This is a genomic window from Pseudomonas subflava (assembly GCF_023823685.1).
GTDB lineage: Bacteria > Pseudomonadota > Gammaproteobacteria > Pseudomonadales > Pseudomonadaceae > Aquipseudomonas > Aquipseudomonas subflava.
Map to the genome: position 1 here is coordinate 219,709 of NZ_JAMXBF010000009.1, position 113,084 is coordinate 332,792.

Consider the following 113,084-nt stretch of genomic DNA (forward strand, 5'->3'; position numbering starts at 1 on the left):
GCCGCTGTTCAGCCGGGTGCGGGTCGAGACGCGACTGCTCTTCGCCGACGACAACTGCGCCTATTTCCTCCATGCACTGCGCGTGCGTGAGGACCTGGCGGCGGAGGTGCTGGTGAAGATGAAGTTCAAGCAGGGCGGTCGCACCCTGGCGCCATCGACCTTCCTGGCATTCGACTTCGCCACGGTGCCGGAGCGGATACGCAGCTGGGAATCGTCCCTGCAAGCCCCTTGATCGAGTGGGCACTTTCTCGCCGGCTTCTGATCTATCCTCGGCTTGGAGCGAGTGCTCCGAGCATAATGTAATAATTTATCTATGACTTAGTTCTGATAGTTATGGATAATCGTGCCGCGCTGTCGCCGACAGAGGCCGAGGACGATCAGATTTTGCTCATCCGCACGCGGAGGGGCCCGGATAGGGGAGATGCATGGAGCTACTGCTCATTGTCGGACTGCCGTTTCTCGGCGCCTTGCTTCCCCTTCTGTTCGAACGCCATGGTCGCCTGGGCTGCAGCCTTGCCGCCGCCGTGGCGCCGTTGCTCGGCCTGGGTCTGCTGCTGTGGCAGGCGCCGCGGGTGTTCGTCGGCGAGCTTCTGGTGGTGTCGCAGCCCTGGCTGAGCGAGCTGGGCTTCAACCTGTCCCTGCGCCTCGACGGCCTGGCCTTTCTCTTCGCCTTGCTGATTCTCGGCATCGGCTCGCTGGTCATCCTCTACGCCCGCTACTACCTGTCGACGCGCGAGCCGATGGGGCGCTTCTTCGCCTACCTGCTGCTGTTCATGGGCGCCATGCTCGGCGTGGTGCTGTCGGAAAACCTGCTGCTGATGCTGACGTTCTGGGAGCTGACCAGCCTGTCGTCGTTCCTGCTGATCGGCTTCTGGGGCAAGCGCGGCGACGCTCGCAAGGGCGCGCGCATGGCCCTGGCGGTGACCGGTGGCGGCGGCTTGGCGCTGCTGGCGGGCATCCTGCTGATCGGTCACATCGTCGGCAGCTTCGAGCTCAGCGACGTGCTGGCATCCGGCGACCTGATCCGCGCCCATGCCCTGTATCCGCTGGCGCTGGTGCTGGTGCTGGTGGGCGCCTTCACCAAGTCGGCGCAGTTTCCCTTCCATTTCTGGCTGCCCCACGCCATGTCGGCACCGACGCCGGTGTCGGCCTATCTGCACTCGGCGACCATGGTCAAGGCCGGTGTCTTCCTGCTGGCGCGTCTGTATCCGGCGCTGGCGGGCTCCGACCTGTGGTTCGAGCTGGTCGTCCCCGTCGGCCTGGCGACCCTGCTGATCGGCGCGATCACGGCGCTGTTCCAGCATGACCTCAAGGGGCTGCTGGCCTACTCGACCATCAGCCACCTGGGCCTGATCGTTCTGCTGCTGGGCCTGGACTCGCCGTTGTCCAACGTCGCCGCGGTGTTCCACATCATCAACCACGCCACCTTCAAGGCCTCGCTGTTCATGGCCGCGGGGATCATCGACCACGAGACCGGCAGCCGCGACATGCGCCGCATCAACGGGCTGTGGAAGTACATGCCGCACACCGCGGTACTGGCCATGGTGGCTTCCTCGGCCATGGCCGGCGTGCCGCTGCTCAACGGCTTCCTGAGCAAGGAGATGTTCTTCGGCGAGGCGGTCGAGCACGCCCAGGCCGGCAACCTGCTGCACTGGATGATCCCGGCGGCGGCGGTTCTGGCGGGGGTGTTCTCGGTGGCCTACTCGCTGCGCTTCATTCACGACGTGTTCTTCAACGGCGAGCCGATCGACCTGCCCAAACACCCGCCTCATGAGCCGCCGCGCTACATGAAACTGCCGGTCGAAGTGCTGGTGTTCCTCTGCCTGCTGGTGGGCATGCTGCCGGGCTACACCATCGCGCCGCTGCTGGCGGTGGCGTCGGCGGCCAGCCTGGGCGGCGAGCTGCCGGCGTACAGCCTGGCGATCTGGCACGGCTTCAACACGCCGCTCGCGATGAGCTTCGCGGCGCTGGTAGGCGGCGTGCTGGTCTACCTCGGGCGCAAACCGCTGTTCCGTCGCTACGAGCGCATGCGCGAACTGGACGCCAAGCTGGTGTTCGAGGCCGCCATCCAGCGCCTGGTCGCGGTCGCCGCCTGGCTCACCGAGCGGCTGGAAAACGGCTCGCTGCAGCGCTACCTGGTGCTGCTCCTGCTCAGTGCCTTGGGCCTGACGATCCATGCCCTGGCGCCGCTGACCGAGCTGACCGGCTCCCGCGGGCTGAGCCCCTTCGATCCGTTCACCGCACTGTGCATGGCGCTGCTGGCGGCGAGCGGTCTGTTCACCGCCGTGCTGCATCGCCAGCGCATGGTGGCGCTGTTGGTGCTCGGCGTCGGCGGCATGCTGGTGGCGCTGGCGTTCGCCCGTTTCTCCGCGCCGGATCTGGCACTGACCCAGCTGGTGGTGGAAGTGGTGACCATCATCCTGCTGATGCTGGCGCTCTATTACCTGCCGTCGCGCACACGGCGCGAGAGCACCCTGCTGCGCCTGGCGCGCGACCTGCTGGTCGCCGCCGGCTGCGGTGCGATGGTCGCGGTGCTGGCCTTCGCGGTGCTTACGCGGCCATACGACACCGGCCTCGCCGAGTTCTTCCTGGCCAACAGCGTCAGCGGCGGGGGAGGCACCAACGCGGTCAACGTCATCCTGGTGGACTTCCGCGGCTTCGATACCTTCGGCGAGATCACCGTGCTGGCCATCGCCGCCGTGGGCGTCTTCGCCATGCTCCACGGCCTGCGGCTGACCAATCCCACCTGCGATCCCCAGGGACGGCGCTGGGCCTGGGCGAAGAACCCGCTGATCCTGATGACCCTGTCGCGCCTGCTGCTGCCGCTGGCCCTGCTGATCTCGGCGTTCATCTTCCTGCGCGGACACAACCTGCCGGGCGGCGGCTTCATCGCCGGCCTGGTCACCGCCGTGGCGCTCGCCCTGCAGTACATCGCTAACGGCCTGGAATGGATGGACCAGCGCCTGCGCCTGAACTACCAGCGCATCGCCGGTTTCGGCGTGCTGATCGCCGGTCTTACCGGGCTCGGCAGCTGGGCCTTCGGCCGCCCCTTCCTGACGTCCGCCTTCGGCCACTTCGAGCTGCCGCTGGTGGGTGAATTCGAACTGGCTACCGCGATGCTCTTCGACCTGGGCGTCTACCTCACGGTGGTCGGCGCCACCCTGCTGGTACTGGTCAACCTGGGACGGCTCAGCCTGGCGCCGCCAGCGAGCGAGGAGATTCACTGATGGAAGCGCTGTTCGCCCTGACCCTGGGCCTGCTCACCGCCAGCGGCGTGTACCTGCTGCTGCGCGCCCGCACCTTTCCGGTGGTGCTCGGCCTGACGTTGTTGTCCTACGCGGTCAACCTGTTCCTCTTCGCCATGGGCCGCCTGAGTGGTGACGTGGCGGTGCTGGGCCTGAGCCAGGCTCCGGCCGATCCGCTGCCCCAGGCACTGGTGCTGACGGCCATCGTCATCGGCTTCGCCATGACCGCCTTCGTCGTGGTCCTGGCCCTGCGCGGTGTGGCCGACCTGGGCAACGACCACGTCGACGGCCGTGCCGATGAGGAGCGGGCGCCTTGAACCACCTGCTCATCCTACCGATCCTGCTGCCACTGATGTGTGGCGCGCTGCTGCTGGTATTGCCGTCCCGCGAATGGCTCAAGCGCGCGTTGTCGATGCTCGCCACCCTGGCCTTGGTGCCTCTTGCGGTCGTTCTGCTGCTGCAGGCAGGCGATGGCCAGCTGCACGTCTACGCGCTCGGCGACTGGCGTCCGCCCTTCGGCATCGTGCTGCTGCTCGACCGTCTCTCTGCGCTATTGCTGCTGGTCGCGGCGGTGCTCGGCAGCGCCGTGGCGCTGTATGCCCTGCGCGGCGACGACCGTCTGGGGCCGCGCTTCCACGCGCTGTTGCAGTTCCAGTTGCTGGGCATCAACGGCTCGTTCCTCACCGGCGATCTGTTCAACCTGTTCGTGTTCTTCGAGATCCTGCTGATCGCCTCCTATGCTCTGCTGCTGCACGGCAGCGGTGCGGAGCGGGTGAGGGCGGGGCTGCATTACGTGGTCCTCAACCTGACCGGCTCGGCGCTGTTTCTCATCGCCCTGGGCCTGATCTATGGCGTCAGCGGCACGCTGAACATGGCGGATCTGTCCGCGCGGGTCGCCACCGCCAGCGGCGACCAGGTGCCGCTGCTGGCCGCGGCCGGGCTGCTCCTGCTGCTGGTGTTCGCGCTCAAGGCGGCGCTATTGCCGTTGTACTTCTGGCTGCCGCGGGCCTATGCGGCAGCCAGCGCGCCGGTGGCGGCGCTGTTCGCCATCATGACCAAGGTCGGCATCTACGCCGTGCTGCGGGTCTGCACCCTGGTTTTCGGTGACGGCGCCGGCGAGCTGGCCAACCTGGCCCAGGCCTGGCTCTGGCCGCTGGCGCTGGCCACCGTGGCCCTCGGCGCCCTCGGTGCGCTGGCCGCGCAGGACCTGCGTCTGCTGATCGCCTACCTGGTGCTGGTGTCCGCCGGTACGCTGCTGGCCGCTGTCGCCGCCGGCTCGCCAGAGGCCCACGCCGCCGCGCTCTATTACCTGCTGCACAGCACCTGGGTGGCCGGTGGGCTGTTCCTGCTCGCCGACCTCATCGCGCGCCAGCGCGGCAGCAAGGGTTCGGCGCTGGTGCCAGGCGCGGCGCTGGAGCATCCGGCCCTGCTCGGCGCGCTGTTCTTCTTCGGCGCCGTGGCCGTGGTGGGCTTGCCGCCGCTGTCCGGCTTCCTCGGCAAGCTGTTGCTGCTGAAAGCGGTGCCGTCCGTGGCGCTGTGGACGGTGCTGCTGCTCGCCGGCTTCGCCACACTGATCGCCTTCAGCCGTGCCGGCAGCACGCTGTTCTGGCGAGTCGGCCTGAGCAGCCTGGACAGCGCCGAGCTGGACATCGGCCGCCTCGGTGCGACCCTCTTGTTGCTGGCCAGCGCGGTGCTGCTGGTGGTGCTGGCCGACCCGCTGCTGGACTACGCCACCGCCGCCGCGGCCCAGTTGCATGATCTCGGACCCTACCGGGCGATCCTCAAGGAGGGCGCGCCATGAGCCGACTGCTGCCTCACCCGGCGCAGAGCCTTCTGCTGCTGCTGACCTGGCTGCTGCTGGTCGACTCCATCGCCTTCGGCCAGTGGCTGTTGGGCGGTGTGCTGGCGGTGATCATCCCGCTGGCCTGCAACCGCCTGCTGATCGAGCATCCGCATGGCTGGAAGCCGCTCAAGATGGCGCGCTTCCTCGGCATGGTGGTGGTCGACATCCTTATCGCCAACTTCCAGGTGGCGCGCCTGACCCTGGGGCCGGTGAAGAAGCTGCGCCCGGCCTTCATCGAGGTGCCTATCGATCTGGACAACGAGCTGGCCATCAGCGTGCTGGTCAGCGTGGTGTCGCTGACCCCCGGCTCGCTGGCCGCCGACCTCAGCCTGGATCGCCGTACCCTGCTGGTCCACGGCCTCGATGTGCCGGACCCGCAGGCGATGATCGACGAGCTGAAACTGCGCTACGAGGCGCCGCTGAAGGAGATCTTCCCATGCTCGCCTATGTGATTCCGCTGTGCCTGACCCTGCTCGGCCTGGCCCTGCTGCTGGCCACCGCGCGCCTGGTCAAGGGCCCCAGCCTGCCGGACCGGGCACTGGCGCTGGACACCCTGTACATCAACGCCATCACGCTGATCATCCTGTACGGCATCTGGAAGGGCAGCGAGTTGTTCTTCGAGGTCGCGTTGCTAATCGCCGTGCTCGGCTTCGTCAGTACCGTGGCGGTGGCCAAGTACATGCTGCGAGGAGACATCATCGAATGAGCCTGTGGCTGGAAATCCTCATCTCCGCGCTGCTGCTGCTCGGCAGCGGCTTCGTCCTGATCGGCTCCCTCGGTCTGTATCGCCTGCCGGACTTCTTCACCCGCCTGCACGGGCCGACCAAGGCCACCACCTTGGGCGTCGGCGCCATGGTGGTGGGCTCGCTGATCTTCTTCAGCGCTGGCGAGAAGGGCCTGAGCCTGCACGAACTGCTGATCAGCCTGTTCCTGTTTATCAGCGCCCCGGTCAGCGCCTACATGCTGGCCAAGGCGGCGGTGCTGCAGGAGCTGCCGCTGGAGCCGAAGACGCGCGGCAAGCCTTGGGAACAGTAAGCCGCCTTTACGTATCCACTCGCCGATTAGGTCACTCGCCATGGAAGAGCATTCGATCCACTCTTCGTATCGTGAAAAGCTGATCGAGCATCTGCTGATCGCCGAGTTGTTGAAGTGCTCCTGGCAGCTGAAAGACTACAGCCTGGAAGTATCCAAGCCGGAGGTAGACCGCTCGGGTTACGACCTGATCGCCGAGGCGAATGGCTATATCAGACACATCCAGCTCAAGGCCTCATTCACCGGCTCGGTGACCTCCCAGCAGAAGATCCATGTGTCACTGGCGAAGAAACCGTCGGGATGCGTAGTGCTGGTCTATTTCGACAAGGACACGCTGGAGCTGGGGCCGTTTCTGTATTACGGGGCTGCGCCGGGCCAGCCATTACCGAGCCTGGAGTCGTTCAAGGTTGCCAGGCACACCAAAGGTAATGCCGAGGGCGTCAAGGCCGAGAGGCCAAACCTCCGGGTACTGAATAAGCGTCACTTCACCCGCTTCGAAGATATTCAAGGCCTCTACAGCCAGCTGTTCGGGGCCGCATAGCCAGCCGGCTACCTCCGCCTCGCCTTCACCCGCACACAGTTTTGTCCTGCCGCTGTGCCTGTCGGCGCCCAGGCACGCCACCTACACTGACGTTTTCTCGCAGAGGTGACGGTGATGGCCCGGCAGGGACATGTGTTCGCGATGGCGTGCCTGGTGCTGGCCATGGCCCTGTGGGGCAGCTCCTTCATCGCTCTCAAGTTCGCCTTCGCCGAGCTGCCGCCGATGTGGGTGATCTTCGGCCGCATGGCCCTCGGCAGTCTGGTGTTCCTGCTGGCGTGGCGCTGGCGCGGGCGTCTCGACTACCGCCCCGGCGACTGGCGCTACCTGCTCGCCCTGACCGCGTGCGAGCCGTGCCTGTACTTCATCTTCGAGGCCCTGGCGCTGCAGCACACCAGCGCCGCCCAGGCGGGCATGATCACCGCGTTGTTGCCGCTGCTGGTGGCCATGGGCGCCTTCGCCTTCCTGCGCGAGCGGGTCGCGGGCACCACCTGGGCCGGCTTCCTGCTGGCGGTGCTCGGCGCCGTGTGGCTGAGCCTGGCCGGTGAGGCCGACGCCAGCGCGCCGGCGCCGCTGCTGGGCAACTTCTACGAGTTCGTCGCCATGCTCTGCGCCACCGGCTACACCCTGCTGCTGAAGTTCCTCTCCGAGCGCTACTCGCCGTTCATCCTCACGGCCATGCAGGCATTTATCGGTTCGCTGTTCTTCCTGCCACTGGCGCTGTTCACCGAGCCGCTGCCGACCACCTTCGGCGCGCTCGGCGTCGGCTCGGTGGTCTACCTCGGCCTGGTGGTGACGGTTGGCGCCTATGGCCTGTACAACTTCGGCGTCAGCCGCCTGCCGGCCAGCCAGGCCTCGGGCTTCACCAACCTGATTCCGGTATTCACCCTGATCTTCGCCGCGCTGCTGCTCGACGAGCGGCTCAGCCCGCCGCAATACGCGGCGGCGGCGCTGGTGTTCTTCGGCGTGGCGCTCAGCCAGTGGCGCACCCGCGCGCCCGCGCCGGCCGGCATTCTGGATTGAGGAGCGAGACATGACCGACATTCGCAGTTGGACCCGCGAGGCGGTGCGCATCATCGAGGCGGACTTCCAGCGCAGCGCCGACACCCACCTGATCCCGCTGGCGCTGCCGGGGCTGCCCGGCGTCGATCTGTACTTCAAGGACGAATCCAGCCACCCCACCGGCAGCCTCAAGCATCGCCTGGCGCGGTCGTTGTTCCTCTACGCCCTGTGCAATGGCTGGCTCAAGCCCGGTGCGCCGGTGATCGAGGCCTCCAGCGGTTCCACCGCCATCTCCGAGGCCTATTTCGCGCGGCTGCTGGGCCTGCCCTTCATCGCCGTGGTGCCCGCCAGCACGGCGCGCGAGAAGCTGGCGCAGATCGCCTTCTACGGTGGCCAGACCCACCTGGTCGAGGACCCGACGCGCATCCATGCCGAATCCGCGCGCCTGGCGCAGGGAAGCGGTGGCCACTTCATGGACCAGTTCACCTATGCCGAGCGGGCCACCGACTGGCGGGCGAACAACAACATCGCCGAATCGATCTTCCAGCAGCTGCGCCACGAGCGCTTCCCCGAGCCGAGCTGGCTGGTATCGAGCCCCGGCACCGGCGGCACGCTGGCGACGCTGGGCCGCTACGTGCGCTACCGCCAGTACGCGACGCGCGTGCTGTGCGCCGACGCGGAGCGTTCGGTGTTCTTCGACAGCTACGTCAGCGGCGACCGCGGCCTGACCCTGGACTGCGGCTCGCGCATCGAAGGCATCGGCCGGCCACGGGTCGAGCACTCGTTCATGCCCCAGGTGCTGGACGCCGCCTGCCAGGTGCCCGATGCCCTGTCATTGGCCGCCATGCATTACCTGGCGCGCTGCCTGAACCGGCGTGTCGGCGCCAGCAGCGGCACCAATCTGATCGGCGCGCTGCTGGTGGCGCGGCAGATGAAGGAGGCCGGCGAGCAGGGCTCGGTGGTGACGATCCTCTGCGACGGCGGCGAGCGCTACGCCACCAGCTATTACGACGACGCCTGGCTTGCGGCCCAGGGCTTCGTCCTGGCGCCGCTGATCGAGGCGGTGGCGGACTGCGCCGAGCGCGGCGCGGCACTGCCCGACCTGCCGAGCTGCGGCCTGTGAACGGCACGTTCGCCAGCCGGCCGGCGCGTGCCGAGGACATCCCGGCGATGGTCGCCTTCATCTTCGAGCACGGTCCCAATCCCTGGAACTATCTGCCCCAGGACGCCGTACTGGCGCACCTGCAGGGCATCGCCGAGGGTTCGGTACAGGCCGTGTTGGCGCAGCAGGACGGAGGCGAACTGGCCGGTTTCGTCACCTTCCTGGCCAGCAGCAACTTCGGGCGCTACCAGGCGCCGGAGCGCCGCGATCTGCCCCAGGGCTATGTCGGCGAGGCGGTGGTGCACCGCGAGCTGGCCGGCCGCGGCCTGGGCAGCCGGTTGCTCGGCGAGGCGGTGCGGGGATTGCATGCGCGGGGCATCCGCGACATCTACGTCGAACGCCACGAGGAGAACGCCGGCTCGGCGGGCATGATGCGCAAGGCCGGCTTCGTTGAGGTGGCGACCTTCGCCGACCCCGAGCGGCGTGGCGCGGGGAGCCGGCGCACCACGCTCTGCTACCTGCGGGTGATCGACTAGCCGAGCTGCACGGGCACCGTGCGCATCGGCTCCAGCGGCTTGAGCCATGCCTGCAGCACGTCCAGTAGGCGATTGGCGAACGCCCACTCGTTGTCGTACCAGGCCAGCACCTTGACCAGATTGTCGCCCTGCACCCGGGTGTGGTTGAGGTCGACCACGCAGGACACCGGGTAGCCGTTGAAGTCGGCGGAGACCAGTGGCAGGTCGTTGCACTCCATCACGCCGAGGGGGAACTGGCGGGCGGCCTTCTGCAGGCAGTCGTTGATCGCCTCGCGGCTGGTCGGGTGCTCGCTGGTGAAGGTCAGGTCGAGCAGCGACACGTTGGAGGTCGGCACCCGTACCGCCATGCCATCGAGGCGGCCGTCCAGCTCGGGTATCACCAGGCCGATGGTCTTGGCCGCGCCGGTGCTGGTGGGGATCATCGACTGGGCGGCGGCGCGGGCGCGGTAGAGGTCGTTGTGGGTCTTGTCGAGCAGGTTCTGGTCGTTGGTGTAGGCGTGCACCGTGGTCATCAGGCCCTGGCGGATGCCCACCGCGGTGTGCAGCACCTGTGCCAGCGGCGCCAGGCAGTTGGTGGTGCAGGAGGCGTTGGAGACGATCTGCTGGTTGCCCAGCAGGTGATGATTGACGCCGTAGACCACGGTCAGGTCGGCGCTGTCCAGCGGGTGCGACAGCAGCACCCGCGGCGCACCGGCGGCGAGGTGCTGCTCGGCCAGGGCGCGTTTCTTGGCCTTGCCGGTGCAGTCGACCACCACGTCCACGGCCATCTGTTTCCAGGGCAGCTGGGTGAAGTCCTTCTGGTTGATCAGGTGGATCGACTGGCCGCGCACCTGCATCACGTCTTCGCGGATGTCCACCTGGCCGAGCGGCCGAAGGTGGAGTCGAAACGGGTCAGGTGGGCGAGGGTGGCGAAATCGCCGGTCTCGTTGATCGCCTCGACGTGCAGCTGGTTCTCCAGCTCACGTTCGAACAAGGCGCGCAGCAGGGCGCGACCGATGCGCCCGTATCCATTCAGAGCAATCCGCAGCATGCATGTCTCCGCCGTCTGGGTTCGTCTTCAGCATAGGCGGCCCATCCGCCCCGTGAAAGCGAGGCGGGGTCGGAGAGTCGTGCTTCAACGACTATGCGTGGCGGTGCGTGCGCCACCGAAATAGGCACAGCCGCGCTGCACCTCGCCGTTCAGGCGCAGCTCGGCGCTGAGGTGCTGCACCGCACCGCTCATGTCGTCGACGCAGCGCTGCGGGGTCAGCCACAGTTCCAGGCGCTGGCCGTTGGCCTCGCTGCTCAGGCTGAAGCTGCCGTTCGGCAGCTGCTCTTCGAGGTAGGGCAGCGCCAGTGGCTCCTGGTCCGGGCGCAGCAGCACCAGGCCCGCGTCGCCGACGCCCAGGCTCCAGTCCGGCTCGTGGCCACTGGCGCGCAGCAACAGCTGATCGAAGCCGGGCTCGTTGCAGCCGGGGCCTTCGCCCTGCAGACGGTAGACCTGCTCCAGGCTCAGCTCGCCATCCAGGTCCGCCTGCTGGCTGGCTTGCGGCCGGGCGAGCAGGTCGACGAACAGGCCGCCCTGCCCATTGGCCCGCAGGCTCTCGGCGTCGCGGCGCAGGGTGCTGGCGGCATCGGCGACCACCGCCAGGCGGCGCTTCTCGCCGCACGGCTGCAGCAGCAGTCGACCCTGCTCCAGGGGCAGCTCGCCCTGCAGGCGCACGGCGGGCGTCGCCGGCGTGGGGGCTTGGTACACGTCGAACAGCTGGCAGCCGGCGAACAGCGGCAACAGGGCGAACATCAGGGCGCGAGCTTCGGGCATGGGGCTCTCCTTGCGAAAGCGGCCACGTTACCCAGCGCAGGCCGCCAGCTCAAGCGCCGGGCTTGTATAGTCCCGCGCGGGCGGCCATCCTTCGCGCACGACGTTCCGAGTGTGAACATGGATAGAAACACCGGCTCCGGCCTTTCCTTCGCCAAACGCATCTACCTGCCCCGCAGCATCGGTCTGGGCATCGGCTTCTTCTGTGTCGCCGCGGCGCTCTGGCCGCAACGGCCGGACACCTGGGTCTGGGCCCTGCTGGTGTTCAACGGCTTCCTCTGGCCGCACCTGGCCTTCCAGCTCGCCCGCCTGTCCGCTACGCCGTTCAAGGCGGAGCGCCGCAACCTGCTGGTCGACTCGGTGTTCGGCGGCTTCTGGGCCGCGGCCATGCAGTTCAACGTGCTGCCCACCGTGACCATCCTGGCGATGATGGCGATGAACAACATCGCCGCCGGCGGCGCGCGCTTCTTCGCCAAGGGCTGCCTGGCCATGCTCGCAGGCATGGCCCTGGCCGCGGCGGTGTTCGGTCCCGGCTTCGCCCCCGAGACCAACATGCTGCAGCTCTATGCTTGCCTGCCGATGTTGATCCTCTATCCGCTGGCGCTCGGCTGGGTCAGCTATCGCCTGAGCATCCAGCTGGCCGAGCACAAGCAGGCGCTGCGCGCCGCCAGCCGCACCGACAGCCTGACCCGGCTGTTCAACCACGGCTACTGGAAGGATCTGCTGCAGCTCGAGTTCACCAAGTGCCGCGGCGGCCAGCAGCGCGGCACCGTGGCGCTGATCGACCTGGATCACTTCAAGGACATCAACGACCGCCACGGCCATCTGGTCGGCGACAGCGTGCTGCGTCTGCTCAGCGAGCGCCTGGTACTGAGCCTGCGCCAGGAGGACATGGCCGGGCGTTACGGCGGCGACGAGTTCTGCGTGATTTTGCCCAACACGCCCCCAGTGCTCGCCGGCGAGGTGATGGAGCGCCTGCGCCGGGAGCTCGGCGAAGTGCGCAGCCCGCTGGCGCCGGAGCTGCGCGTCACCCTGAGCATCGGTATGGCCGGCTACAGCCCGTTCCATCTGGACGCCACCCAGTGGCTGCAGGCTGCCGACCAGGCGTTGTACCAGGCCAAGCAGCGCGGCCGCGACCAGGTGGTGACGGCCTGCGACACACCCCCCGGCAACGGCGAGGCGGCGAACGCCTGAGTTCCCAGGCCACGCCACCCGTGGCAGGCTAGGGCCTTTGCCACCGCACGGAAATGCCCATGTCCAGCGTCACCGAAGGCCTCGATCCGCTCAACGCCGCCGAAGTCCGCATCCTCGGCTGCCTGATCGAGAAGCAGGCCACCACCCCGGAAACCTACCCGCTGACCCTCAGCTCCCTGGTCCTGGCGTGCAACCAGAAGACCAGTCGCGAGCCGTTGATGAACCTCACCGAGGGCCAGGTCGGCCAGGCCCTGCGCGCCCTCGAAGGCCGCGGCATGACGCGCCTGGTGATGGGCGGTCGCGCCGATCGCTGGGAGCACCGGGTGGACAAGGCGCTGGAGCTGGTCAAGCCGCAGCAGGCGCTGCTCGGCCTGCTGTTCCTGCGCGGCCCGCAGACCATCAGCGAGCTGCTCACCCGCAGCAATCGCCTGTTCGCGTTCGAGGATGCCGCGGAGGTCCAGCACCAGCTCGAGCGCTTGATCGGTCGCGGTCTGGCGCTGCTGCTGCCGCGCCAGGGCGGTCAGCGCGAGGACCGCTACATGCATCAGCTGGGTGAGGCGGTCGACCTCGAGGCGCTGCTCGCGGCCCGCCAGGCGGACGCACCGCCTCGCGCCGGGGCCGACGATTCGCGCATCACCGAGCTGGAGGCGCGCATCGCCGCCCTGGAAGAGCGCCTGGCGCGCCTGGAGGGCCAGCCATGAGCCTGCTCGACGACCTGCGCGGCGCCGACATGCTGCTGATCGGCGGTCTGCACGCCTGGCAGTTCGAGCTGCGCGAGCAGGCCGAGGGCGAGCAGCCGCAGCTGGTCATCGAATGCATGGATGGCCGCACCCGCCGTGTGTGGAGCTTCGCCGCGGCTGCGGTGGCCGCCGCCGTGGCGGCGGGCGAGGCCGGCAGCTGGCGCCTGCGTGGCGCCGAGGGCGAGCATGAACTGGTGTGCCTCGGCGCGATCAGCGCGGACAACGATGATCAGAGCGATGAGCCGGACGAGGCCGACTGAGCCATGATCCGCTGCAAGCGCGTCTACGCGCCGGCGGCTACCGACGATGGCCGGCGCGTGCTGGTCGACCGCCTGTGGCCGCGAGGCTGCGGGAAGGAGAGCCTGGCGCTGGATGCCTGGCTCAAGGACGTTGCGCCGTCGGAAGCGCTGCGCAAGGACTTCTGCCACGATCCCGCGCTGTTCGACGAATTCCGCCGCCGTTACCGGCTCGAGCTGGCGGGGCATCCCGAATACTGGCAGGGCCTGCTGGGCATGGCGGAACAGGGCAACCTGACGCTGCTGTTCGCCGCCCGCGAGGAACGCTGCAACAACGCCCAGGTGCTGGCCGAATTCCTCGAGGACGAACTGGAGCGCCGCGGGCCGTCCAGCTCGCCGGTGTGCTACGCCGATCAGTAGATGCCCGAGTCGTTGCACACCAGCTCGTCGCTCTGCGCCACGGCGTAGCAGACCATGTTCTCGTCCTTGTACGGCACGGCGAGGCCATAGCCGGGCTTGCCGTTGACCAGCAGCTTCTGCTGCTCCCGGTCCCAGTCGATGCGCACCTCGTTGCCGTTGTCCCAGTCCCAGTGGGTGAAGAAGTACTGGTCGGTGGCCGCGCAGGTGGTCACCGCGCACTCGCCCTGGCCCTTCAGTTCGCCGCTCTTGTAGTAGTAACAGGTGCCGCGGCCCTCGCCGCAGCCGGCGTGCGCCTGGGTGCCCAGCAGGACGAGCAGCAGGCCGTAGCCGAGTGTGCGCATGGATGTTCCCCTCGCGTGATTCAAAGCCCGTGTACCTCCGTTTGCCAGCCGCCTGCGGCCTTGCGCACGACGAGTAACTGCTCGCCGCGACCGGGCGTGGCGCCGACCCGCCGACCCGTTTCATCCCAGAGCGCGCTGCGGCCGGCGGCCACATAGCCGCCGGAATCGCCGCCGTGGTTGGCCATCAGCACGGCATAGCCATGGGTGGCGGCGTGCTGCTGCAGCTTGGCGCAATCGCCCGGGTAGGCGTTCTCCGAGAGCAGCACCCCGGCGAGATACAGCGAGGCACCGGTGGCAGCGGCCGCGGTTGCGTGCTGGTCATGGCTGCTGTCGGCGCAGATGGACAGGGCAAAGCGCTCGGTGCCCAAAGGAAAGCAGGCGGCATCCGCGGCGCCTGCGCTGGCCCAGCGCTCCTCGCCCGAGTGCAGGTGTCGCTTGTGGTAAACCGCGTGGCTGCCGTCGGCGAACAGTACGATTGCGCCGATATGCGGACGATCGTTGGCGCTGGCCAGCGGGGCGCCGAGCACCAGGATCATCCGATGCCGCTGCGCCAAGGCTCGCAGCGGCGCGAGGGGGGAACCTGCCGGGTCGACCACGCAGCCGGCGACCCGGTCGGGCTCGTAGCCGCTCAGCGACAGCTCGGGAAACAGCAACAGTTCCACGCCCGCGGCGGCGGCCGTGCGGACGAAGGCGCAGTGGCGCTCGATATTGGCGGGCAGATCACCGGGCTGGGACAGGGTCTGGGCCGCGGCCAGGCAGAGGGCGGTCATGGGCGGTGCTCCGTTTGCCGGTGGCCTCTGCGGATGCGGTACACCAGCAGCGCGGCCGCGCAGATCGCCAGCTCGGCGGCGAAGGTCCAGTGCAACAGGAAGTTGAGCCACCAGGGCTGGTGAAGGGCCGGCACGCCGAAGAGGGCGAACGGCTGACCCGGCAAAGGCGCCAGCCACCAGATGTCGCCGACGAAACTGTCCAGCAGCATGTGCAGCATGCCACCCGGGGCAAAGGCCAGCGTCATCGCGGCGCTGGTGCTGTCGCGCCGGAGGCTGAGCCAGAGGCCGGCCAGGATGGTCAGGCCGGGCCACAGCGAAGGCCAGGGGCTGAAGTACTGATGGTGGTGGGTCTGGCGCCCGTCCACCAGGTAGAAGTAGAAGAGGTTCAGATCGGGCACCGTGGCGCCGAGCATGCAGGCCGGCAGGACATGGCGGGATAGAGCCGGCCGCTGCAGGACACCGAGCAGATAGCCAGAAGGGACGTGGGCAATGAACATCTGAAGGCTCCTCCTTGAGCGTGGCGCTAAACAGATAACCCCATTCACCGGCAAAAGAAAGCCGCCCGCAGGCGGCTTCTGCGCCGACCTGTTCTCAGTCCTTGTCCCGCGCCAGGCAGGCGGCGGCGGTGAACAGCACGTCGGTGGAAGAGTTCAGGGCGGTTTCCGCGCTGTCTTGCAGGATGCCGATGATGAAGCCGATGGCCACCACCTGCATGGCGACTTCGCTGGGGATGCCGAACAGGCTGCAGGCCAGCGGGATCAGCAGCAGCGAGCCGCCGGCCACGCCGGAGGCGCCGCAGGCGCACACCGCCGACACGACGCAGAGCAGGATCGCGGTCGGCATGTCGACGTCGACGCCCAGGGTATTCGCTGCGGCCAGGGTCAGCACGCTGATGGTGATGGCCGCGCCGGCCATGTTGATGGTGGCGCCCAGCGGGATGGACACCGAGTAGGTGTCCTCGTGCAGGCCCAGGCGCTCGGCCAGCTGCAGGTTGACCGGTACGTTGGCCGCCGAGCTGCGGGTGAAGAACGCGGTGATGCCGCTCTCGCGCAGGCAGGTGAACACCAGGGGGTAGGGGTTGCGGCGGATCTGGCTGAAGACGATCAGCGGGTTGACCACCAGCGCCACGAACAGCATGCAGCCGACCAGCACGATCAGCAGGTGGGCATAGCCGGCGAGGGCGCTGAGGCCGGCGTCGGCGAAGGTGGTGGCGACCAGGCCGAACACGCCGAGCGGCGCGCAGCGGATCACCACGCGCACGATCAGGGTCACGCCATGGGCCAGGTCGGTGAACATCGCGCGGGTGCTTTCGCTGCCGTGGCGAATGGCGATGCCCAAACCGATGGCCCAGGCCAGGATGCCGATGAAGTTGCCGTTGAGCAGGGCGTTGACCGGGTTGTCGACCACGTTCAGCGCCAGGGTCTTCAGCACTTCGGCGATACCGCCGGGCGGCGTGGTGCCTGTCGCGGCGTCCTGCAGCACCAGGGTCGAGGGCCACAGGCTGCTGGCGACCACAGCGACGATGGCGGCGGACAGGGTGCCGACCAGATACAGCACCAGGATCGGGCGGATGTGGGTGGGCTGGCCCGGCGTGTGGTTGGCGATGGCCGAGGCCACCAGGATGAACACCAGCACCGGCGCCACGGCCTTGAGTGCGGAGATGAACAGGCTGCCGAGGAAGCCGACCTCGTCGGTGGCTTGGGGCAGCAGCAGGGCGAGAAGGATGCCGGCGATCAGGCCGATGGCGATCTGCAGGACCAGGCTGGTGCGGTTGAGCAGCGCTAGGAAGGGGCGAAGGATCATGGTTGTGGTTCCTGTGATTCGGCAGGCCGCGCCTGTGGGCGCGAGCTGCGGGCGGTCGCCTCGTGGCGGCCGGTTTCCGGAGGCCTCTCGGATAACGATAGGCGCAGAAAAGAAGGCGGCGATTCTATAGGCCAAACGGGGTGGCTGTCGGCCATCCATCGGCGGGTGCGCGGTCGTGTCGCGGCGGAAAAAAGAAACGGCCCGCGAGGGGCCGTTTCCTTCGCCGATAGTGCCCGTCAGCCGCCGAGGTAGGCGTCGCGCACCTTCGGGTCGGTGAGCAGCGCCTCGCCGGAGCCCTGCATGACGATGTGACCGTTCTCCAGCACATAGGCGCGGTCGGCCAGCTTGAGCGCCTGGTTGGCGTTCTGCTCGACCAGGAAGATGGTCACGCCGTCTTCGCGCAGCTGTTCGATGATGCCGAAGATCTGCTGGATGATGATCGGCGCCAGGCCCAGGGACGGCTCGTCGAGCAGCAGCAGCTTGGGCTTGCTCATCAGCGCGCGGCCGATGGCGAGCATCTGCTGTTCGCCGCCGGACATGGTGCCGGCACGCTGGTCGAAGCGCTCCTTGAGACGCGGGAACAGGTGCAGGACCTTGTCCAGCTGCTCCTGGTTGTCGTCCTTGTGACCGAAGAAGCCGCCCATGGCCAGGTTCTCCTCGACGGTCAGGCGGGCGAACACGCGACGGCCTTCCGGCACGATGGCGATGCTCTTGCGCATGATGTCGCAGGATTCCTGTCCGACCAGTTCCTCACCCATGTAGCGGATGCTGCCGCTGGCCGCGCGCGGCGAGCCGCACAGGGTCATCAGCAGGGTCGACTTGCCGGCGCCGTTGGCGCCGATCAGGGTGACGATCTCGCCCTGTTCCACATCGATGCTGACATCGTGCAGGGCCTGGATCTTGCCGTAGAAGGTGGAGACGTTCTTGAAATTCAGCATGCTCACGCCTCCCCCAGATAGGCTTTGATCACGTCCGGGTTGTTGCGGATCTGCTCCGGCGTACCGTCGGCCAGGGGGGTGCCCTGGTTGATCACATAGATGTGGTCGGAAATGCTCATCACCAGGTGCATGTCGTGCTCGATCAGCAGCACGGTCACGTCATGCTCGTTGCGCAGCATGCCGATCAGCTGCTTGAGGTCCTCGGTCTCCTTCGGGTTGAGACCGGCGGCCGGCTCGTCGAGCATCAGCAGGCGCGGGCGGGTCATCATGCAGCGGGCGATTTCCAGGCGGCGCTGCTGGCCGTAGGCCAGGGTGCCGGCCGGGCGGTTGGCCACGTCGGTGAGGTTGACGATTTCCAGCCAGTGCGCCGCGTACTCCATGGCCGCCTTCTCGCTGCGGCGGAAGCCCGGGGTCTTCAGCAGGCCGGCGAGGAAGTTGGTGTTGAGGTGGCGATGCTGGGCGACCAGCAGGTTCTCCACCGCGGTCATTTCCTTGAACAGGCGGACGTTCTGGAAGGTACGCACCACGCCGCGATGGGCGATCTTGTGGCCCGGCAACTGCTGGATCGGCTCGCCATCGAGCAGGATGTCCCCGCCGCTGGGCTGGTAGAAACCGGTCAGGCAGTTGAACACGGTGGTCTTGCCGGCGCCGTTGGGGCCGATGATCGACACCACCTGCTTGGGCTGGACGGAGAGGGCGACATTGTTGACGGCCAGCAGGCCGCCGAAGCGCATGGTCAGCCCGCTGACTTCGAGAATCGGGCGGCTCATGGTTTCAGCTCCAGGTGGGGACGTTGCATGGGCAGCAGGCCCTGCGGACGCCAGATCATCATCAGTACCATCAGGGCACCGAAGAACAACATGCGGTATTCGCTGAACTCGCGCATCAGCTCCGGCATGAGGATCATCACCACCGCGGCGAGGATGATGCCGAGCTGCGAGCCCATGCCACCCAGTACCACGATGGCGAGGATGATCGCCGACTCGATGAAGGTGAAGGACTCCGGCGTGACCAGGCCCTGGCGCGCGGCGAAGAAGCTGCCGGCGAAACCGGCGAAGCAGGCGCCGAGGGTGAAGGCGGAGAGCTTGATCACGGTGGGGTTCATGCCCAGTGCGCGGCAGGCGATCTCGTCTTCGCGCAGCGCTTCCCAGGCACGGCCGATGGGCATGCGCAGCAGGCGGTTGATCACGAACAGGGTCAGCAGGACCAGCAGCAGGGCGATCACGTAGAGGAAGATCACCTTGTTGATCGAGTTGTAGGCGATGCCGAAATACTCGTGGAAGGTCTGCATGCCCTCGGCGGCGCGGCGCTCGAAGGAGAGGCCGAACAGGGTCGGCTTCTCGATGTTGCTGATGCCGTTGGGGCCGCCGGTGACTTCGGTCATGTTGCGCAGCAGGATGCGGATGATCTCGCCGAAACCGAGGGTGACGATGGCCAGGTAGTCGCCGCGCAGGCGCAGCACCGGGAAGCCCAGCAGGAAGCCGAACAGCGCGGCCATCATGCCGGCGATCGGCAGGCACACCCAGAAGCCCAGGCCGTAGTAGTGCGACAGCAGCGCGTAGCTGTAGGCGCCCACGGCGTAGAAGCCGACGTAACCCAGGTCGAGCAGACCGGCCAGGCCGACCACGATGTTCAGGCCGAGGCCGAGCATCACGTAGATCAGGATCAGTGTGGCGATGTCCACGGCGCCACGGCTGCCGAAGAACGGCCAGGCCAGGGCGACCACGACCAGGCCGAGGATGATCCAGCGCTGGGTGGAGGGCAGGGTGAGGAAGTTGCTGGCACTGTCCGGCAGCTTCGGCATGCTGGGCGCGCTGGCCCAGGCGCTGCTCAGCCGGTCGCGGAACAGCTGCCAGAAGAACATGGCCACGGCGGCCGCGGCGATGGTCCAGAGCACGGCCGGGCTGGCGCCGTGCACTTCCAGCTTGATGCCGACGGTGGTCAGCTTCAGGCCGAGCACCGGGTAGGCGACGGCGATGACCAGCAGGGCGCTGAAGAAGGCGGTCTTGAGGTTCTTGGCGTTCATACTTTCTCGACCTCCGGACGGCCGAGGATGCCGGTCGGGCGGAACAGCAGCACCAGCACCAGCAGGCTGAAGGCCACGACATCCTTGTACTGGTCGCCGAACAGGTCGGCGCCGAAGGCTTCGGCCACGCCCAGTACCAGACCGCCGAGCATGGCGCCCGGGATGCTGCCGATGCCGCCAAGCACGGCGGCGGTGAACGCCTTGATGCCGGCGAGGAAGCCGATGTGCGGGTTGATCACGCCGTATTGCAGGCCCAGCAGCACCGCGGCCACGGCGGCCAGGGTGGCGCCGATGACGAAGGTCAGGGCGATGATGTTGTTGGTATTGATGCCCAGCAGGTTGGCCATCTTGATGTCCTCGGCGCAGGCGCGGCAGGCGCGGCCCAGGCGGGACTTGGAGATGAACATGGTCAGGCCGTACATCACCAGGAAGGTGACGACGAAGATCAGGATCTGCATGTAGGAGATGACCACGCCATTCATGGTGCTCTCGCCGAACACCAGATTGCCCGGGATCAGGTTGGGAATGGCTTTGTCTTTCGAATCCTGGGCCAGCAGGATCTCGTTCTGCAGGAAGATCGACATGCCGATGGCGGAGATGAGCGGGATCAGGCGGTTGCTACCGCGTAACGGCCGGTAGGCCACCCGTTCGATGCTGTAGCCATAGGCACTGGCGACGATGATGCTGGCGGCGAACGCGCCGATGATCAGCAGGGGCAGGCTGTCGAGCCCCATCATGGTCAGACCGGCGATGACGATGAAGGCCACGTACGAGCCAATCATGTACACCTCGCCGTGGGCGAAGTTGATCATGCCGATGATGCCGTAGACCATGGTGTAGCCGATGGCGATCAGGGCATAGGTGCTGCCAACGGTCAGACCGTTAACCAGCTGTTGCAGGTAGTGATAGAGCTCAGGCATTACCTAACTCCTCGGCACGCTCCGTGAAGCGGCGCTCGTGACGCGACGGGTGGCCGGAAATTACACGATAAAACAAAGCCCACTGCTCTCGCAGTGGGCTTTGGGTTCAGGCGGGAAGCTTACTTGGCTTCGGTTTTGGTACCGTCCTGGTGCCACTCGTAGACAACGAAGCTGAAGTCCTTCAGGTCACCCTTCTCGTCGAAGCCCAGGGTGCCGGTCGGAGTCTCGAAGGTGTTGGCGCGCAGCGCTTCGGCGACTTTGTCGGTATCGGTGCTGCCGGCTTTCTTCATGCCTTCAGCCATAACCTGCACTGCAGCGTAGGCCGGGAACACGAACGGGCCGCTCGGGTCCTGGTTCTTGGCCTTGAAGGCTTCAACCAGAGCCTGGTTCTTCGGATCCTGGTCGAAGGACTTCGGCAGGGTGACCAGCAGGCCCTCGGAGGCCGGGCCGGCGATGGCGGAGATCTCTTTGTTACCCACGCCTTCCGGACCCATGAACTTGGCGTTCAGGCCTTTCTCGGCCGCCTGGCGCAGCAGCAGGCCCAGTTCCGGGTGGTAGCCGCCGTAGTAGACGAAGTCGACGTTGGCTTGCTTGAGCTTGGAGATCAGCGAGGAGAAGTCCTTGTCGCCGGCGTTGATGCCTTCGAACACGGCGACCTTGGTGCCTTTGCCTTCCAGGGTCTGCTTGACCGCGGTGGCGATGCCTTCACCGTACTGCTGCTTGTCGTGAACGACGGCAACGGTCTTCGGCTTGACGTGGTCGGCAATGAAGTTGCCGGCGGTCGGGCCCTGCAGGCTGTCCAGGCCGATGGTGCGGAACACCAGCTGGTAGCCGCGGGAGGTGATGTCCGGGCTGGTGGAAGCCGCGGTAATCATCATGATGCCTTCGTCTTCGTAGATGTCGGACGCCGGCTGAGTGGAGCTGGAGCACAGGTGGCCAACGACGTATTTCACTTCGTCGTTGACGATCTTGTTGGCTACGGCAACGGCCTGCTTGGGATCACAGGCATCGTCGTACTTGACGCCTTCGAGCATCGCGCCGTTCACCCCGCCGGCCTTGTTGATCTGCTCGATGGCCATTTCGGCACCGATGAACTGCATCTCGCCGTACTGGGCAACGGCACCGGTCACCGGGCCGGCCAGGGCGATCTTGATGGTGTCGGCAGCCATCGAATAGCTGGCGGCGCCCGCCAGGGCCATGGCGGCGAACAGCTTGGTCACTTGCTTGGTAGCCTGTTTCATAGTGCTCCACTCTTATATGTGTTGTTCGTTCTTGTAATCCATGCGGCCGAAGCTGCAGGACCGGTAACCACCCCGGCCACACCCCCGGCAACTGTACCGGCACAGTGTAGAACTCTGGTTTGCGGCTTGAAAAGCGCACAGTGGGAAGCGGAGCGGGGTGGTGTCGCTTGATTGAAATAAACGTACAGAATAACGGCGCTTGTTTTGGTGACTGAAAGGTCCTTCTGCCAGTTGATGCGAGGTGGCGAACTTGCCTGGGCAGAGACGGGCGCTATCATGGCGCCCCTCCGCACGTGTGCTTTCTACCCAGGGCAAGTCATGACAGAACAAGCAAGCACTCTCTATGCCAAGCTCCTCGGCGAAACCGCGCAGATTGGCTGGCAGGAGCTGCAACCGTTCTTCGCCCGCGGCCAGTTGCTGTGGGTGGGCGAGGCGCTGGATCTGGTGGAGGTCGCGCAGGCCGTGGCCGAGGATGCCGGTGCCAAGGTCGCGGCCTGGCTGCAGGCCGGCCAGGTCGCCAAGGTCGACGAGGCGCGCGCGCAGGACTACCTGCAGCGCGACCCGGATCTGTGGGCGGTGGTGGTGTCACCCTGGGTACTCATCCAGGAGCGCAGCGCTGGTGCATCGCTGCACTGATCGAGGTCTGCGATAGAGCGAAACGCTGGTCTAGAATCACCTTTCCAGACCTGCAAGGAGAGCCGCCATGTTCGAACCGGGCCATCTGCACCGTGCCAGCCTGCCGGGCCAGACCGAGTTTTCCGTAGACCTCTATTACCAGGTGCGCAGCGACCCGAAGGAGGGGCAGATGCTGCACTTCCGCATGGAAGGGCAGATCGCCGGCAAGGCCTTCAAGGACGAGTTCGAGCTGCACCGTGATACCGCCTTCAACTTCGCCAGCGTGGCCACGCGCGTGGCCGCCAAACATGGCCTGCCGACCAACCACTCGCTGATCATGCGCGGGCATAGCGAGTTCGACAGGATGTTCGAGGACATCCGCGACAAGCTGGGAGCCAAGCCCGGCGAGACGGTGAACTTCGAGCATCTGGAGAAGGATGGGCTCTGAGCCATCGCCCCCGACCAAGCCCCGCCAAGGCGGGGCTTTTTTATTGGCTGTTCGCAGGGTGCGCCGCGCGTGCCAGGCGGACTTTCTTGCCGTAGGCCGAATAACCGGGGACGTAGTCCCTGGCGCGAGTCCGGCAGGCAACAAAATAGCCTCAGGTTTTCACCTGAGCCTGTCGAATTTGGCTCCGCGACCTGGGCTCGACGGCGCCAGCGGCGGCCCCGAAGGGGTGAGGCCGCAGGCCGAATAACCGGGGACGCTGTCCCCGGCGCGAGTCCGACAGGCAACAAAAAAGCCGCAGGTTTTCACCTGAGGCTTTCGAATGTGGCTCCGCGACCTGGACTCGACGGCGCCAGCCGAACGCGCGTCAGCGGCGGCCCCGAAGGGGTGAGGCCGCAGGCCGAATAACCGGGGACGCAGTCCCTGGCGCGAGTCCGACAGGCAACAAAAAAGCCTCAGGTTTTCACCTGAGGCTTTCGAATGTGGCTCCGCGACCTGGACTCGACGGCGCCAGCCGAACGCGCGTCAGCGGCGGCCCCGAAGGGGTGAGGCCGCAGGCCGAATAACCGGGGACGCAGTCCCTGGTGAGGGTCCAGTGCAGGCAATAAAAAAGCCCCAGGTTTTCACCTGAGGCTTTCGAATGTGGCTCCGCGACCTGGACTCGAACCAGGGACCCAATGATTAACAGTCATTTGCTCTACCGACTGAGCTATCGCGGAACAGCGGTGCGTATCCTACTGATTAAAAAGGGGAAGTCAACACCCGTAGGGCCGACTTCCCGATTCGTCTCAGAGCACCTGGGCGATGGCGCGGGTGACGGCGTCCAGGTTGTTGCGGTTCAGTGCGGCGACGCAGATGCGGCCGGTGCCGACGGCGTAGATGCCGAACTCGGTCTTCAGGCGTTCCACCTGTTCGGTGGTCAGGCCGGAATAGGAGAACATGCCGCGCTGGCGGGCGACGAAGCCGAAGTCCCGCTTGGCGCCCAGTGCCGCCAGCTGCTCGACCATGGCCAGGCGCATGTCGCGGATGCGCTCGCGCATCTCGCCCAGTTCCTGCTCCCAGAGCGCGCGCAGTTCGGGGCTGTTGAGCACGCTGGCGACCACGGTGGCGCCGTGGGTCGGCGGATTCGAATAGTTGGTGCGAATCACCCGCTTGGCCTGCGATAGCACGCGGCTGGCCTCGTCCTTGCTGGCGGTGACGACGGACAGCGCGCCGACCCGCTCGCCATACAGCGAGAAGGACTTGGAGAACGAACTGGAAACGAAGAATGGCAGACCGGCGTCGGCGAACAGGCGCACGGCGAAGGCGTCCTGGTCGATGCCCTCGCCGAAGCCCTGGTAGGCGATGTCGAGGAACGGTACGTGCTCGCGCTCGCGCAGAACTTCCAGTACCGCTTTCCAGTCATCCAGAGAGAGGTCGACGCCGGTCGGGTTATGGCAGCAGGCGTGCAGCACGACGATGGAGCGCGCCGGCAGGGCCTTGAGGTCTTCCAGCAGACCGGCGCGGTTCACGCCGTGGGTGTCGGCGTCGTAATAACGGTAGTTCTGCACCGGGAAGCCGGCGGATTCGAACAGCGCGCGGTGGTTTTCCCAGCTCGGGTCGCTGATGGCGACGACGGCATTGGGCAGCAGGCGCTTGAGGAAATCGGCGCCGGTCTTCAGGGCGCCGGTGCCACCGACGGCCTGGGTGGTGACCACGCGGCCTTCGGCCAGCAGGGCGGAGTCCGCGCCGAACAGCAGCTTCTGCACGGCGCTGTCGTAGGCGGCGATGCCTTCGATCGGCAGGTAACCGCGCGGGGCGTGAGCTTCGATACGCGCCTTCTCGGCCTCGGCAACGGCGCGCAGCAGCGGAATTCGGCCTTCCTCGTTGTAGTACACGCCCACACCCAGGTTGACCTTGGTGCTGCGGGTATCGGCGTTGAAGGCTTCGTTCAGGCCCAGGATGGGGTCGCGCGGCGCCATTTCGATGGCGGAGAACAGACTCATGATTGCGGCGGTCTCGAGAAGAGAAGGTGGGAACCGGCAACGCCCGGGCGCAATCGCGCTAGGGGTTGCATAGACGGGCCGGTATTATAGCGGCCCAGCCTGCGCGCGGCGACAGCGTCAGCGCGCATTCAGAAGCTATGACGCCGGCGCTTGCGCCGCGTCACAGCGGCATTGCGAGGATGGATCATGTCGGAGTTTCAGCTCGTCACCCGCTTCCAGCCCGCCGGCGACCAGCCGGAGGCCATTCGCCAGATGGTCGAGGGCCTCGAGGCCGGTCTGTCACACCAGACCCTGCTGGGCGTGACAGGCTCGGGCAAGACCTTCAGCGTCGCCAATGTGATCTCCCAGGTGCAGCGCCCGACCTTGGTGCTGGCGCCGAACAAGACCCTGGCCGCCCAGCTCTATGGCGAGTTCAAGAGCTTCTTCCCGAACAATGCCGTCGAGTACTTCGTCTCCTACTACGACTATTACCAGCCGGAAGCCTACGTGCCGTCTTCCGACACCTTCATCGAGAAGGACTCCTCGATCAACGACCACATCGAGCAGATGCGCCTGTCGGCGACCAAGGCGCTGATCGAGCGGCCGGATGCCATCGTCGTCGCCACCGTATCCTCCATCTACGGTCTGGGCAGCCCGGACGAATACCTGAAGATGGTCATGCACCTGGACCGCGGCGACAAGATGGACCAGCGCGCGCTGCTGCGCCGCCTGGCCGATCTGCAGTACACCCGCAACGACATGGACTTCGCCCGCGCCACCTTCCGCGTGCGCGGCGACGTGATCGACATCTTCCCGGCCGAATCGGACCTGGAGGCGATCCGCGTCGAGCTGTTCGACGATGAAGTCGAGAGCCTTTCGGCCTTCGATCCACTGACCGGCGAGGTGATCAAGAAGCTGCCGCGCTTCACCTTCTATCCCAAGAGCCACTACGTCACGCCGCGCGAGACCTTGCTCGACGCGGTGGAGCACATCAAGGCGGAGCTCAAGGAGCGCTTGGACTACCTGCGCGGCCAGAACAAGCTGGTCGAGGCCCAGCGCCTGGAACAGCGTACCCGCTTCGACCTGGAGATGATCCTCGAGCTGGGCTACTGCAACGGCATCGAAAACTACTCGCGCTACCTCTCCGGCCGCGCGCCGGGGCAGCCGCCACCCACCCTGTACGACTACCTGCCGGACCACGCCCTGCTGGTGATCGACGAGTCCCACGTCACCGTTCCGCAGATCGGCGCCATGTTCAAGGGCGACCGTTCGCGCAAGGAAACGCTGGTGGAGTACGGCTTCCGCCTGCCCTCGGCGCTGGACAACCGGCCGATGCGCTTCGAGGAATGGGAGGCGGCCAGTCCGCAGACCATTTTCGTCTCCGCCACCCCAGGGCCCTACGAGGCCGAGCATGCCGGGCGGGTGATCGAGCAGGTGGTGCGCCCCACCGGTCTGGTCGACCCGGAAGTGGAAGTGCGCCCGGCGCGCACCCAGGTCGACGACCTGCTCTCGGAGATCCGCAAACGCGTAGCGGTCGAGCAGCGCGTGCTGGTCACCACCCTGACCAAGCGCATGGCCGAGGACCTCACCGACTACCTGGCCGACCACGATGTCAAGGTGCGCTACCTGCACTCGGACATCGACACGGTGGAGCGGGTGGAGATCATCCGCGACCTGCGCACCGGCGCCTTCGATGTGCTGGTGGGCATCAACCTGCTGCGCGAGGGCCTGGACATGCCGGAGGTGTCGCTGGTGGCGATCCTCGACGCGGACAAGGAGGGCTTCCTGCGCAGCGAGCGCTCGCTGATCCAGACCATCGGCCGAGCCGCGCGCAACCTGCACGGCCGGGCGATTCTCTACGCCGACAACATGACCGGCTCGATGCAGCGGGCGATCGACGAGACCGAGCGTCGCCGCGAGAAACAGATGGCCTTCAACGAGGCCAATGGCATCGTCCCCAAGGGTGTGGTCAAGGACATCAAGGACATTCTCGAAGGCGCGGTAGTGCCCGGCGCGCGCAGCAACAAGCGCAAGGCCGCGGCGAAGGCGGCGGAGGAAAACGCCCGCTACGAGGCCGACCTGCGTTCGCCGAGCGAGATCACCAAGCGCATCCGCCAGCTCGAGGAGAAGATGTTCCAGCTGGCCCGCGACCTGGAGTTCGAGGCCGCCGCGCAGATGCGCGACGAGATCCAGAAGTTGCGCGACCGGCTGCTGCAGGTCTGAGTCATGATTGTGGGAGGCAAGGACCGTAGCCCGGATGCAATCCGGGTAGATTGGCGGCTCCGTTCCCGGATTGCATCCGGGCTACGTGGCTGGGATGCGGCTTGGTTGTGAGGGCGCGCTTTCTGTGGGAGCGCCCCTTGGTCGCGATAGGGACCCCATAAGAGCATCGCGGTGCCGCCCAGCTGCCCCACAAGAAAGCAGGGCGTCAGCGCCGACCGAAGATGATCATCGACACGCCGGCCAGGATGGCGAGGCAGGCCAGGCCGGCGGACAGGGTCAGGCGTTCGTCGAGGATCAGGTAGCCCAGCAGCAGCGCCACCACCGGGTTGACGAAGGCGAAGGTCGACACAAGGCTCGGACGCACCTCGCGCAGCAGCCAGAAGTAGGCGGGGTACACGCCCAGGCTGACCGGCAGCACCAGATAGAGCAGCCACAGCCAGCCGGTGCCACTCAAGTCGCTCAGCCGCAGCACCTGCCAGTCGCCATGCCAGAGGCCGAGCGCGGCCAGCACCAGCGCGCCGACCAGCATCTGCAGGCCCAGCCCGGTCGCCGGCGAGCGTAGCGGCGGGCGCTGGCGCAACCACCAGGCGCCGAGGGCCCAGAGCAGGGTGGCCGACAGCACCAGAGCGCCGGAGAACCACTGCGCCAGCCCGGCTTCGTTGCCCAGGCCATCCCCCATTAGCAGCACGATGCCGCCGATGGCGATGGCCAGGCCGAGCAGCACCCACAGCGGCGGCCGTTCGTCCAGCAACCATTCCAGCGCCACGCTCCACAGCGGCAGGGTGGTGTAGAGCATCGCCAGCATGCCCGTGGGCAGGTGCTGGTTGGCGTAGATCAGCGCGCCCTGGCCGACCGCGATCAGCAGCAGGCCGCCGATCAGCGCGGCGCCCCAGTCGCTGCGCTGTACCTTCAATCCGCCACGTGCCGCCACCCAGAGCAACGCCAGCACGCCGGCCAGGCAGAAACGCAGGGTGCCGATGACGAACGGCGGCAGCTCGCGCAGCAGAAAGTGGTTGGCCAGGTAGGTGGTGCCCCAGCCGAGATAGATGACCAGAAAGGCACCGGCCAGGAGGAGCGAGCGATAGCGCGAGGCGGACATGGAAAACCTGAGCAGGCGAGGCGGACTGAGGGGCGCGAAGTGTACGAGCAAACGATCCAGGACGCCGCGCCGGATCGTTGCGTCCGTGGCTAGTGCGCCGCGCCTCCGGTCGCGCCCGCCGGCAGGGCGCGGGTCAGCAGCACCGCGATCATGCTGATGGCCAGCGCCAGGCCGACAAAATGGAAGGCATCGTTGTAGGCCATGATCAGCGCCTGCTGATGGGTGATCTCGCTGAGCTTGCCCAGGGCCGCCTGCTGGCTGCCGAGCTGCTCGGCGAGCAGCGCCAAGCGCTCGTCCACCTGAGGGTTGCCCGGTACCAGGGCCTCGCGCAGGTAGTCGAAGTATTCCTTGGCGCGGCTATCCAGCAGAGTGGCCAGCAGGGCGATGCCGATGGCGCCGCCCAGGTTGCGCAGGATGTTGAACAGGCTCGACGCCGAGCCGGCGTCCTGTGGCTGGATATAGGCGGTGGCGATCAGCGAAATGGTCACCATGATCATCGGCTGGCCGAGGGCGCGGATGATCTGGATATGGTTGAACTGCTCCCCGGCGAAGTCCGGGTTGAGCTGCCCGGAGAAGAAGCTGGAGGCGCCGAACAGGGCAAAGCCCAGCGCGCACAGCACCTTGGGCGGCACCACCTTCATCAGCTTGGGCACCAGCGGGATGAGGAACAGCTGCGGCAGCCCCATCCACATGATCACCTCACCGATCTGCAGGGCGTTGTAGCCCTGGATCTGCGCCAGATACAGCGGCAAGAGGTATATCGAGCCGTATAGCCCCAGACCCATGCCCAGGCTGGAGATGCTGGTCAGGCCGAAGTTGCGCTCGCGCAGGATGCGCAGGTTGATCAGCGGGTTGTCCCGCGAGAACTGAAGGATCACGAAGAGGATCAGGCTGACCACCGCCACGCTGCCCAGGCCGACGATCAGGCTGGATTCCAGCCAATCCTTGCGATGGCCTTCCTCGAGAAAAACCTGCAGGCAGCCCAGGCCCATGCCCAGGGTGACGATGCCGGCGTAGTCGGTGCTCTTCAGCAGTTCCCAGTGCGGCGGCTTCTTGTCCAGCCCGTACATCAGGCCGGCGATCATCAACAGGCCCGGCGGCACGTTGATATAGAAGATGTATTCCCAGCCCCAGTTCTCGGTGAGCCAGCCGCCCAGGGTCGGGCCGATGGACGGGGCGAAGGTGGCGGTGATGGCGAACAGCGCCATGCCCTTGGCGCGGTGATGCTCCGGCAGCTTGATCAGGGTCAGGGTGAACGCGAGCGGGATCAGCGCGCCGCCGGTGAAGCCCTGCAGTGCGCGGAACAGGATCATGCTCTCCAGATTCCAGGCCATGGAGCAGAGCAGGGAGGAGAGCAGGAAACCGATGGATACCCACACGGCCAGGCGCCGCGCCGAGAGCAGCTGAACCAGCCAGGCGGTGAGCGGGATCATGATGATCTCCGCCACCAGGTAGGAGGTGGAGATCCACGAGCCTTCCTCCAGGGTGGCCGACAGCGCGCCCTGGATGTCCTTGAGCGAGGAGTTGGTGATCTGGATGTCCAGCACGGCCATGAAGGCGCCGAGCATGGCGCTCATCACCGCGATCCAGTCGCGCCGGCTCGGTTCTCCGACCGGGCGCAGCAGCGCGTCAGCCGCCATGGTGTTTGTCGCTGCCGATATCCACGTTCACTTCCACCGACATGCCGGGGCGAATCTTGCCCTGCAGCGGGTTGTCGGCGGCGAAGGTGAGCTTCACCGGGATGCGCTGCACCACCTTGGTGAAGTTGCCGGTGGCGTTGTCCGGCGGCAGCAGGCTGAACTGCGCGCCCGAGGCGGCGAACAAGCTGTCGATGCGGCCCTCGATGGGCGTGTCGGGGTAGGCGTCGAAGGTCAGCTCGGCGTGCTGGCCCACCTGCATCTGGCCAATCTGGGTCTCCTTGAAGTTGGCCTGCACCCAGATGGCGTCGCTCGGCACGATCGACAGCAGGTAGGCGCCGGCCTGTACCACCTGGCCCGAACGCGCGGAGCGCTGGCCGATGGTGCCGCTGATCGGTGCGTGGATTTCGGTGCGCGTCAGGTTCAGCTCGGCCTGGGCGATGTCCGCCCGGGCGTTGGTGATCTGCGCCTGCAGGCGCTTGATGTCGGCCTGTAGCGCGTCCACCCGCTGGCGTTGGGCGGAGAGATCGGCCTCGGCCTTGGACAGTTGCGAGCGGGCCACGCGGCTGTCGGCCGCCAGCGTGGTGACCCGCTCCTCGGAAACGTAGCCCGGCTTACGCAGGGTCTGGGCGCGGGACAGGTCGATCTGCGCGCGGCTGAGCGTGGCCTGGCCGGCGGCGACATCCGCCTGGCTGGCGGCGATCAGGCTGGCCTGCTGGTCCAGCCGGCTCTGCGCCTGGGCCAGCTCCGCCTCGCGGGTGGCGAGGGCGGCGCGGGCGCGCTCCAGGGCCAGCTCGAAGTCGGCGGCTTCCAGGGTCAGCAGCAGTTGGCCCTTCTCCACGTGCTGATTGTCGACCACCAGTACTTGCTCGATGCGCGCGCCCAGTTGACTGGAAACCCGGGTGATCTCGGCCTGCACGTAGGCGTTGTCGGTGCTCTCGTGGAAGCGCCCGACCAGCAGCCAGTGGCCGAACAGCCCTAGTCCGACGACGACGAGGAGAGCAATGAAAAGGGTCAGGCGACGTTGCAACTGGGCGGGCATGGAGGGCTCGGACGGCAGGCAGGAAATGTAAGCAAATCTAACAGTGTTGCCGCCAAGGCTGTAGCCAGTACAATTCGCAAACTTTGTTGCTTTCGAGGAACAATCGTGGGGCTCGATGACGCCTTGATCTTCACCCGCGTGGTGGAGTGCCACAGCTTTACCCAGGCCGCGCACAGCATGGGCATGCAGAAGTCCACGGTGAGCCGGCGCATCGCGCTGCTCGAAGAACGCCTCGGTGTGCGCCTGCTCAATCGCACCACACGCAAGCTGCGTCTGACCGAAGTCGGCCAGGCATATTACGAGCGCTGCCGGCAGATCATGCTCGACTTCGCCGAGGCCGAGCAGGCGGTGATGCAGCTGCAGCAGGAGCCCGCCGGGCTGCTGCGGATCGCCGCGCCCATCGAGTTCGGCCAGCTGTTCCTCGGCGGCGTGCTCGGCCGCTTCATGCTGCAGTACCCGCAGATCAGCGCCGAAGTGGAGCTGACTTCGCGCGAGGTGGATCCGCTGGAGGAGGGCGTGGACATCGCCATCCACGTCGGCCAGCCGCGCGACTCCACACTGATCGCCCGCAAGCTGTTCGAGAGCCCGCGGCGTCTCTACGCCAGCCCCGAGTATCTGGCTCGCCATGGTCTGCCGGAAACCGTGCAGGCGCTGGCCGGTCACCGCGCTCTGCTGCTGCAGCAGGATTCGCCACGCTACTGGCCGCTGGTGGGCGAGCAGGTGCCGTGTCTGCGGGTGCTGTCGTGCAACAACATCACCCTGGCGCGCGAGGCGGCGCTGGCCGGGGCGGGCATCTGCGGCCTACCGGTGATGATCGCCGAGGAGGCGCTGAACAGTGGCCGTCTGGTGCAGTTGCTGCCGGATGCGCGGCTGCCGATCGGCGAGCTCTATGCCGTCTATCCGTCGCGGCGCTTCCAGGCCATGAAGGTCAAGGCGTTCCTCGACTTCCTCATGGCCAGTCTGCCGCAGGCCAGCCTGCTGGAGCCGGTGGCGGCCGGCCTGCTAACATCGCGCCCCTGAATCACTCCCCGTTTCCGAGACTTGTCATGACCAAAGTCCGCACCCGTATTGCGCCGTCGCCCACCGGCGATCCGCACGTCGGCACTGCCTACATCGCCCTGTTCAACCTGTGCTTCGCCCGCCAGCACGGCGGCGAGTTCATCCTGCGCATCGAGGACACCGACCAGCTGCGCTCGACTCGCGAGTCCGAGCAGCAGATCTTCGACGCCCTGCGCTGGCTGGGCATCGAGTGGAACGAGGGCCCGGATGTCGGCGGCCCGCACGGCCCGTATCGGCAGAGCGAGCGCGGCGCGATCTACAAGAAGTACTCGGACGAGCTGGTCGCCAAGGGCCACGCCTTCCCCTGCTTCTGCTCCGCCGAACGCCTGGACCAGGTGCGCGCCGAGCAGATGGCGAAGAAGGAAACTCCGCGCTACGACGGCCATTGCATCCATATCGCCCCGGAAGAGGCGCAACAGCGCATCGACGCCGGCGAATCCCACGTGGTGCGCATGAAGGTGCCGAGCGAGGGCGTCTGCGTGGTGCCGGACATGCTGCGTGGCGACGTGGAGATCCCATGGGATCGCATGGACATGCAGGTGCTGATGAAGGCCGACGGCCTGCCCACCTATTTCCTGGCCAACGTGGTGGACGATCACCTGATGGAGATCACCCATGTCCTGCGCGGCGAGGAGTGGCTGCCGTCGGCACCGAAGCTGATCAAGCTGTACGAGTACTTCGGCTGGGAACAGCCCAAGCTCTGCTACATGCCGCTGCTGCGCAATCCGGACAAGTCCAAGCTGTCCAAGCGCAAGAACCCGACCTGCATCACCTTCTACGAGCGCATGGGTTTCATGCCCGAGGCGCTGCTCAACTACCTGGGCCGCATGGGCTGGTCGATGCCGGACGAGCGCGAGAAGTTCTCCCTGGACGAAATGATCGAGCACTTCGACCTGTCGCGCGTCTCGCTCGGCGGGCCGATCTTCGACATCGAGAAGCTCTCCTGGCTCAACGGTCAGTGGCTGCGCGAGCTGCCGGTGGAGCAGTTCGCCAGGCGCGTACAGGACTGGGCCTTCAACTCCCGGTACCTGATGCAGATCGCACCGCACGTGCAGCAGCGCGTCGAGACCTTCAGTGACATCGCGCCGCTGGGCAGCTTCTTCTTCAGCGGCGGCGTGCAACTCGATCCCGCACTGCTGGCGCACAAGAAGCTGACCCCGGACCAGGTGCGCCAGGCGCTGCAGCTGGTGCTCTGGGAGTTGGAGGCGCTGCGCCAGTGGGACAAGGAGAAGATCACCGGCTGCATCCAGTTCGTCTGCGAGGGCCTAGGCCTCAAGCTGCGCGACCTGATGCCACTGATCTTCCCGGCCATCACCGGCAAGGCCAGCTCGGTCTCGGTGCTGGATGCCATGGAGATTCTCGGCGCCGATCTGTCGCGCTTCCGCCTGCGTCAGGCCGTCGAACTGCTCGGCGGCGTGACCAACGGCGAAACCAAGGAATGGAAGAAGCTGCTGGAGAGTTTTCGCGGCTGAGGAGGGGAGTCGCCGGTCATCGCCCTGTGCCAGAGAGATGGCCGGCGCTCGGGTAAGTGGTTGTTCTGCCTCCAGAATTTTTTAGGCCCCGGCGAAAAATTGTGTTGACAGGCAAATACCCCGCCCCTAATATGCGCCCCGTCCAAGCGACGGGGCTATAGCTCAGCTGGGAGAGCGCTTGCATGGCATGCAAGAGGTCGACGGTTCGATCCCGTCTAGCTCCACCAAATTGCCACCGAACGAATTCCAGCGCGTTCGAGTGAATGAAGGTTTCGTCCCCTTCGTCTAGTGGCCTAGGACACCGCCCTTTCACGGCGGTAACAGGGGTTCGAGTCCCCTAGGGGACGCCACTTTTCGCAGTGCCCGCACTGCACGTCGAGAGACGCAAAATCCGGGGCTATAGCTCAGCTGGGAGAGCGCTTGCATGGCATGCAAGAGGTCGACGGTTCGATCCCGTCTAGCTCCACCAAATCACTGACAGGGCCAGCCTAGTGCTGGCCTTGTTCTTCGAAGGTTCTGTCCCCTTCGTCTAGTGGCCTAGGACACCGCCCTTTCACGGCGGTAACAGGGGTTCGAGTCCCCTAGGGGACGCCACTTTCTTTCCGCGTTTTGCGGACTTCAAGGGTCATTCTTCGGAATGGCCCTTTTGTTTTTCCGGCATTTGATTTCCCGCGATATACGGTCGCGCGCTTCGCCTGATTGGGCGTCATGAGCGCGAAGAACGCCGCAATCCGCCGGCGCCCAGCGCCGACGAGGCAAAGGGTGCTGCCGGCAATATCGTCCGCGTTTTCCACGCAACTTCGAGAAGGCATTGATGCTGGAAGCCTTCCGAGAATTGCTCGGTCTGTTCGGCAGCCTCGATTCGAACGCCGAGAGCGCATCGAGAGGTCAGCGAAACGGCTCTGGCGTCCTGATTACGCCCGGAACGCAAACCGCTGTGGGCCGCTCTAAGGCGTTACACTCCCTCCCCATGTTCTTGGGCCGGAGTTGTGCTTCGGTCCGAACCGGCGCCGTCACAGCAGGCGATGCCGTTCGGCCGGAAACTCGATGAGGGGAGAATGACATGAGCCTGACGATGGAAGCGGTGCTGCAACGGGCACGTCCGGTGCTGCCGGTGCTGGTGATCGAAGACAGCGAACTGGCGGTTGACATGGCGCGTGCACTGCACGCCGGCGGCATCAACGTGCTCGAGGTGACGCTGCGCACGCCGCGCGCGCTCGACGCCCTGGCGGCCATCCGCAAGGCTCTGCCGGAGTTGCTGGTGGGTGCGGGCACGGTGATCCATGCCGAGCAGTTCCAGGAGGCCCGCGATGCCGGCGCCCAGTTCGCCGTGAGCCCCGGTTGCACCGAGCGCCTGGCGCTGGCCGCCGACGACTCTGGCTTGCCCTACCTGCCGGCAGTGATGACGCCCTCCGAGGTGCTGCTGGCCCTGGAATACGGCTACCGCTCGCTCAAACTGTTCCCCGCCAACGGCGCCGCCAGCGTGAAGATGCTGAAGAGCTTCAAGGGCCCCTTCACCGGCATCCGCTTCTGCCCCACCGGTGGCATCACGGTGGACAACCTGCTGAGCTTCCTGCGCCTGCCGAACGTGGCCTGCGTCGGCGGCACCTGGATCGCGCCGGACAACCTGATCCGCGCCCGCGCCTGGGACCAGATCACCCAGCTGGCCAGCGAGGCCTGCGACCTGGCGGCCAGCGTGGAGGTCAAGCAGTGAGCTGGGACCTGCCGAGCCCCTTCGTCATCGATCTGGTCGTCAGCACCGACGACATCGACGGCCTGGGCCACGCCAACAACGCCGTGTATGTCAGCTGGCTGGAGCGCTGCGCCTGGCGCCACTCGCAGCACCTGGGTCTGGACCTGAGCGAATACCGTCGCCTGGATCGAGCCATGGCGGTGGTGCGCCACGAGATCGACTACCTGGCCAGCGCCTACGAAGGCGAAGAGCTGCAGATGGCCACCTGGATCGTCGAATCCGATCACAAGCTGAAAATGACGCGTCATTTCCAGCTGTGGCGCGCCTCTGACGCCTGCACGCTGCTGCGTGCGCGTACCACCTTCGTCTGCATCGAGCTGTCCACCGGCAAGCCCAAGCGCATGCCGTCGGAATTCATCGAGGGCTACGGCCAGGCGGTTCTCGAGCCCTATCCGCTGGAGCTCTAGTCGAGCAGTGGGGCGAGGAACACCTGGCCCGGCTCGACCATGATCGCGAATTGCCGCGTCTCGCCCGGGCCGAGCAGCACCGACTGTGACGGCCCCGGGCCGCGGCCGCCGCAATAGCCCGCCGAGGAAATCGCCACCGCCAGGCTCAGCTCCCCGCTGGGCAGGTCCAGCGCGACGCGCCCGCCGGGGCCGAGGGTCGCCGCCACCTCGCGGTTCACATAGAGCTCCACGTCACAGGCATTCGGCGCGTTGTTGTCGCGGCTGAAGATCAACCGTCCCGGCTCGCCCGGTACCGGCTCCGGTGGCTGCACGTGCACGCCCGGCGGCAGTGTATCGGCGGCCTGAGCGAGGGCGCTCATCAGGCAGAGGGCGAGTAGCGAGTGGCGTGGCATGGCGATCTCCCGTTCGGCTGCTTGTAGTGTGGACCACCTTGCGCGGCGCGAGTGTCGGCTTAAACTGTGCGCCCCGTTTTTCCGGACCTTCTCATGCAAATCGCCCTGGCCCCCATGGAGGGGCTGGTCGACGAGATCCTGCGCGATGTGCTGACCCGTGTCGGCGGCATCGACTGGTGCGTCACCGAGTTCATCCGCGTCAGCGACCGCCTGTTGCCCGAGGCCGCCTACCGCAAGCTCGCCCCCGAGCTGGGCGATGGCGCGCGCACCCGCGCCGGCACGCCGATGCGTGTGCAGCTGCTCGGTTCCGACCCGGCTTGCCTGGCGGACAACGCTGCCTTTGCCTGCGCGTTGGGCGCACCGGTGATCGACCTCAATTTCGGCTGCCCGGCCAAGACGGTGAACAAGTCGCGCGGCGGCGCCGTGCTGCTCAAGGAGCCGGAGCTGCTGCATGCCATCGTCCGCGAGGTGCGCCGCGCCGTGCCGGCGCAGATTCCGGTGACTGCCAAGATGCGCCTGGGCTTCGACAGCCCGGACGGCGCGCTGGACTGCGCTCGCGCCCTGGCCGAGGGCGGCGCTGCCCAGCTGGTGGTGCACGCCCGCACCAAGGTCGACGGCTACAAGCCGCCAGCCCACTGGGAGTGGGTGGCGCGGGTGCAGGAAGTCGTTAGGGTGCCGGTATACGCCAATGGCGAAATCTGGACGGTCGATGACTGGCGCCGCTGCCGCGAAGTCAGCGGCGCCGAGGACATCATGCTCGGCCGCGGCCTGGTCTCGCGCCCGGACCTGGCCCGACAGATCGCCGCCGCACGCGCCGGTCGGGAGATCGCGCCGATGAGCTGGGGCGAGCTGCTGCCGCTGCTCCAGGACTTCTGGCTGCAGGCCCGGCGCAAGCTGGCGCCGCGCTACGCCCCCGGGCGGCTCAAGCAGTGGCTAGCGATGCTCACCCGCAGCTATCCCGAGGCCGTCGCGCTGTTCGCCGAGCTGCGCCGGGAGAACGACTGTCAGCGCATCGACCTGCTGCTCGGTGCGCCCGAGGCGACCCTGGCCGAAACGGCCTGATGGGGCGTCATCAGCGTCCGCCGCTGACATCGATGAAGGTGCCGGTGCAGTAGGACGACTGCTCCGAGGCCAGCCACAGAATCGCCTCGGCCACTTCGTCGGGCGTGCCACCACGCTGCAACGGCACGCTGCCTTTGAGCCGCTCGATGCGCCCCGGCTCGCCGCCGGCCGCGTGGATGTCGGTATCGATCAGCCCGGGGCGTATGGCATTGACGCGGATGCCGTCGCCGGCGACTTCGCGGGCCAGGCCGAGGGTCAGGCTGTCCACCGCGCCCTTGGCGGCCGCGTAGTCGATGTATTCGCCCGGCGAGCCTAGACGCGCGGCCATGGACGAGACGTTGACGATGGCGCCGCCATGGCCGCCGCGGCGGCTGGACATGCGCCCGATCGCCTCTCGGCAGCAGAGGAAGGTACCGATCACGTTGGTGTTCAGCACCCGCTGCCAGCGCGCCACATCCATCTGCTCCAGGCGCATCTGCCTCTCCAGCATGCCGGCATTGTTCACCAGCGCGTCGAGGCGGCCGTAGCGTGCGTCCAGCTCGGCGAACAGGCGCAGCACGTCCGCCTCGCTGTCGACGTCCGCCTGTACCGCGTGGGCGTTGCCGCCGGCGGCGACGATCTCGGCGACCAGCGCCTCGGCGGTCGCGGCCTGCTGGCGGTAGCTCAGCAGCAGGTCATAACCCTGGCGCGCCGCGAGGCGCGCGGTGGCGGCGCCGATGCCGCGGCTGGCACCGGTGATCAGCATCACTCTGTTCATCGCAAAATTCCGCCCCTTGAAATCCGATTGGTCGTTCCCATCTATGGTCGTGCGGGATGCCGAAGTCGGGTCCCGCGATGAAACACTTGCTGATTATTCAGGAGATGCACCATGAGCAACGTACTTTCCCTGGCCCCCCTGTTCCGCCAGTCCGTCGGTTTCGACCGTTTCAACGATCTGTTCGAGTCGGCGCTGCGCAGCAGCGAGAGCGGCAGTTCCTACCCGCCCTATAACGTCGAGAAGCATGGCGACGATCAATACCGCATCGTAGTCGCGGCCGCCGGTTTCCGTGAAGAAGACCTCGAGCTGCAGGTCGAGCGCGGCGTGCTCACCGTCAGCGGTGGGAAGCGCGAGCGTGCGGGCGAAAGCGTCACCTACCTGCACCAGGGCATCGCCCAGCGCGGCTTCAAGCTGTCGTTGCGCCTGGCCGACCATATCGAGGTCAAGGCCGCCAACCTGGCCCATGGTCTGCTGAACATCGACCTGGTGCGCATCGTGCCGGAAGAGGCCAAGCCCAAGCGCATCCCCATCGGCGGCGAGAAGCCGGCGCTGGAAGGCTGATCGGCAGCAGTGAGGTAGAGAGAGAAGGGCGCCTGCGGGCGCCCTTCTTCTTTCAGCGGTTGGCCAGCAACAGGTCGTGGAATTCCGACAGCGGCAGTGGCTTGCTGAACAGGTAACCCTGGTACTGGTGGCAGCCCTGCTGCAGGAGGAAGTCCAGCTGCTCCGGCTGCTCGACGCCCTCGGCGATCATCTGCAGGTTGAGGCTGCGCGCCATGGCGACGATGGCGCGAATGATCTCGGCGTCGTTGGGGTCGGTGGTGGCGTCGCGGACGAACGACTGGTCGATCTTCAGCACGTCCACCGGCAGGCGCTTGAGGTAGGTCAGCGAGCTGTAGCCGGTGCCGAAGTCATCCATGGCGAAGCTCAGGCCGAGCTTCTTCAGGCGGTGCATCTTGGCGATGGTGTCGTCCAGGTTCTGGATGACGATGCCTTCGGTGATTTCCAGCTTGAGCATGCTGGCCGGCAGCCGGCTCTGCTCGACGCAGCGCTCCACCCGCTCGACGAAGTCGCTCTGGCGGAACTGTCGCGGGCTGATGTTGACGCACAGCTGGAAGGCGTCGCGCCGGACCAGGCCCTCCTGCAGCAGGCGCGAGCCGGCGTGGCAGGCCTCGCTGAGCACCCAGGCACCGACTTCGAGGATCAGGCCGCTCTCTTCCAGTACCTGGATGAACTGCGCCGGCGATTGTGGCCCGAGCGTGGGATGGCGCCAGCGCAGCAGGGCCTCGCTGCCGATCACGCTGCCGTCGCGAGCGTCGACCTGGGGCTGGAAATACAGCTCGAACTCGCCGCGCGCGAGGGCCATGCGCAGGTCGTTCTCCAGGCGCAGGCGCTCGCTGGCGGCGTCCTGCATGGCCTGGCGGAAGATCTGGATGGTGTTGCGCCCCGAGTCCTTGGCCCGGTACAGGGCGATGTCGGCACGCTTGAGCAGGTCGGTCGGGTTGTCGCCGTGGTCCGGCACCAGGGCGATGCCGATGCTCGGTGTCACCTGCAGGCGATGGCCGTCCAGCAGCATCGGCTCGGCCAGCAGGCGGCGCAGTTTTTCCGCCACCTGGCGCACCTGGCGGTTGACCTCGGTGCGGCTGCCGCCGAGGCCGGAGAGCAACACCACGAATTCGTCGCCGCCCAGCCGCGCCACGGTGTCCTCCAGGCGGACGCTGGCCTCCAGGCGCGCGGTGACCAGCTTCAGCACCGCGTCGCCGACCGGGTGGCCGAGCGAGTCGTTGATGTGCTTGAAGTGGTCGAGGTCGAGGAACAGCAGCGCGCCGTGCAGGGCATGGCGCTTGAGCAGGGCGATCTGCTGGGTCAGGCGATCCATCAGCAGCGCGCGGTTGGGCAGGTTGGTCAGCGGGTCGTGGTACGCGAGGTGGCGTACCTGGGCCTGGGCTTCCTTCAGCTCGCTGATATCGCGGGCGTTGAGCAGCAGGCAGGGCGTGTCGTTGAGCTCGATCGGCTCCACCGAGACCTCGACCAGGCGGATGCTGCCGTCGCGGTGCTTGCCGTGCATCTCGAGGTGGTAGGCACGGCCTTCGCTGAGGATCAGCTCGACCATGCGCGTGCGTTCTTCCGGGTAGGCCCAGACGTCGAGTTCCTTGGAACTGCGGCCAATGACTTCGTCGGGGCGGTAACCGGTCAGGCGGCAGAAGCCCTCGTTGACCTCGATGTAGCGGCCGGTGTCGCGCTCGGTGATGGTGATGGCGTCCGGGCTGGAGTGGAAGGCCTTGGCGAACTTCTCCTGGCTGGCCTTGAGCGCGGCTTCGGCGGCCTGGCGTTCGGTGATGTCACGAAAGGTGGTGGTGATGCACAGCTGGCGGCCGACGCGGATGAAGCGGCTGGAAATCACGCAGGCCAGTTCACGGCCTTGCTGGGTGCGGAAGCGTGCTTCCTCGTTGCTCAGCCCCTGGTCGCGGCTGAGTTTGGCGAACAGCAGCTCGCGCTGGCGGCCGTCGACCCAGAAGCCCAGTTCCGGCGCGCTGCGCCCGACGATTTCCGCCGGCTGCCAGCCGAAGGTCTGGCAGAAGCTCGGGTTGACCTCGATGAACACGCCGTCGCGGATGCGGGTGACGCAGATCGGGTCCGGGCTGGCCTGGAACAAGGTGACGAATTTTTCTTCCGAGGCGGCCAGGCGCTGTTCGCGCTGCACCCGCTCGGTGATGTCCATGAGGATGCCGGCCATGCGCAGCGGGGCGCCCTGCTTGTCGCGGTAGAGCTTGGCGGTGCTCTCCAGATAACGCATTTCGCCGCTGTCCAGGCGGGAGCGATAGGTCACCTGATACTGCCGTTGCACGCCCTCTATCGCGTCCCGGTAGGCCCGGCGCATGACGTTGCGATCTTCCTCCGGCACGTGCTGGAAGAAGTCGATGAATGCGCCGTGGTAAGGCTCGGCGGGTAGTCCGTGGAGGCTGGCGGCGCGTTCGGAGCCGTAGAGCATGTTGCTGGGGATGTGCCAGTCCCAGGTGCCGAGGTTGGCGGAAGCCAGCGCCAGGGTCAGGCGCTCCTGGCTGTCGCGCAGCGCCTGTTCCTGCTCCTGCTGCTCGGTGATCTCGCGGATCACGCCGAACACCTGCCGGCGGCCCTGGGCGTCGCGCTGCGGGCGGCCGCTGATCTCCAGCCAGTGCAGGCTGCCGTCGGGCCAGCGGATGCGATGGCGCAGGGCGTCGGCGACGGCGGTGCCCGCCAGCATGCGGCGGAACACGTCTTGGACCATGGCGCGGTCTTCTTCGGGGATCAGCTCGATGTAGTCGACCTGCTGCTCCAGCGGGTGCTTCGGGTCCAGGCCGAACAGGGCCTGGGCACCGCGCGACCAGTTGACCTTGCCGCTCTCGATGTCCCAGTACCAGGCGCCCAGATGCGCGCCGTTCAGCGCGGCGAGCAGGCGCGGAGCGTCCTGCCAGGTCTTCTCGAACTCGGCGGGGTCCAGGGCTGGGATGTAGGGGAAGGGCGGTTGCTTAGGAGGTTTGGACATCGCGTTTCTCGTCCGGCGTTCGACACGACAGGCCGCCTGGGCGGAAGGAGCGTATTAGAGGCGTGCGAACGTCTTTCTTATCGTTATGCCGTCACGTTAGCCGCTGATCCCGCCTCAAGGCAAGCGACGTTGCTGATCGAGCAGGGCCATGAAGGCTTTGGCCGCGTTGGACAGGGTTCGTTCCTTGTGCAGGATGTAGCCGAGCCGGCGCTGCAGCTGGATGCCCGGCAGCGGCAGGCGCACCACCTGGTCATCGAGCATGGTGCGCGGCAGCACGCTCCAGGCGAGGCCGATGGAGACCATCATCTTGATCGTTTCCAGGTAATTGGTGCTCATGCCGATGTTGGGCGTCAGGCCCTGGGCGGCGAACAGGTTGTTGACGATGTGATGGGTGAAGGTGTTGCCACCGGGAAACACCGCCGGATGTTGCGCCACGTCGGCCAGGGTCACGGCGCCGTTGCGCGCCAGCGGATGCTCGGGGGCGGCGACGAAGTCCAGCGGGTCGTCCCACACCGGCACGGCGTGCACTGGCTCGCGGGTCTCCGGGGCCAGGGTGATCACCGCCAGCTCGGCGCGGCCGTGGAGGATCTCCTCGTAGGCCACCTCCGAGTCGAGGAACTGGATATCCAGCGCCACCTGCGGATAGGCGCGGGTAAAGGCCCTGAGCAGGGGCGGCAGGCGGTGCAGACCGATATGGTGGCTGGTGGCGAGGGTCAGGCGGCCGGACACCTCGCCATTGAGGTTGGTCAGCGCGCGACGGGTGTCGTCCAGCACGTTGAGGATCTGGTAGGCCCGTGGCAGCAGCGCACGGCCGGCCTCGGTGAGGTTGACCTCGCGGCCCAGACGGTCGAACAGGCGTACGTCGAGCTGCTGCTCGAGGCCGGCGATGCGCTTGCTCACCGCCGGTTGCGTCAGGTGCAGGCGCTCGGCGGCCTCGGAAAAACTGCCGGCCTCGGCAATGGCGATGAAGGCGTTGAGGTTGGCCAGGTCCATGGTGATCCAAGTCGTCTAGAAATTGCGATTGTTCTTTTTAGTGCATCACATTCCAGGCAGGAATGCTTGGAATAAAAAATATGAATTGGAGTTATTCGAGCCGAATCCCTAGGATCGCCCCATCAGCAGAAGGGTTATAAGCCCTCAGCACGCACATGACCTGATCGAGGACATAGCAGATGGCCGGCAAGACGCTCTACGACAAGCTCTGGGAAATGCACGAGGTGAAGCGCCGCGACGATGGCTCGTCGCTGATCTACATCGACCGTCACATCCTCCACGAGGTGACCTCGCCCCAGGCCTTCGAGGGCCTGCGTCTGGCCGGCCGCAAGCCGTGGCGCATCGACGCCAACATCGCCACGCCGGACCACAACGTGCCGACCACCCGTGCCGAACGCCAGGGCGGCCTCGAGGCGATCGCCGATGAAGTCTCGCGCATCCAGGTGAAGACCCTGGACGAGAACTGCGACGACTTCGGCATCCTCGAATTCAAGATGAACGACGTGCGCCAGGGCATCGTCCACGTGGTCGGCCCAGAGCAGGGCGCGACTCTGCCGGGCATGACCGTGGTCTGCGGCGACTCGCACACCTCCACCCATGGCGCCTTCGGCGCGCTGGCCCACGGCATCGGGACCTCCGAGGTCGAGCATGTGCTCGCCACCCAGTGCCTGGTGGCCAAGAAGATGAAGAACATGCAGGTGCGCGTCGAGGGCAAGCTGCCGTTCGGCGTCACCGCCAAGGACATCGTCCTCGCCGTGATCGGCAAGATCGGCACCGCCGGCGGCAACGGCCACGCCCTGGAGTTCGCCGGCAGCGCGATCCGCGACCTGTCCCTGGAAGGCCGTATGACCATCTGCAACATGTCCATCGAAGCCGGTGCCCGCGTCGGCCTGGTGGCGGTGGACGAGAAGACCATCGCCTACGTCGAAGGCCGCCCGTTCGCACCCAAGGGTGGCGACTGGGACAGGGCGGTCGCCCAGTGGCGCGGCCTGGTGTCCGACGAGGACGCGGTGTTCGACACCGTGGTCGAGCTCAAGGCCGAAGACATCAAGCCCCAGGTCAGCTGGGGCACCTCGCCGGAGATGGTCCTGTCCGTCGACCAGAACGTGCCGGACCCGGCCGTCGAGGCCGATCCGGTGAAGAAGGATTCGATCATCCGTGCACTGAAGTACATGGGCCTGACCGCCAACCAGGCGATCACCGACATCCAGCTGGATCGCGTGTTCATCGGTTCCTGCACCAACTCGCGCATCGAGGACCTGCGCGCCGCGGCCGAAGTGGCCAAGGGCCGCAAGGTCGCCGCGACCGTCAAGCAGGCGCTGGTGGTGCCGGGCTCCGGCCTGGTCAAGGCGCAGGCCGAGCAGGAAGGCCTGGACAAGATCTTCATCGAGGCCGGCTTCGAATGGCGTGATCCGGGCTGCTCCATGTGCCTGGCGATGAACCCGGACAAGCTGGGCAACGGCGAGCATTGCGCCTCCACCTCCAACCGCAACTTCGAGGGCCGCCAGGGCGCCGGTGGCCGTACCCACCTGGTCAGCCCGGCCATGGCTGCCGCGGCCGCGGTGACCGGCCGCTTTATCGACGTACGCGAATTGATGCAGGCCTGAGGAGCTAGACGATGAAAGCCTTTACCCAACACACCGGCCTGGTCTGCCCGCTCGATCGCGCCAACGTCGACACCGATCAGATCATTCCCAAGCAGTTCCTCAAGTCGATCAAGCGCACCGGCTTCGGCCCCAACCTGTTCGACGAGTGGCGTTATCTGGACGTGGGCCAGCCCAATCAGGACAACTCCAAGCGTCCGCTGAACCAGGACTTCGTCCTCAACTTCCCGCGCTACCAGGGCGCCAGCGTGCTGCTGGCCCGCGAGAACTTCGGTTGCGGCTCCTCCCGCGAGCACGCGCCCTGGGCGCTGGACGAATACGGCTTCCGCACCGTGATCGCGCCGAGCTTCGCCGACATCTTCTTCAACAACAGCTTCAAGAACGGCCTGCTGCCGATCATCCTGAAGGACGAGGAAGTAGACGAACTGTTCCAGCAGGCCGAGGCCACCGAGGGTTATCAGCTGACCGTCGACCTCGCCGCGCAGACCGTGACCCGGCCGGATGGCAAGCAATACGCCTTCGAGGTCGACGCCTTCCGCAAACACTGCCTGCTCAATGGCCTCGACGACATCGGTCTGACCCTGCAGGACCAGGAGGCGATCAAGGCCTTCGAGAACACCTACCGGCAGAGCAGCCCCTGGTTGTTCGGCGCGATCAAGTGATGTAGGGCGGAAAACCGCGCAGCGTTTTCCGCCACCGGATTCGGTGATAAGGCCTGCGGCCGTTATCCACCCTACAGAAAATGAGGAATGCAATGAGCAAGCAGATTCTGGTTCTCCCTGGCGACGGCATCGGCCCGGAGATCATGGCCGAGGCGGTCAAGGTGCTGAACCTGGCCAACGATAAGTACGCGCTGGGCTTCGAGCTCTCCTTCGATGACCTGGGTGGCGCCGCCATCGACCGCTACGGCGTGCCGCTGGCCGACGAGACCCAGGATCGCGCCCGCGCCGCCGATGCGGTGCTGCTCGGCGCCGTTGGCGGGCCGAAGTGGGACACCATCGACCCGGCTATCCGCCCGGAGCGCGGCCTGCTGAAGATCCGCTCGCAGCTGGGCCTGTTCGGCAACCTGCGCCCGGCCATCCTCTATCCGCAACTGGCCGAGGCCTCCAGCCTCAAGCCGGAAGTGGTGGCGGGCCTGGACATCCTCATCGTTCGCGAGCTGACCGGTGGCATCTACTTCGGCCAGCCGCGCGAGAGCAAGGTGCTGGAGAACGGCGAGCGCATGGCCTACGACACACTGCCGTACAGCGAGAGCGAAATCCGCCGCATCGCCAAGGTCGGCTTCGACATGGCCCGCGTGCGCAACAAGAAGCTGTGCTCGGTGGACAAGGCCAACGTGCTGGCTTCCAGCCAGCTGTGGCGTGCCGTGGTCGAGGAAGTGGCGAAGGACTACCCGGATGTCGAGCTGAGCCACATGTACGTCGACAACGCCGCCATGCAGCTGGTCCGTGCGCCCAAGCAGTTCGACGTGATGGTCACCGACAACATGTTTGGCGACATCCTGTCGGATGAGGCTTCCATGCTCACCGGTTCCATCGGCATGCTGCCGTCCGCTTCGCTGGATGCCAACAACAAGGGCATGTACGAACCGTGCCACGGCTCCGCGCCGGACATCGCCGGCCAGGGCATCGCCAACCCGCTGGCGACCATCCTCTCGGTGTCGATGATGCTGCGCTACAGCTTCGGCCAGACCGCCGCCGCCGATGCCATCGAGCTGGCCGTGAGCAAGGTGCTGGACCAGGGCCTGCGCACCGGCGACATCTGGTCGGAAGGCAAGACCCGCGTCGGTACCGCCGCCATGGGCGATGCGGTAGTCGAGGCGCTGCGTAGTCTGTAATCTTTCCAGCCCCGTCGGGATTCGTCCGGCGGGCTGCTTATATAGGTGTAAGTCGTTATGAAACGTGTAGGTCTGATCGGTTGGCGCGGTATGGTCGGTTCCGTGCTCATGCAGCGCATGCTGGAAGAGCGTGACTTCGACCTGATCGAGCCGGTGTTCTTCACCACTTCCAACGTCGGTGGCCAAGGCCCGGCGATTGGCAAGGACGTCGCCCCGCTGAAGGATGCCTACAGCATCGACGAGCTGAAGACCCTCGACGTGATCCTGACCTGCCAGGGCGGCGACTACACCAGCGAAGTCTTCCCCAAGCTGCGTGAAGCCGGCTGGAACGGCTACTGGATCGACGCGGCCTCCAGCCTGCGCATGGCCGATGATTCGGTGATCGTGCTGGACCCGGTCAACCGCCGGGTGATCGACCAGTCGCTGGACGCCGGCACCAAGAACTACATCGGTGGCAACTGCACCGTCAGCCTGATGCTGATGGCCCTGGGCGGCCTGTACGAGGCCGGTCTGGTCGAGTGGATGAGCGCCATGACCTACCAGGCGGCCTCCGGTGCCGGCGCGCAGAACATGCGCGAGCTGATCAAGCAGATGGGCGCGATCAATGCCTCCGTGGCCAACGAGCTAGCCGACCCGGCCAGCGCCATCCTCGACATCGACCGCAAGGTCGCCGAGGCCATGCGCGGTGACGCCTTCCCGGTCGACAACTTCGGCGTGCCGCTGGCCGGCAGTCTGATCCCCTACATCGACAAGGAGCTGCCGAACGGACAGAGCCGCGAAGAATGGAAGGGCCAGGCCGAAACCAACAAGATCCTTGGCCGTTTCAAGAACCCGATCCCCGTGGACGGCCTGTGTGTACGCATCGGTGCCATGCGCTGCCACAGCCAGGCGCTGACCATCAAGCTGAACAAGGACGTGCCGATGACCGACATCGAGGGCCTGATCAGCCAGCACAATCCCTGGGTCAAGCTGGTGCCGAACACCCGCGAGGCGAGCATTCGCGACCTCGGCCCGACCGCCGTCACCGGCACCCTGAGCGTACCGGTCGGTCGCCTGCGCAAACTCAACATGGGAACCCAGTACCTCGGCGCCTTCACTGTCGGCGACCAGCTGCTGTGGGGCGCGGCCGAACCGCTGCGCCGCATGCTGCGGATTCTGCTGGAGCGCTGATCGCCGCCGGGATACCCGAGGCCGGTCCATGACCGGCCTTTTTATTTTGCGCAGCGGCCGGTTAGAGTGCCGCCATCTTTCTCCGGGGTTTTCCGATGTCCAAGACTTTCGATATCGCCGTGATCGGCGCCACCGGCGCCGTTGGCGAGACGCTGGTGCAACTGCTGGAGGAGCGCGATTTCCCGGTCGGCCATCTGTATCTGCTGGCCGGTGACGACTCGGCGGGCCAGGCCGTGGCGTTCCGCGGCAAAAACCTGCGGGTGCGCGCGCTGTCCGGTTTCGACTTCGCGCAAGTGCAGCTGGCATTTTTCGCGGCCGGCGAGGCGGTCAGCCGCCAGTACGCAGTGCAGGCTCATTCGCAGGGCTGCTCGGTGATCGATCTGAGCGGTGCCCTCGAGCAAGCGCTGCCCGTAGTGCCCGAAGCCAATGCCCAGGCCCTGGCCGGGCTGAGCGCGCCCTACCTGCTGGCGAGTCCGGCGCCAGCCGCCACCACCCTGGCTGCCGTGCTCGCACCGCTGCGTTCGGTACTCACGCTGCGCCGGGTCGGGCTCAACGCCATTCTCGCCGTGTCCAGCCTGGGGCGCGCCGGGATCACCGAGCTGGCGCGGCAGACCACCGAGCTGCTCAACATGCGCCCATTGGAGCCGCAGCTGTTCGATCGTCAGGTCGCCTTCAATGTCTTGGGGCGGGTCGGGGAGGAAGCTGAAGGCGGTCATGCCGCCCTCGAGCTGCGCATCGCCCGGGAGCTGAAAAGCGTGCTGGGCGTCAACGGATTGAAAGTGTCGGTGAACTGTAGTCTCGCGCCGGTATTCTTCGGCGACAGCCTTGCCGTCTGCGTGGAGGCGACTGAGCCGGTCGAGCTCGACAAGGTCGCCGGTCTACTCGATCGACAGGCCGGCATTGAACGGGTGGAGGAGGGCGATTATCCGACCGTCGTCGGCGACGCGGTGGGGCAGGACGAGCTGTATGTTGGGCGACTGCGTGTCGGGCTGGACGATCCGGCGGAGCTCAATTTGTGGATTGCGTCAGATAATGTGCGAAAAGGCTCTTCGCTCAATGCTGTGCAAATTGGTGAGTTGTTGATAAAACACTATCTGTAAAAGATACTTAGCCCCAAATTTGAAGATTTATTCTAGCTTGGCAATACTGGTTTGGTAGTCCGCTGGCGGGGAGTCGCCTCACGGCGAGCATAGGCAGCGGACTTCAAAATCCTCTCGGTACGTCGAGAAAAAAAGATAAAACAAGGGATTACGCTATGGTTCGGGTTCGCAAACTGGTGCTTGCAATTGCGGCTGCTTCCGCGCTGACCTCGGGTACGGCATATGCACTGGGGCTGGGGGAAATCGACCTGCAGTCCTCGCTGAGCCAGCCGCTGGTAGCGGAAATCGAGTTGCTCGAAGTGCGCGATCTGGCGCCCAACGAAGTAATCCCCACCCTGGCCTCGCCTGAAGAGTTCAACAAGGCCGGTGTAGATCGTCAGTACTTCCTGACCGATCTGAAGTTCACTCCGGTCATCAAGCCCAATGGCAAGAGCGTGATTCGCGTCACCTCGACCAAGCCGGTGCGCGAGCCCTACGTCAACTTCCTGGTGGAAGTACTGTGGCCGAATGGCCGCCTGCTGCGCGAGTACACCCTGCTGTTGGACCCGCCCATGTATGCCCCGGCACCCGTGGTCAGCAGCGCGCCGCGCCTGCCGGTCGCCGCTGCGCCGGCGCCACGCCCGCAGGCCAGCGCTCCGGCTCCGCGTCCCGTTACCCAGGCGCCCAGCGCCCCGTCGCGCCCCGTCGCGCCCTCGGCTCCCGCTCCGGCGGCTGCCAGCCGCATCGATGGCGACCAGTACAAGACCACCTCCAGCGACACCCTCTGGGAAATCGCCCAGCGCAGCCGCCAGGGCGGCTCCGTCCACCAGGCCATGCTGGCGATCCAGGATCTCAACCCGGATGCCTTCATCGGCGGCAACATCAACCGCCTGAAGAGCGGCCAGGTGCTGCGCCTGCCGACCGACGCCCAGATCAACAGCCGCAGCCAGGCCGAAGCGCTGGCTCAGGTCGCCGAGCAGAACACCGCCTGGCGCGAAGGTCGCAGCGTCGCCGCCAGCGCCTCTCGCCAGCTCGATGCGACCAAGCGCGACAGCGCCGGTGCGGCCCCGGCCAAGGCTGAGGTCAAGGACAACCTCAAACTGGTTGCCGCCGACAGTGGCAAGTCCGCCGCCGGCAGCGACAAGGGGCAGGGCGACACCAAGGCGCTCAATGATCAATTGGCCGTTACCAAGGAAAGCCTGGACTCCAGCCGCCGCGAGAGCGAAGAGCTGAAGAGCCGTCTGGACGATCTGCAGAGCCAGTTGGAAAAGGCCCAGCGCCTGATCGAACTCAAGGACAGTCAGCTGGCCAAGCTGCAGGGCGAACTGGCTCAGCAGGGTGCCGCGACGGCCCCGGCTCAGGCGACCGCTCCGGCAGCGCCAGCCATTCCGGCTGCACCGACAGCTTCGGCACAACCGCAAGCCGCACAGCCTGCCGCCCCGGGCGACGATGCCAGGCCAGCGGAAGTCAAGCCTGGCGCGGTGGCGCCGACGGATAAGCCGGCGACCGATTTCAATTACGAAGAGACCGCGCCGAACACCGCGCCGGCTCAACCCGGTGTCGACGCGGGTGCTGCTCCCGTTCCCGTTCCGGCTCCCCAGCCGGCTGCGCCGGACGCCGAGCCGTCGAAACCCGCTGCACAAGCCCCTGCAGCCCAACCGCCGAAGCCTGCAGTTGCCCCGCAGCCGGCCAAGCCCGCTCCGGCCAAGCCCGTGAGCCCGGCGCCGGAGCCCGAGCCGCAAGGCATGCTCGATCAGCTGCTGGCCAACCCCATGCTGCTCGGCGCCGTCGGCGGTGGCGCGCTGCTGGTGCTGCTGATCGGCCTGATGGTGCTGTCGCGCCGCAACGCCATGAAGGAAGCCGAGCTGCAGAACAGCCTGGCCGCCGATCAGGATAACAATGCCTTCGCCAACGACATGGATCTTCAGGGCGACGCCTTCGCCGGTCTCGACGATGCCTCCGACGAGACGGTGGTTCGCGAACAGGCCGAAGAGCGCGTCGCGCCGCAGACCACCGATGCACTGGGTGAGGCCGACATCTACATCGCCTACGGCAAATTCACCCAGGCTGCGGAGCTGCTGCATAACGCCATCAACGACGAGCCCCATCGCAGCGACCTGCGCCTGAAACTGATGGAGGTGTATGCGGAGCTCGGCGATCGCGAAGGCTTTGCCCGTCAGGAGCAGGAGCTGCGCGAGATCGGCGGCGCCGCTGGTGCCGTCGAGCAGCTGAAACTCAAGTACCCGGCCATGGCTCTGGCGGCCGTGGCTGGTGGTGCGGCCATCGCCTCCAGCAACGACGATCTGGACAGCTTTAGCCTGGACGACCTGACCCTGGACGAGCCCGTCGCTCAGCCGGCCGCCACTTCGGCCGATCTGGACGACTCCTTCGACCTGAGCCTGGACGATCTGGACGCCGGCCTCGATTCGCCGTCGCCGCTCGCCAGTGGCGACAGCTCTCTCGACGAGCTGACGCTGGACAGCGACCTGAGTTTCGATACCCCGGCGGCACCGACCAACACTGATACCGGCATGGATTTCGATCTCGATCTGAGCGATGAAACCTCGAATGAAAGCCTGGCGCTGGAAGACGATCTGGCGGATTTCAGCTTGGACCTCGACAGCGAGACCAAGCCGAGCGAGACCGCCGCGGAAGACGACTTCCTGCTGAGCCTGGACGACGAACCCGTCGCTCCGTTGGCGTCGGGCGTCGAAACCGATCCGGACATGCCGGCGGACTTCGACCTGTCGCTGGCTGACGAGACTCCCGCAACGCCGGCCGAAGACAGCTTCGCCGCGCAGCTGGACGAAGTCTCTGCCGAGCTGGACGAGCTGAGCGGCGACCTGGCCGACGAGCCTGTCGTACAGCCGGATACCGGCTCCTCCACCGCAGGCCTGGACATGGACGACGACTTCGACTTCCTCTCGGGTACCGATGAGACCGCTACCAAGCTGGACCTGGCCCGTGCCTATATCGACATGGGCGACAGCGAAGGCGCCCGCGACATCCTCGACGAGGTGATCGCCGAGGGCAGCGAAGGCCAGCAGCAGGAAGCGCGCGAGCTGATCTCCAAGCTGAGCTGATCCATGTCCGAAGCACCATCATCAGGGGCGGCCGAAACGGCCGCCCCTGGTGTTTCCAGAATCGCCCTCGGTATCGAATACAAAGGTGCCCGCTATCGTGGCTGGCAGCGCCAGGAGTCCGGCGTGCCCTCGATACAGGCGGCGCTCGAGAAGGCGCTGTCGCAGGTGGCCGCCGAGCCGATCGGCCTGATGTGCGCGGGGCGCACCGATGCGGGCGTCCACGCTAGTGGCCAGGTGGTGCATTTCGACACTCATGCCGAGCGCCCGCTCAAGGCCTGGGTGATGGGGGCCAACGCCAACCTGCCGCCGGACATCAGCGTGACCTGGGCCAAGGCCATGCCGGCCGACTTCCATGCGCGCTTCAAGGCTTGCGCCCGGCGCTATCGCTACGTGATCTACAACGACCCGATTCGCCCGGCGCATCTGGCCGAGGAGGTCACCTGGAACCATCGCCCGCTAGATGTTGCGCGCATGCGCGAGGCGGCCAGGCATTTGGTGGGTACCCATGATTTCACTTCGTTTCGCGCGGTGCAGTGCCAGGCCAAGTCGCCGGTGAAGACGGTGCATCACCTGGAGGTGATCGAGCACGGCCGCTTCATCGTCATCGACGTGCGCGCCAATGCCTTCCTGCATCACATGGTGCGCAACTTCGCCGGAGTGCTGATGACCATCGGCGCCGGTGAGCGCGAGCCCGGTTGGGTGGGCGAAGTGCTCGAGGCGCGGGACCGCCGGGCTGGCGGTGTCACCGCCCATCCCTACGGTCTGTACTTGGTGCAGGTGGAATATCCGCAGGAGTTCGAGCTGCCGGAGCGCTATCTGGGTCCGCATTTTCTCTCGGCGCTGCCGCAAAGCTTCGGCTGAAACTGCTTCTCGGCTTTGCTACCATCGATTTTTCTTTTGCAGAAGGTGCCGTCACGTTGACAGCCGTTCGCGTCAAAATCTGTGGGATCACCCGGGTCGAGGATGCTCTGGTCGCGGCTGTTGCCGGTGCCGACGCCATTGGCCTGGTGTTCTATGCCAGGAGCCCAAGGGCGGTAGGCATCGAGCAGGCGCAGGCGATCATCGCGGCGTTGCCGCCGTTCGTGACGACTGTGGGTTTGTTCGTCGATGCTGATCGCGCCGAGCTGGATCGTATCCTCGCTCAGGTGCCGCTGGACCTGCTGCAGTTCCACGGCGACGAGCCGGCAGCGCTGTGCGAGGGCTTCGGCCGCCCGTATATCAAGGCGCTGCGGGTCAAGGCCGGCGACGATATCGCCGTCCAGGTGAATCGCTATCCGGGTGCCAGCGGCGTGCTGCTGGACACCTATGTCGAGGGCGTGCCCGGCGGAACCGGCGAGGCGTTCGACTGGTCCCTGGTTCCCGAGAACCTGGCCAAGCCCGTGATCCTGGCCGGCGGTCTGCACGCGGGCAACGTCGCCGAGGCGGTGGCACGGGTGCGCCCCTACGCGGTGGATGTGAGTGGCGGGGTGGAGGCGAGCAAGGGCATCAAGGATGCGGAGAAGATCGGCGCGTTCGTTCGCGCGGCGCGTGGCGGTTGATGTGACGGCGGCCTGATGCCTGCCGTCCATAAGCCATTGTGCCCCTGCCGGAGGGTGGCGACAGCCAGCCTCGGCCTGAACCAGATTCGCCCGGGTCGCCGAACGGCCCGCCGCAACAGCTACGGAGAGTAAGCATGAGCAACTGGCTGACAGAAAAACTGATCCCCTCGATCATGCGTTCCGAGGTCAAGAAGAGCTCGGTGCCCGAAGGACTCTGGCACAAGTGCCCGTCCTGCGATGCCGTGCTCTATCGCCCGGAGCTGGAAAAGACTCTCGATGTCTGCCCCAAGTGCAACCACCACATGCGCATCGACGCGCGTGCCCGTCTCGATCTGTTCCTGGACGAAGACGGTCGTGAGGAGCTGGGTGCCGAGCTGGAGCCAGTGGACCGCTTGAAATTCCGCGACAGCAAGAAGTACAAGGATCGCCTCGCCAGCGCCCAGAAGGAAACCGGCGAGAAGGATGCGCTGGTATCCATGAGCGGTACGCTGCAGGGCATGCCCATCGTGGCCTGTGCCTTCGAGTTCAGCTTCATGGGCGGCTCCATGGGCGCCATCGTCGGCGAGCGCTTCGTGCGTGCCGCCAACGTTGCCCTGGAGAAGCGTTGCCCGATGGTCTGCTTTGCCGCTTCCGGCGGCGCGCGCATGCAGGAGGCGCTGATCTCGCTGATGCAGATGGCCAAGACCAGTGCCGTGCTGGCGCGCCTGCGCGAGGAAGGCATTCCCTTCATTTCCGTGCTGACCGACCCGGTCTACGGCGGCGTTTCCGCCAGTCTGGCCATGCTCGGTGACGTGATCGTCGCCGAGCCGCGTGCCCTGATCGGCTTCGCCGGCCCGCGGGTAATCGAGCAGACCGTACGCGAGAAGCTGCCGGAAGGTTTCCAGCGCAGCGAGTTCCTGCTCGAGCACGGCGCCATCGACATGATCATCCACCGCAAGGATCTGCGCCCGCGCCTGGGCCGACTGCTGGCGCAACTGCAGCATCTGCCCACCCCCGCGGCCACTGCATGAGTCGATCCCTCGCCGACTGGCTGAGTTACCTGGAGCAGCTGCACCCCAGTGCCATCGACATGGGGCTGGAGCGCTCCCGCGAGGTCGCTCGCCGGCTCGGCCTGGGTAAGCCGGCCCCTCTGGTGATCACCGTCACTGGCACCAACGGCAAAGGCTCCACCTGTGCGTTCCTGGCATCTCTGCTGCGCCAGCAGGGGCTCAAGGTTGGCGTCTACAGCTCGCCGCATCTGCTGTATTACAACGAGCGGGTCCAGTTCGACGGGCGCGAGGCCCGTGACGACGAGCTGTGCGACGCCTTCGCCGCCGTCGAGGCCGGACGTGGCGAGATATCCCTGACCTATTTCGAGATGGGCACGCTGGCGGCCTTCTGGCTGTTCGAGCGCGCCGCGCTGGACGCCGTGGTGCTGGAAGTCGGCCTCGGCGGGCGACTCGATGCGGTCAATCTGGTCGACGCCGACCTGGCGCTGGTCACCAGTATCGGTCTGGATCATGCCGACTGGCTCGGCGACACCCGCGAGTCGGTGGCCTTCGAGAAGGCGGGCATCCTACGGCAGGGCAAGCCCGCGCTATGCGGCGACCTGGAGCCGCCGCTGCCGTTGCTGCAGCGAGTCGCCGAGCTCGACTGCCCGCTGTTCCTGCGTGGCCGCGACTATGACCTGACCGTGGCGGAGAGTGCCTGGCACTGGCGGGGGCTGACTGCCGAAGGCGAGGTGCTGGAGCTACGCGACCTGCCGCTGCTGGATCTGCCGATGCAGAACGCCGCCATGGCGCTGCAGGCCTATGCCGCGCTGGGCATGGACTGGCAGCCGGAGCGCCTGGCCGATGCGCTGCGCGCCACTCGCGTGGCCGGTCGCCTGGATCGTCGCCAACTGAGCTGGCAGGGCAGAACGCTGAACCTGCTGCTGGACGTCGGCCACAACCCCCACGCCGCCGATTACCTGGCAGCGCGCCTGGCGGCGCGTCCGCCCAAGGGCCGTCGGCTGGCGGTATTCGGCCTGCTGGCGGACAAGGACCTGCCCGGGGTGCTGGCGCCGTTGCGCCTGGAGATTCAGGGCTGGGCGGTGGCGCCCCTGGATTGCCCGCGCTCCCGTACGGTCGGCGAGCTGGAGGCCGCTCTGCGCAATCTCGGCGCCGACGTGCGAGCCTGCTCCAACGTAGCGGAGGCATTGCTGGTACAGTGTGGCCTGGCGAGCGAGGACGACGAGATCCTCGTGTTCGGATCTTTCTATTGCGTGGCCGAGGCCCTGGAGTGGCTCGGCCAACAGGCGGAGGCGGGCAATGGCAGTGCTGGATAAGGGGCTCAAACAGCGAATCGTCGGTGCATTGGTGCTGGTGGCGCTCGCGGTGGTCTTCCTGCCCATGCTGTTTTCCCGTGAAGACGATCTGCGCCAGATCTCGGTCGACGCTCCAGCCATGCCGGAAAAACCGGTCATGCCGGAAGTGACGCTGGACCCGGTGAGCGTGCCCGAGCCGGTGCCCGCAGACGAAGTGCCGCCGGTGGAGCCCGTGCCGCAGACCCCCAGCGAGCCAATCGCCGCTCCGTCGCAGCCGGCGGCCGAACCCAAGGCTCCGGCGCAGGCCGAGGCGCCTGCCCAGCCGCCGGCCGCCGCGCCGGCCGAACAGAAGCCAGCCAGCGGGCTGGACGCCAACAACCTGCCGGTCAGCTGGTCGGTCCAGCTGGCCAGCCTGTCCAGCCGCGCTGGCGCGGAGAAGCTGCAGCAGACGTTGCGCAGTGGCGGGTACAACGCCTATATCCGCAGTTTCGACGGCATGAACCGGGTGTTCGTCGGCCCGGTGATCGAGCGCGCCGAGGCCGACCGCCTGCGTGACCAGCTCAACCGTCAGCAGAACCTCAAGGGCTTCGTGGTGCGCTTCCAGCCGGAAAACGGCTGATTTCCTCTATCGAGTCCATATAGCGGCCCCGGCTTACCCGGCCGGGCACGCTCTGCTAGAATTCGCCGCCTTTCCCGTCTGTAGGCAGCAACGTGGCATTCACTTGGGTCGATTGGGCGATCATTGCCGTTATCGCCATCTCCAGTCTGATCAGCCTGCGCCGCGGCTTTTTCAAGGAAGCCCTGTCGCTGCTGACCTGGATCGTCGCAGGCGTGGTTGCCTGGATGTTCGGTGGGGCCCTGTCGCAGCATCTTTCCGGGTTCGTAGAAACGCCGTCGATGCGGGTCATCGCGGCCTGCGCCATTCTCTTCGTGGTGACCCTGCTGGTCGGGGCGCTGATCAATTTCCTCATCGGTGAGCTGATCCGGGTAACCGGCCTGTCGGGCACCGATCGTTTTCTCGGCATGGTCTTCGGCGCGGCGCGCGGGGCTCTGCTGGTGGTGGTACTGGTGGGGCTGGTGAGCCTGGCACCGGTACAGCAGGATCAGTGGTGGCAGCAGTCGACCCTGCTGCCGCATTTCCTGATGGTGGCGGACTGGTCGAAGAATCTTATCCTGAGCCTGACCAGTCAGTGGCTCGCCAGCGGCATCACGGATACGCCCGAGTTGCCGTTCAAGGACGTGCTCTCGCAGCCCAAACTGCCCGAGAGCCTATAGGTTTCCGATTCACAACACAGAGGTTGCGTCACATGTGCGGCATCGTCGGTATTGTCGGTAAGTCCAACGTCAATCAGTCCCTGTACGACGCGCTTACCGTGCTCCAGCATCGCGGCCAGGACGCTGCCGGCATCGTCACCAGCCACGACGGACGTCTGTTCCTGCGCAAGGACAACGGCCTGGTGCGCGATGTGTTCCAGCAACGCCACATGCAGCGCCTGGTGGGCAAGGTCGGCATCGGCCACGTGCGCTATCCCACCGCCGGCAGCTCCAGCTCCGCCGAGGCGCAGCCCTTTTACGTCAACTCGCCGTACGGCATTACCCTGGCGCACAACGGCAACCTGACCAACGTCGAGCAGCTGTCGCGCGAGATCTACGAGTCCGACCTGCGCCATGTGAACACCAACTCCGACTCGGAAGTGCTGCTCAACGTGTTCGCCCACGAGCTGGCGGTGCGCAACAAGCTGCAGCCCACCGAGGAAGACGTGTTCGCCGCCGTCGCCGGCGTGCATGCCCGCTGCCGCGGTGGTTATGCCGTGGTGGCGATGATCACCGGCTACGGCGTGGTCGGCTTCCGCGACCCCCACGCGATCCGCCCGATTGTCTTCGGCCAGCGTCACACCGACGAAGGCGTGGAGTACATGATCGCCTCCGAGAGCGTCGCCCTCGACGTCCTCGGCTTCAGCCTGATCCGCGACCTGGCCCCGGGCGAGGCGGTGTACATCACCGAAGACGGCAAGCTGCACACCCGCCAGTGCGCGCCGAACCCGCAGTATTCGCCGTGCATCTTCGAGCACGTCTACCTGGCCCGCCCCGACTCGCTGATGGACGGCGTGTCGGTGTACAAGGCGCGCCTGCGCATGGGCGAGAAGCTGGCCGAGAAGATCCAGCGCGAGCGCCCGGACCACGACATCGACGTGGTCATCCCGATCCCGGACACCAGCCGCACCTCCGCCCTGGAGCTGGCCAACCATCTGGGCGTGAAGTTCCGCGAGGGCTTCGTCAAGAACCGCTACATCGGCCGCACCTTCATCATGCCCGGCCAGGCCGCGCGCAAGAAATCCGTGCGCCAGAAACTCAACGCCATCGAACTGGAATTCCGCGGCAAGAACGTGATGCTGGTGGACGACTCCATCGTCCGCGGCACCACCTGCAAGCAGATCATCCAGATGGCCCGCGAGGCCGGCGCCAAGAACGTCTACTTCTGCTCGGCGGCACCGGCCGTGCGCTACCCGAACGTGTACGGCATCGACATGCCGAGCGCCCACGAGCTGATCGCCCACGGCCGCAACACCGAAGAAGTGGCCGAACTGATCGGTGCCGACTGGCTGATCTATCAGGACCTCGACGACCTGAAGGAGGCCGTGGGCGGTGGCAAGATCAAGATCGAGCATTTCGACTGCGCGGTGTTCGACGGGCAGTACGTCACCGGTGACGTCAGCGAGCACTATCTGAACAAGATCGAGCAGGCGCGTAACGATGCGGCCAAGGCGGGCAGCCCGATGGTCAGCGCCATTATCGATCTGCACAACGACTGAGGCCGGGAGCAGCCATGAGCCAGGATTGGGAAGCGGGACGGCTGGACAGCGACCTCGAAGGAGTCGGCTTCGACACCCTGGCGGTGCGCGCCGGCCAGCACCGCACGCCTGAGGCGGAGCATGGCGAAGCCATGTTCCTCACCTCCAGCTATGTGTTCCGCAGTGCCGCCGATGCCGCCGCGCGCTTCGCCGGCGAGGTGCCGGGCAACGTCTACTCGCGTTACACCAACCCCACCGTACGTGCCTTCGAGGAGCGCATCGCCGCTCTGGAGGGCGCCGAGCAGGCGGTAGCCACCGCTTCCGGCATGGCCGCGATCCTGGCGATCGTGATGAGCCTGTGCAGCTCGGGTGACCACGTGCTGGTGTCGCGTAGCGTGTTCGGCTCGACCATCAGCCTGTTCGAGAAGTATCTGAAGCGCTTCGGCATTGAAGTCGATTATCCGCCGCTGGCCGACCTCGGCGCCTGGGAAGCGGCCTTCAAGCCCAACACCAAGCTGCTGTTCGTCGAATCGCCGTCCAACCCGTTGGCCGAACTGGTCGACATCGCGGCGCTGGCCGAGATCGCCCACAGCCGCGGCGCGCTGCTGGCCGTGGACAACTGCTTCTGCACGCCAGCCCTGCAACAGCCGCTCAAGCTCGGTGCCGACATCGTCATGCATTCGGCCACCAAGTACATCGATGGTCAGGGTCGTGGCTTGGGAGGTGTGGTCGCCGGGCGCCGCGCGCAGATGGAGCTGCTGGTCGGCTTCCTGCGTACCGCCGGCCCGACCCTCAGCCCGTTCAATGCCTGGATGTTCCTCAAGGGCCTGGAGACCCTGCGTGTGCGCATGCAGGCGCAGAGCGCCAGCGCTCTCGAGCTGGCCCAGTGGCTGGAGACCCAGCCGGGCATCGACAAGGTCTACTACGCCGGCCTGCCGAGCCACCCGCAGCACGAACTGGCCCGTCGTCAGCAGAGCGCCTTCGGTGCGGTGGTCAGCTTCGAGGTCGCGGGCGGCAAGGAGGCGGCCTGGCGCTTCATCGACGCGACCCGGGTGATCTCCATCACCACCAACCTCGGCGACACCAAGACCACCATCGCCCACCCGGCGACCACCTCCCACGGCCGGCTGTCGCCGCAGGAGCGGGCCAATGCCGGCATCCGTGACAGCCTGGTCCGCGTCGCGGTGGGGCTGGAAGACATTGCCGACCTCAAGGCCGACCTGGCCCGCGGCCTCGCCGCACTCTGAGAAATCCGGGTCCGCAATGAAAAACGCCGCTCATCGAGCGGCGTTTTTCATGGGCGTCCTTATTATTCCGCTTCGCGCAGGTCGATGGCGGCGGCGCCGGGCTTGTCGAACAGCCGCACGGCATCGCCTGGCAGGGTGCTGTTGCCGTCCTCGTCCGCGCCCAGCACGCTGATGTCGCTGTACTTCTTGCCGGAGAGGGTGGCCATGCCGGCGCGGTCGCGCACCACGGTCGGGCGCAGGAACACCATCAGGTTGCGCTTGATGTGGGTGTCCTTGGTCGAGCGGAACAGGCGGCCGAGGAAGGGAATGTCGCCCAGCAGCGGCACCTTGGAGTCGGTGCTGGTGACGTCGTCCTGAATCAAGCCACCCAGAACGATCACCTGGCCGTCGTCGGCGAGGATCACGCTCTTGATCGAGCGCTTGTTGGTCACCAGGTCCACCGCCTGGGAGTTGACCCCGGCGCTCGGGGCGATGGAGGAAATCTCCTGCTCCACCTCCAGGCGCAGGGTGGCGCCGTCATTGATGTGCGGGGTGACCTTGAGGGTCACGCCGATATCCTCGCGTTCGATGGTGGTGAACGGATTGTTCGCCCCTGAGGCGTCGGTGGTGTAGGAGCCGGTCTGGAACGGCACGTTCTGGCCCACCAGGATTTCCGCCTGCTGGTTGTCCAGGGTCAGCAGGCTCGGCGTCGACAGCAGGTTGCTCTTGCTGTTGGAGGAGAGGGCGGTGATCAGCGCACCGAAGCTGTCGGTGCCGATGCCGATGATGGCGCCGTCCGGCAGGGTCAGGTCTTCGGGAATCTCGTCGTTCTGAATGGCGCGCAGCACGGTCCCCACGGAAAGGCCGGTGTTGCCGAAGTTGACGCCGCCCAGGCCGCCGGTGCTGCCGCGCGCGTCCACCGCCCACTGCACGCCGAGGGCGTCGCTGATGTCGCCGGAGATCTCGACGATGGCCGCCTCGACCATCACCTGGGCGCGTGGTACGTCCAGGTTGCGCACGATTTCCTCGAGGGTCGCCACGGTGTCCGGTTCTGCCAGCAGGACCAGGGCATTGAGGCTCTCGTCGGCGCGGATCAGGATGTTCTGCGGCTTGCTGTTGGCCGCCTCGCCGCCGCCTTCCGGCGCCTTCAGTCCCTCGGAAATGTCGCCGAGGGTCTCCGCCAGGCTCTTGGCATCGCTGTGGCGCAGGCGGATCACCCGGGCGTTGGCCGAGCGGGTGCTGGGGATGTCCAGCGAGCGGGCCAGGTTGACCAGGCGCTGACGGGCCGCCGGGGGGCCGAGGATGATCAGGCGGTTGGTGCGGGCATCGGCGATCACCCGGGTGCCGGCACCGTCCTTGCGCTCGTTACGCATCACCGAGGCGTTCAAGGCTTCTGCCGCGTCCAGCACCCAGGCGTGCTGCAGGTTGATCACGTTGTAGTCGCCGCCGCCGCGCGCGTCGAGCTCGTCGATCAATTGGCGGATGCGCTCGATGTTGGCGCGGCGGTCACTGATGATCAGGGCGTTGGAGGCCGCCACGGCTGCCAGGTGGCCGTTCTGCGGCACCAGCGGGCGGATCAGTGGAATCAGCTCGTTGACCGAGGTGTGCTGCACCTGGATCAGCTCCGTCTGGACGTCGTCGGGCGCCGAGCGGCTGCTGTTGGCGCCGCTGCGGGCCTCGGTGATCGGCACGATACGCGCCTGATCGCCATGCGCCAGCACGCTGAAACCGTGGGTACTCATCACCGAGAGGAACAGTTGGTAGACCTCTTCCAGCCCCAACGGCGTCTTGGAGATGACCGTGACCTGACCCTTGACCCGTGGATCGACCACGAAAGTCTCGCCGGAAATCTCCGCCACCTGATCGATGAAGTCGCGGATATCGGCGTCCTTCATGTTGATGGTCCAGGTCTCGGCGGGGGCCTGGGTGGTCGCCGCCGCGGGCTCGGCGGCGAAGGCGGCGGGCATCGGCGCGCCCATGCAGCTCGCGGCCAGCAAGAGGGCCAGGGGTAGGCGTTTGTGCAGGAACTTGGAATCGGTCATGGGCTTTCTTCGGCTTCCGGCTCGTCGGGCGGCGGCAGGTCGCCTTCGCCTTCCATGCGTTGTTGGAGGATCTGGATGCGCTCCTGCAGGGCCTGCACGTCTTCGTCCTGCAGTTGTTCCAGTTGCTCGGCGGTGGGCTCCTGCATGTCGAACTGCGAAGGAGCGGAATAGGGGGTCAGCGAGGGCTGGCGGATGGCGGGAAAATGCAGGCTCTCCTCGCTGCCGTCGCGGTCGAGCACGACGTGGCTCTGGTAGACCGCGTGCAGGCGCGTGCTGGCGTTGATCTCGTCGCCCACGCCGACCCGCTTGGGCTTGTCGCCGGCGACCTGGATGATGGCGGTGGAGCGCTGGGCGTCGGGGCTGACGAAGCTGGCCAGCAGGGTCAGTTGCTGCTTGGTGGGCGGCGCGTTTTCCGCGCTGCCGGTCGGCAGGGCCGGAGTGCCGAACAGGTATTGCAGGCGCTGCAGCGAAATCGGCTGGACTTCGGTGCGGGTGCTGGCGGCGGTTTCGCTGGTCGCCTCGCTGCGCAGCAGGCGCATCAGGTCGACGCTCTGGCGGGTCAGGCTCAGGGTGATCAGCAGCACTACGAGCAGGCAGAGGCCGGTCACGCCGTGGCGTTGCAGCCAGGCGGGGAGTCGGGTGCTGATGGCGCTCAAGGCATGGTTCCCCCGATATGCTTTCTTATTGCGTGCGGACTACTGCTGTTCCGCATCGATTCGGCCCGTACTCTGCGGGCGTCGGCAACCATAACGCAAGTATCCCGATCCATGGCGACCTGCTCGTCTATCTGCGCGCTGGCGCACTGTTGCCGTGCGTCGCATTGCAGACGCGAAGCGTGAAACGTTTCGAAACTTCTGTGATTCGACCCGCTATCATCGGCCCGTACGTGCTCCCCGTTCAACAATAAAAATAAGCCTGACGGATCACTGCCATGGAAGATCGCAAGCCGCCCACACCGGTTCCGGCGGGATTCGCCCGCGAGGAACTGCTGGAACTGCTCAATCATTGCGAGCAGTTTCCCCTGACCGTGTTGCTGGCACCCGCCGGCTCCGGCAAGTCGACGCTGCTGAGCCAATGGCAGGCGGGCACGCTCAGACGCAGTGTGGTGCACTATCCACTGCAGGCGCGTGACAACGAGCCGGTGCGCTTCTTCCGCCACCTGGCCGAAAGCATCCGCGCCCAGGTCGAAGACTTCGACGTCTCCTGGTTCAACCCGTTCGCCGCCGAGATGTATCAGGCCCCGGAAGTCGTCGGCGAGTATCTGGCCGACGCGCTGAACCGCATCGAGGGCGGTCTCTACATCGTCTTCGACGATTTCCAGTTCATCGCCCAGCCGACCATCCTCGAGGTGCTCTCGGCCATGCTCGAGCGGCTGTCGGCCGCCACTCGGGTGATCATCTCCAGCCGCAACCATCCCGGTTTCTCGCTCAGTCGCTTGAAGCTGGAGAACAAGCTACTGTGCATCGACCAGCACGACATGCGCCTGTCGCCGGCGCAGATCCAGCAGCTCAACGCGCACCTGGGCGGGCCGGAGCTCAGCCCGGCCTACGTCGACAGCCTGATGGCCATGACAGAGGGCTGGATGGCCGGGGTCAAGGTGGCGCTGCTGGCCTACGCACGTTTCGGTACGGTGGCGCTGGAGCGCTTCAACGGCAGCCAGCCGGAGATCGTCGACTACTTCGGCCATGTCGTGCTCAAGCGGCTGTCACCGCAGATGCTCGATTTCCTGCTCAGTTGCGCGCTGTTCGAGCGCTTCGACGGCGAACTGTGCGACCAGGTGCTGGAGCGCAGCGGCTCTGCCCTGCTGCTGGAGGAGCTGGCCGCCCGCGAGCTGTTCATGCTGCCGGTCGGCGAGCATCCCGGTTATTACCGCTACCACGCGCTGCTGCACGACTTCCTGGCCAAGCGCCTGGCGCTGCACAAGCCCGACGAGATGCCGCTGCTGCAGCGCCGCGCGGCCCTGTTCTTCCTTGGGCGCGGCGACTTCGAACAGGCCTTGCAGCATGCTCAGCGCAGCGGCGATCAGGCCCTGTTCCACTGCCTGCTGGAGGAGGCCGGCGAGCAGTGGGTACGGCGTGGCCATTTCGCCGAGGTGCTGAAGTGGCTGGAGCCGCTGAGCGAGGCGGAGCTGTGCGAGCAGCCGCGCCTGCTGGTGCCAATGATCCTGGCGCTGACCCTGTCGCGGCGCTTCCATCAGGCCCGTTACTGCGTCGACGAACTGGCGGCGCGTTGCGTCGGGCGGCCGGGCATGGACGAGCCGACGCGCCAGCTGCTGGTGCTCAATCTCGAGTTGTTCCAGCACGACTTGGCCTTCGACCCCGGCGAGCGCTGGAGCGACCTGTTGGCCCCGGGCATCTCCACGGACGTGCGCGCCCTGGCCATGACCATTCTCGCCTATCACCACCTGATGAACGGGCGCCTGGAGCAGTCGATCCAGTTGGCGCTGGAGGCCAAGACGCTGCTCGCGCGCACCGGCCAGCTGTTCCTGGAAAGCTACGCCGACCTGATCATCGCCCTGTGCAACCGCAACGCCGGCCGCGCCACCAGCGCGCGCAAGGATGTGTGCCAGGACTATCAGCGCACCGAGCGTTCCTCGCCGGCCTGGGTCAACCGTGCCACCGCGATGGTGGTGGCCCTGTACGAGCAGAACCAGCTGGGCGCCGCCCAGCAGCTGTGCGAGGACTTGATGGCGATGGTCACCTCGTCGTCGGCCACCGAGACCATCGCCACCGTGCACATCACCCTGTCGCGCCTGCTCTATCGGCGCCAGTCCCAGGGGCGCGCCGGGCGCCTGCTGGAGCAGTTGTCGCGCATCCTGCAGCTCGGCAACTATGCGCGCTTCGCCAGCCAAGTGGCGCAGGAGAGCATGCGCCAGGCCTATCTCGACGGCCGTCCGGCGGCTCTGGACGTGCTGGCCCAGCGCCTGGGCATCGAGGAGCGCCTGGCGGCGGGGGAATGGGAGAGGGTTCGGCCCTACGACGAATGCTGGGAGCGCTATGGCCTCGCCGCCGTCTATTGGCTGGTGATGCGCGGTGCCCAGCCGCGCGCCTGCCGCATCCTCAAGGTCCTGGCTCAGTCGCTACAGCGGAGCGAGATGAAGGCGCGGGCGCTGGTGGTGGAGGCCAACCTGCTGGTGCAGAGCGCGCCGCAGCAGAGCGAGGAGCAGCAGATCAAGGCGCTGCTGGCCCTGGTCGAGCGCTTCGGCATCGTCAATATCAACCGCTCGGTGTTCGACGAGGCGCCCGGCTTCGCCGAAGCCGTGTTCGGCCTGCTGCGCTCGGGCCAGCTGCAGGTGCCGGAGGCCTATCGCGACGCCTATGCCGAGTTTCTCCTGGCCGAGAGCAAGGCGCCGGCAGCCGCACTGCCGGACCTGGTGAGCCTGCTCACCGACAAGGAGGCGGAGATCTTCGCCTGCCTGCTCAAGGGCCTGTCCAACACCGAGATCAGCGCCAGTACCGGCATCGCCCTGTCCACTACCAAGTGGCACCTGAAGAACATCTACTCGAAGCTCAACCTCTCGGGACGCACCGAGGCCATCCTCGCCATGCAGCAGCGCGGCGCCTGACAGGCGGTACGCCCGATTCCCGCTTCCCCCTCCTGCGGGAGGGGGGAGGGGGGCTGGCGAATCCCTAATCTCCCGGCAGCCGGATCCTCCGGCCCAACCGTATTAGTACAAGAATAATTCCGGGAGATAACGCCATGTCTGTGTGGGTCACCTGGCCGAGCTTGGTCAAATTCGGCACCCTGGGCATTTATGCCGGCCTGATCACACTCGCGCTCGAGCGCGATGTGCTGTTCAAGAACAACCTGTTCGACGTCGACAACCTGCCCGCGGCCAACGCCAACATCACCTGTGACGCACGCAGTCAGGTGGCGCGTACCGAAGACGGTACCTGTAACATTCTGTCCAACCCCGCCGAAGGCTCCGTCTTCCGCCGCTTCGGTCGCAACGTCGACCCCGCGGTGACCCACGGCGAAACCGAGTCCGACACGCTGCTCAGTCCCAACCCGCGGGAGGTGAGTAACGTGCTGATGGCCCGCGGCGAGTTCAAGCCGGCGGCCAGCCTCAACTTCATCGCCGCCTCGTGGATCCAGTTCATGGTGCATGACTGGGTCGAGCACGGTCCGAACGCCGAATCCAACCCGATCCAGGTGCCGCTGCCGGCCGGCGACCCGCTGGGCTCGGGCACCCTGTCCGTGCGCCGCACTCCGACTGACCCGACCCGCACCCCGGACGAAGCCGGCAAACCGGCCACCTACCGCAACCACATCACCCACTGGTGGGATGGTTCGCAGCTCTACGGCAGCAGCAAGGAAGCCAACGACGAGGTTCGCGCCTTCGTCGACGGCAAGCTGAAGATCAACCCGGACGGCACCCTGCCGGCCGAGTTCCTCAGCGGCAAGCCGGTCACCGGCTTCAACGAGAACTGGTGGGTCGGCCTGAGCATGCTGCACCAGCTCTTCACCAAAGAGCACAACGCCATCGCGACCATGCTCAAGCAGAAGTATCCGGATAAGGACGACCAGTGGCTGTACGACCATGCCCGCCTGGTCAACGCTGCGCTGATGGCCAAGATCCACACCGTGGAGTGGACGCCGGCGGTGATCGCCAACCCGGTGACCGAGCGTGCCATGTACGCTAACTGGTGGGGCCTGCTGGGTTCCGGTCCGGAGCGTGACAAGTACCAGGACGAGGCGCGCATGCTGCAGGAGGACCTGGCCAGCTCCAACTCCTTCATCCTGCGCATCCTCGGCATCGACGGCAGCCAGGCCGGCAGTTCGGCCATCGACCATGCCCTGGCCGGCATCGTCGGTTCGACCAATCCGAACAATTACGGTGTGCCCTACACCCTGACCGAAGAGTTCGTCGCGGTCTACCGCATGCACCCGCTGATGCGCGACAAGATCGATGTCTACGACATCGGCTCCAACGTCATCTCCCGTTCCGTGCCGCTGCAGGACACCCGTGACGGCGACGCCGAGGACCTGCTGGCGGACGAGCATGCCGATCGCCTGTGGTACTCCTTCGGCATCACCAACCCGGGTTCGCTGACTCTCAACAACTACCCGAACTTCCTGCGCAACCTGTCGATGCCCATCGTCGGCAACATCGACCTGGCGACCATCGACGTGCTGCGTGATCGTGAGCGTGGCGTGCCGCGCTACAACGAGTTCCGTCGCCAGATCGGCCTCAATCCGATCACCAAGTTCGAGGACCTGACCAAGGACGCCGCCACTCTGGCCAACCTCAAGCGCGTCTACGGCAACGACATCGAGAAGATCGACACCCTGGTCGGCATGCTGGCCGAAACCGTGCGTCCGGACGGCTTCGCCTTCGGCGAGACCGCCTTCCAGATCTTCATCATGAACGCCTCGCGCCGCCTGATGACCGACCGCTTCTACACCAAGGACTATCGCCCGGAGATCTATACCGCCGAAGGCCTGGCCTGGGTGGAGAACACCACCATGGTCGACGTGATCAAGCGCCACAACCCGGAGCTGGACGGCAGCCTGGTGGGTGTCGAGAACGCGTTCAAACCCTGGGGTCTGAACATTCCGGCCGACTACGAGACCTGGCCGGCCAAGGCCAAGGCCGACAACCTGTGGGTCAACGGCGCCCTGCGCAGCCAGTACGCCGAAGGCGAGCTGCCGGCAATCCCGCCGGTGGACATCGGTGGCCTGATCAGCTCGGTGCTGTGGAAGAAGGTGCAGGAGCGCACCGACGTGGCCCCGGCTGGCTACGAGAAGGCCATGCACCCCAACGGCGTGATGGCCAAGGTCAAGTTCAACGCCGTGCCAGGTAATCCCTACACCGGCCTGTTCCAGGGGGCCGACAACGGGCTGCTGCGCCTGTCCGTGGCAGGCGACCCGGCCACCAACGGCTTCCAGCCTGGCCTGGCCTGGAAGGCCTTCGTCGATGGCAAACCGTCGCAGAACGTCTCGGCTCTCTATACGTTGAGCGGGCAGGGCAGCAACCACAACTTCTTCGCCAACGAGCTTTCGCAGTTCGTCCTGCCGGAGACCAACGACACCCTGGGTACCACGCTGCTGTTCTCGCTGGTCAGCCTGAAGCCGACCCTGCTGCGGGTCGACGACATGGCCGAAGTCACCCAGACCGGTCAGGCCGTGGGCTCGGTCAAGGCGCCGACGCAGATCTACTTCGTGCCGAAGCCCGAGCTGCGCAACCTGTTCTCCACTGCTCCCCATGACTTCCGCAGCGATCTGACGACTCTGGCGGCCGGTACCAAGCTCTATGACGTCTACGCCACCTCGATGGCGATCAAGACCTCGATCCTGCCGTCCACCAACCGCAGCTACGCCCAGCAGCGTCGCAACAGCGCGGTGAAGATCGGCGAGATGGAGCTGACCTCGCCATTCATTGCCTCCGCATTCGGCGACAACGGCGTGTTCTTCAAGCACCAGCGCAGCGAAGACAAGTAACAGGAGCCTGCTAGAAAGAACCCCGGCCGATGCCGGGGTTCTTTTTTTGTGCTCGGATGTAGGGGCATAACGAATTTATCCGGGCGTTGTCGCTCGAATGTCGTAGCTGCGAAATCGGCACTGCAGATTCCGCTGAAATCCGTTAACTTGGCGCGTCAGTCGTGCCGCATAACAAGAAAAACAACAGCTAGATGGATCTTCTGTTTCAGGAACGGGCCCGCACATGTCCATCGACACCCATGCCGCGCTAGCGGCCCCGGCAGAGCCGCCGCTGCGCTCTTTGCCCTTCGCCTTCGCCAAGCGCCACGGCGTACTGCTGCGTGAATCCTATGGTCAGGCCCAGCTGCAAGTACGCCGCGGCGCTAGCCTCACCGCCGTGCAGGAGGCCCAGCGTTTCGCCGGCCGGGTGCTGCCGCTGCAGTGGCTGGAACCCGAGGCTTTCGAGGAACAGCTGTCGCTGGCCTACCAGCGTGATTCTTCCGAGGTGCGGCAGATGGCCGAGGGCCTCGGCGCCGAACTCGATCTGGCCAGCCTGGCCGAACTCACTCCCGAATCCGGTGACCTGCTCGAACAGGAAGACGATGCGCCGATCATCCGCCTGATCAACGCCATCCTCAGCGAGGCGATCAAGGCTGGCGCCTCCGACATCCATCTGGAAACCTTCGAGAAACGCCTGGTCGTGCGCTTTCGCGTCGACGGCATCCTGCGTGAAGTGATCGAGCCACGCCGCGAGCTGGCCGCGCTGCTGGTCTCGCGGGTCAAGGTCATGGCGCGCCTGGACATTGCCGAGAAACGCGTGCCGCAGGACGGCCGCATCTCGCTCAAGGTCGGCGGCCGCGAAGTCGATATCCGCGTCTCCACGTTGCCGTCGGCCAATGGCGAGCGAGTGGTGCTGCGTCTGCTGGATAAACAAGCCGGGCGCTTGTCGTTGCAGCACCTGGGCATGAGCGAGCGCGACCGCCGCCTGCTCGACGATAACCTGCGCAAGCCCCACGGCATCATACTGGTCACCGGCCCAACCGGTTCGGGCAAGACCACCACCCTGTACGCCGGCCTGGTCACCCTCAACGACCGCTCGCGCAACATCCTCACGGTGGAAGACCCGATCGAGTATTACCTCGAAGGCATCGGCCAGACCCAGGTCAACCCGCGGGTGGACATGACCTTCGCCCGCGGCCTGCGCGCCATCCTGCGCCAGGACCCGGACGTGGTGATGGTCGGCGAGATCCGTGACCAGGAAACCGCCGACATCGCCGTGCAGGCCTCGCTCACCGGTCACCTGGTGCTGTCCACCCTGCACACCAACAGCGCCGTCGGCGCTGTCACCCGCCTGGTGGACATGGGCGTCGAGCCCTTCCTGCTGTCCTCATCTTTGCTCGGCGTGCTGGCCCAGCGCCTGGTGCGCGTGCTCTGCGTGCACTGCCGCGAGGCGCGCCCGGCCGACGAGGCCGAATGCGGCCTGCTCGGTCTCGATCCGCAGACCCAGCCGCTGATCCACCACGCCAAGGGCTGCCCCGAGTGCCACCAGCAGGGCTACCGCGGCCGGACCGGTATCTACGAACTGGTGATCTTCGACGACAAGATGCGCACCCTGGTGCACAACGGCGTCGGCGAGCAGGAACTGCTGCGCCACGCCCGCAGCCTCGGCCCGAGCATCCGTGACGACGGTCGGCGCAAGGTGCTGGAAGGGGTGACCACCCTGGAAGAAGTCCTGCGCGTCACTAGAGAAGACTGATGGCCGCCTTCGAGTACATCGCCCTGGACCCCAAGGGCCGCCAGCAGAAAGGCGTGCTGGAAGGCGACAGCGCCCGCCAGGTGCGCCAGCTGCTGCGCGAGAAGCAGCTGTCGCCGCTGCAGGTCGAGCCGGTGCACCGCAAGGAGCAGGCCGAAGGCGGTGGCGGCTTCAGCCTGCGCCGTGGCCTGTCGGCGCGCGATCTGGCCCTGGTCACCCGCCAACTGGCGACCCTGATCAGCGCCGCGCTGCCCATCGAGGAGGCGCTGCGCGCCGCCGCCGCCCAGTCGCGCCAGCCGCGCATCCAGTCGATGCTGCTGGCGGTGCGCGGCAAGGTGCTGGAAGGCCACAGCCTGGCCAAGGCGCTGGCAACCTATCCGGCGGCGTTTCCCGAGCTATACCGCGCCACCGTGGCGGCCGGTGAGCACGCCGGTCATCTCGGTCCGGTGCTGGAACAGCTGGCCGATTACACCGAGCAGCGCCAGCAATCGCGGCAGAAGGTCCAGATGGCGCTGCTCTATCCGCTGATCCTGATGCTCGCTTCGCTGGGCATCGTCGGTTTCCTGCTCGGCTACGTGGTGCCGGACGTGGTGCGGGTGTTCGTCGACTCCGGGCAGACTCTGCCGGCGTTGACCCGCGGGCTGATCTTCCTGAGCGAGCTGGTCAAGGCCTGGGGCGTGGTGGTGATCGTGCTCTGTGTCATCGGCGTGATCGCCTTCCGTCGCGCCCTGCGCAACGAGGAACTGCGTCGGCGCTGGCATGCCTTCCTGCTGCGCGTGCCGCTGGTAGGCGGGTTGATCGCCGCCACCGAGACGGCGCGTTTCGCCTCGACCCTGGCCATTCTGGTACGCAGCGGCGTGCCGCTGGTGGAGGCCCTGGCCATCGGCGCCGAAGTGGTGAGCAACCGCGTCATCCGCACCGACGTGGCCAACGCCACCCAGCGGGTGCGCGAAGGCGGCAGCCTGTCGCGGGCCCTGGAGGCCAGCCGGCAGTTTCCGCCGATGATGCTGCACATGATCGCCAGCGGCGAGCGCTCGGGCGAGCTGGACCAGATGCTGTCGCGCACGGCGCGCAACCAGGAGAACGATCTTGCGGCCACCATCGGCCTGCTGGTGGGGCTGTTCGAGCCGTTCATGCTGGTGTTCATGGGAGCGGTGGTGCTGGTGATCGTGCTGGCCATCCTCCTGCCGATTCTTTCTCTGAACCAACTGGTGGGCTGATTGATGAACAAGCAACAACGCGGTTTCACCCTGATCGAAATCATGGTGGTGGTGGTCATCCTCGGCATCCTCGCCGCCCTGGTGGTACCGCAGGTGATGGGTCGCCCGGACCAGGCCAAGGTCACCGCGGCGCAGAACGACATTCGCGCCATCGGTGCGGCCCTGGACATGTACAAGCTGGACAACCAGAACTACCCGAGCACCCAGCAGGGCCTCGAGGCGCTGGTGAAGAAGCCCACCGGCAACCCGCCGGCGAAAAACTGGAACACCGAGGGTTACCTGAAAAGGCTGCCGGTCGATCCGTGGGGCAACGCGTACCTGTACCTGTCGCCGGGTACTCGCAGCAAGATCGACCTGTACAGCCTGGGCGCCGACGGCCAGGAAGGCGGCGACGGCACCAATGCCGACATCGGTAACTGGGATCTCTGATCCGCTGTGCCAGGGATGCAGCGAGCTCGAGAAAAGCCAGGCGAGAGCGGCTGAGGATGCGGAATTTACAGATGGTAGATGAGCAATCCGGAGCCGCCTCCGACGCAGTTTTTCCGTCGCGCCTCAAGGCCGCACGCGGCTTCACGCTGATCGAGCTGTTGGTGGTGCTGGTCCTGCTCGGTGTGCTGACCAGTCTCGCGGTGATCGGCAGCGGCCTGGCCAGCAGTCCCGCACGCAAGCTCAACGATGAGGCCGACCGCCTCAACAGCCTGCTGCGGGTGCTGCTCGACGAGGCGGTGCTCGACAACCGCGAGTACGGCGTGCGCTTCGAGACCCACAGCTACCAGGTGCTGCGCTACGAGCCGCTGAAGGCGCGCTGGGAGCCGTTGGACGACCGGATCCATGAGCTGCCCGACTGGGTCCAGATGAGCATCGAGGTGGAGGACCAGAGCGTCGGCTTGCCCACGCCCAAGGGCGACAAGGACAAGTCCGGGCCCAAACCGCCGCAGCTGCTGATCCTCTCCAGCGGCGAACTGACCCCCTTCACCCTGCGCCTGGCCGGCGGCCGGGAGCGCGGCGCGCCGGCGCTGTCGCTGGTCAGCGACGGTTTCGCCGAACCCGAGCTGAAGCAGGAGAAGGGGCGTTGAGACCGGTCCGTGGCTTCACCCTGCTGGAAGTGCTGGTGGCCCTGGCGATCTTCGCCGTGGTCGCGGCCAGCGTGCTCAGCGCCAGTGCCCGCACCCTGAAGACCGCGGCGCGGCTGGAGGAAAAGACCTTCGCCACCTGGCTCGCGGACAACCGCCTGCAGGAGTTGCAGCTGGCCGATTCGCCGCCCGGCGAGGGGCGCGACCAGGGCGAGGAGACCTATGCCGGGCGGCGCTGGCTGTGGCAGACCGAAGTGCAGGCCACCAGCGAGCCGGAGATGCTGCGTGTCACCGTGCGCGTGGCGCCGCGTCCCGAGCGCGGGCTGCGCGGCAAGCTCGAGGACAACGCCCTGGTCACGCTCAGCGGCTTCGTCGGGGTGGAGCCATGAGGCGCGCGCGCGGCTTCACCCTGCTGGAAGTGCTGATCGCCATTGCCATCTTCGCCCTGTTGGCCATGGCCACTTACCGCATGCTCGACAGCGTGCTGCAGACCGACCGCGGCCAGCGCGAGCAGGAGCAGCGCCTGCGGGAACTGACCAAGGCCATGGCGGCCTTCGAGCGCGATCTGCTGCAGGTACGCCTGCGTCCGGTGCGCGACCCGCTGGGCGATCCGCTGGCTGCGATGCGCGGCGACAGTGGCAAGGACACCTATCTCGAATTCACCCGCAGTGGCTGGCGCAATCCGCTGGGGCAGCCGCGTGCGACGCTGCAACGGGTGCGCTGGCAGCTCGAGGGCGAGCGCTGGCAGCGTGCTTACTGGGCGGTGCTGGATCAGGCCCAGGACAGCCAGCCGCGCGTCCAGCAGGCGCTGGACGGGGTAACGCGCTTCGAGCTGCGCTTTCTCGACCTGGAGGGCCGCTGGCTGCAGAGCTGGCCACCGGCCAACAGCCGCTCGGACGAGGCGCTGACGCAGCTGCCTACGGCCGTCGAGCTGATCATCGAACACCGCTACTACGGCGAGCTGCGCCGGGTCTGGCGCATGCCGGAGATGCCGCAGCAGGAGCAGCTGATCCCGCCGGGTGGCGAGGAGGGCGGCGAGCCACTCCCGGAAGAGCCGGCGCCCATGCCCGAAGCGGAGCCCACCCCATGACGCGCCGGCAGAATGGGGTGGCGCTGATCACCGTGCTGCTGGTGGTGGCGCTGGTGACGGTGGTCTGCGCGGCGCTGCTGATGCGCCAGCAGTTGGCCATCCGCAGCACCGGCAATCAGTTGCTGGTACGCCAGGCCCAGTACTACGCCGAAGGCGGCGAGCTGCTGGCCAAGGCCATGTTGCGCCGCGACCTGACCGAGGGGCAGGTGGACCATCTGGCCGAGCCCTGGGCCAATCCCGGGCTGCGCTTTCCCCTGGACGAGGGCGGCGAGCTGCGCCTGCGCATCGAGGACCTCTCCGGGCGTTTCAACCTGAACAGCCTGGCCGCCGGCGGCCAGGCCGGCGAGCAGGCGCTGCTGCGTCTGCGCCGTCTGCTGCAGCGCCTGCAGCTGACGCCAGCCTACGCTGACCGCCTGCAGGACTGGCTCGACGGCGATCAGGAGCCCAGCGGCATGGCCGGCGCCGAGGACGACCAGTACCTGCTGCTCAAGCCGCCGTATCGCACCGGTCCCGGGCGCATCGCCGACGCCTCCGAGCTGCGCCTGCTGCTGGGCATGAGCGAGGTCGACTACCGGCGCCTGGCACCCTTCGTCAGCGCGTTGCCGAGCCAGGTCGAGCTGAACGTCAACACCGCCGGCGCCCAGGTGCTCGCCAGCCTCGGCGAGAACATTCCCGAGTCGGCGCTGAAGACCGCCATCGAGGGGCGCGGGCGCACCGGCTATCGCGATCCCGGCGCCTTTGTCCAGCAGCTCGGCGCCTACGCGGTGAGCCCCCAGGGGCTGAGCACCGCCAGCCAGTATTTCCGCGTCACCACCGAAGTGCTGCTGGGCGACCGGCGTCAGGTGCTGGCGAGTTATCTGCAACGTGGTAATGATGGACGCGTGCGCCTGATGGCGCGCGATCTGGGGCAGGAGGGCCTGGCGCCCCTGCCCACCGAGGAGCCCGAAGAATGAGCCTGCCCACCCTGTTTCTTCCATCCCAGGCCTGTCCCCAGGTACTGGCCGAGTTGCCCGTCTGGCAGGTCGATAGCGACATCTGCAGCCAGCGCACCTTCGCCGAGGCCCTGCCGGCTGAGGCGCAGCCCTGGCGCCTGGTGCTGCCGGTGGAGGCGGTGACGGTGTGCCTGGTGCAGCTGCCCACCACCAAGGCGCGCTGGCTGCAGAAGGCATTGCCGTTTGCCGTGGAGGAATTGCTGGCCGAGGAGGTCGAGCAGTTCCACCTGAGCGTCGGTGGGCAGTTGGCCGACGGTCGTCACCGGGTCTATGCGGTGCGCCGCGCATGGCTGGCCGGCTGGCTAGCCCTGTGCGGTGGCCACCTGCCGCAGCGCATCGAGGTGGATGCCGATCTGCTCACCGGCGAGGGTAGCCAGCTGCTTTGCCTGGGCGAGCGCTGGCTGCTCGGCGGCAGCGGCGAGGCGCGCCTGGCCCTGCGCGGCGAGGACTGGCCGCAGTTGGCGCCGCTGTGCCCGGAGCCGCGCGTGGCCTATGTGGTAGCCGGCCAGGCAGCGCCGGCGGAGGTCGACGAATTCCACGAACTGGCGTCGCCGCTGGCCTGGCTGGCCCGCCAGCGCGCCGAGTGCAACCTGGCCCAGGGGCCGTTCGCGCGGCGCGAGCCTTCCGGTCAATGGCAGCGCTGGCGGCCGTTGGCGGCGCTGCTCGGCCTGTGCCTGGTGCTGCAATGGGGCTTCAACCTGGCCCAAGGCTGGTACCTGCAGCGCGAGGGCCAGCGTTACGCCGAGGCCAGCGAGTCGCTGTACCGCGAGCTGTTCCCCGGTGACAGCAAACTGATCAACCTGCGTGCCCAGTTCGACCAGCACCTGTCCGAATCGCAGGGCGGTGCCCAGCAGCAACTGCTGCAGCTGCTCGACCAGGCCGCCGCGGCCATCGGCGAGGAAGGCGCGCAGGTGCAGGTGCAGCAGCTGGACTTCAGCGCCGAGCGCGGTGACCTCGCGCTCAACTTGCAGGCCAGCGATTTCTCGGCCCTGGAGAGCCTGCGCACCCGGCTGCAGGAGGCGGGGCTGGCGGTGGACATGGGCTCGGCGAGCCGTGAAGACAACGGCGTCAGCGCACGCCTGGTGATCGGAGGCAACGGATGAGCCTGGTTTCGCAACTGCAGACACGCATCGCCCACAACCCGCTGGCCGTCCGCTGGCACGGTCTGCCGCCGCGTGACCGTTTGGCCCTGGGCCTGCTCGGCGGCTTCCTGCTGCTGGTGCTGCTCTACCTGCTGCTGTGGCGGCCGGTCAGCCAGGATCTGGAGCAGGCACGCAGCTTCCTGCAGCAACAGCGCGCGCTGCACGCCTACCTGCAGGAGAACGCGCCGCAGGTGCGCGCCCTGCAGGGGCGGCCGCAGGTCGATATCGATCCCACGGCACTGCAGGGCCTGGTCACCGGCAGCGCCGCCAGCCAGGGGCTGAACATCGAACGCCTGGACAACCAGGGCGACGGCGGTCTGCAGGTGAGCCTGCAGCCCACCGACTTCGGCCGCCTGCTGCGCTGGCTGGTGAGCCTGGAAGAGCAGGGCGTGCGCGTCGAGGAGGCCGGCATGGAGAGGGCCGAGAAAGGCTTGGTGAGCACCCGCCTGCTGCTGCGTGCGGGTTGAGGGCTGCACCGGGGCGGTGCCGCCGGCACCGTAATCGGGCATATGGGCGTGCTCACAAAACCCGCCCGTGAAGAAAAATTTCAAGCAGGGTGTTGACTTAGGTAATGCCCCTGCGTAAATTGCGCCACCTCGCAAGGCTACTCGGGTGATTAGCTCAGCCGGGAGAGCATCTGCCTTACAAGCAGAGGGTCGGCGGTTCGATCCCGTCATCACCCACCATGTCTCTTGCGAGAACCGACGCGCAGCGGTAGTTCAGTCGGTTAGAATACCGGCCTGTCACGCCGGGGGTCGCGGGTTCGAGTCCCGTCCGCTGCGCCATATACAGAGAAGCCCTCAGCTCGCAAGAGCTGGGGGTTTTTCGCATCTGGGCCTCTGTCACCACAGTGTCATCGGGAATCTTCAGTCTGTTGGCATGGTCTTTGTTTGGACCACATCGCCACTCAAAGGAGGACAACCCGATGGATGACTACGTCGAAGAGCTGCTGGAGTCCCGTGCCGTCGAGCAGGACCCGCTGGAGCCCGCCGAAGACGCGTTCGAGCTTTAACCGGCGTGCAGCCGCTGAAGGCGGCGAAACTCACCCGGAGTCTGCCCGCTCCAGCGCTTGAAGGCCCGTTGAAAGGCCTCCGCGGAGGCGAAGCCGAGCAGGAAGGCGATCTCGCCGAAGGCCAGTTCGGTATCGCGAATGTAGGCCATGGCCAGGTCCCGTCGCGTCTCGTTGAGCAGTGTGCGGAACTGCGTTCCTTCTTCCGCCAGCTTGCGCCTGAGCGTCCAGCTCGGCAGCTGTAATTTCCTCGCCACTTCTTCGAGCTCCGGCTCGCGCCCGTGCAGCATCGGCCCCAGCAGATGGATGATGCGCTCGCGCAGGCTGCGGGTGCGAGTGAGCTGCTCCAGTTCCCGCTCGGCCAGTTCCAGCAGTTGCTGCCAGGTGCTCGGGCAATGCTGGTCGAGCGTCTGGTCCAGGCTGGCGCTGCTCAGGTAGAGCCGGTTGTGGGCGGCGCCGAACTCCACCGGACAGCCGAAGCAGCGCTCGTAGCGCTCGGCATACGGGGGCGCCGGAAACTCGATCTCCACCCGCTCCACCACCAGCGTTTCGCCCAGCAGGGCGCCGAGCTGGTGACGCCAGGTGGACAGCACCGAGTCCACCACGAAACGGTTGAAGTCGTTGTACGGGCTGATCGAATAGAAGCTCAGCCAGGCGCCGCCGGCGTCCTCGGCGAAGCTCGACTGGCCGCGGTAGTTGTGGGCGTAGAGCGGTTCGAAGCGGATCAGCGTGCGCGCCGCCTCGCGCAGGTTCGGCGCCTGGGCCGCGGTGACGCCGGCCAGGCCGGCCTGGCCGATGCGGCTGTGACGGCCCATCTCCAGGCCCAGCGCCGGGTCGCCGCACAGGGCGATGGCGCTGTGGCCCAGGCGCATGTAGCGCGGGATCGACAGGCGCTCGCGCGGCAGGGCGAGGCGGGCGTCGTCCAGGCGGAACTGGCGCAGCAGCTCGTCGGCGGCGAGGCCCTTCTCCGCCAGCGCGGCGACGAGTCCATGGACAAACGCGACGGACAGGTCGCCGAGGCGCACGCGGGTCGGCTTCACGTCACAGCCACAGGTTGAACAGGCGCGCGCCGGGCGCCTCCTCGACCAGGCGCGGCCCGTCGGGCGTCACCGCCATGCTGCGGCCGTCGCTGCCCAGGTTCCACAGCTGGCCGCGCATGAACACCGTCATGCCGGCCGCTGCCGGGGTCTGCGGCAACTGCGCCGGCAACGAGTGGCGCAACCAGGCCTCGCCCTCGCTGAGCTGGCTGGCGCGGCTGCGCAGGTCGCTCGGCGTGCCCGGCCATACGCCGTTCCAGTGACTGTCGCCGTGCAGGAAGGCCGGCACCGCCAGCAGCTCGACCTGCTGTGCGACCAGCGCCGCGTAGCTCTCCGGGCGCCAGCTGTCGGTGCCGATCAGCACGCCCAGGCGCCCGGCCGGGGTGGTCACCACCTGCAGGGCCTGGTCGGCGGCCGCGGCGGTGAAGCTGTCCTCGTCGCGGTGCGGCAGCACCTTGCGCTGCGGTTGGCCGAGCGGTATCCCGTCGTTGCCGAACACCAGGCTGACGTTGTACAGCGGCCCGTCGCCGACCAGCAGCACGCCTTCCTCGACGCGCGGGTCCGGCAGCACGATCGAGCCGGCGACGATGGTCACGCCGTAGGTCTCGGCCAGGCCGCCGAACAGGCTCTGGTAGTCGGCGGCCATCTGTTCGGCCTTCATGCGCAGCAGCGCATCGCTGAAGCGCGACGTGCCCTGGTTGGCCAGCAGCGCGCCGATCAGCTCCAGCGGATGGCTGAGACCTAGCCACACACGCGCCTCGGCCAGGTCGCGGGCTGCGAACACCTCGCGCTTCTCGCCGACCGCCACCAGCCAGGTGCCGATGTGCTCGGGCAGCACGACCACGGTCTTCGCGTTGAGCAGGCCCTGGCGCTGCGCTCCGTCGAGATAGGCCGCGAGCTTGCGGTGCAGATGCAGCGCGCTGCGGTAGTCGGCGTTGTACAGCTCTGGCTGGATGCCCAGCAGGTTGCCACGACCGCGGTCGTCGCCCTGGCTGAAGGCCAGCGAGCTGCGCAGGTCGCTGAGAAAGAAACTGGCGGGCCGCCACTGGATCCAGGCGGCATAGGCGATCAGGGCGGCGGCGAGCAGCAGCAACAGGCCGCGACGAAGCAGGGTGAGCATGGATGAACCTGGTTGAAAGTGAACCGCCAGCCTAGGGCAAGGCGCCGTCGTTGCCTAGTCGGCCTGTCACTTTCGATCAATAACTTGTGCTTTTCGATCATTGAGCGGTCGGCGGCCGCTCATTATCGTCTGCCGCAACAACGACCACGCGCGGATCAGTGCGTGGCAGACCGTGATAAGCCCGACGCTGTGGAGATGACCATGAGCAACGCCTACCCGAACCTGCTAGCCCCGCTGGACCTCGGTTTCACCACCCTGAAGAACCGTACCCTGATGGGCTCCATGCACACCGGCCTGGAAGAGAAGCCGGGTGGCTTCGAGCGCATGGCGGCCTACTTCGCCGAGCGTGCCCGCGGCGGCGTCGGCCTGATGGTCACTGGCGGCATCGGCCCGAACGAAGAGGGCGGCGTGTACTCCGGCGCGGCCAAGCTGACCACCGTCGAAGAGGCCGAGAAGCACAAGATCGTCACCCGCGCCGTGCATGAGGCGGACGGCAAGATCTGCATGCAGATCCTGCATGCCGGCCGCTACGCCTACAGCCCGAAGTCGGTTGCACCGAGCGCCATCCAGGCGCCGATCAACCCGTTCAAGCCGCGCGAGCTGGACGAGGAAGGCATCGAGAAGCAGATCCAGGACTTCGTCACCTGCTCGCTGCTGGCCCAGCAGGCCGAATACGACGGCGTCGAGATCATGGGTTCCGAGGGGTACTTCATCAACCAGTTCCTCGCCGCCCACACCAACCACCGCACCGACCGCTGGGGCGGCAGCTACGAGAACCGCATGCGCCTGCCGGTGGAGATCGTCCGCCGCGTGCGCGAGGCCGTAGGCCCGAACTTCATCATCATCTATCGCCTGTCGATGCTCGACCTGGTCGAGGGCGGCAGCACCTGGGACGAAATCGTCCTGCTGGCCAAGGCCATCGAGAAGGCCGGCGCCACCATCATCAATACCGGCATCGGCTGGCACGAGGCGCGCATCCCGACCATCGCCACCAAGGTGCCGCGCGCGGCCTTCACCAAGGTCACCGCCAAGCTCAAGGGCGAGGTGAACATCCCGCTGTGCACCACCAACCGCATCAACACCCCGGAAGTGGCCGAGCAGGTACTGGCCGAGGGCGATGCCGACATGGTGTCCATGGCCCGTCCGTTCCTCGCCGACCCGGACTTCGTCAACAAGGCCGCCGAAGGCCGTGCCGACGAGATCAACACCTGCATCGGCTGCAACCAGGCCTGCCTGGACCACACCTTCGGCGGCAAGCTGACCAGCTGCCTGGTCAACCCGCGTGCCTGCCACGAGACCGAGCTGAACTACATCCCCACCACCGTCGTGAAGAAGATCGCCGTGGTAGGCGCCGGCCCTGCCGGCCTGTCCGCCGCCACCGTGGCCGCCGAACGCGGCCACAGCGTGACCCTGTTCGATGCGGCCGGCGAGATCGGCGGCCAGTTCAACGTGGCCAAGCGCGTGCCGGGCAAGGAAGAGTTCTACGAGACCCTGCGCTACTTCAAGAAGAAGCTGGAAAGCACCGGCGTCGACCTGCGCCTGAACACCCGCGTCAGCGTCGATGACCTGACCCAGGGCGGCTTTGACGAAATCATCCTGGCCACTGGTATCGCCCCGCGCACCCCGGCCATCGAAGGTATCGACAACGCCAAAGTGATCAGCTACCTGGACGCCATCCTGCAGCGCAAGCCGGTCGGCCAGAAGGTCGCGGTGATCGGCGCCGGCGGCATCGGATTCGACGTCTCCGAGTTCATCACCCACGCCGGCGAAGCCACCAGCCAGAACCGCGACGCGTTCTGGAAGGAGTGGGGCATCGACACCGCGCTGGACGCCCGTGGCGGCATCGCCGGGATCAAGGCCGAGGTGCATCCGGCGGCCCGCGAGGTGTTCCTGCTGCAGCGCAAGAAGACCAAGGTCGGCGACGGCCTGGGCAAGACCACCGGCTGGATCCACCGCACCGGCCTGAAGAACAAGAACGTGCAGATGCTCAACTCGGTCGAGTACCTCAAGGTCGACGACGCCGGCCTGCACATCCGCATCGCCGAGGGCGAGCCGCAGGTGCTGCCGGTCGACACCGTGATCGTCTGCGCAGGGCAGGACCCGCTGCGCGAGCTGCACGACGGCCTAGTCGCCGCCGGGCAGAACGTGCACCTGATCGGCGGTGCCGACGTGGCCGCCGAGCTGGACGCCAAGCGGGCGATCAACCAGGGCTCGCGCCTCGCCGCCGAGCTGTAACCGAAACGCCCCGCCTCGCGCGGGGCGTTTGCTATCCGGCTCATAACAACAAGGAGAAGCCCATGTCCCTCGACGCCCAGCTGCACCCCGCCGCCGCGGCCAGCCTGCAGCGCTGGCACCAGTTCATCGCCGCCCAGGACCTGAGCCGCTTGCCCGAGCTGCTGCACCCCGAGGCGGTGTTCCGCTCGCCCATGGCGCATACCCCGTACCCGGGCGCGGCAAAGGTCAATCTGATCCTCAATACCGTGCTGCAGGTGTTCCAGGACTTCGCCTACCACCGCGAACTGGCGACGGCCGACGGCCTCAGCGTGGTGCTGGAGTTTTCCGCTAAGGTCGGCGAGCGCGAGCTCAAGGGAATCGACATGATCCGCTTCGACGAGGCGGGCAAGATCGTCGAGTTCGAGGTGATGGTCCGCCCGATGAGCGGCCTGGCTGCCCTCGGCGAGGAGATGGGCCGGCGCCTGGCGCCCTATCTGGCTGCCAAGCCGGCCTGATTCGCCCAACCCGTCACAGTTTCACCCGGCCGCCATCCCGTACCCGGATGGCGGCCGGATGCCTGCCAACCCAGTCACATTGCCCGCGTTCCGTTTTCCCCTAGACTTGCCCCAAACAAGGGATTGCGCCTGCCCTGCAGGCTATGCACGTGCGCGGACCACCGCAGCACGCCGATCGTGATCCTAGAAGGCCTTGAGGGAAATCCATGAGCATGCAGAACAAAGCGCAGATGGTCGAAGCGGTGCTGTTCTTCAATGAGCGCGGCGTCTGCAAGGAGATGCTGTTTCCCGAGTTCGAGGCGCTGCTCGACAACGTGGTGAACATGCCCGAGTTCGCCGATCAGCAGGTTCGCCTGGCCTACGTGCTGATCAACCCGCGGCTGCTGGTGCGCGCCGTGGTGTTCTTCTATCTGGATTTCGACGAGCAGGGCGGCGCCGACAAGGGCTGGAACCTGCCGCTGCGCCATCTCGCCGACAATGCCGGCCGCGGCCCGGACCTCGGCGCCGGGCCGATCCGCCTGGCCTGCCGCAGCCAGTGCCCGGTGTCCTGGCACCAGATGCACCTGTGGGACCCGAGCCTGGCGCCGGGCAAGAACGACCTGGTGCTGGTGCGCGATGCGGTCAAGCGCAACGCGCTCGGTCTGCTGGTCGAAGAGGACGCCCCTGTGGTCCTGGCCGAGCGCCTGCAGGTGGCCGCCGAGGACAAGTGGCAGGCCCCCGATCCCGCGCGCCAGGAGGCCGACAAGCAGGCCGAGCAGAAGGAACAGGAACACCGGCTGAAGACCGCCCAGCTGATCAAGCAGCAACGCCTGCGCATCAGCACCCTGGGCAAGCAGCACGAGGAAGATCTCGCCCGCCTCAAGCTGGCCACCGAAGAGCGCCAGCGTTCGCTGCACACCGAGATCCACAACCTGCACCAGGCGCTGCGCCAGCAGGAGGAACTGAACAACAGCCTCAAGGCGCAGCTCGGCGCCCAGGCCGACAGCATGCAGCAGACCCGCGAGGATCTGTCCCGCCAGCTGCGCGATCTGGAGCGCCATGGCCGTACCGAGGCCGACATCCTTCGTGCGCAGTTCGATTCCGAGCTGCAGGCGCGGGTCGCCGCGGCCGTGGCCGAGTCCCGCGAACAGGTGGCGGTCCGCGATGTCGAGCTGGCCTACCGCGCCGAGCAGGAAACCCAGCTGCAGCAGGAGCTGGAGCGCCTGAAGCGCGAGCGCGACGACCTGGCCAGCCAGGGCGGCGAGCAGATTCTCGAGCGTCTGGCCAAGCTGGGCGTGGTGTTCGTGGTGTATCACCCGGGCGCCGGTCACCTGACCATTCCGCTGCAGGACATCGCCCGCTACCAGAACAATCCCATGGGCTACGCCGCCGGCAAGTGCTTCGTCTCCGAGGAGCAGTACCGCCAGTGGCTGGCTCATTACCAGCAGCCCGCCTGCGAGGCCTGCCTGCCGTCCGGCGAGCGTTGCGCCATGCCGATCGACCGGGTGGAAACGCCCAGCCGCTTCGTGGTCGGCGAATCCAACTGCTGCGCCCGGCACAAGGCCGGCGCGCGCCTGCGCACCGTCAGCTGAGGCCCGTGGTCCGGGTATGATGCGCCGGCGCCGCCGTGGCGCCGCGACCGGACCCGCTTCGCCATGCCGTTCACCGTTCCGCACTGGGCTCCCGGTGCGCCCCTGCAACCGCTTTCGTTCGACTGGCTGACGCGCGCCGGTATCGAACTCGCCGTGCTGCGCCTCGATCTGCTCGACCCGCTGCTGTCGGGCAACAAGTGGTTCAAGCTGAAGCCGCACATCGAGGCGGCCGCGGCGGCTGGTGCCGACGGCCTGATCAGCCTGGGCGGCGCGCACTCCAATCATCTGCACGCCCTGGCGGCCGCGGGGCGGCGTTTCGGCTTCGCCACCGCCGGCCTGCTGCGCGGCGAGCCGCAGGACACGCCGACGGTGCGCGACCTGCAGGCTTTCGGCATGCAGCTGCATTGGCTCGGCTATGGCGGCTACCGCAAGCGCCACGAGGCGGATTTCTGGCTGCCCTGGCGTGCGCGTTATCCGCGGCTGTTACCGGTGGGCGAGGGCGGCGGCGGGCTGCCGGCGGCGCGGTCCTGTGCGGGCATCGTCGAGCTGGCCAGGCAGCAGCTGGCCGCGTTGGGCTGGGACGACTATCACGGCTGGTGGCTGGCCGCCGGCACCGGCGCCACCGCCGCCGGCCTGGTGCTGGGCGAGCGCGGCGCACGGATGGTGCATGTCGCCACGGCGGTGCCGCCCGGACATGGGGTGGAAGCGGCGTTGCCGGCGATCCTGGCCGAGGCCGGGATGGCTGATACGGGGTATCGTCTACGGGATGCCAGCCGCGGCAGTTTCGGCAGGCTGGATGCGCGGCTGGCGAGCTTTATTCGCGAGTGCGAGCACGCTTCGCAACTGCCGCTGGAACCGCTTTACACCGGCAAGGCATTGCTGGCATTGCGCGACGAGGTGGAGGCCGGTTACTTTGCTCCGGGTACGCGTCTGCTGTTTCTCCACACCGGGGGACTGCAGGGGCGCCGGGCCATGGCCCAACGCCTGGAAGCGCTGGCAGCAGTACGCCAAGAATAACGAAGGACAGGTGTCGATGACCGAGCCGCTGAATCCCGACCAGCTGCGCAGCTTCACTCCGCTCAATGTGCTGTCCGAACAGCAGTGGCGCGAGCTGCGCGGCCAACTGGTGCCGCAGCACCTGCTGGCCGGGCAGCTGTTGTTCCGCCAGGGCGACCACGCCCGCACCACCTACTACCTGTTATCCGGCGAGCTGCTGTTGCGCGACGCCGAGGGTAACGAAGAGCGTCTGCAGGCCGGCAGCGAAGCCAGCTGCCATCCTCTATCCCCGACCCTGCCGCGCCTGCACGAGGCCCGCGCGCTGAGCGATGCCAGCGTGCTGGCGCTGGATTCGGCCAACCTGAGCCGCCTGCTGACCTGGCGCCTGGCCTACCAGGACCTGCTGCTCGACCTGGGCGGCAGCGGCGAAGACGTCGAGTGGCTGGAACGCCTGCTGGAAAATCCGCTGTTCACCAAGGTGCCGCCGGCCAACGTGCGCGCCATGCTCGACCGCCTGCGGCCGATCGATCTGCCCGCCGGCAGCCGGGTGCTGGTGGAGGGCGAGACCGGCGATTGCTGTTACTTCCTCAAGAGCGGTCGCGCCGAGGTGTTCCGCGGCGGCGCCAACGCACGCCAGGTATTGGCCGAGCTGGAAGTGGGGGCCTGCTTCGGCGAGGAGGCGCTGCTCTCCGACCAGCCGCGCAACGCCACCGTCACCCTGATCGAACCGGGCGTGGTGCTGCGCCTGGATCGCCAGGACTTCTTCGCCCTGCTCAAGGCGCCGGTGGTGGACGAGGTGTCGTTCGGCGAGGCGGCGCGCCTGCTCTCGACCGGCGCCCAGTGGCTGGACGTGCGCCTGCAGGCCGAATACGAACTGGGTCACGCCCAGCAGGCGCTGAACATGCCGCTGCACCTGTTGCGCCTCAAGGTGCGACTGCTGGACAAGGACCGGACCTATCTGTGCTATTGCGACAGCGGCAAGCGCAGCGCCTCGGCGGTGTTCCTGCTGTCGCAGCTGGGCTTTTCCGCCTATGCACTGCGCGACGGATTGGACGCGCTGCCGGCGGTCCAGCGCGGCGCGCTGCTGTGCGAGAACGGGCCGGGTTACCTGGCCCGTTCCGGTGGGCGCACCGAGCGCAGTCACTAGGTTCCTGGCGCGGCAGAAATCGCCTGCAGCGAGCGCTTTCTCTTCTGTGAGGCATGGCCGCTAGGGCGCGCGCCTAACGAAGGTGGTTGCCCGAATATTCCCGTTGCGCATGGCGCACCCTACGGCGTCGCGTTTGCTGATGCGGGCCAGGCGTCGTTGACCAAGAACAGCCGCTCGCGCTCGTGCCAGTCGCCATCCTCGCCAGGCTCGAGGCATACCAGCAGCTGCGCCGGGGCAAACGCGTCCAGCCGATCCAGCCAGTCGGTGAGTTGCGCGGGCGACCAGCATTCTTCCCCGGGCAGCCGCGCCGGCGCCAGCCAGGCCTGGCGTTGCAGGGGTTGCCAGTGCTGGTGTTCGGCGGCCAAACGAGGCCAGTCGCGGCGGTGCAGCCAGGTCCCGCGCAGATGGTGGTCATTGCTGCCACTCGGCGCCGCGCACCCTTCATTCCCGGGGTAGAAGAGATAGCCACCGAGCCAGGCGGCGGCGCGGGGTATTTCGTCGGTCAGCCCGGCAAGCGCCAGGCGCGTGGCCGGACTGGCGGACAGCGGTAGCTGATGACGCGCAAAGTGTTCCAGCTTGAGCCCCAGGCGATCCTCGCTGGCCGGCCCCAGCCAGTGGTGCACATCGTCGCCGGGGAGCCGTTCCGGGCCCAGGTACAGCTTGATCGCCAGCTCCGGGTGATGCACCCCTTCGGCATCGCGTAGCAGCAGGTCCAGCTCGCCCAGGGTGAGGCCGCCCTGGCGCACCGGCAGGTTGGCCGCCAGCAGCTCGACGTCCGGCGCGGCGGAGAGGGCGAATTGCCAGAGCCGCTCGTAGTAGCGACCCAGGCGACTGGAGCCGTTGGCCAGGTATTCCTGCAACGCGGCGGGATCGGCCTCCTGGCGCAACAGCCAGTCGACCAGTCTCTCCGGCTCGCTCAGCCAGGCGCTGGCGGCCAGCGGATGGCGCAGCGGCAGACTCCGGCCGTCGAGCAGGGCGGGGGAAAGCAGGGTCCAGGCCAGGTCGCGTACCCGCGGCTGGCGCAGGCGCGCCAGCACATTGTCGAGGGGCGTTCGCATCGGCCGAGCATAGCCGACGCGGTTTGCTGCGGTTGGCGCCTTTCGCCCATAATCCGGGCAATTGTCCCCGTCGCAGAGCGCCCCATGGAGCAATTCCGCAATATCGGCATCATCGGCCGCCTGGGCAGCGCCCAGGTGCTCGATACCATTCGCCGCCTGAAGAGCTTCCTGCTCGAGCGTCATCTGCACGTGATCCTCGAGGACACCATTGCCGAGGTCCTGCCCGGCCACGGCCTGCAGACCTGCTCGCGGAAGATCCTCGGCGAGGTCTGCGACCTGGTGGTGGTGGTCGGCGGCGACGGCAGCATGCTCGGTGCCGCCCGTGCCCTGGCGCGCCACAAGATCCCGGTGCTCGGCATCAATCGCGGCAGCCTAGGCTTTCTCACCGACATCAAGCCGGACGAGCTGGAAGTGAAGGTCGCCGAGGTGCTGGAGGGCCGCTTCCTCGAGGAGAGCCGCTTCCTGCTGGAGGCCGAGGTACGCCGCCACGGCGAGGCCATCGGCCAGGGTGACGCGCTCAACGACGTGGTGCTGCACCCGGGCAAGTCGACCAAGATGATCGAGTTCGAGCTGTTCATCGACGGCCACTTCGTCTGCAGCCAGAAGGCCGACGGCCTGATCATCGCCACGCCCACCGGCTCCACCGCCTACTCGCTGTCCGCCGGCGGGCCGATCATGCACCCCAAGCTGGACGCCATCGTCATCGTGCCGATGTACCCGCACACCCTGTCCAGTCGCCCGATCGTGGTGGACGGCAACAGCGAGCTGAAGATCGTGGTGGCCGACGACCTGCCGATCTACCCGCTGGTATCCTGCGACGGCCAGAACCACTTCACCTGCGCCCCCGGCGACACCATCACTGTGGCCAAGAAGCCGCAGAAGCTGCGCCTGATCCACCCGCTCGACCACAACTACTACGAGGCCTGCCGCACCAAGCTCGGCTGGGGCGGCCGCCAGTGGAGCCACGACTGAGATGCTCCTCGATAGCGGGCGCGGCTACGATCTGATCGGCGACGTGCACGGCTGCGGGCGCAGCCTGGCGCGCCTGCTTGAACAGATGGGCTACCGCCGCGAGGGTGGGGTCTGGCGTCACCCGCGGCGCATGGTGCTGTTCCTCGGCGACATCATCGACCGCGGCCCGCGCATCCGCGAGGCGCTGCACCTGGTGCACGACATGGTCGAGGCCGGCCAGGCCCTGTGCATCATGGGCAACCACGAGTACAACGCGCTCGGCTGGTACACCGAGGCGCCGGCCGACAGCGAGCGGCGCCACGTACGCGAGCACACGCCGCGCCACGAACGCCTGTTGCAGCAGACCTTTCGCCAGTTCGAAAACCACCCGAGCGACTGGCATGACTTTCTCGACTGGTTCCAGCAGCTGCCGCTGTTCGTCGACGCCGGGCGCTTCCGCCTGGTCCACGCCTGCTGGGACCACGGCCTGATCGGCGCGCTGCGGGGCGACTACCCGGACGGCCGCATCGACCGCGACTTCGTGATGGCCTCGGCGGTGCCCGGCAGCTTCGCCAACCGCGTGTTCGAGCGCCTGCTGCGCGGCACCGATATGCGCCTGCCGCAGGGCCTGACGCTGACCAGCGAGGAGGGTTTCACTCGCGCGTATTTCCGCACCAAGTTCTGGGAGGACGACCCGCAGACCTACGGCGACGTGGTGTTCCAGCCCGACGCCTTGCCCGATGACGTGGCCAGCCTGCCGCTGACCGCCACCGACAAGGGCCGCCTGCTGCAGTACGGCCTGGACGAACCCATGCTGTTCGTCGGCCATTACTGGCGTCGCGGCCGCCCCGCGCCGATCCGTCCCAACCTCGCCTGCCTGGACTACAGCGCGGTGATGTACGGCAAGCTGGTGGCTTACCGCCTGGATGACGAGACGCAGATCGACCCGGGCAAGTTCGTCTGGGTCGAGGTGGAGCGTCCGGAGGCGCCGCAATGAGTGCGATAGAAGCCCTGCGCCGCCCGCTGCGGGAAGACCTCAGCGGCTTCGTCGGCCTGCTGCGCCGGCTGCAGGTGCCGCATCGGGTCAGCGAGGAGCGCGACGCCCAGGTGCTCTGGGTGCCGGCCGAGCCGCTGGCCGAGCAGGTGCGTGCGCTGTACCTGCGCTATCCGCAGGGCGCCGCGGAGGAGGAGCTGCCGACTCCGGCGCAGCCGGCCCGGCCGGGAGTGCTCGCGCAGATGCGGGCCAGCTGGATGACCGCGCTGGTATTGCTGGCGACCGTGCTGGTCGCCGCCATCACGCTGCTGGGTGACAACCTCGACAGCCTGCGCTGGCTGACCTTCCAGGATTTCCACCTCCGCGGCCAATACCTCTACTTCCAGCCCTGGCTGGCCGGCCTCGAAGCGGGGCAGTGGTGGCGCCTGGTAACACCGATGCTGATCCACTTCGGCATCCTGCACCTGGCGATGAACGGCCTGTGGTACTGGGAGCTGGGGCGGCGCATCGAGTTTCACCAGGGGCGTTTCGCCTTGCTGGGGCTGACGTTGGCGTTCGGCGTGCTGTCCAACTTCGCCCAGTTCTGGTTCGGCGGGCCTTCGCTGTTCGGCGGCCTGTCCGGGGTGCTCTACGGCCTGCTCGGCTACTGCTGGATCTTCCAGTTGCTGGCGCCGACCCCGGCCTACAGCCTGCCGCGCGGCGTGCTGGCGATGATGCTGATCTGGCTGGTGGTCTGCCTGAGCGGGGTGATCGACACCCTGGGCTTCGGCTCCATCGCCAACGCCGCCCATGTCGGCGGGCTGGTCGCCGGTTGCGCCGCGGGTCTCGTCGGCGGTGCACTGGCGCGCGTGCGCCGGTAAACTTGCCCACCTGTTTAGCTTCCCGCTGTTGGAGCCCGCGATGTCGTCCTTTGCCGAAATGATCGAGAACATCACTCCCGAGATCTACCAGAGCCTCAAGCTGGCCGTGGAGATCGGCAAGTGGCCGGACGGCCGCAAGCTCACCCAGGAGCAGAAGGAGCTGTCGCTGCAGGCCATGATCGCCTGGGAGATCCAGAACCTGCCCGAAGAAGAGCGCACCGGTTACATGGGCACCTCGGAGTGTGGTTCCAAGTCCGAGCCGATCCCCAATCTGCTGTACACCTCCGCCAACGCCACGGACACCCTGCACTGATGGTCGAGCTGGCCCGTGGCTCCCTGAGCAAGATGAAGGCGCAGCTGGCTGCGCCGGTGCAGTACGCCTTTCGCCTGGGCGACGAGGAAGTGCCGGTCAACCCGCTGATCGGCAAGACCCTGCGCCTGGAATACCTCGGCGCGATCCACTGCAGCCATTGCGGACGCCGGACCAAGACCAGCTTCAGTCAGGGCTATTGCTACCCGTGCATGCAGAAACTGGCGCAGTGCGACATCTGCATCATGAGTCCGGAACGCTGCCACTACGAGGCCGGCACCTGCCGCGAGCCGGGTTGGGGCGAGCAGTTCTGCATGACCGATCACGTGGTCTACCTGGCCAACTCGTCCGGGGTGAAGGTCGGTATCACCCGCGCCACGCAAATCCCCACGCGCTGGATCGACCAGGGCGCGACCCAGGCGCTGCCGATCATGCGCGTCGCCACCCGCCAGCAGTCCGGCTTCGTCGAAGACCTGCTGCGCAGCCAGGTGGCGGACAAGACCAACTGGCGTGCGTTGCTGAAGAGCGATGCCGCTCCGGTGGACCTGCTGGCGATCCGCGACCGTATCCTCGACATCTGCGCCGAGGGCATGCACGCGCTGCAGCAGCGCTTCGGCATCCAGGCCGTGCAGCCGCTCATTGAGCAGCCGGTGGTGGAGATCAGCTATCCGATCGAGGCTTACCCGGCCAAGATCACCAGCTTCAACCTGGACAAGGACCCGCTGGTGGAAGGCACCTTGCTCGGCATCAAGGGTCAGTACCTGATGTTCGACACCGGGGTGATCAACATCCGCAAGTACACCGCCTACCAGCTGGCCGTGCACCACTGACCACGAATCATCGTCAACGGGCCGTATCGCCGGCCCGCACAAGAAAAGGGCCACAAGCCATGCGTACCGAACAGCCGAAGATGATCTACCTCAAGGACTATCAGGTCCCCGACTACCTGATCGACGAGACCCACCTGACCTTCGAGCTGTTCGAGGACCATACCCTGGTGCATGCCCAGCTGGTGATGCGCCGCAATCCCGAGGCCGGCGCCGGCCTTCCGCCGCTGGTGCTGGACGGCCAGCAGCTGGAGCTGATCAGCGTGGCCCTGGATGACCACGAGCTGAGCGCGGCCGACTACCAGATGACCGACAGCCACCTGACCCTGCAGCCGACCCAGGCGAACTTCGTCATCGACAGCAGCGTGCGCATCCACCCGGAGAGCAACACCGCGCTGGAAGGCCTGTACAAGTCCAGTGGCATGTTCTGCACCCAGTGCGAGGCCGAGGGCTTCCGCAAGATCACCTATTACCTCGACCGCCCGGACGTGATGAGCACCTTCACCACCACGCTCAGCGCCGAGCAGCACAGCTATCCGGTGCTGCTCTCCAACGGCAACCCGATTGCCAGCGGCAGCGAGGAGGGCGGCCGTCACTGGGCGACCTGGGAAGACCCGTTCAAGAAGCCGGCCTACCTGTTCGCGCTGGTCGCCGGCGACCTCTGGTGCGTGGAAGACACCTTCACCACCATGAGCGCCCGTGAAGTCACCCTGCGCATCTACGTCGAGCCGGAGAACATCGACAAGGTGCAGCACGCCATGACCAGCCTGAAGAAGTCGATGAAGTGGGACGAAGAGGTGTATGGGCGCGAGTACGACCTGGACATCTTCATGATCGTCGCGGTCAACGACTTCAACATGGGCGCCATGGAGAACAAGGGCCTCAACATCTTCAACTCCAGCTGCGTGCTGGCCCGCGCCGAGACCGCCACCGATGCTGCGCACCAGCGCGTCGAGGCGGTGGTGGCCCACGAGTACTTCCACAACTGGTCGGGCAACCGCGTGACCTGCCGCGACTGGTTCCAGCTGTCGCTCAAGGAAGGCTTCACCGTGTTCCGCGATGCCGAGTTCTCGGCCGACATGAACTCGCGCACGGTCAAGCGCATCGAGGACGTGGCCTACCTGCGCACCCACCAGTTCGCCGAAGATGCCGGCCCGATGGCCCATCCGGTGCGTCCGGACGCCTTCATGGAGATTTCCAACTTCTACACCCTGACCGTCTACGAGAAGGGCTCGGAAGTGCTGCGCATGATCCACACCCTGCTCGGCGCGGAGACCTTCCGCAAGGGCTCGGACCTGTACTTCGCCCGCCACGACGGCCAGGCCGTGACCTGCGACGACTTCGTCAAGGCCATGGAGGACGCCAGCGGCCAGGACCTGACCCAGTTCAAGCGCTGGTACAGCCAGGCCGGCACGCCGCGCCTGGACGTCAGCGAGAGTTACGACGCGGCGGCCAACACCTACCGTCTGCAGCTGCGCCAGAGCTGCCCGGCCACGCCGGGGCAGGCGGAGAAGCTGCCCTTCGTCATCCCGCTGGAGCTGGCCCTGCTCGACGCCCAGGGCCGTGAGTTGCCGCTGCAGCTGGTCGGCGAAGAAAAGCCGGCGGGCCGCTCGCGCGTGCTGCAGGTGACCCAGGCCGAGCAGGCCTTCACCTTCGTCAATATCGCCGAGAAGCCGCTGCCTTCGCTGCTGCGCGGCTTCAGCGCGCCGGTCAAGCTGAGCTTCCCTTACAGCCGCGACCAACTGATGTTCCTGATGCAGCACGACTCCGACGGTTTCAACCGCTGGGAGGCCGGCCAGCAGCTGGCCGTGCAGGTGCTGCAGGAGCTGATCGGCCAGCATCAGCGCGGCGAGTCGCTGGTACTCGACCAGCGCCTGGTCGCGGCGCTGCGCAGCGTGCTGGAGAACGAATCGCTGGACCCGGCCATGGTCGCCGAGATGCTGTCGCTGCCGGGCGAGGGTTACCTGACCGAGATCGCCGAGGTGGCCGATGTCGACGCCATTCACGCCGCCCGCGAGTTCGCCCGCGTACAGCTGGCCGAGGCGCTGTTCGAGCCGCTGTGGGCGCGTTACCAGGCCAACCGCGAGATCTCGCGCGCCACGCCGTATCTGGCCGAGTCCAGCCACTTCGCCCGCCGCAGCCTGCAGAACATCGCGCTGTCCTACCTGATGCTGACCGGCAAGCCGGAAGTGCTGGCCGCGACCCTGGAGCAGTACGACGCCTGCGACAACATGACCGAGCGCCTGACCGCGCTGGCCGTGCTGGTCAATTCGCCCTTCGAGGCCGAAAAGGCCCAGGCGCTCGAGGCCTTCGCCGAGCACTTCAAGGACAACGCCCTGGTCATGGACCAGTGGTTCAGCGTGCAGGCCGCCAGCGCATTGCCGGGCGGCCTGGCGCGGGTGCAGGCGCTGATGCAGCACCCGGCCTTCACCCTGAAGAACCCGAACAAGGTGCGCGCGCTGATCGGCGCCTTCGCCGGGCAGAACCTGGTCAACTTCCACGCTGCCGATGGCAGCGGCTACCGCTTCCTCGCCGACCAGGTGATCACCCTCAACGCACTGAATCCGCAGATCGCCTCGCGCCTGCTCGGCCCGCTCACCCGCTGGCGCAAGTACGATTCCGCGCGCCAGGCGCTGATGCGCGGCGAGCTGGAGCGCATCCTGGCCAGCGGCGAGCTGTCCAGCGATGTGTACGAGGTGGTGAGCAAGAGCCTGGCCTGACCCGCGACGGCGTTACCGAGCACTTGCTTGGTAACGCCGTCTGTTACCCTTCGTTTCCTTTCCACCTGATCAACTTCCAATCTGCTCCGCAAGCCGCGTTCCAGACGCATTTCGCTTCTCGCCAGGCCTCGAATCTCAAGGTTGAACCGCGCCAGGTAGCAGACAAATTGAGACAACCTCAGGCGGAATCGGTCTTTTCCCGGACTGTCTTGGCGGATGTACATGATTCGGCTACGCCGGCGCCTTTCTGGTATCGATCTTGAATAGCTCGTGCGCGGCCACGTGGCCCGAGCTCATAACAAGAACAATCGATCCATGGAGTTGCCGATGGCCATCCCCTTGCGCAAGCCGTCCCTTCGTTTCGCCCCCGCCAAGGCGGGCTTCGCCCTCGCCGGGCTCATTCCCTTGCTGGTGGCCGTTCCGGCCGGCGCCGTCGAATTCAGCTTCGTCGACGGCGAGGTGACCGGTTCGCTCGACACCACCCTGTCCTACGGCCAGATGTACCGCGTGCAGGGCCAGGACAAGACCAACGACGACACCAACGGCAACGACGGCAATCGCAACTTCGATACCGGCCTGGTCTCCGAGGTGTACAAGATCACCTCCGACCTGGAAGCCAACTACCAGAACTACGGCATGTTCGTGCGCGGCACCGCCTTCTATGACACCCAGATCATGGACAAGCGCAACGACAACGACGACTTCCGCCCCAGCCAGAGCTACCCGAACAACGACCGCTTCACCCACGACACCCGCCACACGGCCGGCCGCAACGCGGAGATCCTCGACGCCTACGTCTACGGCAATTGGGATGTCGGCAGCATGCCGCTGACCGTCAAGGTCGGCCGCCAGGTGTTCAACTGGGGCGAGGGCATCTTCTACCGCGGCGGCATCAACACCACCAACCCGATCGACGCGGCCAAGTTCCGCCTGCCGGGCTCCGAACTGAAGGAAGTGCTGGTGCCGGTGGAGGCCGTCAACTTCAACGTCGGCCTGACCGACAACCTGTCGCTGGAGACCTTCTACCAGTGGAACTGGAAGGAGACGGCGATCGACCCGGCCGGCACCTTCTTCTCCGAGACCGATCTGTTCGCCGAGGGTGGCAGCACTGCCTATACGCGCTACGACGATCCGCTGCTGCCCATCGTCATGTCCGGCTATCAGAGCGCGCTGGGCGCCGGCCTGGTCGGCAACGGCCCCTTCGGGCCGAACGCCTACCTGGACCCGCAGTACAACGTGTTCAAGGTGGCCAACATCGGCAGCGACATCAACGCCAAGAACGACGGCCAGTACGGCATCGCCCTGCGCTACGTGGCAGAGGACTGGAACCTCACCGAGTTCGGCTTCTACTACATCAACTATCACGCCAAGGAACCGCAGATCGCGGTGGACCTGAGTGGCTACGAGGGCGTCGACCTGGCAGCTCTGTCGTCTGCGCTCGGGCCATTCGGTTCGGCGTTGGCTCCTGCCGTAGCGACCCTGGACGCCGCCAGCAACGCCGTGGCCCGCCGCGAGTTCGTGGAGGACATCCGCGTCTACGGCTTCAGTTTCAACACCACCGTCGGCGAGGCCTCGGTGTTCGGCGAGCTGTCCTACCGGCCCAACCTGCCGGTGGGCATCAGCGCCACCAACGACCTGCTCGGCGACCTGCTGGGCCAGGGCTTCTTCGGCCTCACCGACATCTATGACGGTAGCCTCGCCGGCGACCAAGCCTGCGCCGACATCTCCGGCAAGCAGCTGTGCCGCGGGCCGATCTTCCACAACTACGAGCGCATCGAGGCGTTCAACCTGTCCATCGGCACCATCTACAACTTCGGCCCGACGCTCAGCTTCGACTCGCTGATGGGTGTGGCCGAGCTGGCCTCCGAGCACGCCCGCGCCAGCGACCTGAGCTACACCGCCTACGACGGCAGCGAGCGCGGCTTCTCGGGTCGCCCCAACGGGGCCTACGTGTCCGGCTACGACGAGGAGGATCAGCTCGACCGCGACGCCTATGGCTATACCCTGGCCCTGTCCGGTACCTGGAACGACGTGTACGCCGGGGTCAACCTGTCGCCGTTCGCCGTGTTCAAGCACAACTTCCAGGGCAACTCGCACCAGACCGGCAACTTCGTCGAGGGGGCGATGGCCTATTCGGTCGGCCTGCGAGCCAGTTACCTGAACAGCCTGGAGGCCGAAGTGCAGTACACCGAATACTATGGCGCCGGGCAGAACAACAGCGGTCGCGACCGCGACAATGTCGGGGTCAACCTCAAGTACTCCTTCTGAAACCGCATCCCAGGGCCGGGCGGCATACCGCCCGGCTCGCTAGTACGGAGAATCACCCATGCTGATCAAACACTCGCTGATGGGCGCCGCCGTCGCCCTCGCGCTCTCCGCCGGCAGCGCGCTGGCCGCCGTTTCCGCCGACGAGGCGGCCAAGCTCGGCACCACGCTGACGCCCTTCGGCGCGGAAAAGGCCGGCAACGCCGACGGCAGCATTCCGGCCTGGACCGGCGGCATCACCCAGCCACCGGCCGGCTACAAGGGCAGCGGCCAGCACCACGTCGATCCGTTCTCGGAAGACAAGCCGCTGTTCACCATCACCAAGGCCAACCTGGACCAGTACAAGGACAAGCTGAGCGCGGGCCAGATCGCCCTGTTCAATTCCTACCCGGAAAGCTTCCAGATGCCGGTGTACCAGAGCCGCCGGTCCGGCTCGGCCCCGCAATGGGTCTATGACAACACCCTGAAGAACGCCACCACCGCCAAGCTGATCGAGGGCGGCAACGGCTTCGCCGACGCCTACGGCGGCATCCCGTTCCCGATCCCGAAAGATGGCGTCGAGGCGCTGTGGAACCACATCGTGCGCTATCGCGGCACCTACATCACCCGCCGCTCCGCCGAAGTGGCGGTGCAGCGCAACGGCGCCTATTCGCCGGTGGTGTCCGAGGTCGAGGCGCTGTTCCGCTACTACAACCCGAAGGGCAGCTACGCCGATCTCGACAACATCCTCTTCTACTACCTGAACTTCACCAAGAGCCCGGCGCGCCTCGCCGGCGGCGCGGCGCTGGTGCACGAGACCCTGGATCAGGTGAAGGAGCCGCGCCAGGCCTGGGCCTACGCGGCCGGCCAGCGCCGCGTGCGGCGTGCGCCGAACCTGGCCTACGACACGCCGATCTCCGCCTCCGAGGGTCTGCGCACCGCCGACGACACCGACATGTTCAACGGCGCGCCGGATCGCTACGAGTGGAAGCTGCTCGGCAAGCGCGAGCTGTACATCCCCTACAACAACTACAAGATCGCCGGCGAAGGGGTGAAGTACGAGGACCTGCTGCAGGTCGGCCACATCAATCCGGCGCTGACCCGCAACGAGCTGCACCGCGTGTGGGTGGTGGAGGGCACGCTGAAGTCCGGCTCGCGCCACGTCTACTCCAAGCGCACCCTGTACCTCGACGAGGACAGCTGGCAGGCCGCCGTCGTCGATCAGTACGACGGCCGTGGCGAGCTGTGGCGCGTGTCGATCGCCTATCTGAAGAACTATTACGACCTGCCCACCACCTGGTCGGCAATGGAGGCTTTCCACGATCTACAGAGCCGCCGCTACCACGTGCAGAACCTGGACAGCGAAGAGCCGACCACCGCCGTCTTCGACAAGCCGGAACCCGAGGACAGCGAATTCACCCCCTCGGCCCTGCGTCGCCGCGGCACCCGCTGATCGAGCTACTCCGTCGCTCGTTCGAGCGGCTTTCTATCGACCCGGTCATTCAGACCGGGTCGTTCTTTTTTCTACGCCGTCGCTCAACCCTGTCTGGTGGCCCGCTACGGCTCTCGGCAGCCTCTGTCACGGGGGATTCGCGGCGTAACCGGCGCTTAACAAAACATAACGTCGCGCCGATTGTCAGTTTTTTCCAAAGCCGTATAGCATGAGCCGGCCTAAAGAAGGCGCTGAACCCACTTATAAGAATAAAGGGGGAAATATATGCGTGAGCCCGTCATGCGGCGCACCCGCTCCGGTTGCCTGACTTCCGTCCAGGCCCCGGCCCGTCATCCATCGCCGCTGGCGAAAGCGCTGTCCCTGCTCAGCGTATGTTCCGTTCTGGCCCTGGCCGCGCCCCTGCCGTTGCAGGCCGCGGACGCCGCCGCCGTCACCTCCATCGAATCGCCCAAGGCCGTCAGCAGCCTGCTGCTGGACGTCGCCCGTGCCGGCAAGCGCCTGGTCGCGGTTGGCGATCGTGGTCACATCCTGTTTTCCGAAGACGCTGGTCGCAACTGGGTCCAGGCCCGGGTGCCGACCCGTCAGCTGATCACCGCCGTGTACTTCGTTGACGACAAGCACGGTTGGGCGGTCGGCCACGACGCGCAGATCCTCGCCACCGACGACGGCGGTGCCAACTGGGAACTGCAGTTCGAAGACCTGCAGCGCGAAGCGCCGCTGCTGGACGTCTGGTTCCGCGACACCAACACCGGTTATGCCGTGGGCGCCTACGGTGCGCTGCTGGAAACCACCGATGGCGGTAAGAGCTGGAACGACGTCAGCGATCGCCTGGACAACGAAGACGGCTATCACATCAACGGCATCACCGCCGTGAAGGATGCCGGCCTGTTCGTCGTGGGCGAGGTGGGCACCATGTTCCGCTCCGCCGACTGGGGCCAGACCTGGGAGAAAGTCCAGGGCCCGTACGAGGGCACCCTGTTCGGCGCACTCGGCACCTCCAGCGCCAATACGCTGCTGGTCTACGGCCTGCGCGGCAACCTGTTCCGCTCCACCGACTTCGGCAACAGCTGGGAGCAGATCAAGCTGCTCTCCGAGAACGGTCCGCTGGAGTTCGGCCTGGCCAACGGCAGCCTGCTCAAGAACGGCTCGCTGGTCGTGGTCGGTCATGGCGGCAGCGTGCTGACCAGCGACGATTCCGGGCGCAGCTTCACCGTGGTCAACCGTGCTGACCGTGCCTCGCTGGCCGGCGCCATCGACGACGCGGCGGGCAACCTGATCCTGGTGGGTCAGGGCGGCGTGCACCTCGCTACTCCGACTGGCACCGAGCCAGGCAAAAAACAATAAGCCGGGGCGAATGAGCATATGAGTTCCATGAGCAGCCATCACCAGGACAAGGCGACCTTCCTAGAGCGCCTGATCTTCAACAACCGGCCGATCGTGATCATGCTGTGCGCAGTGATCACCCTGCTGCTGCTGTGGCAGGCCTCGCAGATCCGTCCCTCGACCAGCTTCGAGAAGATGATTCCGCTGGAGCATCCTTTCATCGAAAAGATGCTCGAGCACCGCAACGACCTGTCCAACCTGGGCAACACCGTGCGTATCTCCGTGGAAGCGAAAGATGGCGACATCTTCAGCAAGGAGTACATGGAGACCCTGCGCCAGATCCACGACGAGGTGTTCTACATCCCCGGCGTCGACCGTTCCGGTCTGAAGTCGCTGTGGAGCCCGAGCGTGCGCTGGACCGAAGTGACCGAAGAGGGCTTCGACGGCGGCGAGGTCATCCCGCAGACTTACGATGGTTCCCCGCAGAGCCTCGGCGAACTGCGTGGCAACGTGCTGAAGTCCGGCCAGGTCGGCCGCCTGGTGGCCAACAACTTCAAGTCCAGCATCATCGACGTACCGCTGCTCGAGCAGTACCCCGACCCGAATGACCAGAGCAAGCTGCTCAAGCTGGACTACCGCCAGTTCTCCCATGAGCTGGAAGAGAAGATCCGCGACAAGTACCAGGCGCAGAACCCCAATGTGCAGGTGCACATCGTCGGCTTCGCCAAGAAGGTCGGTGACCTGATCGACGGCCTGATCATGGTGGTGGCCTTCTTCGGCGTCGCCCTGGCCATCACCCTGGTGCTGCTGTACTGGTTCAGCTGGTGCATCCGCTCGACGATCTCGGTGGTGTCCACCACCCTGATCGCTGTGGTCTGGCAGCTGGGCCTGATGAACCTCGCCGGCTTCGGTCTCGACCCGTACTCGATGCTGGTGCCGTTCCTGATCTTCGCCATCGGCATCTCCCACGGGGTGCAGAAGATCAACGGTATCGCCCTACAGTCGAGCGAGGCCGACAACGCCCTGACCGCGGCGCGGCGCACCTTCCGCCAGCTGTTCCTGCCGGGCATGATCGCCATCCTGGTAGACGCCGTCGGCTTCATCACCCTGCTGATCATCGACATCGGCGTGATCCGCGAGCTGGCCATCGGCGCCTCCATCGGCGTGGGCGTGATCGTGTTCACCAACCTGATCCTGCTGCCGGTCGCCATCTCCTACATCGGCATCAGCCAGAAGGCCGTGGAGCGCAGCAAGAAGGACGCCTGCCGCGAGCATCCGTTCTGGCGTCTGCTGTCCAACTTCGCCCACCCGGTGGTGGCGCCGATCTCGGTGGTCATTGCCCTGTCGGCCGGTGTCGCCGGCTTCTGGTACCAGAAGGCCAACCTGCAGATCGGCGACCTCGACCAGGGCGCGCCGGAGCTGCGTCCGGACTCGCGCTACAACAAGGACAACGACTTCATCATCAACAACTACTCGACCAGTTCCGATGTGCTGGTGGTGATGGTCAAGACCAAGAGCGAGGGCTGCTCTACCCACGAAGCGCTGGCGCCGATGGACGAGCTGATGTGGCGTCTGGATAACACCGAGGGCGTGCAGTCGGCCATCTCCATGGTCAGCGTGTCCAAGCAGGTGATCAAGGGCATGAACGAGGGCAGCCTCAAGTGGGAGACCCTGTCGCGCAACCCGGACATCCTCAACAACTCCATCGCCCGTGCTGATGGCCTGTATAACGCCGACTGCTCGCTGGCACCGGTGCTGGTGTTCCTCAACGACCACAGGGCTGCGACGCTGAAGCGCGCCGTCGGCGTGGTGGAAGAGTTCGCCAAGGACAACAACACGGACAACCTGCAGTTCATGCTCGCCGCCGGCAACGCCGGTATCGAGGCCGCGACCAACGAGGTGATCGCGACCGCCGAGCTGAAGATCCTGATCCTGGTGTACATCTGCGTCGCCGTGATGTGCCTGATCACCTTCCGCTCCTTCGGCGCCATGCTGTGCATCATCCTGCCGCTGATCCTCACTTCCATCCTGGGCAACGCCCTGATGGCCTGGCTGGGCATCGGCGTGAAGGTGGCGACCCTGCCGGTAATCGCGCTCGGCGTGGGCATCGGCGTGGACTACGGCATCTACATCTACAGCCGCCTGGAGAGTTTCCTGCGCGCAGGCATGCCGCTGCAGGAGGCTTATTACGAGACCCTGCGCTCCACCGGCAAGGCCGTGCTGTTCACCGGCCTGTGCCTGGCCATCGGCGTGGTTACCTGGATCTTCTCGGCGATCAAGTTCCAGGCCGACATGGGTCTGATGCTGACCTTCATGCTGCTGTGGAACATGTTCGGTGCGCTGTGGCTGCTGCCGGCACTGGCCCGCTTCCTGATCAAGCCGGAGAAACTGGCCGGCAAGAAGGGCGGTTCGCTGTTCGCTCACTGATCGGCACCGTGCACTACGAAAGGGCTCCCTCGGGAGCCCTTTTCTTTTGTCGAATTGCCATTCGACGCTGGGTGGATGAGTTGTGGAGGAGGGCGCTCTCTATGGTCGGGTGCGCTACCCATTGGCGGGCTGCCGCTGCGCGGCGAGGCCGCCCTACATGTTGCTCCGTGCTGCCTGTGCTCGATGTAGGGTGGCGTCGGAGCGCAGTGAACAGTCCACCGGTCGGTGTTCAGATGAGGCACATCCGGCGGGCCGCCGCTACGCGGCGAGGCCACCCTACGTGTTGCTCGGTGCCGTCTGGCCATGAGGTAGGGTGGCCTCGGAGCGTAGCGACAGTCCACCGGTTGGTGTTTAGATGAGCCGCGTCCGGCAGGCTGCCGCTGCGTGGCGAGGCCACCCTACAAACTTGTTAGAGAGGCGAGGGGAGCGAGTTGGCTGCGGCCCTTTTGGATGATTCACAGGCATGAAAAAGCCGCCTTGCGGCGGCTTCTTCTGTACGGCTCGAATTACATATTGGGGTAGTTCGGGCCGCCGGTGCCTTCCGGAGCCACCCAGGTGATGTTCTGGGCCGGGTCCTTGATGTCGCAGGTCTTGCAGTGCACGCAGTTCTGCGCGTTGATCTGGAAGCGCTTCTCGCCGTCTTCCTGGGTCACCACCTCGTACACGCCGGCCGGGCAGTAGCGTTGCGCCGGTTCGTCGTACTTCGGCAGGTTGACGTTGATCGGGATGCTCGCGTCGGCCAGCTTCAGGTGGCAGGGCTGCTCTTCCTCGTGGTTGGTGTTGGAGAGGAACACCGAGGAGAGCTTGTCGAAGCTCAGCTTGCCGTCCGGCTTCGGATAGTCGATGCGCTTGGACTCGGCCGCGGTCTTCAGGCAGGCGTGATCCGGCTTGTTGTCGTGCAGGGTGACCGGGATCTTGCCGCCGAAGATGTTCTGGTCGATGAAGTTGAAGGCAGCGCCGGCCAAAACACCAAACTTATGGATCGCTGCGCCGAAGTTGCGGCTGCAGAACAGCTCGTCATACAGCCAGCTGGCCTTGAAGCCGTCCACGTAACCGTTGAGCAGATCTCCGCCCTGGCCGTCGGCCAGCAGCACGTCAGCCACGGCGTCGGCGGCCAACATGCCGGACTTCATCGCGGTGTGACTGCCCTTGATCTTGGCGAAGTTCAGGGTGCCCAGGTCACAGCCAATCAGCGCGCCGCCCGGGAAGACCATCTTCGGCAGGGAATTCAGGCCACCCTTGCTGATGGCGCGGGCACCGTAGGAGACGCGTTTGCCACCTTCCAGGTACTGCTTGACCACCGGGTGGTGCTTGTAGCGCTGGAACTCGTCGAACGGCGACAGGAAGGGATTGGCATAGGACAGGTCAATGATCAGGCCGACCACCACCTGATTGTTTTCCAGGTGATAGAGGAAGGAGCCACCCGTGTTTTCATTGCCAGCGAAGTCCAACGGCCAGCCGGCGGTGTGCACCACCAGGCCCTGCTCGTGCTTGGCCGGGTCGATGTCCCAGATTTCCTTGATGCCGATGCCGTAGTGCTGGGCGTCGGCTTCGCTGGCCAGGTCGTACTTCTTGATCAGCTGCTTGCCGATATGTCCGCGGCAGCCTTCGGCGAACAGAGTGTACTTGGCGCGCAGCTCCATACCCGGGGTGTAGTAACCCTCTTTCGGGTGGCCTTCGCGGTCCACGCCGAGGTCGCCGGTGACGATGCCGCGGACCACGCCGTTCTCGTCGATCAGCGCTTCCTGGGCGGCGAAGCCCGGGTAGATCTCGACGCCCAGGGCTTCGGCCTGCTGGGCCAGCCAGCGGCACAGATTACCCAGGGAGATGATGTAGTTGCCCTCGTTGTGCATGGTCTTGGGCACAAAGAGGTTCGGGACCTTGATGGCGCTGTCGGCGTTCTTCAACATATAGATGTCGTCACGCTTGACCTCGGTGTTCAGCGGCGCGCCCAGTTCCTTCCAGTTGGGGAACAGTTCGTTCAGGGCGCGCGGCTCGAAGACCGCACCGGAGAGGATGTGAGCGCCGACTTCGGAACCCTTCTCGACCACGCAGACGCTGATCTCTTTGCCGGCGTCGGCGGCCTTCTGCTTCAGTCGGCAGGCGGCGGACAGGCCGGAGGGGCCGGCGCCGACGATGACGACGTCGAATTCCATAAATTCGCGTTCCACAGAGAATCTCCTACTCAAGGCTTCTTCGGTGTTTGTTGATCTGTGCTATGGCTAGGCTTTCTCTGGCCTGCGCGCTGGGCATTATATATACAGGCCCTTGCCCGTCCAATACAAACGTTTGTTTGAATTTTGTCAAAGCCTGACGGCGCAAGGCTTCGCGCCGACTAAATGGGAGTTTTTCGTGTTGACCGAAAAAGGCGTTCCGGTCAAGATACGGTCGGTTTTGCGTTCGCCGTATGGGCTGACCGTCGGTTCCGGCCGACCTGCATCACTGGCCAGGCTTGCCTTGGCGACATTCTTATTCACCGGAGAGTAACGAGGAATCCATGAAGGTTCTTGTAGCTGTCAAACGAGTGGTCGACTACAACGTCAAAGTCCGAGTCAAGGCGGATAACTCCGGCGTCGACCTCGCCAACGTCAAGATGTCGATGAACCCCTTCTGCGAAATCGCCGTGGAAGAAGCCGTCCGCCTGAAGGAAAAGGGCGTCGCCAGCGAGATCGTCGTCGTCACCATCGGTCCGAACACCGCTCAGGAGCAGCTGCGTACCGCCCTGGCCCTGGGTGCCGACCGTTCCATTCTGGTGGAGACCAGCGAGGAGCTGAACTCCCTGGCCGTGGCCAAGCTGCTCAAGGCTGTAGTCGACAAGGAGCAGCCGCAACTGGTTATCCTCGGCAAGCAGGCCATCGACAGCGACAACAACCAGACCGGCCAGATGCTGGGCGCCCTGACCGGCTTCGCCCAGGGCACCTTCGCCTCCAAGGTCGAGCTTGCCGGTGACAAGGTCAACGTCACCCGCGAGATCGACGGCGGCCTGCAGACCGTCGCCCTGGCCCTGCCGGCGATCGTCACCACCGACCTGCGCCTGAACGAGCCGCGCTACGCGTCTCTGCCGAACATCATGAAGGCCAAGAAGAAGCCGCTGGACGTGGTCACTCCGGACGCCCTGGGCGTTTCCACCACTTCCACCGTCAAAACCCTGAAAGTCGAAGCGCCTGCTGCCCGCAGCGCCGGCATCAAGGTCAAGTCCGTGGCCGAACTGGTAGAGAAACTGAAGAACGAGGCGAAGGTAATCTAAATGGCTATCCTGGTTATCGCTGAACACACCAACGCTGCCCTGGCCGCCGCCACGCTGAACACCGTGACCGCTGCCCAGAAGATCGGTGGCGACATCCACGTTCTGGTCGCCGGTGCCGGTTGCGCCGCTGCTGCCGAAGCCGCTGCCAAGATCGCTGGCGTGTCCAAGGTCCTGGTGGCCGACAACGCCGCCTTCGCTCACCAGCTGCCGGAAAACGTCGCTCCGCTGATCGCCGAGCTGGGCAAGGGCTACAGCCACGTGCTGGCTCCGGCCACCACCAACGGCAAGAACTTCCTGCCGCGCGTTGCCGCCCTGCTGGACGTCGACCAGATCTCCGAGATCATCGCCGTCGAGAGCGCCGATACCTTCAAGCGTCCGATCTACGCCGGTAACGCCATCGCCACCGTGCAGTCCTCCGCTGCCGTGAAGGTGATCACCGTGCGCAGCACCGGCTTCGACGCCGCTGCCGCCGAAGGCGGTTCCGCCGCCGTCGAGTCCGTCGGTAACGGCGCCGATGCCGGCAAGTCGTCCTTCGTCGGTGAAGAGCTGGCCAAGTCCGACCGTCCGGAACTGACCGCTGCCAAGATCGTCGTTTCCGGCGGCCGCGGCATGCAGAACGGCGACAACTTCAAGCACCTGTACGCGCTGGCCGATAAGCTGGGCGCTGCCGTCGGCGCTTCCCGCGCCGCCGTCGACGCCGGCTTCGTGCCGAACGACATGCAGGTCGGCCAGACCGGCAAGATCGTCGCTCCGCAGCTGTACATCGCGGTCGGCATCTCCGGTGCCATCCAGCACCTGGCCGGCATGAAGGACTCCAAGGTCATCGTCGCCATCAACAAGGACGAAGAAGCCCCGATCTTCCAAGTGGCTGACTACGGCCTGGTGGCTGACCTGTTCGAAGCCGTACCGGAGCTCGAGAAGCTGGTCTGATCCCGCTTCCCGCTCTCACAAAAAACCCGCTCATCGAGCGGGTTTTTTGCTTTCAGGTCTCTTGCTTCTGCCGGTTGAGGAAGGCCTGGTAGTGCCGCGCCGTTTCCTCGGGGCGCTCGATCATCGGCGCGTGACCGCAGTCCTTCATCACCACCACGCTCGGCCGCTTCAGCAGCGGCTCCATCACCTGAATGCTAGAGACATCCAGCGCCCGATCCTTGTCGCCCCACAGCACCAACGTAGGGGCCTCGATCTTCGGCAGCTCGGGTTCCAGCGGCACGTAATGGCTGCGCAACTGGGCGAAGATGCGGTCGTAGTGCTCGCGGTTGGCCACCGACCGTTCAGCGAAATAGCGCTTGAGCGCATCCGGCAGTGGCGGTGGCGTGACGAAGACGAACTTCAGCAACGCATCGAACTCCTCGGCGCTGCGTGCGACCAGCGGATTGGGTTCGCCACGCTCGAGGCGCTGGATCAACTCGCTCTTCTGTGGAGAGTCGATGCCGGAGTTGTCCAGCAGCGCCAGGCTCGCCACTTCCGCAGGATGGCGTGCGGCGTAGAGAGCGGCGATATGACCGCCCATGGAATTGCCGATCAGGTGCGGTCGCTCGACCTTCAGGGCCTGGGCGAAGGCGCGTACCCGTTCGGCCTGGCTGAGCACGTCGTAGCGGATGTCCGGGCGGCTGCTCTCGCCGAAGCCCGGCAGGTCGAGGGCGATCACGTGGTAGAGATCGGTGAAAAAGTGAGCGAAGCGCAGCCAGTTGTCGCGATTGGCGCCGAAGCCGTGGATCATCAGCAGGGTTTCGGCGTTTGCCGGGCCACCTTCGTAATAGTGTATGGTCAGGTCGTCGACCTGCACTTGGCGCGGGGACAGGCCGGCCTGCTGGCGTTCGACGAACGTAATACCGGCGACCAATGCGCCGGGCCAGAAGTAGAGCGTGCCGGCCGCGAAGGCCAGCAACAGGGCGACGCCGAGGATCAACTTCTTCATGGGCCCAGTCCTTATCGCTGATTATTATTAGGCACGCTTGCTACGCTAACATGACGCAGGCGGGGCCTGCCCCCAACCCATGAGATCGGCGGTGCTTCAGATGCGAAAAATGCAGTCGTTGATGATCCTTTGCCTGCTGGGGCTGGCGGCGCTGCCTGGAGCGGCTTGGGCCGCCGGCAAATGCGAGCGGCTGGTGGCCACGGGTAACCCTGAGTATCCGCCTTATCTGTGGCGCGATCCGCAGAGCCCGCAGCACCTGATCGGCGCCAACGCGGATCTGCTGGCTCACATCGGCGAACAGCTCGGCGTGAAGATCGACGTGATCTATACCGGCCCCTGGTCCCGCGCCCAGGACGAAGTGCGCACCGGCCGGGTCGATCTGCTGGCCGGCGCCTTCCTCACTCTGCCGCGGCTGGAACGCATGGACTATGTGCACCCCGCCTTCTTCGATACGCCGAGCGTGGTGTGGGTGCGCAAGGGCCAGGGTTTCCCCTACACCGGTTGGGAAGACCTGCGCGGCCGCACCGGTGGCACACTGGTGCACAACAGTTTCGGTGAACGATTCGACGCGTTCGCCAAGGCCAACCTGGCGCTGGAGGAGGTGCCCAGCCAGGTGCAGGCCTTCCAGATGCTGCTGCTGGGGCGCACCGACTACGTGCTCTACGAGCGCTACCCGGGCATGGCGCTGGCCGACACCCAGGGCATGCTGGAGAATCTGGAGACGCTCGAGCCGCCCATCTCCAGCGAAGGCCTGTACCTGACCCTGTCCCACGACTCCGCCTGCAACGACCCCTGGCTGCGCGGACAGCTGGCGAAAAAGATGACAGAATTGACTGCCGCCGGCCTGCCGGAAACCCTCCTGCAGCGCAACCTGGAGCGCTGGAAAGCGCAGCAGCTGCACGCCGCCGACGTACCCCCGCAAGAGCAGGAAAAGTCCCCGTGAATCGACGTCTTACCCTTGGCCTGACGGCGCTGGTCCTGGCCGGCTGCGCCAACGATCCGGCGCCCCACGAGCAGATGCGTCTGACCGCCCAGGCCGTGGAGCAGGCCCGTGCCGTGGGCGCGGACCCGCAGATCGAAGAAATGCGCATGGCCGAACAGAAGCTGGCGCGTGCCGAGAAGAACATGGGCGAGGAAGACTACAAGCGTGCCCGGGTCTTCGCCGAACAGGCCGAACTCGATGCCCGCCTGGCCGAAGCCAAGGTGGTCAACCTCAAGAGCCAGAAGCAACTCGATGCCCTGAATGCGCGCATCACCCGTCTGCGCAAGCAACTGGGGGAGCTGCCGTGATGCCGAGCCTGATCCGAAACGGCGGACTGCTGCTGTCCCTGGCGCTGCTCGCCGGTTGCGCCAGCCAGCAGAGCCAGCAGGTACTGACCGAGGCCGAGCTCGGCTTCCAGCAGGTGAAGGAAGACCCGGACGTGCTGCGCAGCGCGCCGAAGGATGTGATCCGAGCCGGTGAATCGCTGGCGCGCGCCGAGCGTCTGTCCAGCTATTGGGGCAGCGCCGAGGACGTGGAGCACTACGCCTATCTCAGTCAGCGCTATAGCCAGATCGCCCGCCAGCACGCCGAACTCAACCTCAACCAGGAGCGCCTGGCCAAGCTGGAGCTGGAGCGCGAGCGCCTGCAACTGGCGCTGCGTGAAGCCAAACTGCTCAGCGCGCAGCAGCAGGGCCAGTGGCTGGAAGAGCAGATGGTCAGTCTGGCGGCCAGCGAGACCGACCGTGGGCTGGTGATGACCCTTGGCGACGTGCTGTTCGATGCCGGTCGCACCGAGCTGAAGCCCTCGGCCAACCGCACCATCCTCAAGCTGGTGCAGTTCCTCCAGATCAACCCGCGGCGGGCCATCCGCATCGAGGGCTATACCGACAACAGCGGCGTGGCGGCGGAGAATCTGGAACTGTCGCGGGCCCGCGCCCAGGCCGTGGCCGACATGCTGGCGGACCTCGGCATCGACCCCGACCGGATGGAAGTCAAGGGCTATGGCGAGGCCCACCCGCTGGCGGAAAATGCCTCGAGCAAGGGCAGGGCGCAGAATCGCCGGGTGGAAATCCTCATTTCCGACGAACAGGGCAAGCTCGGCGACTATCGCTGAGTTGCCGCCGAGCTGAGAGCCCCGGTGCTCGGGTACCGGGGCTTTTTATGGTCTCGGCATTTGCCAGGCAAAGAACTGTTCGGGTACAGCTGCAACTGTACCGTGGGGCTCGTGCTCGACTGTATCGATAGGTTGGTTGAGAATTTCGTTACTGTTACGGTCCAGTAGCGGAAGGAGTCTCGTCGTGACCAGTTTGTTGCTTTATCAGCGTATCGCCCAGCAGCTGGCCGAGGATATCCGCCGCGGCGTCTACCAACCGGGCGAGCGCGTGCCCTCCGTGCGCAAGATGAGTTCGCAGCTCAGCGTCAGCCACGCCACCGTGCTGCAGGCCTACGCCAACCTCGAGGACATGGGGCTGATCCGTGCCCGTCCGCAGTCCGGCTTCTACGTGCACCAGACCGCAGGCCTCACCGCGCCGACCCCGGACATCGCCCGCGTCGAGCGGCCGTCGATGGTCACCCGCAGCAGCATCATCAGCCAGGTGCTCACCGAGTCGCGCCAGGAAGGGGTGTTCCCCCTCGGTGCCGCCGTGCCGCACGTGGATTACCTGCCGGTGCGCTCGCTGCACCAGCAACTGGCCAAAGTCACCCGTTTCCAGAGCCCGCGCGCGTTCAGCTACATGTTCAGCCCCGGCTACGAGCCGCTGCGTCGCCAGGTGGCGATCCGCATGCGCGACGCCGGCGTGGTGGTCGACCCGTCCGAGGTGGTGATCACCCACGGCTGCGTGGATGCCATTCACATGGCCCTGCGCGTGGTGACCCAGCCGGGCGACCTGATCGCCGCCGAGTCTCCGACTTACTACGGCCTGCTGCAGCTGGCCGAGGTGCTCGGTCTCAAGGTCATCGAGATTCCCAGCGACCCGGCCACCGGCCTCAGCCTGGAGGCCTTGCAGCTGGCCGCCAATCAGTGGCCGATCAAGGCACTGGTGCTCACCGCGCGGCTGAGCAACCCGCTGGGCGGCAGCATGCCCGAGGAGCGGCAGAAGCAGCTGCTGCGCCTGACCAGCGACCACGGCATCCAGGTCATCGAGGACGACATCTACGGTGAGCTGCTGTTCGAGCCGGGGCGCAGCAAGGCGCTCAAGGCCCACGACCGCGACGACCAAGTGGTGTACTGCTCGAGCTTCTCCAAGACCCTCTCGCCCGGCGTGCGCATCGGCTGGATCATCGCCGGCCGTTACCAAGACGACGTCGAGCGGCTGCAGACCTTCAGCACCCACTCGGCCTGCAGCGTGACGCAGATGGGCGTGGCGGCGTACCTGGAGAACGGCGGTTACGACCGCCACCTGCGGCACATCCGCCAGGAGTACCGCAAGAACATGACCGCCTACCAGTTGGCGGTGCAGCAGCACTTCCCGGAAGGCACGCAGATGACCCGGCCCAACGGCGGCTTCATCCTCTGGGTCAGCCTGCCTGGCAAGGTCAGCGCCCAGGACCTGCACGTGCGGGCTCTGCAACAGGGCATCAGCATCGCCCCGGGGCTGATCTTCAGTAACACCGAGCAGTTCAACAACTGCCTGCGTCTGACCTGTGGCGTGCCGTGGAACCGCGAATCGGAGCGGGCGATGATGACCCTCGGGGCGTTGGCCAAGCAGCTCTGCCAGGAAAACGCCGGCGCGTAACCCGAAGTCGGCGGGCGCTCCGTCTACCTGGGCGAATGGACCTTTCGCCTAGGAGAACCCGCCATGTCCAGCATCGCCGTTTTGATCCGCCAACCCTTGCTCGCAGGCTTCGGCGCCACCCTGGCACTGGGCCTGGCGGCCTGCCGAGCCTCAAACGATGAGCCCGCGTTGCCCCAGGTTGCGGAGCCGCACGCCAGGCAGGAGGTGCTGCGCGAGGAGGTCGACGCCGACGCCTCTTATGCTCCGCAGCCCGCAGCCGTGGCCGGCGCCCTGGAGGCGCGCAAGGCCATGCCGCAGAGCGTGCCGATGATCGCCCCGGCGGCGCCGCTGGCCGACAGCGCCGGCTTCGGCTATCAGGACGTCTACCGCGAGCAGTACCAGAAGATCGAGAGCAGCCCGGTGCAGGCCGTGGCCCAGCAGCCGGTGTCGACCTTCAGCATCGACGTCGACACCGGCGCCTACGCCAACGTGCGGCGCTTCCTCAACGACGGCAGCCTGCCGCCCAAGGACGCGGTGCGTCTGGAGGAACTTGTCAACTACTTCCCCTACGCCTATCCCAAGCCCGAGGGTGACGTGCCGTTCAGCGTCGCCACCGAGCTGGCGACCACGCCATGGAACCCCGAGACCCGCCTGCTGCGCGTGGCGATCAAGGCCACTGAGCTGAGCGCCGCCGAGCTGCCGCCGGCCAATCTGGTGTTCCTGGTCGACGTGTCCGGCTCCATGGACCGCCGCGAGGGTCTGCCGATGGTGCAGAGCACGCTCAAGCTGCTGGTCGACCAGCTGCGCCCGCAGGACCGCGTGGCCCTGGTCACCTATGCCGGCAATGCCAGCGTGGTGCTGGAGTCCACCGCCGGTAGCGAGAAGGCCAAGATTCGCACTGCCATCGACCAGCTCACCGCGGGCGGTTCCACCGCCGGCGAGTCGGGTATCCAGCTGGCCTACCAGGAGGCGCAGAAGGGCCTGCTCGAGGGCGGCATCAACCGCATCCTGCTGGCCACCGATGGCGACTTCAACGTCGGCATCAGCGACTTCGAGACGCTCAAGCAGCTGGCCGCCGACAAGCGCAAGACCGGTGTGTCGCTGACTACCCTGGGCTTCGGTACCGACAACTACAACGAGCAGTTGATGGAGCAGCTGGCCGATGCCGGCGACGGCAACTACGCCTACATCGACAACCTGCGCGAGGCGCGCAAGGTGCTGGTCGACCAGCTCAGCTCGACCCTGGCGGTGGTGGCCAAGGACGTGAAGATCCAGGTCGAGTTCAACCCGGCCGAGGTCAGCGAGTACCGCCTGCTGGGCTACGAGAACCGCGCGCTGAAGCGCGAGGACTTCAGCAACGATAAGGTCGATGCCGGCGAGATCGGCGCCGGGCACACGGTCACCGCCCTCTACGAAGTGGTGCCGGTGGGCGCCAAGGGCTGGCTGGAGCCGCTGCGCTATGCCCAGACCAAGGAGCAGCAGGGCAAGGCCGGCGAGATCGCCTGGCTGCGTCTGCGCTACAAGGCGCCGGAGGGCGGCGCCAGCAAGCTGGTCGAGCGGCCGATCAGCAAGGGCGAGGCGACGCCGATCGCCAAGGCCAGCGACGACCTGCGCTTCGCCGCTGCAGTCGCCGCCTTCGCTCAGCAGCTCAAGGACGCCAAGTACACCGGCAGCTTCGGCCTGGCCGACAGCGCCAAGCTGGCGCGTGGGGCCAAGGGCGAGGATCCGTTCGGCCTGCGTGGCGAGTTCGTGCAACTGGTGGAACTGGCGCAGAGCCTGCAAACTCCGCAAAACGTTCAAGTCAGGGCCGACTAATTGAACCAACCACTGATGGACGATGACGCCGCGCTATTGCGGCGTTATCGCAATGGCGAGGCGGCGGCGTTCACGCAACTCTATGAGCGCCACCGCCTCGGCCTGTTCCGCTTCCTCCTCGGTCTGTGCGGCGACCACGCACTGGCCGAGGAGGTGTTCCAGGACACCTGGATGAGCCTGATCCGCAGCGCCAGCGAGCAGCGCGAGGCGGTGCTGTTCAAGACCTGGCTGTACCAGATCGCGCGCAACCGCCTGATCGACCACTGGCGCAAGAGCGGGCGCCACCAGGGAAAGCTCGATGAGTACGACGAGGCGCAGCACGCCAGCGCCGACCCCGGCCCCGGCCCCGAGCAGCAGCTGTTGCTCAGTCGCGACCAGGAGCGCCTGCAGGCGGCGCTGGCCGATCTGCCCGAGGAGCAGCGCGAGGTGTTCCTGCTGCGCGCCCACGGCGACCTTGAACTTCACCAGATCGCCGAACTCACCCGTACTCCGGCGGAAACCGTGAAGAGCCGCCTGCGTTATGCGCTGAACAAGTTACGTCGGCTGCTGGCCGATCCGGCTTCGGCCGAGGAGGTATCCGCATGAGCCAACACGATCAAGATCTGCAGCAGGAACAGCAACTGCTGGGGCACTTCCGCGAGCACAACCGTGGCGAACCTTCGGCGGCGGTGGATGCGCTGATCCTGGCCGCCGCTCGCCAGGCCGCAGAAGCCCCGCGCCCGAGCCTGAGCCAGCGTCTGCACGCCTGGTTGTTCGGAGCGGACAGCCGTTCCCGCTGGCCCATGGCCGTGGCCGGTCTGGCAGTGTTCGGCATCGGCCTCAACCTGGCTCTGCAGACCGGCGATCAGCCGTCCGAGCCGCCCGCGCTGGCCCGCGCCCCGGCGCCTGCGTTGCAGGAAATGGCACCGGCCGGTGAGCAGGCGATGAGCCCGCAATACAAGAAGGCCGAGCGCTCGCTGGCCGGCTCGGTGGAATCGCAGGCGGCCTTCTCGGCCTCGCCCCCGGCTGCCGCCGCGCCTCGGCAAGTGCCCATGGCCAAACCGCAGTCCGCCCCGATGGAGGCCCTGGCCGATTCCGCCGCCGCGCCGTCCGAGCGTGAGGAGGCTCGGACGCCGGCTGCCGACATGAATAAGGCCGCCGAGGCCAGAGCCCTGGTCCAGCAGCACGCGCAGGCCGCGGCGGGGAAGGCCGCGATGTTGGCCGAGGATGTGCCCTCGCTGCCGGAGCGTCTACGCGCCGTGCTGCAGCTGCGCGCCGAAGGAAAGCAGGGTGAAGCAGATCAGCTGCTGGCGGCGCTCAAGGGCGAGTATCCACAGCATGATCTGGAGGCCGAGCTGAAACGCCTGCAGAGCGAAATGAACGGTGCGCGCTAGCAGTCACGAGCGGCGAGGCAGCTGGGCGGCGCCAGCGCCGCCTCGCTGTGCAACATCGGGAAAAGCCCTGTGGCTTGCCAGATCGCCCATCTGGCGCGAGCATGAAGGAGTTCCATCACCAACCTGCCGCCATGATCGCTATTCGCACGCTGGCGCTGGCTGCGGCACTCGCTGTGCTGACAGCCTGCGACGATGCCCCCAAACCACCGGCGCCGGTCCCGGCGCCGCCCAAGACCGCGCCCGCGCCGGTCGACGCGGCACCTCCGGCTGCGGTGAAAACGCCGGAGCCGGCCGAGAAAGCCTCGCTTTCGGCGCCGCCTGCGCCGATCACGAAAAGCCCCGAGCCCGAACCCGATCCAGAGCCCGCAATGACGCTTCGCGCCGCGCCGCCGGACAAGGCGCCAGCCTCCGCTCATCTGATTCCCGGTGCCAAGGAAAAGGCTGAGGCCAAGGCCCAGGCGAAAGCCGATCCTTTGCCGCCGGTGAAGCTCGATCTGCATTTGCCAAAGGAACTGGTGAAACGCATCGAGCCGGGAGAGCCGCTGGAGAAGCTGCCCGAGCAGGAGCCGCTGTTGCCGCCGATGTTCGTCGACAAGGCCGAGAAGCCGGGCCGCTACCAGCTCAATGGCCGGCTGATCACCGATGACAAGGTGGACGACTACTGGCGGTCGGTGGAGGGCGCGGAGTTGCAGATCGAGTTCCGCAACTAGCGCGCGGAGAGGGATTGCGCCGGCTTTCACGCCGGCGCGGAGCCACGATTCAGTCGACGAACAGATCGGTCATCAGCTTGCCGGCCGGATCGTAGCGGTATTGCTCGAAGTCGCTCTGGCCCTGCTCGCGCAGGATCTCCTCGTCGACCAGCAGCCGCCCGCTGATGCTGCGGTTCTCGCTGGCGAGAATGGCGCAGGCGGCGTCGGCCATGATCGCCGGCAGGCGCGAGGCCTTCATCACGGCGGGGCCGCCGGCCTCGTACTCGATGGCGGCGGTGGCGATCACCGTCTTCGGCCACAGCGAGTTGACGCTGATGCCGTATTTCCTGAATTCCTCATGCATTCCCAAAGTCAGCATGCTCATGCCGTACTTGGTGGTGGTGTAGGGGCTATAGCTGGAGAACCACTGCGGCGCGAGGCTGAGCGGCGGCGACAGGCTGAGGATGTGCCCCTTGCTCTGCTTGAGGTACGGCAGGGCGGCCTGGCTGCAGACCATCACCGCGCGGGTGTTGATCTGGAACATCAGGTCGTAGCGCTTGGGCTCCAGCTGTTCGACGCCGACCAGGCGAATCGCCCCGGCGTTGTTGATCAGCGCGGCGAGGCCACCGAAATGCGCGGCGGCCTGGGCCATGGCGGCCTTCACCGAGACTTCGTCACGCACGTCCAGCTTCAGGGCCAGGGCCTTGCCGCCGGCGGCCTCGACTTCGGCGGCCACCGAATGGATGGTGCCGGGCAGCTTGGGGTGCGGCTCGGCACTCTTCGCGGCGATCACGATGTTGGCGCCCTGGGTGGCGGCCTTGAGTGCGATCTCGCGGCCGATGCCGCGGCTGGCGCCGGTGATGAACAGGGTTTTGCCGGACAGGGACATGAGGTGACTCCTGGTTGTCATTATTCTTGTAGGGTGCGCCGTGCGCACCGAGGTCAACACCGAAGTGGTCGGTGCGCACGGCGCACCCTACGGGTCTGACGCGTCAACTTCGATCTTCAGCGGGCGGCGATTTGGTGGATGGATGAAACGTCATCCACCCTACATCAG

Annotated in this window: 101 protein-coding genes, 7 tRNA genes and 1 pseudogene (2 of these 109 only partly in view); 80 read left to right on the forward strand and 29 right to left on the reverse strand. The window is 66.4% G+C overall.

Going from position 1 to position 113,084, the window contains the following annotated elements; translation table 11 throughout:
* From NF616_RS14495 to NF616_RS14545, 11 genes are all read left to right on the forward strand, one after another.
* On the forward strand, nt 1-232 hold the end of the coding sequence (locus NF616_RS14495) for a thioesterase family protein (RefSeq protein WP_252274000.1). Its footprint begins 266 nt before the window's first position; only the last 232 of its 498 coding nucleotides appear in the window; its start codon lies off the left edge, out of view; the stop codon is at nt 230-232.
* Between the two features lie 193 nt (nt 233-425).
* Nucleotides 426-3,227: a monovalent cation/H+ antiporter subunit A gene (locus NF616_RS14500; protein ID WP_252274001.1), complete on the forward strand. Its 2,802-nt coding sequence runs from the start codon at nt 426-428 to the stop codon at nt 3,225-3,227.
* Nucleotides 3,227-3,562 (forward strand): Na+/H+ antiporter subunit C, encoded by a 336-nt coding sequence (locus NF616_RS14505; RefSeq protein WP_252274002.1) that lies wholly within the window; start codon nt 3,227-3,229, stop codon nt 3,560-3,562. The genes NF616_RS14500 and NF616_RS14505 overlap by 1 nt, the downstream gene beginning before the upstream one ends.
* Nucleotides 3,559-5,046, forward strand: coding sequence for a monovalent cation/H+ antiporter subunit D (locus NF616_RS14510; RefSeq protein ID WP_252274003.1), 1,488 nt, complete (start codon nt 3,559-3,561; stop codon nt 5,044-5,046). The genes NF616_RS14505 and NF616_RS14510 overlap by 4 nt, the downstream gene beginning before the upstream one ends.
* Nucleotides 5,043-5,540, forward strand: coding sequence for a Na+/H+ antiporter subunit E (locus tag NF616_RS14515; protein WP_252274004.1), 498 nt, complete (start codon nt 5,043-5,045; stop codon nt 5,538-5,540). Before NF616_RS14510 ends, NF616_RS14515 begins: the two co-directional genes overlap by 4 nt.
* Nucleotides 5,525-5,794 carry a K+/H+ antiporter subunit F gene (locus NF616_RS14520; RefSeq protein WP_252274005.1) on the forward strand — a complete coding sequence of 90 codons (270 nt, stop codon included), beginning with the start codon at nt 5,525-5,527 and terminating at the stop codon, nt 5,792-5,794. Before NF616_RS14515 ends, NF616_RS14520 begins: the two co-directional genes overlap by 16 nt.
* Nucleotides 5,791-6,123: a Na+/H+ antiporter subunit G gene (locus tag NF616_RS14525; RefSeq protein ID WP_252274006.1), complete on the forward strand. Its 333-nt coding sequence runs from the start codon at nt 5,791-5,793 to the stop codon at nt 6,121-6,123. Before NF616_RS14520 ends, NF616_RS14525 begins: the two co-directional genes overlap by 4 nt.
* Before the next feature lie 40 nt (nt 6,124-6,163).
* Complete coding sequence (locus NF616_RS14530; protein ID WP_252274007.1) at nt 6,164-6,661, forward strand: hypothetical protein; 498 nt, start codon at nt 6,164-6,166, stop codon at nt 6,659-6,661.
* A gap of 114 nt (nt 6,662-6,775) precedes the next feature.
* Nucleotides 6,776-7,681 carry a DMT family transporter gene (locus tag NF616_RS14535; RefSeq protein WP_252274008.1) on the forward strand — a complete coding sequence of 302 codons (906 nt, stop codon included), beginning with the start codon at nt 6,776-6,778 and terminating at the stop codon, nt 7,679-7,681.
* Between the two features lie 10 nt (nt 7,682-7,691).
* Entirely contained in the window at nt 7,692-8,783 is a 1,092-nt protein-coding gene (locus NF616_RS14540; RefSeq protein ID WP_252274009.1) for a PLP-dependent cysteine synthase family protein, read from the forward strand.
* 47 nt (nt 8,784-8,830) lie between these two features.
* Entirely contained in the window at nt 8,831-9,298 is a 468-nt protein-coding gene (locus tag NF616_RS14545; RefSeq protein WP_286675075.1) for a GNAT family N-acetyltransferase, read from the forward strand.
* Here NF616_RS14545 and gap read toward each other — a convergent pair.
* Together gap and NF616_RS14555 are read right to left on the reverse strand one after the other, a co-directional pair.
* Nucleotides 9,295-10,328 (reverse strand): annotated as a pseudogene (gap, locus tag NF616_RS14550) (type I glyceraldehyde-3-phosphate dehydrogenase). The gene NF616_RS14545 and the pseudogene gap sit on opposite strands and share 4 nt — an antisense overlap.
* An 84-nt stretch (nt 10,329-10,412) precedes the next feature.
* Nucleotides 10,413-11,099, reverse strand: coding sequence for a COG3650 family protein (locus tag NF616_RS14555; protein ID WP_252274011.1), 687 nt, complete (start codon nt 11,097-11,099; stop codon nt 10,413-10,415).
* Nucleotides 11,100-11,216: 117 nt separating this feature from the next.
* Here NF616_RS14555 and NF616_RS14560 point away from each other — a divergent pair, with 117 nt between their 5' ends.
* From NF616_RS14560 to NF616_RS14575, 4 genes are read left to right on the forward strand one after another with little or no spacing between them, the layout of a single operon-like run.
* On the forward strand, nt 11,217-12,290 hold the full coding sequence (locus NF616_RS14560) for a diguanylate cyclase (protein WP_252274012.1): 1,074 nt from the start codon (nt 11,217-11,219) through the stop codon (nt 12,288-12,290).
* A 59-nt stretch (nt 12,291-12,349) separates the two neighbouring features.
* Nucleotides 12,350-12,991 carry a YceH family protein gene (locus NF616_RS14565; protein WP_252274013.1) on the forward strand — a complete coding sequence of 214 codons (642 nt, stop codon included), beginning with the start codon at nt 12,350-12,352 and terminating at the stop codon, nt 12,989-12,991.
* A complete protein-coding gene (locus NF616_RS14570; RefSeq protein ID WP_252274014.1) occupies nt 12,988-13,290 on the forward strand; it encodes a DUF5629 family protein in 303 nt (100 codons plus the stop codon). Before NF616_RS14565 ends, NF616_RS14570 begins: the two co-directional genes overlap by 4 nt.
* A gap of 3 nt (nt 13,291-13,293) precedes the next feature.
* A complete protein-coding gene (locus NF616_RS14575; protein WP_252274015.1) occupies nt 13,294-13,686 on the forward strand; it encodes a DUF488 domain-containing protein in 393 nt (130 codons plus the stop codon).
* On the opposite strand, the gene NF616_RS14580 is transcribed toward NF616_RS14575, so the two are convergent.
* From NF616_RS14580 to NF616_RS14620, 9 genes are all read right to left on the reverse strand, one after another.
* Nucleotides 13,680-14,027 (reverse strand): hypothetical protein, encoded by a 348-nt coding sequence (locus NF616_RS14580; protein ID WP_252274016.1) that lies wholly within the window; start codon nt 14,025-14,027, stop codon nt 13,680-13,682. The two genes, NF616_RS14575 and NF616_RS14580, sit on opposite strands and share 7 nt — an antisense overlap.
* Before the next feature lie 20 nt (nt 14,028-14,047).
* A complete protein-coding gene (locus tag NF616_RS14585; RefSeq protein WP_252274017.1) occupies nt 14,048-14,797 on the reverse strand; it encodes a carbon-nitrogen hydrolase family protein in 750 nt (249 codons plus the stop codon).
* Nucleotides 14,794-15,294, reverse strand: coding sequence for a metal-dependent hydrolase (locus NF616_RS14590; protein WP_252274018.1), 501 nt, complete (start codon nt 15,292-15,294; stop codon nt 14,794-14,796). The genes NF616_RS14585 and NF616_RS14590 overlap by 4 nt, the downstream gene beginning before the upstream one ends.
* 94 nt (nt 15,295-15,388) lie before the next feature.
* Complete coding sequence (sstT, locus tag NF616_RS14595; RefSeq protein WP_252274019.1) at nt 15,389-16,600, reverse strand: serine/threonine transporter SstT; 1,212 nt, start codon at nt 16,598-16,600, stop codon at nt 15,389-15,391.
* Between the two features lie 236 nt (nt 16,601-16,836).
* A complete protein-coding gene (locus NF616_RS14600) occupies nt 16,837-17,538 on the reverse strand; it encodes an ABC transporter ATP-binding protein (RefSeq protein WP_252274020.1) in 702 nt (233 codons plus the stop codon).
* Between the two features lie 2 nt (nt 17,539-17,540).
* The gene (gene livG / locus NF616_RS14605; protein ID WP_252274021.1) at nt 17,541-18,308 is read right to left on the reverse strand and encodes a high-affinity branched-chain amino acid ABC transporter ATP-binding protein LivG; all 768 of its coding nucleotides are present in this window, start codon (nt 18,306-18,308) and stop codon (nt 17,541-17,543) included.
* Nucleotides 18,305-19,564: a high-affinity branched-chain amino acid ABC transporter permease LivM gene (locus tag NF616_RS14610; protein WP_252274022.1), complete on the reverse strand. Its 1,260-nt coding sequence runs from the start codon at nt 19,562-19,564 to the stop codon at nt 18,305-18,307. The genes livG and NF616_RS14610 overlap by 4 nt, the downstream gene beginning before the upstream one ends.
* On the reverse strand, nt 19,561-20,484 hold the full coding sequence (gene livH / locus NF616_RS14615) for a high-affinity branched-chain amino acid ABC transporter permease LivH (protein WP_252274023.1): 924 nt from the start codon (nt 20,482-20,484) through the stop codon (nt 19,561-19,563). Before livH ends, NF616_RS14610 begins: the two co-directional genes overlap by 4 nt.
* Before the next feature lie 119 nt (nt 20,485-20,603).
* On the reverse strand, nt 20,604-21,725 hold the full coding sequence (locus tag NF616_RS14620) for a branched-chain amino acid ABC transporter substrate-binding protein (RefSeq protein ID WP_252274024.1): 1,122 nt from the start codon (nt 21,723-21,725) through the stop codon (nt 20,604-20,606).
* Between the two features lie 318 nt (nt 21,726-22,043).
* Between NF616_RS14620 and NF616_RS14625 the strand changes: the two genes are divergently transcribed.
* Both NF616_RS14625 and NF616_RS14630 read left to right on the forward strand, forming a co-directional pair.
* Nucleotides 22,044-22,361, forward strand: a complete 318-nt coding sequence (locus tag NF616_RS14625) for a DUF2288 domain-containing protein (protein WP_252274025.1) — start codon at nt 22,044-22,046, stop codon at nt 22,359-22,361.
* A gap of 67 nt (nt 22,362-22,428) precedes the next feature.
* Nucleotides 22,429-22,788: a DUF5064 family protein gene (locus NF616_RS14630; RefSeq protein ID WP_252274026.1), complete on the forward strand. Its 360-nt coding sequence runs from the start codon at nt 22,429-22,431 to the stop codon at nt 22,786-22,788.
* Between the two features lie 640 nt (nt 22,789-23,428).
* Here NF616_RS14630 and NF616_RS14635 read toward each other — a convergent pair.
* Nucleotides 23,429-23,504 (reverse strand) — tRNA-Asn (locus tag NF616_RS14635).
* Between the two features lie 69 nt (nt 23,505-23,573).
* Complete coding sequence (locus tag NF616_RS14640) at nt 23,574-24,770, reverse strand: amino acid aminotransferase (protein WP_252274027.1); 1,197 nt, start codon at nt 24,768-24,770, stop codon at nt 23,574-23,576.
* A 186-nt stretch (nt 24,771-24,956) separates the two neighbouring features.
* Between NF616_RS14640 and uvrB the strand changes: the two genes are divergently transcribed.
* Complete coding sequence (gene uvrB, locus NF616_RS14645) at nt 24,957-26,972, forward strand: excinuclease ABC subunit UvrB (RefSeq protein WP_252274028.1); 2,016 nt, start codon at nt 24,957-24,959, stop codon at nt 26,970-26,972.
* A gap of 205 nt (nt 26,973-27,177) precedes the next feature.
* Here the strand turns inward: uvrB and NF616_RS14650 are convergent, their stop codons facing one another.
* From NF616_RS14650 to NF616_RS14660, 3 genes are all read right to left on the reverse strand, one after another.
* Nucleotides 27,178-28,071: an EamA family transporter gene (locus NF616_RS14650; RefSeq protein ID WP_252274029.1), complete on the reverse strand. Its 894-nt coding sequence runs from the start codon at nt 28,069-28,071 to the stop codon at nt 27,178-27,180.
* An 89-nt stretch (nt 28,072-28,160) separates the two neighbouring features.
* Nucleotides 28,161-29,711 (reverse strand): MDR family MFS transporter, encoded by a 1,551-nt coding sequence (locus NF616_RS14655; protein ID WP_286675061.1) that lies wholly within the window; start codon nt 29,709-29,711, stop codon nt 28,161-28,163.
* Nucleotides 29,701-30,750, reverse strand: a complete 1,050-nt coding sequence (locus NF616_RS14660) for an HlyD family secretion protein (RefSeq protein WP_252274030.1) — start codon at nt 30,748-30,750, stop codon at nt 29,701-29,703. The genes NF616_RS14655 and NF616_RS14660 overlap by 11 nt, the downstream gene beginning before the upstream one ends.
* 105 nt (nt 30,751-30,855) lie before the next feature.
* On the opposite strand from NF616_RS14660, the gene NF616_RS14665 reads away from it, so the two are divergent.
* The 8 genes from NF616_RS14665 (at nt 30,856) to NF616_RS14700 (ending at nt 35,441) form a co-directional block, all read left to right on the forward strand.
* Entirely contained in the window at nt 30,856-31,770 is a 915-nt protein-coding gene (locus NF616_RS14665) for a LysR family transcriptional regulator (RefSeq protein WP_252274031.1), read from the forward strand.
* A 26-nt stretch (nt 31,771-31,796) separates the two neighbouring features.
* Nucleotides 31,797-33,281, forward strand: a complete 1,485-nt coding sequence (gene gltX, locus NF616_RS14670) for a glutamate--tRNA ligase (RefSeq protein WP_252274032.1) — start codon at nt 31,797-31,799, stop codon at nt 33,279-33,281.
* Between the two features lie 151 nt (nt 33,282-33,432).
* A tRNA-Ala gene (locus tag NF616_RS14675) sits at nt 33,433-33,508 on the forward strand.
* 47 nt (nt 33,509-33,555) lie between these two features.
* A tRNA-Glu gene (locus NF616_RS14680) sits at nt 33,556-33,631 on the forward strand.
* Nucleotides 33,632-33,674: 43 nt separating this feature from the next.
* Nucleotides 33,675-33,750: transfer RNA gene (locus NF616_RS14685), tRNA-Ala, on the forward strand.
* A gap of 49 nt (nt 33,751-33,799) precedes the next feature.
* Nucleotides 33,800-33,875 (forward strand) — tRNA-Glu (locus tag NF616_RS14690).
* 469 nt (nt 33,876-34,344) lie between these two features.
* Complete coding sequence (locus NF616_RS14695) at nt 34,345-34,995, forward strand: bifunctional 4-hydroxy-2-oxoglutarate aldolase/2-dehydro-3-deoxy-phosphogluconate aldolase (protein WP_252274033.1); 651 nt, start codon at nt 34,345-34,347, stop codon at nt 34,993-34,995.
* Nucleotides 34,992-35,441, forward strand: a complete 450-nt coding sequence (locus tag NF616_RS14700) for an acyl-CoA thioesterase (protein WP_252274034.1) — start codon at nt 34,992-34,994, stop codon at nt 35,439-35,441. The genes NF616_RS14695 and NF616_RS14700 overlap by 4 nt, the downstream gene beginning before the upstream one ends.
* Here NF616_RS14700 and NF616_RS14705 read toward each other — a convergent pair.
* Nucleotides 35,438-35,833: a hypothetical protein gene (locus NF616_RS14705; RefSeq protein WP_252274035.1), complete on the reverse strand. Its 396-nt coding sequence runs from the start codon at nt 35,831-35,833 to the stop codon at nt 35,438-35,440. The two genes, NF616_RS14700 and NF616_RS14705, sit on opposite strands and share 4 nt — an antisense overlap.
* A gap of 93 nt (nt 35,834-35,926) precedes the next feature.
* Between NF616_RS14705 and NF616_RS14710 the strand changes: the two genes are divergently transcribed.
* Complete coding sequence (locus tag NF616_RS14710) at nt 35,927-36,895, forward strand: tRNA dihydrouridine synthase (protein WP_252274036.1); 969 nt, start codon at nt 35,927-35,929, stop codon at nt 36,893-36,895.
* Between the two features lie 10 nt (nt 36,896-36,905).
* Here the strand turns inward: NF616_RS14710 and NF616_RS14715 are convergent, their stop codons facing one another.
* Nucleotides 36,906-37,652 carry an SDR family oxidoreductase gene (locus tag NF616_RS14715; protein WP_252274037.1) on the reverse strand — a complete coding sequence of 249 codons (747 nt, stop codon included), beginning with the start codon at nt 37,650-37,652 and terminating at the stop codon, nt 36,906-36,908.
* A 111-nt stretch (nt 37,653-37,763) separates the two neighbouring features.
* Between NF616_RS14715 and NF616_RS14720 the strand changes: the two genes are divergently transcribed.
* Nucleotides 37,764-38,213, forward strand: coding sequence for an Hsp20 family protein (locus NF616_RS14720; protein WP_252274038.1), 450 nt, complete (start codon nt 37,764-37,766; stop codon nt 38,211-38,213).
* A gap of 52 nt (nt 38,214-38,265) precedes the next feature.
* Here NF616_RS14720 and NF616_RS14725 read toward each other — a convergent pair whose 3' ends face one another.
* Together NF616_RS14725 and NF616_RS14730 are read right to left on the reverse strand one after the other, a co-directional pair.
* Nucleotides 38,266-41,175: an EAL domain-containing protein gene (locus NF616_RS14725; RefSeq protein WP_252274039.1), complete on the reverse strand. Its 2,910-nt coding sequence runs from the start codon at nt 41,173-41,175 to the stop codon at nt 38,266-38,268.
* Between the two features lie 114 nt (nt 41,176-41,289).
* Entirely contained in the window at nt 41,290-42,168 is an 879-nt protein-coding gene (locus NF616_RS14730; RefSeq protein ID WP_252274040.1) for a LysR family transcriptional regulator, read from the reverse strand.
* Nucleotides 42,169-42,347: 179 nt separating this feature from the next.
* On the opposite strand from NF616_RS14730, the gene leuC reads away from it, so the two are divergent.
* From leuC to NF616_RS14800, 14 genes are all read left to right on the forward strand, one after another.
* Complete coding sequence (gene leuC, locus NF616_RS14735) at nt 42,348-43,775, forward strand: 3-isopropylmalate dehydratase large subunit (protein WP_252274041.1); 1,428 nt, start codon at nt 42,348-42,350, stop codon at nt 43,773-43,775.
* A gap of 11 nt (nt 43,776-43,786) precedes the next feature.
* Nucleotides 43,787-44,434, forward strand: coding sequence for a 3-isopropylmalate dehydratase small subunit (gene leuD, locus NF616_RS14740; protein ID WP_252274042.1), 648 nt, complete (start codon nt 43,787-43,789; stop codon nt 44,432-44,434).
* 92 nt (nt 44,435-44,526) lie between these two features.
* Nucleotides 44,527-45,609, forward strand: a complete 1,083-nt coding sequence (gene leuB, locus NF616_RS14745) for a 3-isopropylmalate dehydrogenase (RefSeq protein WP_252274043.1) — start codon at nt 44,527-44,529, stop codon at nt 45,607-45,609.
* Between the two features lie 57 nt (nt 45,610-45,666).
* Nucleotides 45,667-46,779 (forward strand): aspartate-semialdehyde dehydrogenase, encoded by a 1,113-nt coding sequence (gene asd / locus NF616_RS14750; RefSeq protein ID WP_252274044.1) that lies wholly within the window; start codon nt 45,667-45,669, stop codon nt 46,777-46,779.
* A gap of 95 nt (nt 46,780-46,874) precedes the next feature.
* Nucleotides 46,875-47,879: an aspartate-semialdehyde dehydrogenase gene (locus tag NF616_RS14755; protein WP_252274045.1), complete on the forward strand. Its 1,005-nt coding sequence runs from the start codon at nt 46,875-46,877 to the stop codon at nt 47,877-47,879.
* Nucleotides 47,880-48,034: 155 nt separating this feature from the next.
* Nucleotides 48,035-50,941, forward strand: coding sequence for a FimV/HubP family polar landmark protein (locus NF616_RS14760; protein ID WP_252274046.1), 2,907 nt, complete (start codon nt 48,035-48,037; stop codon nt 50,939-50,941).
* A 3-nt stretch (nt 50,942-50,944) separates the two neighbouring features.
* Nucleotides 50,945-51,802 carry a tRNA pseudouridine(38-40) synthase TruA gene (gene truA / locus NF616_RS14765; protein ID WP_252274047.1) on the forward strand — a complete coding sequence of 286 codons (858 nt, stop codon included), beginning with the start codon at nt 50,945-50,947 and terminating at the stop codon, nt 51,800-51,802.
* Nucleotides 51,803-51,858: 56 nt separating this feature from the next.
* Complete coding sequence (locus NF616_RS14770) at nt 51,859-52,479, forward strand: phosphoribosylanthranilate isomerase (protein WP_252274048.1); 621 nt, start codon at nt 51,859-51,861, stop codon at nt 52,477-52,479.
* Between the two features lie 134 nt (nt 52,480-52,613).
* Complete coding sequence (gene accD, locus NF616_RS14775; RefSeq protein ID WP_252274049.1) at nt 52,614-53,489, forward strand: acetyl-CoA carboxylase, carboxyltransferase subunit beta; 876 nt, start codon at nt 52,614-52,616, stop codon at nt 53,487-53,489.
* Entirely contained in the window at nt 53,486-54,784 is a 1,299-nt protein-coding gene (folC, locus tag NF616_RS14780; protein WP_252274050.1) for a bifunctional tetrahydrofolate synthase/dihydrofolate synthase, read from the forward strand. Before accD ends, folC begins: the two co-directional genes overlap by 4 nt.
* Complete coding sequence (locus NF616_RS14785) at nt 54,768-55,382, forward strand: SPOR domain-containing protein (RefSeq protein ID WP_252274051.1); 615 nt, start codon at nt 54,768-54,770, stop codon at nt 55,380-55,382. Before folC ends, NF616_RS14785 begins: the two co-directional genes overlap by 17 nt.
* A 92-nt stretch (nt 55,383-55,474) precedes the next feature.
* Nucleotides 55,475-56,038, forward strand: a complete 564-nt coding sequence (locus NF616_RS14790) for a CvpA family protein (protein WP_252274052.1) — start codon at nt 55,475-55,477, stop codon at nt 56,036-56,038.
* A gap of 32 nt (nt 56,039-56,070) precedes the next feature.
* Nucleotides 56,071-57,576 carry an amidophosphoribosyltransferase gene (purF, locus tag NF616_RS14795; protein WP_252274053.1) on the forward strand — a complete coding sequence of 502 codons (1,506 nt, stop codon included), beginning with the start codon at nt 56,071-56,073 and terminating at the stop codon, nt 57,574-57,576.
* 14 nt (nt 57,577-57,590) lie between these two features.
* The gene (locus NF616_RS14800; protein WP_252274054.1) at nt 57,591-58,802 is read left to right on the forward strand and encodes an O-succinylhomoserine sulfhydrylase; all 1,212 of its coding nucleotides are present in this window, start codon (nt 57,591-57,593) and stop codon (nt 58,800-58,802) included.
* 62 nt (nt 58,803-58,864) lie between these two features.
* On the opposite strand, the gene gspD is transcribed toward NF616_RS14800, so the two are convergent.
* Nucleotides 58,865-60,823, reverse strand: a complete 1,959-nt coding sequence (gene gspD / locus NF616_RS14805) for a type II secretion system secretin GspD (RefSeq protein ID WP_252274055.1) — start codon at nt 60,821-60,823, stop codon at nt 58,865-58,867.
* Entirely contained in the window at nt 60,820-61,479 is a 660-nt protein-coding gene (locus tag NF616_RS14810) for a type II secretion system protein N (protein ID WP_252274056.1), read from the reverse strand. Before NF616_RS14810 ends, gspD begins: the two co-directional genes overlap by 4 nt.
* 275 nt (nt 61,480-61,754) lie before the next feature.
* On the opposite strand from NF616_RS14810, the gene NF616_RS14815 reads away from it, so the two are divergent.
* The 13 genes from NF616_RS14815 (at nt 61,755) to NF616_RS14875 (ending at nt 75,298) form a co-directional block, all read left to right on the forward strand.
* Nucleotides 61,755-64,388 (forward strand): winged helix-turn-helix domain-containing protein, encoded by a 2,634-nt coding sequence (locus NF616_RS14815; RefSeq protein ID WP_252274057.1) that lies wholly within the window; start codon nt 61,755-61,757, stop codon nt 64,386-64,388.
* Between the two features lie 134 nt (nt 64,389-64,522).
* Nucleotides 64,523-67,264: a peroxidase family protein gene (locus NF616_RS14820; RefSeq protein WP_252274058.1), complete on the forward strand. Its 2,742-nt coding sequence runs from the start codon at nt 64,523-64,525 to the stop codon at nt 67,262-67,264.
* A 223-nt stretch (nt 67,265-67,487) separates the two neighbouring features.
* Complete coding sequence (gene gspE / locus NF616_RS14825) at nt 67,488-68,999, forward strand: type II secretion system ATPase GspE (RefSeq protein ID WP_252274059.1); 1,512 nt, start codon at nt 67,488-67,490, stop codon at nt 68,997-68,999.
* Complete coding sequence (gene xcpS / locus NF616_RS14830; protein WP_252274060.1) at nt 68,999-70,216, forward strand: GspF family T2SS innner membrane protein variant XcpS; 1,218 nt, start codon at nt 68,999-69,001, stop codon at nt 70,214-70,216. Before gspE ends, xcpS begins: the two co-directional genes overlap by 1 nt.
* A 3-nt stretch (nt 70,217-70,219) precedes the next feature.
* Nucleotides 70,220-70,645, forward strand: coding sequence for a type II secretion system major pseudopilin GspG (gene gspG / locus NF616_RS14835; RefSeq protein WP_192397143.1), 426 nt, complete (start codon nt 70,220-70,222; stop codon nt 70,643-70,645).
* 71 nt (nt 70,646-70,716) lie between these two features.
* Entirely contained in the window at nt 70,717-71,292 is a 576-nt protein-coding gene (gspH, locus tag NF616_RS14840; RefSeq protein ID WP_252274061.1) for a type II secretion system minor pseudopilin GspH, read from the forward strand.
* On the forward strand, nt 71,289-71,678 hold the full coding sequence (gene gspI / locus NF616_RS14845) for a type II secretion system minor pseudopilin GspI (RefSeq protein WP_252274062.1): 390 nt from the start codon (nt 71,289-71,291) through the stop codon (nt 71,676-71,678). The genes gspH and gspI overlap by 4 nt, the downstream gene beginning before the upstream one ends.
* Nucleotides 71,675-72,379: a type II secretion system minor pseudopilin GspJ gene (gene gspJ / locus NF616_RS14850; RefSeq protein WP_252274063.1), complete on the forward strand. Its 705-nt coding sequence runs from the start codon at nt 71,675-71,677 to the stop codon at nt 72,377-72,379. The genes gspI and gspJ overlap by 4 nt, the downstream gene beginning before the upstream one ends.
* A complete protein-coding gene (gspK, locus tag NF616_RS14855; protein WP_252274064.1) occupies nt 72,376-73,332 on the forward strand; it encodes a type II secretion system minor pseudopilin GspK in 957 nt (318 codons plus the stop codon). The genes gspJ and gspK overlap by 4 nt, the downstream gene beginning before the upstream one ends.
* Nucleotides 73,329-74,474, forward strand: a complete 1,146-nt coding sequence (gspL, locus tag NF616_RS14860) for a type II secretion system protein GspL (RefSeq protein ID WP_252274065.1) — start codon at nt 73,329-73,331, stop codon at nt 74,472-74,474. Before gspK ends, gspL begins: the two co-directional genes overlap by 4 nt.
* The gene (locus NF616_RS14865; protein WP_252274066.1) at nt 74,471-74,980 is read left to right on the forward strand and encodes a type II secretion system protein M; all 510 of its coding nucleotides are present in this window, start codon (nt 74,471-74,473) and stop codon (nt 74,978-74,980) included. The genes gspL and NF616_RS14865 overlap by 4 nt, the downstream gene beginning before the upstream one ends.
* A 143-nt stretch (nt 74,981-75,123) precedes the next feature.
* Nucleotides 75,124-75,199 (forward strand) — tRNA-Val (locus NF616_RS14870).
* 22 nt (nt 75,200-75,221) lie between these two features.
* Nucleotides 75,222-75,298: transfer RNA gene (locus NF616_RS14875), tRNA-Asp, on the forward strand.
* A 223-nt stretch (nt 75,299-75,521) separates the two neighbouring features.
* Here NF616_RS14875 and NF616_RS14880 read toward each other — a convergent pair.
* Nucleotides 75,522-76,562, reverse strand: a complete 1,041-nt coding sequence (locus NF616_RS14880; RefSeq protein ID WP_252274067.1) for an AraC family transcriptional regulator — start codon at nt 76,560-76,562, stop codon at nt 75,522-75,524.
* Between the two features lies 1 nt (nt 76,563).
* Nucleotides 76,564-77,679 carry a carbon-nitrogen hydrolase family protein gene (locus NF616_RS14885; RefSeq protein ID WP_252274068.1) on the reverse strand — a complete coding sequence of 372 codons (1,116 nt, stop codon included), beginning with the start codon at nt 77,677-77,679 and terminating at the stop codon, nt 76,564-76,566.
* Between the two features lie 201 nt (nt 77,680-77,880).
* On the opposite strand from NF616_RS14885, the gene NF616_RS14890 reads away from it, so the two are divergent.
* The 5 genes from NF616_RS14890 to NF616_RS14910 all read left to right on the forward strand — a co-directional run bounded on the left by NF616_RS14890 (nt 77,881) and on the right by NF616_RS14910 (nt 84,122).
* Nucleotides 77,881-79,914: an oxidoreductase gene (locus NF616_RS14890; protein WP_434091885.1), complete on the forward strand. Its 2,034-nt coding sequence runs from the start codon at nt 77,881-77,883 to the stop codon at nt 79,912-79,914.
* Nucleotides 79,915-79,976: 62 nt separating this feature from the next.
* Nucleotides 79,977-80,408, forward strand: coding sequence for a nuclear transport factor 2 family protein (locus NF616_RS14895; RefSeq protein ID WP_252274069.1), 432 nt, complete (start codon nt 79,977-79,979; stop codon nt 80,406-80,408).
* A 206-nt stretch (nt 80,409-80,614) separates the two neighbouring features.
* Nucleotides 80,615-81,979, forward strand: a complete 1,365-nt coding sequence (locus tag NF616_RS14900; protein ID WP_252274070.1) for a chromosome partitioning protein ParA — start codon at nt 80,615-80,617, stop codon at nt 81,977-81,979.
* A 63-nt stretch (nt 81,980-82,042) separates the two neighbouring features.
* A complete protein-coding gene (locus NF616_RS14905; protein WP_252274071.1) occupies nt 82,043-82,996 on the forward strand; it encodes a 1-aminocyclopropane-1-carboxylate deaminase/D-cysteine desulfhydrase in 954 nt (317 codons plus the stop codon).
* A 16-nt stretch (nt 82,997-83,012) separates the two neighbouring features.
* Nucleotides 83,013-84,122, forward strand: coding sequence for a cyclic nucleotide-binding domain-containing protein (locus NF616_RS14910; RefSeq protein WP_252274072.1), 1,110 nt, complete (start codon nt 83,013-83,015; stop codon nt 84,120-84,122).
* 119 nt (nt 84,123-84,241) lie between these two features.
* On the opposite strand, the gene NF616_RS14915 is transcribed toward NF616_RS14910, so the two are convergent.
* Nucleotides 84,242-85,180 (reverse strand): DUF1853 family protein, encoded by a 939-nt coding sequence (locus NF616_RS14915; protein WP_252274073.1) that lies wholly within the window; start codon nt 85,178-85,180, stop codon nt 84,242-84,244.
* Between the two features lie 84 nt (nt 85,181-85,264).
* Here NF616_RS14915 and NF616_RS14920 point away from each other — a divergent pair, with 84 nt between their 5' ends.
* The 10 genes from NF616_RS14920 (at nt 85,265) to NF616_RS14965 (ending at nt 99,289) form a co-directional block, all read left to right on the forward strand.
* A complete protein-coding gene (locus NF616_RS14920) occupies nt 85,265-86,152 on the forward strand; it encodes an NAD(+) kinase (RefSeq protein WP_252274074.1) in 888 nt (295 codons plus the stop codon).
* 1 nt (nt 86,153) lies between these two features.
* Nucleotides 86,154-87,128, forward strand: a complete 975-nt coding sequence (locus NF616_RS14925; protein WP_252274075.1) for a metallophosphoesterase — start codon at nt 86,154-86,156, stop codon at nt 87,126-87,128.
* Nucleotides 87,125-87,985, forward strand: a complete 861-nt coding sequence (locus NF616_RS14930) for a rhomboid family intramembrane serine protease (protein ID WP_252274076.1) — start codon at nt 87,125-87,127, stop codon at nt 87,983-87,985. Before NF616_RS14925 ends, NF616_RS14930 begins: the two co-directional genes overlap by 4 nt.
* A 40-nt stretch (nt 87,986-88,025) precedes the next feature.
* Nucleotides 88,026-88,298, forward strand: coding sequence for a YeaC family protein (locus tag NF616_RS14935; protein WP_252274077.1), 273 nt, complete (start codon nt 88,026-88,028; stop codon nt 88,296-88,298).
* Nucleotides 88,298-89,125: a DUF2797 domain-containing protein gene (locus tag NF616_RS14940; protein ID WP_252274078.1), complete on the forward strand. Its 828-nt coding sequence runs from the start codon at nt 88,298-88,300 to the stop codon at nt 89,123-89,125. Before NF616_RS14935 ends, NF616_RS14940 begins: the two co-directional genes overlap by 1 nt.
* A 59-nt stretch (nt 89,126-89,184) precedes the next feature.
* Complete coding sequence (gene pepN / locus NF616_RS14945) at nt 89,185-91,842, forward strand: aminopeptidase N (RefSeq protein WP_252274079.1); 2,658 nt, start codon at nt 89,185-89,187, stop codon at nt 91,840-91,842.
* Between the two features lie 327 nt (nt 91,843-92,169).
* Complete coding sequence (locus tag NF616_RS14950; protein WP_252274080.1) at nt 92,170-94,110, forward strand: DUF1302 domain-containing protein; 1,941 nt, start codon at nt 92,170-92,172, stop codon at nt 94,108-94,110.
* 58 nt (nt 94,111-94,168) lie between these two features.
* Nucleotides 94,169-95,539, forward strand: coding sequence for a DUF1329 domain-containing protein (locus NF616_RS14955; RefSeq protein WP_252274081.1), 1,371 nt, complete (start codon nt 94,169-94,171; stop codon nt 95,537-95,539).
* A gap of 264 nt (nt 95,540-95,803) precedes the next feature.
* Complete coding sequence (locus tag NF616_RS14960; protein WP_434091886.1) at nt 95,804-96,883, forward strand: WD40/YVTN/BNR-like repeat-containing protein; 1,080 nt, start codon at nt 95,804-95,806, stop codon at nt 96,881-96,883.
* A gap of 18 nt (nt 96,884-96,901) precedes the next feature.
* Entirely contained in the window at nt 96,902-99,289 is a 2,388-nt protein-coding gene (locus tag NF616_RS14965; RefSeq protein WP_252274082.1) for an efflux RND transporter permease subunit, read from the forward strand.
* A 506-nt stretch (nt 99,290-99,795) separates the two neighbouring features.
* On the opposite strand, the gene NF616_RS14970 is transcribed toward NF616_RS14965, so the two are convergent.
* A complete protein-coding gene (locus NF616_RS14970) occupies nt 99,796-101,478 on the reverse strand; it encodes an electron transfer flavoprotein-ubiquinone oxidoreductase (RefSeq protein WP_286675062.1) in 1,683 nt (560 codons plus the stop codon).
* Nucleotides 101,479-101,786: 308 nt separating this feature from the next.
* Here NF616_RS14970 and NF616_RS14975 point away from each other — a divergent pair, with 308 nt between their 5' ends.
* Nucleotides 101,787-102,536, forward strand: coding sequence for an electron transfer flavoprotein subunit beta/FixA family protein (locus tag NF616_RS14975; RefSeq protein ID WP_252274084.1), 750 nt, complete (start codon nt 101,787-101,789; stop codon nt 102,534-102,536).
* Nucleotides 102,537-103,466: an electron transfer flavoprotein subunit alpha/FixB family protein gene (locus tag NF616_RS14980; protein ID WP_252274085.1), complete on the forward strand. Its 930-nt coding sequence runs from the start codon at nt 102,537-102,539 to the stop codon at nt 103,464-103,466. It abuts the gene before it with no gap.
* A 52-nt stretch (nt 103,467-103,518) separates the two neighbouring features.
* Here NF616_RS14980 and NF616_RS14985 read toward each other — a convergent pair whose 3' ends face one another.
* On the reverse strand, nt 103,519-104,454 hold the full coding sequence (locus NF616_RS14985; protein WP_252274086.1) for an alpha/beta fold hydrolase: 936 nt from the start codon (nt 104,452-104,454) through the stop codon (nt 103,519-103,521).
* A gap of 100 nt (nt 104,455-104,554) precedes the next feature.
* Between NF616_RS14985 and NF616_RS14990 the strand changes: the two genes are divergently transcribed.
* The 8 genes from NF616_RS14990 (at nt 104,555) to NF616_RS15025 (ending at nt 112,048) form a co-directional block, all read left to right on the forward strand.
* On the forward strand, nt 104,555-105,397 hold the full coding sequence (locus tag NF616_RS14990) for a substrate-binding periplasmic protein (protein ID WP_434091887.1): 843 nt from the start codon (nt 104,555-104,557) through the stop codon (nt 105,395-105,397).
* Entirely contained in the window at nt 105,394-105,744 is a 351-nt protein-coding gene (locus NF616_RS14995) for a DUF4398 domain-containing protein (RefSeq protein WP_252274087.1), read from the forward strand. The genes NF616_RS14990 and NF616_RS14995 overlap by 4 nt, the downstream gene beginning before the upstream one ends.
* Nucleotides 105,744-106,550 carry an OmpA family protein gene (locus NF616_RS15000; RefSeq protein WP_252274088.1) on the forward strand — a complete coding sequence of 269 codons (807 nt, stop codon included), beginning with the start codon at nt 105,744-105,746 and terminating at the stop codon, nt 106,548-106,550. The genes NF616_RS14995 and NF616_RS15000 overlap by 1 nt, the downstream gene beginning before the upstream one ends.
* A gap of 184 nt (nt 106,551-106,734) precedes the next feature.
* A complete protein-coding gene (locus NF616_RS15005; RefSeq protein WP_252274089.1) occupies nt 106,735-108,171 on the forward strand; it encodes an aminotransferase-like domain-containing protein in 1,437 nt (478 codons plus the stop codon).
* Nucleotides 108,172-108,234: 63 nt separating this feature from the next.
* Entirely contained in the window at nt 108,235-109,965 is a 1,731-nt protein-coding gene (locus tag NF616_RS15010) for a vWA domain-containing protein (protein WP_252274090.1), read from the forward strand.
* Nucleotides 109,966-110,550 carry an RNA polymerase sigma factor gene (locus NF616_RS15015; protein ID WP_286675063.1) on the forward strand — a complete coding sequence of 195 codons (585 nt, stop codon included), beginning with the start codon at nt 109,966-109,968 and terminating at the stop codon, nt 110,548-110,550.
* Nucleotides 110,547-111,338, forward strand: a complete 792-nt coding sequence (locus tag NF616_RS15020) for a hypothetical protein (protein ID WP_252274091.1) — start codon at nt 110,547-110,549, stop codon at nt 111,336-111,338. The genes NF616_RS15015 and NF616_RS15020 overlap by 4 nt, the downstream gene beginning before the upstream one ends.
* A gap of 101 nt (nt 111,339-111,439) precedes the next feature.
* A complete protein-coding gene (locus NF616_RS15025; RefSeq protein WP_252274092.1) occupies nt 111,440-112,048 on the forward strand; it encodes a hypothetical protein in 609 nt (202 codons plus the stop codon).
* A 49-nt stretch (nt 112,049-112,097) separates the two neighbouring features.
* Here NF616_RS15025 and NF616_RS15030 read toward each other — a convergent pair whose 3' ends face one another.
* Both NF616_RS15030 and atuF read right to left on the reverse strand, forming a co-directional pair.
* On the reverse strand, nt 112,098-112,916 hold the full coding sequence (locus NF616_RS15030; protein ID WP_252274093.1) for an SDR family oxidoreductase: 819 nt from the start codon (nt 112,914-112,916) through the stop codon (nt 112,098-112,100).
* A gap of 164 nt (nt 112,917-113,080) precedes the next feature.
* Nucleotides 113,081-113,084, reverse strand: the 3' end of a protein-coding gene (atuF, locus tag NF616_RS15035) for a geranyl-CoA carboxylase subunit apha (protein WP_252274094.1). Its footprint extends 1,985 nt past the window's final position; the window shows 4 of its 1,989 coding nt (coding positions 1,986-1,989); its start codon lies off the right edge, out of view; its stop codon occupies nt 113,081-113,083.

Excerpts from the sequence above, each read along its gene's own strand:
- NF616_RS14500 (WP_252274001.1), top strand. The coding sequence starts at position 426 with ATGGAGCTACTGCTCATTGTCGGACTGCCGTTTCTCGGCGCCTTGCTT.
- NF616_RS14505 (WP_252274002.1), top strand. The coding sequence starts at position 3,227 with ATGGAAGCGCTGTTCGCCCTGACCCTGGGCCTGCTCACCGCCAGCGGC.
- NF616_RS14515 (WP_252274004.1), top strand. The coding sequence starts at position 5,043 with ATGAGCCGACTGCTGCCTCACCCGGCGCAGAGCCTTCTGCTGCTGCTG.
- NF616_RS14520 (WP_252274005.1), top strand. The coding sequence starts at position 5,525 with ATGCTCGCCTATGTGATTCCGCTGTGCCTGACCCTGCTCGGCCTGGCC.
- NF616_RS14525 (WP_252274006.1), top strand. The coding sequence starts at position 5,791 with ATGAGCCTGTGGCTGGAAATCCTCATCTCCGCGCTGCTGCTGCTCGGC.
- NF616_RS14530 (WP_252274007.1), top strand. The coding sequence starts at position 6,164 with ATGGAAGAGCATTCGATCCACTCTTCGTATCGTGAAAAGCTGATCGAG.
- NF616_RS14535 (WP_252274008.1), top strand. The coding sequence starts at position 6,776 with ATGGCCCGGCAGGGACATGTGTTCGCGATGGCGTGCCTGGTGCTGGCC.
- NF616_RS14540 (WP_252274009.1), top strand. The coding sequence starts at position 7,692 with ATGACCGACATTCGCAGTTGGACCCGCGAGGCGGTGCGCATCATCGAG.
- NF616_RS14545 (WP_286675075.1), top strand. The coding sequence starts at position 8,831 with ATGGTCGCCTTCATCTTCGAGCACGGTCCCAATCCCTGGAACTATCTG.
- NF616_RS14555 (WP_252274011.1), bottom strand. The coding sequence starts at position 11,099 with ATGCCCGAAGCTCGCGCCCTGATGTTCGCCCTGTTGCCGCTGTTCGCC.
- NF616_RS14560 (WP_252274012.1), top strand. The coding sequence starts at position 11,217 with ATGGATAGAAACACCGGCTCCGGCCTTTCCTTCGCCAAACGCATCTAC.
- NF616_RS14565 (WP_252274013.1), top strand. The coding sequence starts at position 12,350 with ATGTCCAGCGTCACCGAAGGCCTCGATCCGCTCAACGCCGCCGAAGTC.
- NF616_RS14570 (WP_252274014.1), top strand. The coding sequence starts at position 12,988 with ATGAGCCTGCTCGACGACCTGCGCGGCGCCGACATGCTGCTGATCGGC.
- NF616_RS14575 (WP_252274015.1), top strand. The coding sequence starts at position 13,294 with ATGATCCGCTGCAAGCGCGTCTACGCGCCGGCGGCTACCGACGATGGC.
- NF616_RS14580 (WP_252274016.1), bottom strand. The coding sequence starts at position 14,027 with ATGCGCACACTCGGCTACGGCCTGCTGCTCGTCCTGCTGGGCACCCAG.
- NF616_RS14585 (WP_252274017.1), bottom strand. The coding sequence starts at position 14,797 with ATGACCGCCCTCTGCCTGGCCGCGGCCCAGACCCTGTCCCAGCCCGGT.
- NF616_RS14590 (WP_252274018.1), bottom strand. The coding sequence starts at position 15,294 with ATGTTCATTGCCCACGTCCCTTCTGGCTATCTGCTCGGTGTCCTGCAG.
- sstT (WP_252274019.1), bottom strand. The coding sequence starts at position 16,600 with ATGATCCTTCGCCCCTTCCTAGCGCTGCTCAACCGCACCAGCCTGGTC.
- NF616_RS14600 (WP_252274020.1), bottom strand. The coding sequence starts at position 17,538 with ATGCTGAATTTCAAGAACGTCTCCACCTTCTACGGCAAGATCCAGGCC.
- livG (WP_252274021.1), bottom strand. The coding sequence starts at position 18,308 with ATGAGCCGCCCGATTCTCGAAGTCAGCGGGCTGACCATGCGCTTCGGC.
- NF616_RS14610 (WP_252274022.1), bottom strand. The coding sequence starts at position 19,564 with ATGAACGCCAAGAACCTCAAGACCGCCTTCTTCAGCGCCCTGCTGGTC.
- livH (WP_252274023.1), bottom strand. The coding sequence starts at position 20,484 with ATGCCTGAGCTCTATCACTACCTGCAACAGCTGGTTAACGGTCTGACC.
- NF616_RS14620 (WP_252274024.1), bottom strand. The coding sequence starts at position 21,725 with ATGAAACAGGCTACCAAGCAAGTGACCAAGCTGTTCGCCGCCATGGCC.
- NF616_RS14625 (WP_252274025.1), top strand. The coding sequence starts at position 22,044 with ATGACAGAACAAGCAAGCACTCTCTATGCCAAGCTCCTCGGCGAAACC.
- NF616_RS14630 (WP_252274026.1), top strand. The coding sequence starts at position 22,429 with ATGTTCGAACCGGGCCATCTGCACCGTGCCAGCCTGCCGGGCCAGACC.
- NF616_RS14640 (WP_252274027.1), bottom strand. The coding sequence starts at position 24,770 with ATGAGTCTGTTCTCCGCCATCGAAATGGCGCCGCGCGACCCCATCCTG.
- uvrB (WP_252274028.1), top strand. The coding sequence starts at position 24,957 with ATGTCGGAGTTTCAGCTCGTCACCCGCTTCCAGCCCGCCGGCGACCAG.
- NF616_RS14650 (WP_252274029.1), bottom strand. The coding sequence starts at position 28,071 with ATGTCCGCCTCGCGCTATCGCTCGCTCCTCCTGGCCGGTGCCTTTCTG.
- NF616_RS14655 (WP_286675061.1), bottom strand. The coding sequence starts at position 29,711 with ATGGCGGCTGACGCGCTGCTGCGCCCGGTCGGAGAACCGAGCCGGCGC.
- NF616_RS14660 (WP_252274030.1), bottom strand. The coding sequence starts at position 30,750 with ATGCCCGCCCAGTTGCAACGTCGCCTGACCCTTTTCATTGCTCTCCTC.
- gltX (WP_252274032.1), top strand. The coding sequence starts at position 31,797 with ATGACCAAAGTCCGCACCCGTATTGCGCCGTCGCCCACCGGCGATCCG.
- NF616_RS14695 (WP_252274033.1), top strand. The coding sequence starts at position 34,345 with ATGAGCCTGACGATGGAAGCGGTGCTGCAACGGGCACGTCCGGTGCTG.
- NF616_RS14705 (WP_252274035.1), bottom strand. The coding sequence starts at position 35,833 with ATGCCACGCCACTCGCTACTCGCCCTCTGCCTGATGAGCGCCCTCGCT.
- NF616_RS14710 (WP_252274036.1), top strand. The coding sequence starts at position 35,927 with ATGCAAATCGCCCTGGCCCCCATGGAGGGGCTGGTCGACGAGATCCTG.
- NF616_RS14715 (WP_252274037.1), bottom strand. The coding sequence starts at position 37,652 with ATGAACAGAGTGATGCTGATCACCGGTGCCAGCCGCGGCATCGGCGCC.
- NF616_RS14720 (WP_252274038.1), top strand. The coding sequence starts at position 37,764 with ATGAGCAACGTACTTTCCCTGGCCCCCCTGTTCCGCCAGTCCGTCGGT.
- NF616_RS14725 (WP_252274039.1), bottom strand. The coding sequence starts at position 41,175 with ATGTCCAAACCTCCTAAGCAACCGCCCTTCCCCTACATCCCAGCCCTG.
- NF616_RS14730 (WP_252274040.1), bottom strand. The coding sequence starts at position 42,168 with ATGGACCTGGCCAACCTCAACGCCTTCATCGCCATTGCCGAGGCCGGC.
- leuC (WP_252274041.1), top strand. The coding sequence starts at position 42,348 with ATGGCCGGCAAGACGCTCTACGACAAGCTCTGGGAAATGCACGAGGTG.
- leuD (WP_252274042.1), top strand. The coding sequence starts at position 43,787 with ATGAAAGCCTTTACCCAACACACCGGCCTGGTCTGCCCGCTCGATCGC.
- leuB (WP_252274043.1), top strand. The coding sequence starts at position 44,527 with ATGAGCAAGCAGATTCTGGTTCTCCCTGGCGACGGCATCGGCCCGGAG.
- asd (WP_252274044.1), top strand. The coding sequence starts at position 45,667 with ATGAAACGTGTAGGTCTGATCGGTTGGCGCGGTATGGTCGGTTCCGTG.
- NF616_RS14755 (WP_252274045.1), top strand. The coding sequence starts at position 46,875 with ATGTCCAAGACTTTCGATATCGCCGTGATCGGCGCCACCGGCGCCGTT.
- NF616_RS14760 (WP_252274046.1), top strand. The coding sequence starts at position 48,035 with ATGGTTCGGGTTCGCAAACTGGTGCTTGCAATTGCGGCTGCTTCCGCG.
- truA (WP_252274047.1), top strand. The coding sequence starts at position 50,945 with ATGTCCGAAGCACCATCATCAGGGGCGGCCGAAACGGCCGCCCCTGGT.
- accD (WP_252274049.1), top strand. The coding sequence starts at position 52,614 with ATGAGCAACTGGCTGACAGAAAAACTGATCCCCTCGATCATGCGTTCC.
- folC (WP_252274050.1), top strand. The coding sequence starts at position 53,486 with ATGAGTCGATCCCTCGCCGACTGGCTGAGTTACCTGGAGCAGCTGCAC.
- NF616_RS14785 (WP_252274051.1), top strand. The coding sequence starts at position 54,768 with ATGGCAGTGCTGGATAAGGGGCTCAAACAGCGAATCGTCGGTGCATTG.
- purF (WP_252274053.1), top strand. The coding sequence starts at position 56,071 with ATGTGCGGCATCGTCGGTATTGTCGGTAAGTCCAACGTCAATCAGTCC.
- NF616_RS14800 (WP_252274054.1), top strand. The coding sequence starts at position 57,591 with ATGAGCCAGGATTGGGAAGCGGGACGGCTGGACAGCGACCTCGAAGGA.
- gspD (WP_252274055.1), bottom strand. The coding sequence starts at position 60,823 with ATGACCGATTCCAAGTTCCTGCACAAACGCCTACCCCTGGCCCTCTTG.
- NF616_RS14815 (WP_252274057.1), top strand. The coding sequence starts at position 61,755 with ATGGAAGATCGCAAGCCGCCCACACCGGTTCCGGCGGGATTCGCCCGC.
- NF616_RS14820 (WP_252274058.1), top strand. The coding sequence starts at position 64,523 with ATGTCTGTGTGGGTCACCTGGCCGAGCTTGGTCAAATTCGGCACCCTG.
- gspE (WP_252274059.1), top strand. The coding sequence starts at position 67,488 with ATGTCCATCGACACCCATGCCGCGCTAGCGGCCCCGGCAGAGCCGCCG.
- xcpS (WP_252274060.1), top strand. The coding sequence starts at position 68,999 with ATGGCCGCCTTCGAGTACATCGCCCTGGACCCCAAGGGCCGCCAGCAG.
- gspG (WP_192397143.1), top strand. The coding sequence starts at position 70,220 with ATGAACAAGCAACAACGCGGTTTCACCCTGATCGAAATCATGGTGGTG.
- gspH (WP_252274061.1), top strand. The coding sequence starts at position 70,717 with ATGGTAGATGAGCAATCCGGAGCCGCCTCCGACGCAGTTTTTCCGTCG.
- gspJ (WP_252274063.1), top strand. The coding sequence starts at position 71,675 with ATGAGGCGCGCGCGCGGCTTCACCCTGCTGGAAGTGCTGATCGCCATT.
- gspK (WP_252274064.1), top strand. The coding sequence starts at position 72,376 with ATGACGCGCCGGCAGAATGGGGTGGCGCTGATCACCGTGCTGCTGGTG.
- gspL (WP_252274065.1), top strand. The coding sequence starts at position 73,329 with ATGAGCCTGCCCACCCTGTTTCTTCCATCCCAGGCCTGTCCCCAGGTA.
- NF616_RS14865 (WP_252274066.1), top strand. The coding sequence starts at position 74,471 with ATGAGCCTGGTTTCGCAACTGCAGACACGCATCGCCCACAACCCGCTG.
- NF616_RS14885 (WP_252274068.1), bottom strand. The coding sequence starts at position 77,679 with ATGCTCACCCTGCTTCGTCGCGGCCTGTTGCTGCTGCTCGCCGCCGCC.
- NF616_RS14890 (WP_434091885.1), top strand. The coding sequence starts at position 77,881 with ATGAGCAACGCCTACCCGAACCTGCTAGCCCCGCTGGACCTCGGTTTC.
- NF616_RS14895 (WP_252274069.1), top strand. The coding sequence starts at position 79,977 with ATGTCCCTCGACGCCCAGCTGCACCCCGCCGCCGCGGCCAGCCTGCAG.
- NF616_RS14900 (WP_252274070.1), top strand. The coding sequence starts at position 80,615 with ATGAGCATGCAGAACAAAGCGCAGATGGTCGAAGCGGTGCTGTTCTTC.
- NF616_RS14905 (WP_252274071.1), top strand. The coding sequence starts at position 82,043 with ATGCCGTTCACCGTTCCGCACTGGGCTCCCGGTGCGCCCCTGCAACCG.
- NF616_RS14910 (WP_252274072.1), top strand. The coding sequence starts at position 83,013 with ATGACCGAGCCGCTGAATCCCGACCAGCTGCGCAGCTTCACTCCGCTC.
- NF616_RS14915 (WP_252274073.1), bottom strand. The coding sequence starts at position 85,180 with ATGCGAACGCCCCTCGACAATGTGCTGGCGCGCCTGCGCCAGCCGCGG.
- NF616_RS14920 (WP_252274074.1), top strand. The coding sequence starts at position 85,265 with ATGGAGCAATTCCGCAATATCGGCATCATCGGCCGCCTGGGCAGCGCC.
- NF616_RS14925 (WP_252274075.1), top strand. The coding sequence starts at position 86,154 with ATGCTCCTCGATAGCGGGCGCGGCTACGATCTGATCGGCGACGTGCAC.
- NF616_RS14930 (WP_252274076.1), top strand. The coding sequence starts at position 87,125 with ATGAGTGCGATAGAAGCCCTGCGCCGCCCGCTGCGGGAAGACCTCAGC.
- NF616_RS14935 (WP_252274077.1), top strand. The coding sequence starts at position 88,026 with ATGTCGTCCTTTGCCGAAATGATCGAGAACATCACTCCCGAGATCTAC.
- NF616_RS14940 (WP_252274078.1), top strand. The coding sequence starts at position 88,298 with ATGGTCGAGCTGGCCCGTGGCTCCCTGAGCAAGATGAAGGCGCAGCTG.
- pepN (WP_252274079.1), top strand. The coding sequence starts at position 89,185 with ATGCGTACCGAACAGCCGAAGATGATCTACCTCAAGGACTATCAGGTC.
- NF616_RS14950 (WP_252274080.1), top strand. The coding sequence starts at position 92,170 with ATGGCCATCCCCTTGCGCAAGCCGTCCCTTCGTTTCGCCCCCGCCAAG.
- NF616_RS14955 (WP_252274081.1), top strand. The coding sequence starts at position 94,169 with ATGCTGATCAAACACTCGCTGATGGGCGCCGCCGTCGCCCTCGCGCTC.
- NF616_RS14960 (WP_434091886.1), top strand. The coding sequence starts at position 95,804 with ATGCGTGAGCCCGTCATGCGGCGCACCCGCTCCGGTTGCCTGACTTCC.
- NF616_RS14965 (WP_252274082.1), top strand. The coding sequence starts at position 96,902 with ATGAGTTCCATGAGCAGCCATCACCAGGACAAGGCGACCTTCCTAGAG.
- NF616_RS14975 (WP_252274084.1), top strand. The coding sequence starts at position 101,787 with ATGAAGGTTCTTGTAGCTGTCAAACGAGTGGTCGACTACAACGTCAAA.
- NF616_RS14980 (WP_252274085.1), top strand. The coding sequence starts at position 102,537 with ATGGCTATCCTGGTTATCGCTGAACACACCAACGCTGCCCTGGCCGCC.
- NF616_RS14985 (WP_252274086.1), bottom strand. The coding sequence starts at position 104,454 with ATGAAGAAGTTGATCCTCGGCGTCGCCCTGTTGCTGGCCTTCGCGGCC.
- NF616_RS14990 (WP_434091887.1), top strand. The coding sequence starts at position 104,555 with ATGCGAAAAATGCAGTCGTTGATGATCCTTTGCCTGCTGGGGCTGGCG.
- NF616_RS15000 (WP_252274088.1), top strand. The coding sequence starts at position 105,744 with ATGCCGAGCCTGATCCGAAACGGCGGACTGCTGCTGTCCCTGGCGCTG.
- NF616_RS15010 (WP_252274090.1), top strand. The coding sequence starts at position 108,235 with ATGTCCAGCATCGCCGTTTTGATCCGCCAACCCTTGCTCGCAGGCTTC.
- NF616_RS15020 (WP_252274091.1), top strand. The coding sequence starts at position 110,547 with ATGAGCCAACACGATCAAGATCTGCAGCAGGAACAGCAACTGCTGGGG.
- NF616_RS15025 (WP_252274092.1), top strand. The coding sequence starts at position 111,440 with ATGAAGGAGTTCCATCACCAACCTGCCGCCATGATCGCTATTCGCACG.
- NF616_RS15030 (WP_252274093.1), bottom strand. The coding sequence starts at position 112,916 with ATGTCCCTGTCCGGCAAAACCCTGTTCATCACCGGCGCCAGCCGCGGC.